The sequence below is a fragment of the Nocardia transvalensis NBRC 15921 genome (assembly GCF_000308875.1).
Lineage (GTDB): Bacteria > Actinomycetota > Actinomycetes > Mycobacteriales > Mycobacteriaceae > Nocardia > Nocardia transvalensis.
In genome coordinates, this window is the sequence record NZ_BAGL01000083.1 from 1 (window position 1) to 96,636 (window position 96,636).

Genomic DNA, 96,636 nt, shown 5'->3' on the forward strand with positions numbered 1-96,636 from the left:
TTCTTCACCCGGCAGGCGGTGCGGGCGTCGACGGTGCCGTTCGGGCTGGACGAGTTGCGCGACCGGTTCTCGGCGGTGGCCGCCGAGCTGGGCCCGGAGACCGAATGGCAGCTGCTGGATTCCGCAGCGCGGCGGCGCGCCGTGCTGCTGGTGAGCAAGGACGGCCACTGCCTGCACGATCTGCTGGGCCGCGCGGCCAGCGGCGAGTTGCCCGCGACGATCGAGGCGGTCATCGGCAACCACCCGGATCTGGCGGAGATCACGCGGGCGCACGGGGTGACGTTCCATCACGTGCCGTTCCCGAAGGATCCCGCCGCGCGTGGCCCCGCGTTCGAGCAGGTCCGCGAGCTGGTGGACGCGCACGATCCGGAGGCCGTGGTGCTGGCGCGGTTCATGCAGGTGCTGCCCGCCGAGCTGTGCGCGCACTGGACCGGGCGGGCGATCAACATCCACCACAGCTTCCTGCCGTCGTTCGTCGGCGCCCGCCCCTACCACCAGGCCTTCGCCCGCGGCGTGAAGCTGATCGGCGCAACCTGCCACTACGTGACCGCGGAGCTGGACGCCGGGCCGATCATCGAACAGGACGTCATCCGCGTCGACCACTCCGACACCGTGCGCGACATGGTCCGCCAGGGCCGCGACATCGAACGCGTCGTCCTCGCCCGCGGCCTGCGCTGGCACCTGGAAGGCCGCGTCCTCGTCCACGGCCGCCGCACGGTCGTCTTCAACTGACCCCTGCGACCTCAGCTGGCGACAGCGCGAATACCCCGGCCGACCTGGATCATGCGGAGCAACTCCGCGTCGAACTCCTCGGGCGCTTCGATATTCGGGAGATGGCCGGTCGGCAGGACGGTGTAGCGGTCCAGAACGCCGGTCTCGGCGAGGATGTCGGCGATCTCGCGCGAGTGCACCTCGGGCAGCAGCTTGTCGAACCGGCCGGCGATCACGCTGGTGGGGACGCTGATATCGGCGGCGGCAGCGCCCAGGTCGAGCGTGGCGAGGTCGCGGGCGACGGCGGCGCGCACCGCCGGGCGGCACGACCGCACGATGGCCAGGCCGAACGCGATCTGGTCGGCATCGGAGCTCCGGTTCATGATGCGCGACTTGAACACCGTGCGCGCCGCGGCCGAACCGGGCAGCGGCACCGGGGTCCCGAACAGCGCCTGTGCCGCCCAGACCGGTGTGCCCACGACATCGCTGACCAGCGGAATGAGCTTGGCGCGGGCCGGAATCCGGCGCGCCGCGGTAGTCGCCAGCACCACCGCCGAGGCCCGCTCGGCGACCTGCTCGCGATAGTGCCGCGCCCAGGCCTGGATGGTCATCCCGCCCATGCTGTGCCCGACCAGCACCGCGCGCTGCCCGGGCCGCAGCACCGCGTCCAGCACGTCGTTGAGGTCGTCGGCCAGTTGCTCCGAGCCGAAGGGCCGCGTACCGCTCGTGCTCTCACCGTGCCCGCGCTGGTCGAAGGCGACCACGCGGTACTCGCCGGAGAAGGCGTTGATCTGCGGATTCCAGTATTCGAGGCAGCACGACCAGCCGTGGATCAGCACGATCACCTCGCCCTCGGCGGGGCCGTAGGCATGCACCCGCAGCCGGGCGCCGTCGGCGGTGGTGACGGGGACGATCTCGGGCGAGGGGGCGGTATTGAACGACGCGGTGGCGTAGGTGCGGCCGCGCAGTCGCGCGCGATATCCGGCGGTCAGCGCGTCGGCGCCGCTTCGCAGGTCGGTCACCGTCCGGGGCAGCTTCACCAGCATGAGCACTCCTTTGTGTCCTCTCGCACACTACCGCGCTAGCAGCAGTGCTTGCTAGTGCAAGCAGAGGGTTTTCCCACTCGGTGACTCCCCCGCTGCCTGCATCCCGCCTTCATCGAATACCCATTCCCCGCAACCACATTCACAACCGAACGAGCCGATGAAACGCTGTTACCTACAACACATATCGGCCGGACAGGCTTCCGCGATAGCGCCCTGAGGAATAACGAATTGCGCACGATCCCCTCACAGCGGGACGCAGATACCTGTGCGGCGCTACGCGCTCGCCTCCCGCACCGTGTAGGTCTCGGTCAGCACCCGGCGCAACTCCTCGTTGAAGGCCTCGTAGGCCTCCACATTGCCCAGGTGGCCGGTGGGCAGGATCTCGAATCGCGCCAGGCTGCCCGCGGAGCGGAGCATGTCCGCGATCCGCTCGGCGTGGACGACGGGGGTCATATCGTCGAATTCGCCCGCGAGGATCGTGGTGGGGACGGTGAGATTCGCCGCGGAGCGGCCGAGGGCGAGGTCGGCCAGGAGCAGGCCGAAGCGCGCGCGGACCCGCGCCGGGCACGACCGCAGGATCGCCTGCGAGAACGCGGCGATCTCGCCGGTGCACGTCAGGCTCATCACCTGCCGGCGGATGATCCACTTCATGGGCTCGATCGGCGGCAGCAGCAGCGGGGTGCCGAGCAGGCGGCGGCCCACCGCGAACGGCAGCGACACCGACCCGCGATTGCAGAACGGCAGGACGGTGGTCGCGGCGATCAGGTCGCCGGGCGCGGTATTGGTCAGCAGCACCGCGGACGCGCGCTGCTCGACCCGCTCCGGATACCGGCCCGCCCAGGCCTGAATGGTCATCCCGCCCATGCTGTGCCCGACCAGCACCGCCCGCTGTCCGGGCCGCAACGTCGCGGACAGCACGGATTCCAGGTCGTCGGCCAGCGTGTCGGGCGTGAGCGGGGCGGTGCCGGGCTCGCTCCCGCCGTGCGCGCGCTGGTCGTAGGCGATCACGCGATATTCGCCGGCGAAGGCGTTGATCTGCGGATTCCAGTACTCGATGCAGCAGGACCAGCCGTGCACCAGCACGATCACGTCACCGTCGGCCGGACCGTAGGCGTGGACCCGGAGGCGGGCGCCGTCGGCGGTGGTCACCGGCAGGACCTCACACGGACCGGCCGGGGCGTTCAGCGCCGGGGTGTCGTAGACCCGGGCGCGGAGGGCGGCGCGGTGGTCGCGCAGCAGAGCCCGGACCCGGTCCGCGATCTGCGTCAGAGGCAACGTTGCCCGCATCGGACACTCCTTTGTGTGTTACTCCTAGCTACAGTAACCCGAAGGAGTGGGCGCTTGCCAGTGCAAGCGGTCGGTGCGGCGGCCTACCAGCGCGGACCGCGCTGCACCTCGTCCACCTTGGGACGCACATCGGCCAGATAGACGCCGGTGGCGACGACCGCGATGATGCCGAGCAGGCCGACCGGCGTCCTGGCCAGGAGCAGGAAGGCCAGCGCGGCCACCAGGATCCCCACCCAGATCGGCTTGGTCAGCTTGTCGACGGCGGTGAACGCGTCCGGCCGCTGCCGCACGGCGTGAACCAGCGCAAAGATGGTCGCGCCCAGTGCGGCGAGCCACAGCACCAGCAGGATTGCACTAGTCACGGAATACACACCCCCCATGATAAAGGGAACGTCCCCGCACACCAGGGTGTGCGGGGACGCATCGAGCAGGGGTAACGCCTACTTCTTGGCGGTGGTGGCCTTCTTCGCCGGGGCGGCCTTCTTGGCGGCCGGCGCCTTCTTCGCGGGAGCCTTCTTGACCGGAGCCGGCGTGGGCTCGGAGGTCACGTCGACGACCTCGGCGTCGACGACCGGCTCGCCCGCCTCGGACTCCTCGGTCACCTTCTGGCCCAGCAGACCGCGGGCCTGCCCGCTCACCTTGCCCAGCACATCCTCGGCGCGGGTGACGACATCGTTGTAGAGGCCCTCGACCTTGCCGAACTGCTCGTCGAAACCGGTGTTCTCCGAACGCAGCCGGTCGACGGCCTCCTCGCCGCGCACCGCGAGATCGGAGTACAGATCCAGCAGCTGGTGGTAGTACTGGTCGACCACCTTGCGCAGTTCCTCGGGGGTGAACCGCTCGCGCAGCTCGGCGATGTCGTCCGGCAGCTCCGAGGGCAGGCCGGTCAGCCGCTGGCGCAGCGTCTCGAACTGCTCCTGGGCGTCGGCCGGCAGGTTGGAGATGCGCTCGCGCGCCTCCTCCACCCGGCCGGTGACGTCGGCGGTAGCGGCACGCTCGCGCACCTTGCCGACGAGGTCGTTGACGGCGGCGTAGAGCGCGTCACCGGCGCCGACGGTGGCGTAGAGGGGCTTCACTGTGGCTGTGGGAGCATGAGTTTCGGTCATGGTGTTTCGTTCTCCTGGCGTGGCGGAACTTCGGTAGTACTGCCATCGGTGGCGTGATGCGGAACCTCGTTGTCCCAGTTCCCCCCGGGAACGCCCCCCTGGGTTTCCCCGGCGTCCCCTCCGATGTCGTTCCCCGCGTTCTCCCGGCGGAACGATTCGTAGATGTCCAGCAGCACCTGCTTCTGCCGCTCGGTGATCTCCGTATCGGCCAGCAGTGCATCCCGGACGGGGCTCGGCGGCCTCTGTTCGAGGAAGCCGGCCCGCATGTACAAGACCTCCGAGGAGACCCGCAGACCCTTCGCGATCTGCGCGAGCACCTCGGCGGACGGGTTACGCAATCCGCGCTCGATCTGGCTGAGATACGGATTGCTCACCCCCGCCAGCTGGGCGAGCTGACGCAGCGAGACCTGCGCGGCCTCTCGCTGCGCCCGGATGAAGCTTCCGATGTCGTGCGCCGCGTTGGCTACGCGGCCCACCTTCTCTCCGGCCGCAGTTGTCTCTGCGGATTCCCCGGTGTTCTGGTCGGAAACCTCGGGCTCCTGTGCCATCACTCACCTTCCGGCGGTTGTACGGTCGATTCTAAAACAGGGTGCTAACTCTTGCAAGCACCCTTGCTAGCACTGGTCGGGCAAACACTGAGCGGCTACGCCGACCACCCCGGGAACAGCGCGTGTGAAATGGCGTAGATCGCCAGCCCTGCCAGCGATCCCACCACCGTTCCGTTGATGCGGATGAATTGCAGATCGCGACCGGCCTGCAATTCGATCTTGCGACTTGCCTCGTCGGCATCCCACCGGGCAACGGTATCGCTGATCAGGGTGGCGATCTCGGCCCCGTAGTTGATCACCAGATAGCGCACGCCGCGCTCGACCCAGGAATCCACCTTCTCGCGCAGCTCCGGTTCGTCGACGAGCCGCTGACCCAATTGCTGGACGTTCTCGGTGATCTTGCGGCGCAGCGTGCTGTTCGGGTCGTCCGCCGATTCCAAGATCATCCGTTTGGCGGCGCGCCACGTCGCCCGCGCCATTCCGGTGATCTCCTCGCGGCCCATGATCTCCGCCTTCACCCGCTCGGCCTTGGCGATCATGGCATCGTCGTACTGCAGGTCGTGCGCGAAATCCTCGAGGAAGCGATTGACCGCCAGCCGCACGTCGTGGTCCGGCTGCGAACGAATTTTCCAGGTGAATTCCACCAATTCCCGGTAAATACGCTCGGACAACAGGACGTTGACGAATTTCGGCGCCCACGACGGCGCGTCGCGCATGACGATCCGGTCCAGGGTCTCCTGACTGCCCAGCGCCCACTGGTGCGCCCGCTCGGCGAGCATGTCCAGCAGCGGCGCCTGCCGGTTCTCGGCCAGCAGCTCCGAGAGCACCCGCCCGATCGGCGGGCCCCACTGCGGTTCGGCGATGCGTTTGACGATGGTGTTATCGATCACCTGCTCGACGTCCTCGTCGCGCAGCGCGCCGATCACCGCCCGCAGGATCGTCGACGACTCCTCCGAGACCCGCGCCGCGTGCTGCGAATCGGCCATCCAGCGCCCCAGCCGCAGCGAGAACTGCGCCGAATTCACCTTGGTCGCCACGGTTTCCGGCGACAGGAAATTCGCCCGCACGAAATCGCCGAGACTCTCGCCGAGCTGGTCCTTCTTCTTGCGGATGATCGCGGTGTGCGGGATCGGCAGGCCGAGCGGATGCCGGAACAGCGCCGTCACCGCGAACCAGTCCGCCAGCGCGCCGACCATGCCGGCCTCGGACGCCGCCCGCACATAGCCGACCCAGTCACCGCCCGCGCCGCGCGAACCCAGCCAGACGCAGAACACGTAGACCACCGTGGCCGCGGCCAGGAATCCGGTCGCGACGAACTTCATCTTGCGCAGGTCGCGCCGCTTACCGGACTCGTCCATCAGATCGGCGAACGACGAGGGCCCGGGCGACGGCGACGGCGCGCGCCGAACCGGTGGCCCGCCTGTGTTGTTTCCCACTCCGGCAGCGGATTCGGCGGCGGTCTCCGAATCCGTGCCGGCGATGGATGCACTGCTGGCAGATCGCTCCATATTTCCCATTCTGGTCGTAGTGATCGACCCGCCCGGTAGGACCCGCCCACCCCCTACTACTCCGCAGCCCGACACCGCGTCGTAACCGAAGACGGAACACGGTCGTTCGCGAGGACTTAAGCTGGAGTCGCCCCGCCCCTCCCAGCAAGGAGTGCATCCTGTCCACCGAAGAACTCGTCGAGGTAGGCAAGCGAGCCACCAAAGCGGCTCCGGCACGCCCGGGGCGGGTGGACGGCCGCAAGAAGCGCTGGCACCAGCACAAGATCGACCGCCGCGAGGAACTGGTCGACGGCACCCTCGCCGCGATCCGCAACCGCGGCGGCGATGTCGGCATGGACGAGATCGCGGCCGAGATCGGCGTCTCCAAAACCGTTCTCTACCGCTACTTCTCGGATAAGAGCGACCTCACCCGCGCCACCATGGAGCGCTTCGTCGAGACCACGCTCATGCCGCGCATCTACGAGGCCATCAGCGACGACCTCGACGAGTACGAGCTGGTGCGCAACACCCTCGCCGCCTACGTGCACACCGTCGACGCCGATACCGACGTGTACCGCTTCATCATGGGCAACGGCTCCACCACCGACAAGTCCACGCTCGCCGACTTCGAGAAGCTGTTCGCCGACGTGGTGACCGCGGTGCTGCGGGACAAGGCGTTCGACCGCCAGGTCGAGACCGAGGGCATCGAACTCTACGCATACGTGCTGGTCGGCGGCGTCCAGCTGGCCACCGACTGGTGGATCACCAACCGCACCATGTCCGCCGACAAGATGCTCGACCACATGACGATGATGGCGTGGAGCGCCATCGAGGGCATGGTCCGCGCCGGCGGCTCCCCGGAGAAGTTCAACTCCAGCCCCCACCAGCTCCCCCAGTAGTAGCCACCAGCCGCTACCCTCCGCACTGTCCCGGACAGTGAGGCCGAACCGCGATCCACCCCTGGGCCGGAGGCCCGTGCGTTGGCTAGTCTGATGATCGGCAGGGAGCGGGTGTTCACTCCGCCGTCGTCGGCACCAACGGAGGTTCAATGGCGAAAGAGCTGCCGACGTCCCGGTTCGCCCGGGGAACGAAGCTGGGCGTGGCCGTCGCCGGCAACGTCATTCGCGCGCAGCGCACCCGTCGGTCCATGCGCGGGCGCTCGGAGGCCGTCCGGGCGCGGATGGCCGAGGAGTCGATGCTCCGCGCGACCGAGCAGATGGTCATGGTGCTGGGCACCATGAAGGGCGTCGCGATGAAGCTCGGCCAGATGCTGTCGGTCCTGGATCTGGATCTGGTGCCGCCCGAACATCGCGAACGGTTCCAGCGCAGGCTGGCGGTGCTGCGCGACAGCGCGCCCAACGTCTCGTTCGACACCATGCGCGCGGTGATCGAGGAGGACTTCGGCCGTCCCCTGCACGAGGTCTTCGCCGAATTCGAACCGGAACCGATCGCCGCGGCGTCCATCGGCCAGGTGTATCGCGCGCTGCTGCACGACGGCCGCCAGGTCGCGGTGAAGGTCCAGTACCCGGGCATCGACGTGGCCGTGCGCGCGGATCTGAAGAACCTGGCCATGTTCCGCCGCGTCCTGCAGACGGCCATGCCGTGGGTGACGCCGGCGGTCCTCGACGAGCTGCGCCTGAACCTCGAGAGCGAACTCGACTACGTCGCCGAGGCGAATACCCAGCGTCAGATCGCCGACCTGTACGCCGACCACCCGTTCATCTTCGTGCCGCCGACCATGCCGGAGCTGTCGAGCACCCGCGTGCTGGTCAGCGAGTACTTCCCGGGCCGCGGCTTCGAGGAGATCCGCGCGCTGCCCGCCGCGGAACGCAATCGGGTCGGCGAGATCATCTACCGCTTCTACGTCGGATCGCTGTTCACCTTCAACGAGTTCTGCGGCGACCCGCATCCGGGCAATCTGCTGCTCGGCGAGGACGGCCGGGTGGCGTTCCTGGACTTCGGGCTGTTCAACCGGATGGACCCCAAGCACGTCCAGGCCGAGATCGCCGGCATCCGGGCCGCGGCCGAGGACCGCGCGGAGGACCTCTGGCACATCATGATCGACCGCGGCGTGATCGACGCGCCCGACGAGGTCACGCCCGAGGAATGCCTGGAGTACGTGCTCGCCGCCTGCGAGTGGGCGGTGCTGGACGAGGAGCTGACCATCACCCCCGAACTGGCCAGCGGCGCGTTCATCCTGGCCGTCGACCCGCGGGCCGGCGAGTACGCGGGGATGAAGCAGCAGAATCTGCCGCCCGAGCACCTGTTCTCCCGGCGCGCGGACTTCCTCACCTTCGGTGTCCTCGGCCAGCTGGAGGCCACCGCGAACTGGCATCGCATCGCCCGCGAATGGCTCTACGGAGATCCCCCGGTCACCGAACTCGGCAAGGCGCACCACGCCTGGCTGGGACAGCGCCCGGACCTCACGGCGAAGATCTCCTCCGGGAGCAAGAAGGCGGGCACGGCCAAACGCCGCCGCAAAGCGTAGTTGGAACAGCAGATGATGGGACATTCATGGCAGACAGGGAATTCGACCTCGTGCTGTTCGGCGCGACCGGCTTCGTCGGCAAGCTGACCGCGCAGTATCTGGCGGACCACGCGCCCGCCGGGGCGCGCATCGCGCTGGCGGGCCGCTCACCGGAGAAGCTCACGAAGGTCCGGGACGGGCTCGGCGCGGCCGCGGCGGAATGGCCGCTGCTGGTGGCGGATTCGCTGGATCAGTGCGCACTGGACGGGCTCGCCGCGCGGACCGAGGTCGTCGTCACCACCGTCGGCCCGTACCTGCGCTACGGCCTGCCGCTCGCCCAGGCGTGCGCGCAGGCCGGCACCCACTACGCCGACCTCACCGGCGAGCCGCTGTTCATCCGCGAATGCATGGACCGCTTCCACGACCAGGCGGTGGCCAGCGGCGCGAAGATCGTGAATTCCTGTGGCTACGACTCGATTCCGTCCGATCTGAGCGTGTACCGGCTGTACCGGCGCTCGGTCGAGGACAACACCGGCGAACTCACCGACACCACGCTGGTCGCCTGGCTCAAGGGCGGCGCCAGCGGCGGCACCATCGACTCGGGCCGCGCGATGATGGAGGCGATCGCCGCCGACCGGACCAAGGGTTCGGTTCTCGCGCATCCCTATTCGCTGAGCCCCGACAAGGCCATGGACCCGGATGTCGGGCGGCAGTCCGACCAGGCCCTGGCCCGCGCGTCCAGCATCGACCCGAGCCTCGACGGCTGGGTCGCCACCTTCGTCATGGCCGCGCACAACACCAAGATCGTGCGGCGCAGCAACGGCCTGCTGGGCTGGGTCTACGGCAAGAACTTCCGCTACCGCGAGGTGATGAGCGCCGGAAAGTCGCCAGCCGCACCGCTGGTCGCCGCGGGTATCGCCGGTGGCATCGTGGCGGGTCTGGCCACCGGGGCGGTGCTGTCGCGGGTGACCGCGGGCCGCAAGCTGCTCGACCGCGTGCTGCCGAAGCCGGGCACCGGCCCCAGCGAGGAGGCCCGGCGCAACGGCTGGTTCACAATGAAGACCTTCGCGCACACCACCTCCGGCGCGAAGTACGTGTGCACCTTCGCCGGGGAGGGCGATCCCGGATACCAGGCCACCGCGGTCCTGCTGGGCGAGTCCGGCCTGTGCCTGGCCTTCGACGACCTGCCCGAAGCCGCGGGCATCCTCACCCCGGCCGCGGCCATGGCCGACCCGCTCACCGACCGGCTGCGCGCGGCCGGTATGACGATCGAGGTGGACCGGGCCTGACGCCCTGGCGGGCCGGAAGTCCGCATCCCGCAACGATTTTCACAAAGATGCCCGGGGTTTCGTGTGCCGCGTCACAACGTCGTTCGGCGTCGGCGCGGCGCACCCTCCGGTAGTGTCCCGAACGGGACAGGTGGGTGCGGCGAGTGGAAGGGGGAGCGCCGGGTGGGCACACCGGACACCGGGCAGCAGACCGCCCGCGAACTCTATGCCGCGGCAACGGGTTCCGGCGGCGCGGTCTTCGAGATCGCCGAGGATGTGGCGCGCAATCTCGCCGCCGCCTGCGACCGCCTCGTCGAGGATCTGCAACGCGTCCGCCGCGCCGACCATCTGCTGACCGCAGTCACCGGCTTCCCCGAGCTGCCCTCCGGCTGCGGGCTCGCTCGCGGCTTCGGTGACAAGGGCCGCGAATTCGTCGACACCGTGCTCTCCTTCCAGGAGACGGCCCTGCTGTTCAAGGCCGCCTATCTGGCCGCGGGCAAACACTTCGCCGAAGCGGAGGCGGCCAACCGCGCCGCGCTGGAACTGGCCGCGGCCCGGTTGGAGGCTCGGTGACATCCGACGACCCCGACCTAACCCCCACCCCGCCACACCCGCCGACCGACGGCGAGACCGACCCGCCCTACGTCCCGGACCGGGAGGTGTTCGGCGCGCACACCCACCAGGAACTCTGGGATCTGGTGCACGAGGCGCTCGATCCCGGCGCGCTCGGGCAATCGGCCGACGCCTGGCGCCGCGGCGCCGATCTGGTCGGCGAGGCCTTCCGCACCTTCGCCGACAGCACGAACGCCGAATTCGGCCGCTGGGGCGGGCAGGCGCGGGACGCGGCGCTCGAGGCCACCCGCGAATTCGCCGCGCGCGGCAGCGCGGTCTCGGAGGTCTGCGCCGCGCTGCACCGGCTGCTGGAGGCCGATGCCGAAGCGGCCCAGGTGATCCGGGACGCCATCCCGCCGCCGCCACCGCCCTACCAGCCACTCGAGGACCCCGCCTCCGAGGCGGTGCACGGCGGCCGCCGCCGCATGGAGTACGAGGTGGCCGCCGCCGCGGCCCTGGCCGACGCCCGCGACGTCATGACCTACGTCTACAACCCGACCCTGCCCGCATCCGGGGACCGGGTTCCCCGATTCACACCGGCGCCACGGGGACCCGGCTCGGGCGGGGGGCGTCGGTAGTGAAGTGGGTGCTGACCCCTGACGAGTTCACGCACGTCTGGGCTACCGAGACAGGTTTGGATCGCCGCCCTTACCCCGTAAACATGATGCCCGCGGCCACCGCGCGCACCGAATCCGAGTACGCCGCACTGGGTTTGCGGCATCGGTACGCCCGCAACACCGACCCGGACCTGACCGCCGCGCTCATGCTGTGCGCGCGGACCGACGCCACCACCATCACCGTGACCGGCGAGCGAGCGCCCGACGAGCGAATCCTCGCCTTCGCCGCGGTCGTGCACCACCACGCCGGCATCCTCGTCGCCCGCTCCGACACCGTCACCGTGACGGTCTGCCACACCCGCGCCGTGGGCGGCAAACTGGTCGAGGTGATCGGCTCGGCCCCGCCGGGCAAACAGTCGGTCATGCGCGAACCGCAGGACGCGGTCCTCGCCCCGGACGATCCGCCGCCGTTCCCGGACAACGGCCGCCCCGGCCCCACCCGCTTCCGGCACAAGCTGCGCGAACCCGTCGACGCGCGCGGCTTCATCACCGTCACCGTCGCCCCCGAGAACCCGATGTCGCCGCCCACGCGCCACCGCACCTGGCTCGATTTCAGCGGCGACGGCCGCTATCTGCTGACGACCGCGGCCGATCTGGTGCTGACGCCCGTCTCCGACAACGACTTCGCCGCCCAGCTGATGAAGTTGGCGGGTTTGCGCTAGAGCGGGTGGCACACTGCACTGTTATGGCTAAGTCTCCCTGGTCCAAGCAGGTCACCAAGGCCCTGCGCGCCGACGGGGTCGATCTCTCCGCGATCGACACCTCCGCGACACCGGGCTTCAAGGGCAACAAGAAGTCCGGCGAGCAGTTGCTGGCCGAGCGGGGCCAGGTGCTGTCGGATCTCCAGGAGAAGCTGTTCGCCAACGGCCGCTCCGGCGATCCGCGCAACGTGCTGCTGGTCCTGCAGGGCATGGATACCGCGGGCAAGGGTGGCATCGTCCGGCACGTCATCGGTTCGGTGGATCCGCAGGGCGTCGACCACGCCGCCTTCGGCGTGCCCACCGCCGAGGAGAAGCGCCACCACTATCTGTGGCGGATCCGCCGCAGGCTGCCCACCGGCGGGCAGCTCGGGGTGTTCGACCGCTCGCACTACGAGGACGTGCTGGTGGTCCGCGTGCACGACATGGTCCCGCCGGAGGTCTGGGAAAAGCGCTACGACGAGATCAACAAATTCGAGCGCAAGATCGTCGACTCCGGCACCACGCTGATCAAGGTCGCCATGTTCGTCTCGCTGGACGAGCAGAAGAAGCGGCTGGCCGAGCGGCTCGACCGCCCCGACAAATACTGGAAGTTCAACCCCGGCGATATCGACGAACGCGCCTACTGGCCCGCCTACCAGGCGGCATACCAGGCCGTCCTGGACCGCACCTCGACCGACTACGCCCCCTGGTACGTCCTGCCCGCCGACCGCAAGTGGTACGCCCGCCTCGCGGTCACCGAACTGCTCATCGACGCCCTGGACAAGCTGAAGCTGGACTGGCCGGGGCCGCTGTTCGACATCGAGGAGCAGAAGAAGAGGCTCGCCGCCTCCTAACGGATTCCGGCACGCCGCGCCGTCTCCCTTTTCCGGCACGCTTTTGGCCGGAATCTCGAGGGTTTCTCAGGTCCACCCGCAATCATGTGATCCGGAGCGGGCAGCGGCACCGCGCCCGCCCCGCGGCGGACCCGTACCATCGCAGACGGCACCGGACGGCTGTCCGCACGAATTCACAGGAAGGCGACTCGAAGGTGAGCAAGAATCAGCGAGGTAAGAACCCCCTGGCCTCGGTGCAGGGCGGCGATCGCACCCGCACCATCATGATTCAGGTGGGTGTCGGGGCCGTGCTGGTCGCGCTCATCGCCGCCATCGGCATCAGCGTCGCGGTGAAGAACAACAAAAAGAACGACCCGGGCCCCACGCCGTCGGTGGCCGCCAATTCGGCGGACCCGGCCGCGACCCCCGGCTCGCTCACCGACAAGGGCGCCATCCGCATCGGCAAGCCGGACGCCAAGGTCACCGTCCGCGTGGTCGCCGACCTCCAGTGCCCGGCCTGCCAGATGTTCGAGCAGTCCAACGGCAAGGTCCTCGAGGACGAGGTCAAGTCCGGCAAGGCCGCGGTCGAGTACAACATCATCGCCTTCCTGGACAAGATGTCGTCCGGCACCCGCTACTCCTCGCGCGGCGCCAACGCGGCCTACTGCGTGGCCGAGGCCGACCCGTCGAAGTTCCTGCCGTGGCTGACCACCATGTACCAGCAGCAGCCCCCGGAGAACGGCACCGGCCTCACCGACGACCAGATCGTGCAGATCGCCCAGGCCGCCGGCTACACCGATCCCAAGACCGCGGAGTGCATCACCAGCGACAAGTACGACAAGTTCGTCCAGAAGACGACCAAGGACGTGCTGGGCGAGGGCATTCAGTCCACCCCGTCGGTCTTCGTGAACGGCACCCAGATCAAGACCCAGCAGGAACTCATGCAGCCCGACGGCCTGCGGCAGACCATCGAGGCGGCGGCCGCGAAGTGACCACACGTTCCGCGTGGATCCTGCTGATCGGCGGGCTCGCGGGCTGGATCGCCGCGGTCACGCTGACCGTCGAGCGGTTCAAGCTGTTCATGGATCCCAGCTACCGGCCCTCGTGCAGCATCAATCCGATCCTGTCGTGCGGTTCGGTGATGGCGACCGACCAGGCTTCGGTATTCGGATTCCCCAACCCGCTGATCGGCGTGGTCGGGTTCTCGGTGCTGGTCACGCTGGCCGTCCTCGCCGTGGCGAATGTGACCATGCCGCGCTGGATCTGGGGCGGCCTGTGGCTGGGCCTGGCGCTCGGCATGGTCTTCATCGGCTGGCTGATCTTCCAGAGCCTGTACCGGATCAACGCGCTGTGCCCGTACTGCATGGTGGTGTGGGCGATCACCCCGATCCTGCTGGCCGTGGTCACCGAACAACTCTGGGGCGGCGCGCGCGGCCCGCTGCGCATCGTCGCGGAGTGGCGCTGGACGGTCGTGGTCGTCTACTACGCCGTCGTCCTGGTGCTGGTGTTCCTGAAGTTCCAGGACTACTGGATGTCGCTGGTCTGAGCCGGTCGCTCAGTTCGGCGGCCCCGGCGCCAGCACCACGACGACCGAGCGCTGGGACCCGTCCGCGTCGAGTACGTCCAGGTGGACGGAGTCGTTGGGTTTGCGCAGGTTGAGCGCGGCCTTCAGCGCACGCACGGAACCGATCTCGCGCCCGTCGATCCCGGTGATCACCTCGCCCTCGGACAACCCCGCCGCGTAGGCCGGCGTGCCGTAGAGCGCGGATTCGATGCGCGCGCCGGAGGGTTTGGCGTCCTGCGTGATCACGCCCAGCGTCGCGGTGGGCCCGACGTGCACGGTCTCGGTCGCGGTCCCCGAGCGGATCTGGCGCACGACACCCATCGCCCGATCGATCGGCACGGCGTACCCGCTGGCCCGCCCCGCCGCCTTGGACACATCCCCGGTCGCGGCGGTGATCACGCCGACCACCGCGCCGTAGCGGTCGGCCAGCGCGCCGCCGGACTGCCCGGAGGTCACGGGCGCCGCGATCTCCACCATCCCGGTCAGCTCCTTACGCGAATAGTCCGCGGAATTGCGGGCCACGATCGAGGAGTCCAGCCCGGTCACGGTCCCCGGCGTCGCGGTCGGCGAACCGGTGCCCCCGGCATTGCCGACGGCCAGCACCTCGTCACCGATCCGCAGCGCACCCGAACTGCCGATGCGGGCCACCGGCAACCCACCGGCCCGCGACAGCGCCAGCAGCGCGATATCGGCGTCGGAGTCGTAGCCGAGCACGGTCGCGGAGTACTGTCCGCCGGTCCCGATATCGCCCACCGTGATGGAATCCGCGCCCTTGACCACGTGATGGCTGGTCAGCACCTCACCGTCGGCGGTGAGCACGATGCCCGAACCCGCCGCGCTCGTCCCCGCCGGCCGCAGCGCCACATTGACATTCGCCAGATGCGGCTCGATCGTGCTCGCGACCGCGGCCGGATCCATCGGCGGCAGCGGCGGGCCGAGCAGCGTCGCGGTGGGTTCCCCGACGGCCCAGTGCGGCAGCCCGCCACGGAAGCCGAACAGGGCGACCACGGCCACCACGACGGACACCAGCACCACCAGCGTCCGCCCGCCCCGTCCGGGCCGGTCGCCCGCCCGGGTGTCGTCGTACCGCCGATCCTCGTACATGGCCACTCCCGCCTCGTACACGCCTCGCAGGCTCCGGCGATTGTGTTTCTATATGTAGCAGCACGGCGCGCCGAGCGCGCCAGTTCCTGTAACACCTGTGTACCGGCCATACATCCCGCCTGGTCGCGGCCACAACGGGATCAATGATTCAGGGCCGCCACCACGAACATGAACGCGGTACCCGCGACCGTGCACAGCAGGACCAGCCGCGACGGCCGTCCGGCGTGTGCCTCCGGCAGGATGTCCCCGGTCGCCAGATACAGCAGGAACCCCGCGAAATACCCCAGGTACAGCCCGGCCAGATTCGACGGCACGTGGATCAGGGTGCCGATCACCGCGCCGACCACCGGGGCCAGCGCGTCGAGCCACAGCAACACCAGCGCCCGCCGGTGTGCGTTGCCGTACAGGGTCGGGATGGTGAAGGCGTTGAACCCGTCGGCGAAGTCGTGGGAGATCACCGCGATCGCCACCGAGATGCCCAGTGCCGTCCCCGCCTGGAAGCCCACGCCGATACTCAGCCCGTCGAGCATGCTGTGGAAGATCAGCCCGCACGCGGCGATGATCCCGACCGACTGGAAATCGTGGGTGTGACTGCCGAATTCGCTCTCGTGACCGACGTGGATGGCGGTCGCCTGCTCCATGATGTGGACGGTGAAGAATCCCACAACGGCCGCGACCAGCGCCCCCGGCACCCCGGCCACCGTGGAGTGCGACTCCTCGAGGGCGTCCGGTATCAGGTCGAATGCCACGACGCCGAGCATCACGCCCGCGGCCAGGCCGAGCACGATGCGCTTGCGCTCGCCGATGCGGGCCGCGACGAGTCCGCCGACCAGAGTCGAGCACAGCGAGATCAGCGAAATCAGAATCGCCACGTCGATCAGCATGTGCCATCCGCTGGCGCATCTCGGGCAAATCAGACCGGCGAGTTCGGGCCCCGCGGCCGGGCCGTTTGCGATGCGAACTATGCGGGAGTAGGCATGAACGCATGACGACCGCTGCCGCTTACTCCGTCTCGGCCCCCGAGGGCCCCTTCACCAAGACCACGATCGAGCGCCGCGACCTCGGCCCCCACGACGTCCTCATCGACGTCAAGTACGCCGGTATCTGTCATTCCGATATCCACACCGCCCGCGACGAATGGCACGGCACCACCTACCCGTGCGTGCCCGGACACGAGATCGCGGGCCTCGTCGCCGCGGTCGGCTCCGCGGTGACCAAGCACCAGGTCGGCGACCGCGTCGGCGTCGGCTGCATGGTCGACTCGTGCGGCGAGTGCGAGCCCTGCCTCGCGGGCGAGCAGCAGTACTGCACCCGCGGCGCCACCATGACCTACAACACGCGCGTGCCCGAGGAGTTCCAGCCCGGTGGCCACACCTTCGGTGGCTATTCGACGCAGGTGGTGGTGACCGAGAACTTCGTCCTGTCGATCCCGGAGGGCATCGGCCTCGACGTGGCCGCGCCGCTGCTGTGCGCGGGCGTCACCCTGTTCTCGCCCCTGCGGCACTGGAACGCCGGCCCGGGCAAGAAGGTCGCGATCATCGGCATGGGCGGCCTCGGCCACATCGGCGTCAAGATCGCCGCGGCGATGGGCGCCGAGGTGACCGTGCTCAGCCAGTCGCTGAGCAAACAGGACGACGGCCGCCGCTTCGGCGCCCACCACTACTACGCCACGGCCGACAAGCAGACCTTCCGCGACCTGCGCGGCACGTTCGACCTGATCGTGAACACCGTCTCCGCCGACCTGCCGATGGACAGCTACATGAAGCTGCTGAACCTGGACGGCACCCTGGTGATCCTGGGCCTTCCCGACAATCCCCTCCAGGTGAAACCGTTCACCCTGGCCGGATTCCGCCGCTCGCTCGCCGGATCGATGATCGGCGGCATCCCGCAGACCCAGGAGATGCTGAACTTCTGCGCCGAGCACGGCATCGGCGCCGAGATCGAGGTCATCTCCGCCGACCGCATCGACGAGGCATACGACCGGGTCGTCGCGAGCGACGTGCGCTACCGGTTCGTCATCGACGCGGCCACCATGTGAGTCACGGTGCGGCGCAACAGTTCCGACAGCGCGCGCCGCACCTCACCCATCTGTTCGCGGCTGTGCTCGGCGGTGTCGTATTCGACCTGCATCGTCAGCCGGCCGTCGAGCGTCCACACGGTCGCCTTCGGCGGCATGCCCGGGCCCATCGCGAAGATGTTGTCGCGCAGGACCCGTACTCCCGCGGGCACGGGATGCGACGGCAGGCGGCCCACATTCGACAGGGCGATACTCGGCTGCGCGGCGAACATCGCCGCGGTCTCCGCATCGCGAATGTGGCGGCCCGCCAGGATCAATCGCGCCGGATCGCGACGAGCCTGAGCGTCGCGCACATCGGTGTCGATGATCCGGCCGAGGGCGATCGGATCCGCCGATTCGGCGACCGGCAGCGCGGTCCCCCACCCGGACGCGCAGTTCAGCACCGTACTATCGGGCAGCGGCGGATCGAACGCAGAGCGCAGGTCCGCAGCGTAACCACAGACCATCGGCAGCGGCCCGGTCGCGTCGAGCCGGTCCCGCACGGCGGCCACGGCACAACCGCTCAGCAGGCTGTTCACCGTAATTCCGGCCGCCTTCGCGACCGCGACGAGGGCCGCCGTCTCCTCCTCGTCGAATTCGATCCGCTCGGCGACGAAGAAGCCTCGCGCGCCTCCGGATCCGGTGTGCGGCAACGTGACCGGAGGTTCCGTCATCAGACCGCGCATGCGCACGAGAAGATCCTCGATCTCGGCGGGCGAGGTCCGCGCTGCCATGTAGTCATCCACGGCCTCGGGTATTTCCGAGTCCGCGTCGACCGGCAGGGGCGCGCCGGAGACGTGCGCGGTGTAGCGCCGCCACATCTCGTCCAGGATCGCGAAAGCCGAACGGCCGTCGGCGATTCCGTGATGGATCACCAGCACGAGCCGGCTCTGCTCATCGTCGCACAGCAGCAGGCCGCGGAACAGACCCTCGCTCCAGTCCTGCGGCTCGTTGATCAGGCGGACGTATTCGATCTCGCCGCCCTCGACGATCTCCAACGGCGGCTGCGGATCGGCCGACCGCCGCAGGACGGGCACACCGCCGTCGTCGACCTGCACGCTGCCGAGCAGCGGATGACGAACGGCCAACTCGCGCAACACCGTACGCAGCACGTCGGCGTCGAGGTCGCCCTCGACGGTCGACCCGATGAACAGCGGCATACCGCCGACCGGCACCGAGCCGAAGTGGGCGTCGGCACGGAAGTAGCTCGATTCGAAGGGGGACAGGGGGCGCTGGGTGGTCATCGGACACCTCTCGGATCGGTTGGGAGCACCACCCGAACCATACAAGCGTTTCAAACATTTGTCACAAACATTTGTATGAAACATCCGTATGCGGGACTGCTACCCTGGCCGACGTGGGAACACGCGACGATCTCCTGTCCGCGGCCAAGCAGTGCCTGGCCGAGCGCGGATATGCCCGGACCACGGTGCGCGATATCGTCGCCACCTCCGGCAGCAATCTCGCCGCGATCAACTACCACTTCGGCAGCCGGGACGCCCTGCTGAGCCAGGCCATGGTCGAGTCCACGACCGAGGCGGTGCAGCAGATCATCGACACCCTCGCCGACAGCGACGCCCCGCACCCGCGCGACCGGCTCGAGTCGTTCCTGCACCGGCTGACCGTGACCTTCACCGAGGACCGCGCCCTCTGGGCCGCCAACGTCGAAAGCCTCGCGCAGGCACTGCATTCCGGCGACCTCCGCGACGGCGTCTCCGCCAAACAGCAGGACGCCCGCCGCTCCCTCGCGGGCATGCTCCTCCCCGACGACGCGGACCCCGACGACAACGTAGGCGCCGTCCTCCTCACCCTCCTAGACGGCCTCCTCATCCAATGGCTACTGAACCCCTCCGTAGCCCCCACCGCCAACCACATCACCACCGGCCTACGCACCATCTCCCGAGCGATCAAGTGACAACTCAGGTATCGAGCCACCCCTCGATCTCTTCCAACCGCGCCGCCGAATAGACGACTTCCCCGTCCCCGGCATCCAGCAGTGCCCATTCGCGCCCACCGGGCCGCCCGCGCACCAGGAGATATCCCGCCCGTGCGGCCCTGGTCGCGATCCGGCTGATCCGCGCGGACGCGGATTCGATATGCGCCTGCCGCAGATACTTGTCGATCGAGTTCTTCACAACTCCTCCCAAAGCCGGTGCCGCCGAAAGGAATCGGGCACGATCCGACCGGCGTTCACCAGCGCCTCGAACGCGGCACGCTTACGCGCACAGTCGTGTTCACGATGTACCCGCATCCATGAATGCGCTTCGGCGAGCGTGAACGGCTCCGTGGGTGTCCCGCACGTCCACGCCGTCGGCCATGTCGCCCGGTCCTGCCCACCGGCCGACTTGCGGGTGGACACCGAGCGTCGCGGCCGATCGACCGGCCAAAGGCACCCGACAACCAGCACCACGACACCGCATCCGGCGACAACGGTCACGATGCTCGACAACACATTCCATGCCCCCACGCGTGATCACTCCCGGCCACCGGGTGTGCAAGTACGGCAGCGCATCCGGACAGACTCGCGCCTCGCATCCAACTGGTAGGGCTCGATAGCCCGCGAACGTGTCATGAGTTCTCCGAAGTTGTCAGGAAAGTGGATGCCGAGCGCCCTGCGCCTGGCCTGGTGGCTGGTCCAGCTCTCCAGCTACTCGCGGGCGCACGATCCAGCTCACACCTCGACGCCAGGTTCCACAATCTCTATCCGGAAAAAGACTGCTTCGAAAAAACAAAACGAAGTACTCTTGAGACCTCGTTTCCCCTGTTAGAGAGACGGAGCCCGCCATGCCACCCCAACCGAATGCCCCATCGGTACCTCGCCGCCAGGTCGCACGCATCCTGTCCAAGTTGCACGAGCAGTCGGGCCTCTACATCAAGGACGTGGCCGAACAGGTCGATCTGCACCACACAACCGTGACGAAGATGCTCAAAGGGCAACCGTGCAAGCTCAAACAGATCTATATCGACAAGCTGTGCGAGATCTACGACGCATCAGCAGAGACCAGGGAGAACCTGAAAACACTTGCCGCAGAGGCGGAATCGACCCGTGGCTGGTGGCACGCCCTCGGTCATACCCAGTCGGGGGTTCCGCTCAGCACCTACGTAGCCCTCGAAAAGGAGACCACTACACTCTCTATTTTCCAGAGCGCTCGCATACCTGGCCTGCTGCAAACCGAGGACTATGCCCGAGCCCTGCTTCGCACCAGCCCCGACCTCACCGCCGATGAGATCGAAAGCCACGTCGAACTCAGGATGAGCCGCCAAGCGGTACTCACCGACTCTCGGCCCAAGCTCGACGTGATACTCGACGAGTGCGTACTCCACCGCGCGCTGAGTGACTCCCAACTTGCTCCCGGCCTGGTGCGACACATCACCCAGGTGTCCAAACTCCCGAACGTCAGCATCCGACTCGTCCCGTTCGACGTCGGTATCTATCGCGGAACGGAGGTCAACTCGTTCATCATCCTGGAATTCGACAATAAGGCGGACCTCGACCCCGGACCACCGGTCGTCTATGTCGAAGTCGGAGTCGGCAGCGCCCTCTACTTCGAGGAGGAGCAGCAGGTAACGCGTTACCGTCAAACATGGGACGCGATCGAACAGTCCGCGTTGAGCGCGGCAAAGACTCGCGCCTACCTGTCGGCGGCCTTGAAGGAGCTACCTCGGAAAAGTGGCCGGTCCGGACAACCCTGATCCAGGGTTCCTTACACGCGCGAAGAACGCTGAAACACACCGCGACGCGCCGTTTCGGGACACTATTTTTCCCAACGATCAAGTCACACAGCAACGTTGAAGTGGGCAAGGCATTCCCGCACATCGCACGCGATCGACAGCACGATATCCACCCGCCCGTGACAACAGCAGATAACATCTGGCAATCAATTCCTCGTCACTGTCCGCGGACCCCCTGCGCGACAACGCAATCCATCTGCCCTAGGGTCTTACCCGGTCGCCCCGTCCGGGGCAGACAAGTGGAGGGAATTCAACAGAATGAAGTTCGGAAAGATCACTGCTACCGTTTTCATGGCCATCGCCGCTACGGGGATCACAGCGGCCACGGCACACGGGGAGCCCGCGGCAGTCGCGGAACAGCCGGCGGCAGTGACGGCGGGGAACGCAACTTCCGGGGTGGATCACGGAATCAATTACCACACAACGGTTTCTCCGGTGGACAAGGTCATCACCACCGCAGTCGACAACGGCCGTTTCGAGACCGCCGGCAACGGCGCTGCCGTACTCCGGTCCGAAGACGGTGCTGCGGTGACCGAGGTTCCGCAGAGTTACGAGATCGCCGGTCGCTCGATCGCGATCGCGCAGCGGATCTCCGTGGACGGCCGCAGTCTGACGCTGACGCCGCAGCCCACCGCTGACGACATCAGCGAATTGAAGAACATCACCGCGATGGACAACCTCATCGCACAGGCCAGTAAGAATATCCTCGGGGTCGTCGCCGGTGCCATGGTCGGCGGTTTCCTCGGCGGCCTGGTGGGCTTCGGAATTTTCAGCCTGATCACCGGGCCCATCGGCGCGGTCGCGGGCGCGATCGCCGGCGGATACGCCTTGGGTGGCCAGGAATTCCTGGATGCGGTGCAGGCCGTGGCCACCGGCCAGCCGTGACGAACCAGTAACTGAAATACGCACGTGTACAGGCGCTTTTCCCGCGCCTGTACACGCCTGCGCCCATTCTTCGCCACGTCGCGATCGGCCTCCCCCTAATGGGAACCTTTGCGCGACAGAGCCATCCATTTGCTCTACGGTCGTAATCGGTCGCCCATTCGGGGCAGACAACGGGAGGAATTCAAGTAATGAAGTTCGGAAAGATCACTGCTACCGTTTTCATGGCCATCGCCGCCACGGGGATCACCGCGGCAACCGCGCACGGCGAGTCGGCCACGGTCAATGAGCAGCCGGCGGCAGTGACGGCGGGGGATGCGACTTCAGGCGTCGATCACGGAGTCAACTACCGCACAACCGTTTCCACGATCGACCGCGCGATCACCACCACCGTCGAGAACGGCCGGTTCGAGGTCGCCCAGAACGGCACCGTGGCACTGCGGGCCGAGGACGGCTCGACGCTGATGGAGGTCCCGCAGACCTACGAACTCGGTGGCCGTTCGATCGCCATTGCCCAGCAGATCGCCGCCGACGGTCACGCGCTCACGATGACGCCGCAGCCGACCGCCGAGGACATCAGCGAGCTGAAGAACGTCAGCGCCATCGATAACCTCCGGGACCAGGTCGTCAAGAATGGCGTCGGCGTTGTCCTCGGCGTCATTGTGGGCGGCTTCGTCGGCGCCCTGCTCGGCTTCGGAATCCTGTCCCTGATCACCGCGCCCATCGGCTGGGTAGTCGGCGGCATCGCGGGCGGTTACATCCAGGGCGGCCAGGAATTCCTCGACGCCGTCCAGGCCGTCGCCACCGGCCAGCCGTGACCTACCATCTCTGAAATTCGAGTGTGCGCAGGCGCTTTCAGCGCCTGCGCACACTCTTTTGTGACCCCGCCCGGAAGACTGGACCAGCGTTCCCGTATCGGTTAGTGTGCCAACGTCATTCGACGCACGCGTCGAGACACGGGGATGATGAGGGGGCCGATCTTCCATGGCGAAACATCGCAGACAAACGGGCACGCAGCGAATCATGTTGCGCGCGGCGGTGAGTGTGGTTCCCGTTACCACCATTGTCACCGGCAGCGCGATCGCACACGCTTCGCCCATCCAGGTGATCGCCCCGCAGCCTGGCGTGACCACACCCAATCAGCCCTCTCCCGAGGCATCACCGGCTCCGAGTCAAGTACAACCGGGGGTTACCACGCCGCCCCCGAAATCGCCTCCGCCGACGGCTTATGTCTCCCCGGAGGACGATCGGCGAGGAGTCGCACCGGAAACCGATTACGCGCCGTATCGCTCCGTGCCGCAACGCGATTATGTCGCGCCGCTGCAACCGGAGGCGCTGCATGCCCCGGAACCCGAACCGCCCGTGGCGCCCATCGTGCCGCCGCCGGAGACGCTGCGCTTCGGCGACAATGTCATGCCCGCTCCGGATTTCCTCAGCCCGGAGCAGGTGGACCAGGTCAATATGGCCGGAGCACAGCCCGAGGCGCAGATATCGCAATACTTCCGCTCGGTCGGAATCGCGCCGAGCCGGGCGGATCGAATGGCGTCCGCCGCCCTCGCGAGTGCGGCACAGGGTGCGGCGATCGGATGCGGTCTCGGCGCTTTCACCAGCGCCGCATTCATATTCACACTGCCGCTCCTGCCGGTGGCGTGTGTCGGGTGGGGAGCGCTCGGTGCCGTCGTCGGAGGCGTCATCGGCGCGGAGAACGGCACCCGGCAGTGAGCAGAGGGACAGGAATGCGGTTCGGACACATTGCCACCACCGTCTTGGCGGCAACCGCGGCCATGAGCATCACCACCGCGACGGCCCACGGCCGACCGGTGGACACCGACCGGCAACCGGCCGTGACAACGTTCGGTAACGCGACATCCGGCGTTGATCACGGCGTCGAGTACCACCTCACGGTCAACCCGGCCGACCGGACGATTACAGCCGAACTCCGCAACGGCCGTTTTGAATTCACCTCGAACGGTGCCGCGGTCGCCGTCGAGCACGCGGACGGAACACCGGCCACCGAGGTACCACTGCGATACGAAACGACGCAGGGCGCCATTCCTGTATCGGGCAGAATAGGTGGGGGCGGCCGTACCCTCACCCTCATTCCGACAGCGGGAGAGCCCCACCAGGTCGGCTCCTACGACCGGCTCATGGAGCAGATCTACAAGAACCAGACCGGCGTCGCGACTGGCGCCGTCATCGGCGGAATCATCGGAGTCCTCCTCATTCCCCTATGGCTGGTGAGCATCCCCGCGGGCATCGTGCTCGGCGGAATCGCCGGCGGGTACGCCATGGGTGGCCAGGAATTCATCGACGCCGTACAGGCATTCGCCGCCGGGCAGTAGCTTGCGACCGACCGGTCAGGTGCGGTCGTGGAGGGTGATTCGGTAGCCGTCGGGGTCGGCGAAGGTGAAGGTGCGGCCGAAGGGGCCGTCGATCGGGGCGGAGACGATGGGGTGGCCGTCGGCGACGAGTGCGTCGTGGATGGCCTGGACGTCGGTGGCGTGGAGCCAGATCGCGGCGCCGATGCCGGGCTGGGCGACGGAGGCGAGATCGGTGCCGGGGACGATGTCGCGGAGTGCGAACGCGATCGGCTTCGTCTCGAAGACCACGGCGTGCGGAGGTCCGGCCGGCGAGCGGACGAGGCCGAGGTACTTCTCGTAGAACGCCTGCGAAGCGGCGAGGTCGCGCGCTTGGAGTGAGATGAAGTCGGGGCCGGTGGCGGGCATGTGAAGCTCCTTCCTTACGTGTCAGTCTTCTGACATAGGTCAATGTATGTCAGAATACTGACATGAGTCAAGACGGGGTCGACCTGGAGACGTCACTGGGCTACCTGCTGAAGGAGGCGTCGAGCGCCCTGCGCGCGGCCATGGAGGAGGTCCTGCGGCCGCTCGGGATGAGCGTGACGCACTACTCCTGCCTCGAGCTGCTGGCTCAGCGACCGGGCTTGTCGAACTCCGAGTTGGCGCGGGGCGCGTTCGTGACCCGGCAGACGATGAACGTGCTGCTCCAGACCCTGGAACGAGAGGGCGAGGTGACCAGGCCCGAGGCGGCGCCCGTCGGGAAGGCGCTCCCCACACGGCTCACGCCTCGCGGCCGGCGGAGGCTGGAGAAGGCGACCGCGGCGGTCCGGTCCGTCGAGATCGGAATGCTGGCCGGCATGACCGAGACCGAGCAGGCAGACGCGCGCCGGATCCTGCGGAGCATGATCCGTTCCCTGCGCGACGGCGCCTAGTCACCCCGTACAGAGGACCTCGGGAGAGCCCGGATCCAGCGCCTGCTGCACTATCTGGATCACGGCGGGCGATCGCAGCATCTTGCCGTGGTCGAAAGTGTCACTGGCACAGATGTTCTGGACCCAGACGTTGTTCACCAGCGCGCCGGGTCCGGCGTTCAGGAATGTCGCCTCGGGCGGCGTGGACATCTCGTCGAAGTGGCTGGCTACCACCGTGTACCGCACGCCGGGTTCGGTATCGCCGCCGGCGTTGAGGGTGCGCAGGAATTCACTGCCGACGACCTGCTGGGCCGCGGCCGGTCCGAGCACGCGGGCCACGGCCGCTTCCCCCGGGCCGGAGGCGCTGCCGCTGGGCAGCAGATAGCCGAGGTTGCTGGCGGTGGTGCCGTGATTGGTGGCGCCGACGGTGATCAGCTGGCGCACCACATTGTGTTGCGGATCAACAGGATTCGCCCCGCCGCCGAATCGCATGAACTGGCGCGCGACGAGCCCGCCCTGCGAATGCGCGACGATATCCACCTGCGCCGCCCCGGTCGCCTCGCGGACCCGGCCGACGAATTCGGCGAGCTGCCCGGCCGACGTCCGGATATCCCCGGTGCCGTAGACCCCCGGCTGCGATCCGTACAGGCTCGACGTGTCGCGCCCGTAGTTCAGCGCGAAGACGCAGTGCCCCTCGTCTTTCAGCTTCGGCGACAGGACATCCCAGTTGTTCTGATTCCCCCACGTCCCGTGGACGAGCACGACGGGCTCGTCCGATTTGCATTGCCAGTCATTCGCTCCAGGCGGAGACGAACTGCCGTCCCGGACTTGGGAGATATCCGGATCCGGATCCGCGGAGGCCGCACTCACCCCCAGCACCGTGCACAAACCTATAACGGGAAGCAGCACGGCCAGCGAACGCATCACTCATCCCTTCGACGCGAAGAGCAGTAACGGATCGATTGCCGATACTATGTCCGCGAGCGGGGGAATCGGTGTATGCGCGCGGCGAAACGCCGGAGGGGTACCAAAACGCCACGGCGGCCCGGGTGCGAGGCACCCGGACCGCCGTGGCTTCGGTGACTACTTGTGGCCCTGCTCGCGCAGCGTCTTCTTGGCCGTCTCCTGCGCCTTGTCGACCTGCTTGGCGTACTTGCCGCCGGTCTGCTTGTCGACGGCGTCACCGACCTTGTCGATCACCGGCTCGAGTTTGTCGGCGTGCTTGCCGGCGAGGTCGGCCGCCTTCTTCAGCTGGTCGAACATTCCCATGACGCATCTCCTGTCGCGAAAACCTGGCCTCTCCAGGCTAACTGTCGGCACGCCGCCGCACCCGCCGCGCAGCCGCGACCAGATTGCGCAGCGACGGCTCCAGCTGCCAGAAGTGCCGGGTCTTCAACCCGCCGTCGGGATTGGCCCACAGCCGCTCCGGGGTAACCGCGTCGGCCGCCGCGGTGAGCAGTTCGTCCAGCTCGTCGATGTCCGGGATGCGCGCGGACCGGCTCTCGTAGACACCGGGACCGACGCCGTGCGAGAGCCCGTTGCCCTCCTCGGCGTCCTCCTGCAGCGCCTTGACCACCCATTCGATGGAGCGGGTGGCGACGATGGCGGTGACGTCGGCGTCCAGTTCCTCGATCGCCCGCACGATTTCCGCCCGCCCGGAATAGGCGATATGCGTGTGGATCTGTGTCTCGGGTTTGACGCCCGAGGTGGCCAACCGGAAGGCGTTGACCGCCCAGCGCAGGTACTCCGTGCGACCGTCGGGACGCAGCGGCAGCAGTTCGCGCACGGCCGGCTCGTCGACCTGGATGATCGACACCCCGGCCTTCTCCAGATCCGCCAGCTCGTCGCGGATGGCCAGCGCCACCTGGTCGGCTGTCTCGTACAGCGGCTGGTCCTGCCGCACGAACGAGCGCGCCACCATCGTGACCGGTCCGGTCACAATGCCTTTCACCGGTTTGTCGGTCAGCGACTGGGCGTAGGTGATCCACTCCACCGACATGGGCTTCGGCCGCGCCACGTCGCCGTAGAGGATCGGCGGCCGCACGTTGCGCGAGCCGTACACCTGCACCCAGCCGAAGCGGGTGGTGGCGAACCCGTCGAGCAGTTCGGCGAAGTACTGGATCATGTCGTTGCGCTCGTGCTCGCCGTGCACGAGCACGTCCAGGCCGATGTCCTCCTGCAACCGGATGGTCGACTCGATCTCGGCCTCGATCCGCTTGCGGTACTCGTCGTAGGACAGCCGGCCCTCGCCGAGTTCGTAGCGGGCCTGCCGGACGGCCGCGGTCTGCGGGAACGAGCCCAGCGTGGTGGCGGGCACGACGGGCAGATTCAGCTTGGCGCGCTGGGCTTCTCGGCGCACCTCGTAGGGTTCGCGCTCGCGCATCTGCGGCGTCAGCGCGTAAACCCGTTGCCGCACCGCGTGTTTCTGCTTGAAGTGCACCTCACCCGGCCGCTTGCGCCACTTCTCCGACGGGCCCTCGGTGAGGGCCTTCGCCAGCGAAACCACTTCCAGGACCTTCTGTTTCGCGAAGGCGAGGCGGTCGGCGACATTACCGTCGATGTCGTATTCGACGAGCACGTCGTAGGGCACGTGCAGCAGCGTGGTGCCCGTGGACACCACCAGATCGGGGCACACCTTGGCGAGTTCGTTGAGGTACTGCAACGTGACGTAGCGGTCGGCGCGCCACACGTTGGTCCCGCTGATCACGCCCGCGTACAGGCGCTTGCGGCGGATACCGGGGATCTGCGCCAGTTCCTCGGGCCGGATCCGGTGGCTGGCCAGATCGAGCCCGATCGCCTCCACGGGCGTGGCGGCCAGGATGCGCACGGCCTCGCCGAAGTCGCCGTACTGGCCGGTGACGAGGATGCGGGGCCGCAGTGGCGCGGTCGAAAGTCGTTGGTAGGCACGCTCGAACGCCGCCAGTTCCGCGGGGCTGCGATCGCTGGTGAAGCACGGTTCGTCCAGCTGCACACATGTCGAGCCGCGCTTGGCGAGGATCTCGAGCAGTTCCTCGTACACCGGCAGCAGCCGGTCCAGCAGAGCCAGCTGGTCGAATTCGGGCTCGCCCGGGACCTGGCCGGCCTTGGACAGCAGCAGCAGCGATATCGGCCCGAGCACGACCGGCCGCTGCTCGATCCCGGCCGCCTTGGCCCGATCCCACTCGTCGAGCAGGGCCTCGGGATGCAGCGAGAATTCGGTATCGGCGTCGAGTTCCGGCTGGCGGTAGTGGTAGTTGGTGCCGAAGAAACGCACCAGCTCCAGCGGCGGCAGATCGGGGCGGCCGCGGGCCATCAGGAAGTAGAAGTCCAACGGGTGCAGATCTTCCCGATACGGCTCGAACCGCTTCGGCACCGCGCCGAACAGCAGCGCGTTGTCGAGAATGTGATCGTAGAAGGAGAAGGTGTTACCCGGCACCTGGGTCAGGCCGGCCGCGTGCAACTCGGCGAACTGGGTGTCCTGAATCTCCCGCCCGACCGCGAGCAGTTCCTCCCGCTCCAGCGACCCGCGCCAGTACGCCTCCAGCGCACGCTTGAGTTCCCGGTGCGGTCCGATCCTCGGATAGCCGAGAATGCTCGATCCGAAGCCATCGGTGACGTTGACCATGAGCGGGACACTCCTTCCGAGCCGCAGGGTTCATCCCGACCCTCTGTGCAGCTTATGCCCGGTGCTGGTGAATACCGCCCCGATCGGTGGAGGCGGTGTAGTCGGCGGAAAACAATCGTTCGATGCCCCCGCAACCACCTCGGGAGCGAGTCTTACGAGCGACGTTCGCGGCCGGCTCGCGTCGGAGTGGCCGAAGCGCATGCGCCGAAGGCGCGAGTCTCGGCCGCTCCGACGCGAGCCTCAGAGGCCGCGAACACGCGACGCCGGAGGCGGCGCCATCAAGCACGGTTGTACTGGTAGAACCCCGCCCCGGCCTTCTTCCCCAACAACCCCGCCTCCACCATCCGCATCAGCAGTGGCGGCGCGGAGTACAAAGGCTCCTTGAACTCCGAGTACATCGAATCGGCGATGGACTTCACCGTGTCCAGCCCGACCAGATCGGTCAGCGCCAGCGGGCCCATCGGGTGCGCACACCCGAGCACCATGGCCTTGTCGACGTCCTCCTTGGTGGCGAACCCGGACTCGACCATGCGAATCGCCGAGAGCAGATACGGCACCAGCAGCGCGTTCACCACGAAGCCGGAGCGGTCGGCCGAGCGCACGACCTGCTTGCCCAGCACCTCGGCGGCGAAGTTCTCCGCGCGCTTGGACACCGCGTCGCTGGTCTTGAGCGTGGTCACCAGCTCCACCAGCGGCAGCACCGGAACCGGGTTGAAGAAGTGCATGCCCACCACCCGATCGGGGTTGTTGGTGGCCATGGCGATCTTCATGATCGGGATCGAGGAGGTGTTGGAGGCGAGCACCGCGTTCGGATCGGTGACGACCTTGTCCAGCTCGGCGAAGATCGAGGTCTTGACCTCCTCGTTCTCCACGACCGCCTCGACCACCAACTGGCGGTCGGCGAAGTCGCCGAGGTCGGAGGTGAACCGCAGGCGCCAGGCGGTCTGCTCGCGCTCCCGCTCGGTGATCTTGCCGCTGGACACGCCGCGATCGAGCGAGCGCAGAATCCGGGCGCGGCCGGCGGCGGCCAGTTCCCGCGTCTGTTCGAACACGAGCACGTCGACATGCGCCCGGGCGCACACCTCCGCGATTCCGGCGCCCATCTGTCCGGCGCCGATGATGCCGACGCGCTGAATCTTTTCGCTGCTCACGTCCCGCTCCTGCTGGTCGTCTTGGCTTGGGGCTGTGGGGCGAAGAAGAGGGCCGGTAAGCCCTTTCCTTCGACGGGAAACGTTATAAGGATGCCCTCCCCGCCGGGGCTGTTCGGCGGGAAGGGCGGTTCGGAAGCCGGGGCCCAGGTGATGCGGACTGGGCCCCGGCTTCCCGCCGCGCCCGGAGCGACGCCGGGCGGTGCGACGGAAGGGTGCAAGCACTGCGGTTCATATCGAATCACCCAGCCTGGCAACCACAACCGTTTGCGGCCGCCCCGGTGTTCGGTGCCCGGCGCGCATGCGACGAAGTCGCGAGCGCCGGGTGCCGAACGCCGGGGCCAAGAGGCCGCAAACCGCCGTGCCGGAGGCTCGGCAATTCAACACAGCCTCTCAGTGGAACTGGCCCTCTTCGGTCGAGCCCTTCAGCGCGGTGGTCGAGCTGTCGGGGTCGACGGTGGTGGCGATCGCGTCGAAGTAGCCGGCGCCGACCTCACGCTGGTGCTTCGTGGCGGTGTAGCCGCGCTCCTCGGCCGCGAACTCGCGCTCCTGCAGGTCGACGTAGGCGGTCATGCCCTCGCGGGCGTAGCCGTAGGCCAGGTCGAACATCGAGTAGTTCAGCGCGTGGAAGCCGGCCAGGGTGATGAACTGGAACTTGAAGCCCATCGCGCCCAGCTCCTTCTGGAACTTCGCGATGGTCGCGTCGTCCAGGTGCTTGCGCCAGTTGAAGGACGGCGAGCAGTTGTAGGCCAGCAGCTGGTCCGGGAACTCGCTCTTGACCGACTCGGCGAACTTGCGGGCCAGCTCCAGGTCCGGGGTGCCGGTCTCCATCCAGATCAGGTCGGAGAACGGGGCGTAGGCCTTGGCCCGCGCGATGCAGGGCTCGATGCCGTTCTTGACGTGGTAGAAGCCCTCGGCGGTGCGCTCACCGGTGATGAACGGCTGGTCGCGCTCGTCCACGTCGGAGGTGATCAGGGTGGCGGCCTCGGCGTCGGTGCGCGCGATGACCACGGTCGGGGTGCCGGCCACGTCGGCGGCCAGGCGGGCGGAGGTCAGGGTGCGGATGTGCTGCGAGGTGGGGATGAGCACCTTGCCGCCCAGGTGGCCACACTTCTTCTCCGACGCCAGCTGGTCCTCCCAGTGGGTGCCGGCGGCGCCCGCGGCGATCATGGCCTTCTGCAGCTCGTAGACGTTCAGCGCGCCACCGAAGCCGGCCTCGCCGTCGGCGACGATCGGCACGAGCCAGTTGTCGACCGAGGTGTCACCCTCGGCGCGGGAGATCTCGTCGGCGCGCAGCAGCGCGTTGTTGATGCGGCGCACCACCGACGGAACCGAGTTGGCCGGGTAGAGGCTCTGGTCCGGGTAGGTGTGGCCGGAGAGGTTCGCGTCACCGGCGACCTGCCAACCGGACAGGTAGATGGCCTTCAGGCCGGCGCGGACCTGCTGCACGGCCATGTTGCCGGTCAGGGCGCCCAGGGCGTTGATGTACTCACCGCTGTTGACCTGCTCCCACAGGATCTCGGCGCCGCGCCGGGCGAGCGTGTGCTCCTCCACGACGGTGCCCTGCAGCTTGGCCACCTGCTCGGCGGTGTAGTTACGGGTGATGCCCTTCCAGCGCGGATTGGTGTCCCAGTCCTGCTGGATTTCCGCAGCGGTCTTCGGGGTGCCGGCAGTCGACATCTCTGACTCCACTTCTTCGTTCGGTCGTGCCCCATGTTCGGAATCCGTCGCGATGTCCGAACTCTGCTGGAGCGGCAATTTGCAGGCTTGCTATGCCCATCGGGTGTACATCCACACGATGGCACAACAGAAAATTGCCGTCTACCTGTTGCTACTGTGAATCTCTGCTAGCTGGACCAGGCCTTTTGCTAATTTTGCAAAATTTGCCCAGTGATTGCATATCTCAACTCTACTCCCGAGTAGGGCTGACATGGGCTTTTGCGTAACGCCCGTACTGTTTCGGTGATCTCGGCCACCGACGGATTTCCCGGACCGCCATTCCCGGCTGTGAGGACCTTCACACGATGCGGCGGGCGCCCGCCGTGTGCGCCCGGCCACTTCCAGGGCCCCGGACGCGAAACCGGCGCGCCCGAGGCAGCTGGTCAATTGACCAGTGCAAGACTGTTCCTCGCACCGCCAGGGGAGGGACCGGTGCCCCCGATCCGGCGAAAGGAACACCATGCGAAAACTGTGCGTAGCGGCGGTCACGGCCCTGTTGTCCGCGGCCGGGATCTCGGGACTGCCGGCCGTCGCGGCCGCGGATCCGGCGGCCACCGGCGTCGTCGAATCCGTGCAGCCCCTGTCGGCGCAGGCGACGCTGCCCGGCTCGGTGAACTCCGAGCGCCTGCTCTATACGAGCACCACCGTCCGCGACGAGCCCACCGTCGCCAGCGCCGCCGTGTACTTCCCGCCGGGCGAGCCGCCCGCCGGTGGCTGGCCGGTCGTCGCGTGGGCGCACGGCACGGTCGGGCTCGGTGACGACTGCGCCTACAGCGTCGGCGGACCCGGCGACGTCGACCGGGACTGGGCCTACCTGGGAACGTGGCTGCGGCAGGGCTACGCGATCGTCGCCGCCGACTACGCCGGACTCGGCACCCCCGGCGAGCACCCGTACCTCAACGGCGTGGTCGAGGCGCACAACGTGGTGGACGCGGTGAAGGCCGCGACCGCGCACTATCCGTCGATGTCGAACAGGTGGGTGGTGGTCGGCCAGTCCCAGGGCGCGGGGGCCGCGGTCAACACCGCGCGCTACGCCACCGAATTCGGCGGGCCGGAGCTGGACTACCGCGGCGCGGTCGCCACCGGCATCCCCGCCTACATCGAGGATCTGGTGACGCCGGCCGGACCGGGCGTGCCGCCGGTGAAGCTGAGCCCGCACACCACCGGGTACGCGCTGTACATCCTCAACGGCCTGCGCACGACCTATCCCGAGCTGAACATCGAATCCTTCCTCACCGAATCCGGCCGGGACTGGCTGGAGCGGGCCCGCACCGAATGCCTGCTGCCCCTGGGCGACGGGCTGGCGGCGCGGAACGTGGTGATCGGCAACCTGTTCGCGCGGCCGCTGTCGGAGATCCCCGATGTGCACGGACTGCTCGCCCGCTACCTGGGCCTGCCGGAATCCGGCTACGACCGGCCGCTGTTCCTGGGCCAGGGCCTGCGCGACACCGACGTGATCACCCCGGAGACGCTACGGTTCGCCGCGGTCCTGCGAGCCAACCAGCAGCCGGTCACCCTGAAGACCTATCCGACCGATCACAGCGGAACGGTGAACGCGTCGCTGCCGGACTCGGTGCCGTTCGTGCGCGACCTGTTCGCCTGAGATCGCTTGCGTCCCATCCCCGTTCCGGTGTGCTCCCGGCCGGAATCCTCGGCGATCAGCGCCCAGATCCGGTCGGCCGTCAGGGGCAGCCGGTGCGGGCGCGCGCCCACGGCATCGCGAATGGCGTTCGCGAGGGCCGGGGCGACCGGGTTGTAGGGCGATTCGCTCATCGACTTGGCGCCCAGCGGACCGAATTCGTCGGCAGTCCTGGCGAAGTGCACCTCGGTGCGAGGCAGATCCGCGTACTGCGGAATGTGGTAGTGACGCAGGGTTTTCGTGGTCACGATGCCCTGCTCCACCCGCATATCCTCATACAGCGCACCGCCGATCGCCTGCGCCACACCCCCTTCCACCTGCCCCCGGCACTGCCGCTCGTGCAACACGGTCCCCGCATCCGCCCCGTGCACCGACCGCAGAATCCGAACCTCCCCGGTATCGACATTCACCGCAACCCGAAACGCCTGCACATTGAACGCCACCGACCGAGGCGTCCCGTCATGCGCAGCCACCGCACGTAACGGCCCCTCCCCCAGCAACTCCCGAGCGGTGAACAGACGACCACCCACCCGAACCCCACCGGCCTCGAGCACCGCGCCGGGCTCCTGGGCTATCTCCACGGCACGGGCCAGCAGCATGTCGCGGAGGCGGAGGCTGGCGGCGTGGACTGCCTTGCCCGCTACCACGATTCCGGTGGAGCCGAATGCGCCGGTGTCGTAGGCGGTGAGGTCGGTGTCGGCGTGGCGGACGCGGATGTGGGCGGGGTCGGTGTGCAGGGCGGAGGCAGCCAGCCGGGCGTGGACGGTGGTGGTGCCGTTGCCGAATTCGGCTGTGCCCACGCGGATTTCGTAGGTCCCGTCGGGGAGCAGTTCGGCCTCCGCCGTGGCGTGATGGCCGCGCGGCGGGATCGTGGCGATCATGGCGGCCGCCATACCTTCGCCGACGCGCCAGGCTCCGGAAGATACCGAGTTCATATCTCCGGTCGCGGCATGAAGCGCTTTCTCCGCCAGGTCGAGGCACTGGTCGAGGCCGTAGCTGCCGAAGGCCAGGTCGTCGTCCTCCGCACAGGTGCCGCCGACGAGCGCGTCGCCGGGCCGGACCACGTTGCGGCGGCGGAATTCGAAGGGGTCCAGGCCGATGCGACGAGCGAGTTCGTCCAGCGCGGATTCGATGCCGAAGCTCACCTGCCCGAGGCCGTAGCCGCGGAAGGCGCCGGACGGAACGGTATTGGTGTAGACGGCGCGGCCGTCGACGCGCTTGGCGGCACAGCGGTACAGGGCGACCGATTCGTTGACACCGTGGAAAAGCACCCCGCCACTGTGGTTTCCGTACGCTCCCGCATCGGCGAGGACGTCGACGGCCAGCGCGGTGAGCCTGCCCTCGGCGTCCGCGCCCGCCGTGACCTCGACCCGCATGGGATGGCGGCAGGTGGCGGACGTGAATTCGTCGGACCGGGTGAATTCGTAGGACACGGGACGCCCGGTGCGCAGGACCGCCAGCGCGACCAGGTCCTCCGACAGCATCTCCTGTTTGGCGCCGAAGCCGCCGCCCACCCGCGCCGCGAAGACCCGCACCCGCTCGCGCGGCAGTGCGAAGAGACGGCTCAGTTCGTCTCGCACCAGGAACGGCACCTGAGTGCTGGTCCGGATCACGAGACGGCCGCGCTCGTCGAGCCATCCGATACTACCGTGCGTCTCCAGGTGGACGTGCTGCACCCGATGGGTGTGCCACACGCCGTGCACGACCGCGGCCGCCGCGGCCAGCCCGGCCCCGACATCGCCTGCGCTCCCGTGCACCTCGGCGGCGATATTGCGCTCCCGGTCCGCGATGCGCGCGGAATCGTCCTTGTCCCCGTGCAGCGCGGGCGCGTCCGGCGACAGCGCCCGTTCCGGATCGAACACGGCGGGCAGCGGCTCGTACTCCACGCGCAGCGCGCGGCATCCGGCGCGGGCGGCGTCGAGGGTCTCGGCGACGACGGCGGCCACGCGCTGCCCGGCGAAGCGCACGATCCGATCGAGGACGACGGTGTCGTCCGGATCGTCCTCCCGGATCTCGTGCCGCGCCGTGGAGAACGGCACGGCCGGGCTGTCGGCATAGGTCAGCACCGCACGCACACCCGGAATCGCCTCGGCCTCCGTGGCGTCGATCGAGACGATCCGGGCGTGCGGGTGCGGACTCGTCAACACCGCCAGCTGCAGCGGCGAAGCCAGCGGGGCGTCCGTAGAGTCATTCGTCGCTGCCGCCGGGTCGGATGGCCCCGACATTCGATGACTCAGGCCCTCATCCGGACTCGTCCGGGGGACAACGGGACACGTATCCATGGTGAAGGGTTCGGTGCCGGTGACGATGCGCGCTGCGGCCGGTGGATCCAGGCCCGGATCGCGCCGGATCGCGCCCCCGAGAACAGCCTCACCGATGGCGCGGTATCCGGTGCAGCGGCAGAGGTTTCCCTTCAGCAGTTCCGGAAGATCCTCGGCGGCAATACCGCCGGGGTGACGCGCCTCCAGATCGCAGGCGGTGACCACCATTCCCGCGGTGCAGAACCCGCACTGGAACGCACCGGCCTCCACGAATCGCCGCTGCACCGGGTGGGGTTCGTCCGGCGCTCCGAGCCCGGCGGCCGTGGTGACGGTCCGGCCGTCGACGCGATGGGCCGGATACACGCAGGAGTGCACGGCCGTCCCGTCGACCAGCACCGAACACGCTCCGCAGTCCCCCGCATCGCACCCCTTCTTGACCGATATCCGCCCGGTCTCCCGCAGCACCGTGCGCAGGCACTGCCCCGGCCGGGGCGACATCTCGACGGCCACGCCGTCCACCTCGAACCTCACGACCTCACCCCGCCCAATTCGGCCACGACGTCCCGCGCCAACAGCGCGGACACGTGGCGACGCCACACGGGGGCACCGTGCGGATCGTCGTACCAGACAGCAGGATCCAGACCCATAACGGTTGCCGAAAGGTCGCTATGCGAAGGCAATGTGCCGAATCGCAGCACGATCGGCCGAACGGTCGCGGCGCTGAGAGTGACAGCGCAACCACCGTCGGCATCGGCCCGGCCGATCACCACCGCCCCCGACCGGCCCAGCGGCGTCAACGCGATCTTCCGAAACGCGGTGCGTGCGCGCAATGCCGCATCCGAGACGATTACCGAACGCAGCACCTCCCCCACACCCAGGACCGTCCGTCCCGGGCCGAGTACGAAGCGAGACAGTGGAATTCGCCGCTCACCACCCGCCGCCGTCCACACCACCGCCGTCCCGTCCAGCGCGGTCAAGGCGGCCAGCACCGCGCCCGCGGGCAGCGCCAGGCAGACATTCCCGCCCACCGTCGCCACCCGCCTGATCTTGTGCGAGGCCACCAGCGCCCGGCCCGCCTGCGCGAAGAGCGCGGCGGCCGGCCACTCCCCCGCGCCTACCTCCTCCAGCTCGGCAAGCGTGCAGGTAGCGGCGATCTCCAACCCCTCCGGCGTGACGCTCAGCGACGGCCAGCCCAGCGCCGTGATATCCACCAGCCGCTCGAGGTGCTCCTGCGGTTCGGAGTACAGCCAGGTGCCGCCCGCCAGCACGGCCGAATTACCGTGCAGCGCCCCGAGATCCGCGCGATCGCGGGCGATCACCAGCTCACGGATCGTGTCCACGTCCACGACATCCACCTACTCCCGGGCCCGGGTCGGGGCCGCTCGTGTCCAACTTAGAACCCGCTGGTTGCGGAAAGATTGCGTCACGGCGGCCCGCGGTTGCGTTCGCGTTACTCACCTCCATCGTCCGTGCGCCGGCGGCGCTCCCTCATCTGCCTGGCTCCCAGCAGTCCGGCGCTGGTCACGAAGACCGTGACGGCCGACGGCCAGTCCCCGGAGACGAATCCGACACCGGCGCCCAGCCCGGCGCTGACCGCCACCGCGAGGACCGGATGCAACGGCGAGCGAGGCGGCGGCAGGTTCTCCTCGAACGGAATCTTGGGTGCGCTCATTGTGAACTCCATTGGTCGACAATCGAAGGGGGGCAGTGCTTTCCACGGCGATGTCACGGTCTCGCCGCGCTCGTCGCGGTACCGGGCGCGGCGCCGCAGAACGGCTCGCACGTGCGGTATCCGGGTGTCGTGACGCCGGTGTACCGGCTCGGCGTCCCGGAATGCGCCCGGTCGGCGTCGGCGGTCGAGACGACGATCAGCACCCCGATCGCGAAGATCACCGCGCCGAGGAACAGGGCGATGGTCCAGACCAGCGTTCCCCTCGGCAGAACGATGATCAACGGACCGAGCAGGATCATCGGCGCCCTCCCGTCGTACAGGGCGGGACGGTTTCCGGCTCCGCGTCGTCACCGCCCTCGGTGAGCGGGAACCCGCGCAGCGCGAGCAGGCACAGCGCGTCGTTCAGGCTCAGGCCCAATTCGGCCGCGTACGCCGCGGCCATCTCGCCGTCCCAGTCGTCGTCGGAACCTTCCAGTTCGAGCACGACCATTTCGGCCAGTACCACGCCGACGAGCGCCTCGGCCCGCGTGAATCGGCATTCGGCCGGGAGGTACGACAGCACCCACCGGCCCCGGTCCGGTCCCGGGAGATCGATGCGAAATGCAACCTCCAGGGCCACATCGCTCGTGATCAACCAGTCCGTGGCGACAATTCCCATTTGTGCGTTCCTTTCTCCCGCCGACCGGTATGCCGGCCGATAACCCCATGCTGACGAGGCGGAACGGCACCGTCGATCACACGTTTCGGGTTAATTTCTTCACATCGCCACAACCTCTTGACCTGGGAGAACAGGTCCTGCTACGAAGGACGCATCACACACAGCACGTCCGGTCGGAATGCCGAATCCGCTTCCGCGACCGCGGATCCCGCCCCGGCGGCCCACCCGGACCTCGCGGGGGAGGCGCTCGGTGGCCCGAGACAGGTCCGATCATTCGCATAAACCGCGCCGCCCACGGGCGGTCGAGGCGGCGTACACCCGGTTCCGCGAACTCGGGCTGAGTGATCATGAAATGCGCGAGCCGTTCGTGGCCGAATTACGGCAACAGGGATATCGCGCGCGAGCGGCGTGGCGCTACGTCAACAACTTCACCCAGGAGAACGTCTGCGACCAATTCAACGACCTCTCCAACAGCGACACCATGAAGCCGAGCCGCATCTCCGAGTACGAGACCTGGCCGGGCGGCCCGCAGGGTGACGGCAACCGCCCGAAAGGGGTGCGGCCGACCGCCGAGGTGCTCAAGAAGCTGGCCACCATCTACGGCACGTCCTGGGATCAGCTGGTCGATCTCGCGGATCTCGCCCATATGACCGCCGGCGAGCACCGCGAGTATCGCGAGGCCGTCCTGCTGCGCAGCGCGGACCCGGGGGCCGTGCTGGTCGGCGACCTGCCGCCGGAGGTGCCCGCCTTCACCGGCCGCGACGACGCCAGATCCGAACTGCACAAACGGGTTTCGGCGCATATCGAGCGGGACGGCGTGGCGGTGCACGTGATCGACGGCCCGCCCGGTGTCGGGAAGACGGCGCTGGCCCGGTACGCGGTCAGCGCGTTCTACAAGCACTATCCGGACGGCACCATCTGGGCCGACCTGCTCGGCTACACCCCCGGCCGCGATCCCGCCGAACCCACCGATCTGCTGGAGTGGCTGCTGTTGCAGATCAAGGTCCCGCCCACGGCGATCGCGGCGGACGCCGGCCGCCGGGCCAGGCAGTGGCGGCAGGCGATGAGCGCGCGGCGGATGCTCCTGGTCTTCGACAACGCCGCCGACAGCGCCCAGGTCAAGGACCTGCTCCCGCAGGCGCGCGGCTGTTTCGTCCTGATCACCAGCCGCAAGCGGCTCACCGGACTGTCCGGCAGCGGTCCGGTCCACCCCTACCATCTGGACGGTATGCCCCTCGGCGAGGCCGAGCAGCTGCTGGTCAAATTGGCCAACCTGCGCGACGGGTACGATCGCGCCGCGGTGCGCCAGATCTCGGAGACCTCCGGCGGACTTCCCTTGGCGCTCAAGCTGATCGCCGGTCAGATCGCTCACCACGGCACCAATATGCTCGCCGACAGCGCCGCCGACTTCGCGAGCCTGGCGGCCGAGATCCGGCGCACCCCGGTGGGTTCCGAGGGCAACGAGTCGGCGGCCGAACACATCCTGGAGCGATTCTCCGCCGAGGACGAATCGGTCGGCGCCGCGTTCGAACTGTCGTATCAGCGCCTGCGCGAACCGGTTTTGCAGCACGCGGTCCGGCTGCTCGGCTGGTTTCCGGGCACCGAGGTCACCGCGCAGACCTTCGCCTGGCTGGCCGATGTGTCCGAGGCCTCGGCAAAGCTGTTGATACTCAAGCTCTGCGAGGCCGGTTTCCTGGATCCGCGGCCCGACGACATCCGGCCCGATCCCGGCGGCCCGCGCTACCGGATGCACGACATGCTGCGGCTCGGCGCGCAATTGCACGCCGAGCGTGACGGTTCGCCCGCCGAACGGGCCACGGTCATCGACCGTGTCATCCGGCACAGCCTCGCCATCGCGCGCAGTGTGAACGCCATCCGGCCGTTCCACACGGTCGGCGTGCAACCGACGCCGAACCCGCCCGAGGCGGCGGCGCAGGCCCGGACGTGGCTCACCAAGGAGCAGGAGCTGCTGCTGGGCAGCCTCGAAATCACCCGCCCCACTTCCGAAGCCGCCGAATTGGCCCGGCTGATGGCCGCCCATCTGTGCGGGCTGGGGTTCTGGGAGGGCGCCGAGCGGCTGTACGGGCGGGCGCTGGTGATGGCCCGCCTGATCGAGGACCGGCCGGGGCAGGCGTGGGCGCTGCTCGGGCAGGGGCGGATGTCGCGGATGCGAGGCGCCCACGTCCAGGCCGACCAGGCGTTCCTGGATGTCCGCGATATCGCCGACGAACTCGGCGATATGCGCTGCCTGGCCGAGGTGCAGTGCGAGCGCGGCCATTCGGCGTGGATCACCGGCGAGCACGCCGACGCCCGGCACCACTTCAACGAGGCGCTGCGCATCGCCTGCGAGATCGGCTACCGGCCGACCCAGTGCGACGCACTCGACGGCCTGAGCCGCACGGGACGCATGGCCTGCGACTACCGGGCCGCCGAACGCTGGTCGCAGGAGGCGCTGTCCATCGCCATCGAACTCGCCGATCCCGAGCGGGTGGGCACGGTGCAGTGGGGCTACGCCGAAGCGGTCCGGCTGCACGGCGACCACGACGCCGCCCGCCAGCACTACGTGTACGCGCTGCACATCGCCCGCAGCATCGATCACGTGAAGCTGGAGGGCGACGCCCTGCGCGGCCTGGGCCACCTCGAGCGGCTGGACGGCAATACCGATACCGCACAACAGCATCTGACCAGCGCCTTGGACAAGGCCCGCCGGATACAGGACCAGTACGGCGAGGGCTGGGCGCTGTGGGGCCTGGGCAATCTGGCCCGGCGCGCGGGCAATCTCCAATTGGCGCGCAACAACTTCGAATACGCCCTGCAACTGGCCCGCGAGATCAAGGACCCGCTCGGCAAGGTCGACGCCCTGCGCGGCCTCGGCCACATCGAACGCCAGCTGTCCGCCCGCGACCCGGCCCGCTTCGAACTCGCCGCCGGCTACTACCGCGACTCCCTGGAGGTAGCCCAGGAAATCGGCGACCGCCGCGGCCGAGCCGACGCCCTACGCGGCCTGGGCCGCCTGGCCACCGACCACGGCCGTATCGACGAGGCCCGCGGCTATTTGAAGACGGCCCAGGAACTGTACGAGCGCATCGGCATTCCCCTCGCTGAGGAGGTGCGTGGGCTTTTGTCCGAGTTGGACTGAGATCCCGGCCAAAAGCGTGCCGGGAACAAGAGAGAGGGCCTCGCCCACCTCTCACTCGAGACAGCACCTCGCCCACCTCTTGTTTCCGGCGTGCCCTCTCTTGTTTCCGGCGTGCCCTCCCTTGTTTCCGGCGGGCCCCCTTGTTTCCGGCGGGCCCCCTTGTTTCCGGCGGGCTCCTTGTTTCCGGCGTGCTTTTGGCCGGAAACTCGCTCAGCCGCAGCGCAAAACCGCCAACGCCGCCAACGTTCGCGCACAAGCCGACATCTCACTCACCAAGACATGGTGCTCGGTATCCGCCCCCGCACCCCGCGGACCGAACAGACAGCATTCGATTCCCGCGCGGGACAGGTGGGTGGTGTCGTTGCCGCAATAGGAGTACGGCAGCGCCAAACCTGTTTCCTCGACGGTGAATTCGGATACCTCGGTCAGCAGCTTCGATACGTCGGCGACGATCGCGGAGTCGCCGGGGACGTCCATCGGGGGCATATCCGTGCCGCCGACGCCGAAGACCGGATCGGGCGGATGGTCGAAGGCGATGTGCGCTCGCGGGTATCGGGCGGTGGCCTGGGACAGCACGTCGCGGAGGGCGTCGGCCACGTCCGCGGGTTCGAACGGCGGCGGGTAGCGCAGATCCACCAGGGCCGTGGCCTTGTCCGCGCAGTAGCTCACCCCGGACAGGTCGTGCGCCTCGCCCCGCCCGGCGACCATGCTGGCGATCTGGAGCCGCGGCAGCGTCGGGAAATCGTCGCTGTACAGCGCGGCCCCATCGGGAAGGCGAAGCCTGTTGTCCTCCAGCAGATCACATACGCCGCGCAGTACGGCCAGCGCGTCGACACCCTCGTGGCTGCGGCTGGTGTGCGCGCTCACACCGCGCACCACGACCGCGAATTTGTAGACGCCCGCGGTCCGGGTGATGACCCGGCGGACCGAATAGGGCTCGGGGACGACCGCGGCCTCGGCGGTCAATCCGCGGCGCAGCGCCTCCCGGGTCCCGAGACCACCCTGCAACTCTCCGACCACGAACTCCAGCAGCAGAGGCTTGTTCAGCTCGATCTCACTGCGGCGCACGGCCATTGCCGCGGCGAGGATTGCCGCCAGACCGCTCTTCATATTATGCAGCCCGGCGCCGTACAGCTTGTCACCCACACGCCGCGCCCTGTACGGGTCATCCGGGTGGCCCAGCACCAGCGGGTCGATATCCAGATGACCGTTGAGCAGCAGCCCGGGCTTACCCTCGGCCGGGCCGACCCAGCCGACGGTCTGCTGCCGCCCAGCCGAAACCTCATGTAGTTCGCTACGTATACCGTTCCGCTCCAACAGGTCCCGGATGTGCACGGCGAGTTCAGTCTCCCCGCCGGTCGGTGAGGGAATCGCCGCGAGCCCGGCCGCCAGCTCCACCAGCTCGGACTCGGGGAGCAGCGTGTCCAGCCGGGCGATGAATTCGGCTACCCGATCCGTCATATCGCCCGGAACCCGATCAGCAGGACATCACGGAAGGCCTGCGCCGCACCCGGGATCGCGGCGATGGGCGTCGTGTAGTGCATCACCTTCCGATCGTCGAATACGAAGGAGTCCAACGGTTCCGACAGCTCGAACCCCGCCAGGCAGTGGGTCGGGCTGTCGTACGCACCGGAGACGCCGCCCATGACGCCCACCCGCCGCACCAGATGCGCGGAACCGGCGAGCAGACCGTCGTGATGAACACCCTCGGGCGCCGGCTCACCGGGCGCATCGATGCGGATGTAGTGGGCGTCCACGACCATGCGCTCCGGGCCGTTCTCGTCCAGAACGCCTGCGGCGAGCAGGGATTCGGCGACCGTGCGGGCGACCTTCTCGGTCACCGCGGTCACCGGATGGTCGGAGGGCACGAGCCGGAACTCGCGCTCCAGCCCGCCCTGTAGCGGGTTGACCGACATCGACTGGACATAGGGCCGCGGATTGTCGTTCGGCGTGAACCGCAGCCCGGCGACCGTGAGGTCGAAGCACTGGTAGGCGCGGCTGCGGTGGCGCTTACCGTCCGGGAGGAAGCGATCCAGGTCGAGTTCGCGGTCGTAGACCCCGGTCAGCACGGCATAGTCGGCGGGCGTCACACCGAAGTCGGACTGCCGCAGCAGCAAGTACCCTGAATCGCGCAGGCCGGGCGCGGCGCCCGGATTCGTCGACGCACTCTGGGGACCCAGCGAAGGCTCCTTCCGCACAACACCGAGCGGTTTCCACGGCGATCGCCCGCGCTCGTTCCGACGGCGACGCGCGATTGTAATCACAGCCCCCAGCCGGGACAGCCCCGATACCCACGACACGCCACACCACTCTCGCCATATTCGTCTCACCCATCGCGGCAGCCGCCCGCCACGTTAACGCCCGAACGCCCCCGCCAGAGCCAGTCTTACCGGACGCCCCGCCCCCCGTCATCCCGGACCTTCGCGCCCCTACAGCACCCCCGCATTCCCCGGGACGCGCTCCCCCTCTTCGTGGCACGCACCCCCCACTTTCCCGCCGCGCGGCCGCCACACATTCCGGCACGCACCCCACACATCCCGGCGCGCACCCCACACTTTCCCGGCACGCTTTTGGCCGGGATCCCCGCTGGATTCCGGCCAAAAGCGCGCCGGAAACATGGTCAACTGCCTCGATAGGTGGAGTAGGAATACGGGGACAGCAACAGGGGCACGTGGTAGTGCGGCTCCTGGGAGACCGTGAAGGTGATGGTGACCTCGGGGTAGAAGGCCGGGGTGGCGTGGGCGGCGAAATACGCGCCGGTGTCGAAGCGCAGGCGGTAGGTGCCCGGGGAGAGGTCGCCGCCGAGGGCGGCGATCCGGCCGTCGGCGTCGGTGCGCGCGCTCGCCAGGTCGGTCCCGTCCGGGCCGGACAGAATCACCTCGACCGAGGTGGCCGGTGCGCCGCGGACGGCGTCCAGGATGTGGGTGCTGAGCGTACTCATCGACTCCAGCATCGACCATGATCACCGCCCGTGCCAGTCACCCGGCGAAGATCCCCGCGCGCGGTTACGCTCGGCGTCGGGTCCGTGCCCGCAAACCGGAACGAACGGCATGCCGGAAGGAGACCGCATGGACGACGCGCGCTGCGCCGGGATCGTGCTCGCGGCCGGCGCCGGTACCCGGTACGGCCGGCCGAAGGCGCTGGCCGAGGGCGGCGCCTGGCTGCGGGGCGCGGTGGCCGCGCTGCGCGACGGCGGCTGCGATCCGGTGTACGTCGTCCTGGGCGCGACCGGCCCGCCCAGCGTCGCCGCAGACGGCCGATGGCTCGTGTGCGAATCCCCGGCAATCGCGATACCCGAAGGGGCGCAACCGGTCTGGGCCGCCGACTGGGCCGTGGGACTGGCGGCCTCGCTGCGCACCGGACTGGCCGCGGCCGCGCGGACCCCGGCCGAATTCGCCGCGATCATGCCGGTCGACACCCCTGACGTGGGCGCCGACGTGGTCGCCCGCGTACTCGCCGCAGCCCGGACGGCGCCCAGCGGGCTGGCCCGCGCGGTATTCCGGGGCCGGCCCGGCCACCCGGTTGTGCTCGCTCACAACCACTGGACGGGGGTCGCCCACTCGGCGCAAGGAAATTTCGGAGCACGGGCATTTCTGGACGCTCGACCCGATATTGTGGCCGTCACGTGCGACGATCTGGCAACGGGGCGTGACCACGACTACCCGGCCACTCGCGCACCCTGATCGGGAGTTTGTGATGCGCGACATCGTCGATGACCTCATGCAGGTGTGGCACAGCGGCCGGACGGGTGGCCTCGCGACGTTGGTCCGGACATTCGGGAACTCCCCTCTGCCGGTGGGTTCGATGATGCTGCTGGACCCCGACGGCGGCGTGCACGGCTCGGTCTCGGACGGGTGCTACGAATCGGTGGTGTACGAGGCGGCGGCCCATGCCGCCCAGACCGGGCGCCGGGAGCTGCGCCGGTTCGACGGTGGCTCCGGACTGGATGTGAGCGCCGACTGCGGCACCATCGACGTGTTCCTGGAACCGTTCTCCCGCAACAGTTTTCCCGAATTCGCCGCGGTTGCCAAGGAGATCGCCGCCTACAACCCGGTCACCGTGTTCACGGTCGTCTGGCACGCGGACCCGAGCGTGATCGGACAGCATCTGGTGACCGATCGGCGGCACAACACCGAACTGGTGTCGCTGCCGGAGTCGGATGTGTTCGTCTCGTCGTACACCGCGCCGCCGCGGCTGATCGTGTTCGGCGCCAACCCTGTAGCGGCCGCACTGTCGGTGCAGGGCCGACTACTCGGCTACCGGGTGACAGTGTGTGACGCCCGCGAGACGTTCGCCTCCCCGAGTTCGTTCCCGGATGCGGAGGTGGTGGTCGACTGGCCGCACCGCTACCTCAACGCCCAGGCCGCGGCCGGTCGCATCGACTCCACGACGGCGCTCGTCGTGACCTCCCAGGACCCCAAATTCGAGATCCCGCTGCTGACGGTGGCCCTGCGCCTGCCCGTCTTCGGCTACCTCGGCGCCCTCGGCTCCCGCACCGTCCACGCCCGCCGGGTCGAGGCCCTGCAAGCCGGCGGCTTCGACGCCGAAACCCTCGCCCGCCTGCACGCCCCCGCCGGTTTCGACATCGGCGCCCGCACCCCGATGGAGAGCGCCGTAGCCGTAGCCGCCGAACTCCTCGCGGCCCGCTCGGGGACGTTGCACCACGCGGACAAGACGGCCGTTCCGGTCCCCTGATCTCTCCCGCTGGTTTCCGGCCAACAGCATGCCGGAAAATGAGGCAAACGTGCCGGGAAACGGGGGACGCTACTTCAGCTCGGGGTGCTCCGCATACACCTCGCGCAGGACGGACAGGTCGAAGAGCTGATCGGCCTTGATGTCGATCTTCGCCTTGGCCAGGGCCTCGATGTTCTGGGAGATGAGGCGGTCGGTCATGGTGAACAGGCCGTTCGCCGCGGTGTCGGCGGAGACGACCAGATCGTTCTGGGCCTGAGCCTCCTTGGTCTGCTCACCGAGATCGAGGCGCTGGTCCTTGCCGTAGACCTCGACGGCGAGCCGCGCACCCTCGGCGGGGTCGGCGACCGCGTCCTTCCAGCCCTTGATCTCGGCGGTCAGGAACGCCTTCAGCTTGTCGCGCTCGGTGTCGATGGTCTGCTGGCGCACCGTCATCGTCTCGGCGGTCAGGGGCAGGCCGAAGTCGGCGAACAGGAAATGTGCGGTCGGGAATCCCTTGGCGGCCAAGGTGATCGGCTCGTTGGTCACGTAGCTCACCCATCCGTCGACCTCGCCGTTGGCCAGCGGGGTCGGATCGAACTGCGCGGGCACGATCCGCACATCGCCGGGCGCCATACCGTTGGCGCTCAGCAGCGCGGAGAAGATCAGCTGATTGGTGTCCTGCACACCGATCTTGCGGCCCTTCATATCCGCCGGGGAGTTGATCGGTTTCGCCGCCGAGCTCACGATGCAGAACGGATTCTTCTGATACGTGGTCCCGACGATCTTGGCGGGCAGGCCCTCCAGAATCGCGGGCGCGGTCGTCTGCGGCGCCGACAGGCCCAGCCAGATCTTTCCGGTGTCGAGCCCGGCCTCGACCGAGGTGCTGGCGGCCCCGCCGGCGACCAGATCGACGCCGCCGAAACCCGCCTCGCGGAAGTAGCCCCGGCTGTCGGCGAAGTACTCGCCCGCGAATTCGATGTTCTTCAGCCACGACAGCTGGACGGCGACCTTGCCGAAGCGGGAACCGTCCTGGGTGCTGCCGTTGGCATTCTCCGATCCGGAGTCGTTACCGCAGGCCGCGAGGGCTGCGGCACCGCCGAGCGCAAGCCCGGCCAGCGCCGAGGTACGCAAAAAGGACCGACGGTCCAGAGCGGGGATCTTCCGGGCCGACGAGGGGCCTGTCACGCGAGTCATGACGGAAATCTAGGTCGTGTCGATTTCCGTTACTTTGCTTTCGGCGAATCACATGTGTGCTGCACGTAAACTTGCTCCTCAATTCTTCCCTGCTTCCGGTCCGAATCTGGCCAGCACCAGATTCTCGATCACCCCGACAATCGCGTAGAGCAGCACCGAAACCAGTGTCACCAGCGCGATCGATGCCCACAGCTTGCTGTACTGGAAGGTCGGAATCGCGCGGATCAGCGCGGCGCCCAGGCCGGTTCCACTGCCCAGCCATTCGCCCAGCAGCGCACCGATCAGCGCGCCCGGCACCGAGATCCGCGCGGCCGCGAAGACCGACGGCAGCGCGGCCGGAACCGCCACCAGCCGCAGCCTGGTCCAGCGCGAACCACCGTACGCGGCAACGAGTTCCATCGCCTGCCGGGAGGTCGAGCGCAGCCCGGTCATGACCATCACCAGGGCCGGGAAGAAGACGACGATCGCCGCCATCACCGTCACCCCGGTCGTGCCGCGCCCGAAGACCAGCACGATGATCGGCGTCAGCGCCACCAGCGGGACCGAGCGCAGCAGCATCGCCACCGGCAGAAACGACTGTTCCACGGCCGGCAGGGTGACGAACAGCGCCGCTACCACCAGCGCCGCGGCCATGCCCACCCCGAACCCGACGGCCGCGTCCCGCAGCGTGATCCCCAGGTCGGCGAGGATGGCCCGCCGGGCGGTCGCGGCGGAATCGCCGGTGACCAGATAGCTCCACACATCGCCGGGTGTCTTGCCGACCCGCGGACCGACCTGCGGGAACGCCTCCAGGAAGGCGTACCAGATGACCAGCATCAGGATCAGCGAGATGAGCAGGGGAAGAAGGAATCTCCCGATCCGCCGCAGTGCCGTCACGAGACCACCTCCGCGCCCCGCGCCCCGGTCCATGGCGCGAGCAGCCGGGCGGTCACCGCGACGATCGCGTACCCGAGCCCCGCGAGCGCGGCCGCGGCCAGCGCCATACCCCAGGTGCGCGGCACGTTGTACGAGGTCTGCGCCGCGGTCAGCGCCACGCCGATACCGCTGTCGACACCGCCCAGGTACTCGCCGATGATGGCGCCCAGCACGGCCGACGGCGCGGCGATCTTCAACGCGGCCAAGGTATTCGGGAGCGCGGCGACGAGCTGCACCCGGCGCAGCTGCTGCCACCGTCCGCCGCCGTAGGCACGGATCAGGTCGAGGCTGGTGCGGTCGGCCGAGCGCAGGCCCGCCACCGTGCCCACCATGGTGGTGAAGAAGCAGTACATGGCGGCCAGGAACACCGTCGGCGTCCGCCCGCCGAACACCACCAGGATGATCGGCCCCAGCGCCAGCAGCGGCGTGCAATAGCTCAGGATCGCCAGCTGGGTGACCAGGGCCTCGATCGGCGGCGCCAGCAGCACCAGCACCGCCAGCGCGATGGCCAGCGCATTGCCCCACAGGAAGCCTTGCAGCGCGCCGAGGGCGGTGACCCGGAAATTGGGACCGTACAGCGCCCAGCCGTCGGTGTACATGGTGTGCACCACCGTCCACGGGCTCGGAATCGTGCCGCCCGCGACTCCGGCGGCCGCCAGCGCCCACCACAGCGCGATCAGCGCCGCCACGCCGACCGCACCGCCCGCGCGCCTCATTCGCCACCCTCCGGAACCATCAGCGCCGCTTCGGCTTCCGCCTCGATGCCGCCGCGCCCGAACAGCAGTTCCGACAGCCGGTCGTGCAGCACGTGGAACTCCGGTGAGCGCATCATCTCCGGCGTGCGCGGGCGGGGCAGATCGATGGGCACCATCTCCACCACCCGGCCGGGGCGCGGGCTCATCACCGCCACCACGTCGGAGAGGAATACCGCCTCGCCGATGCCGTGCGTCACCATCAGCGTGGTGGCGGGTTTCTCGGTCCAGATGCGCAGCAACTCCAGATTCAGCCGCTGCCGGGTCATATCGTCGAGGGCGCCGAAGGGCTCGTCCAGCAGCAGTACCGACGGCTTCACCACCAGCGCCCGGGCGATCGACACCCGTTGCCGCATGCCGCCGGAGAGCTGCGCGGGTTTCGCCTTCTCGAACCCCTCCAGCCCGACCAGCGCGATCAGGTCGGCGATCAGCCCCGGATCGGCGGGCAGCCCCGCGACCTGCAACGGCAGCCGGATATTGGATTCCACGCTGCGCCACGGCAGCAGCGCCGAGTCCTGGAACGCGATGCCGAATCCGTGGCGGCGGCGCAGTTCCGCCGGTGTGGCCCCGTCGATGCGCGCGGTGCCGGCCGAGGGTTCCTCCAGTCCGGCCAGAATCCGCAGCACCGTGGATTTCCCGCATCCGGACGGGCCCAGCAGGGACAGGAACGCGCCCTGATCGGTGTGCAGATCCACCGAGTCCAGTGCCTGTATCGTGCGCCGACCGGCCCGAAACGTCTTCCCGAGACCGCTGACGTGAATCCCCGTGCCCGCGGCCGGCGTGCTGTTCATGTCGACACAGTAGAAGCAACCGGTTGCACGGATATTGCGAATCGGCCCGTCAGGTTAGCGCCGCGTAACGGACGTATTCCGGCGGATCACCAGCCGTCGGACTCGAACCAGTCGCGGGCCGCGCGGCGGAACAGCAGCACGATCACGATGACCGAACTCGCGGGCCCCAGCCAGCCTGGTGGATGGCCTGCGGCGATGGACGGGATGGTCCACAGCATGTTCAGACCGGCGAGCAGGATCGACCCGATCCGGATACCCGCGCCGACCGCGCCGAAGCCCAGGGCGGTCAGTCCCAGCAACCAGCTCGGCACGAACGACAGCGACGTGATCAGGGCCGATCGCCCGCCGAACAGCCACCCCGCCGCGCCCGTGCACACCAGGCCGACCAGGGCCATGCTCAGCGCGACCACCTGCGCCGCACGCACCGACGCGGGCATCTTGCACGCCGCACTCGCCGGATCGGGCCCGGCCTCGGACATCGGTCCTCCCATCTCGCATCCGGGCTGGTGGGGACGGAAAAACTGTACCGCGCGGTTCGTACGGATCCGGGGCAACGCGCGCGGGCCCCCTACACCCAGCGGGAGAGATTCCGGCCAAGAGCGTGCCGGAAAAAAGGATCTCTAGGGGGCCGCTATGCCAGAAGCCGCAGCAGCCGCCTCACCTCATCCCGCACGGCGGATCGTCCCCGGCCCAGATATTTCCGCGGGTCCGACAGCCCCGGGTCGGCGGCCAGTGCCTCCCGGACCGACTGTGCCATCAGGATATTCAGCCGGGTCGCGATATTGACCTTGGCCATGCCGTGGCGCACGGCGGACCGCAGGCCCTCGTCCGGGACGCCGGAGGAGCCGTGCAGGACCAGCGGGACCGGGACCTTGGCCGCGAGGCGGGCGATGAGGTCGTCGTCGAGGCGGGCGTCGCGGGTGTGCATGGCGTGCGAGGAGCCGACCGCGACGGCGAGGGCGTCCACGCCGGTGGCGGCGACGAAGGCGACGGCCTCGTCGGGGTCGGTGCGGACGCCGGGAGCGTGCGCGCCGTCCTTGCCGCCGACCTCACCCAGCTCGGCCTCGACGAACACCCCGCGCTCGTGACACCACCGCGCGATCGCGGCCGTACTGGCGACGTTCTCTTCGTAGGGCAGCGCGGAGCCGTCGTACATCACCGAGGAGATACCGAGACCCACTGCCTCCCTGATCAATTCGTGCGAGGTGGCGTGGTCGAGATGCACGGTGAGGGCGGCGGGAGCGGCGGCGGCGATCGCCGTACAGGCGCGGGCGAGGGGCGCCAGCGCGCCGTGGTAGCGCACCGTATTCTCCGAGATCTGCAGGACGGCCGGGCGTTTCGCGTCGTCGGCCGCCGCGGCGATCGCCTCCGCGTGCTCCAGAGCGATCACGTTGAACGCGGCCAGTGCGCCGGGCCGCGCGGCGGTGAAGAGGTCGAGCGGGGATGTCAGCGTCACGAAGTGGTCTCCTGGATGGTGCCGCGTAGCTCGGTGACGACGACATCCGGCGCCAGCCGATCCCGCAGCGCACGGTCGATCTCCCCCGCCACCGGAATGACCACGGCGGCCGCGGAGGTCGCCACGGTGTCGGCGAGCAGCGCCGGCCAGTCCGGCTCCGCACCGTTCGCGAGCCCGGAGATCACGGCGGCGGTCGCGGCATCGCCTGCGCCCGTGGGGTTTCCGGCCATCGGCTCGGGCAGCCGCGCGGACCAGGCGCCCGCACTCGTCACCGCGATGATGCCCTCCGGCCCGCGGGTCGCGACCACCGCGCGGACACCGCGCTCCAGCAGCGGGCGCACCGACCGCACCACCTCGTCGGGCGTACCGGCCGGGACGCCGGTGAGCCGCTCCAGCTCGTCGCGATTAGGCATCAGCACCACTCCCGGCACCTCGGAGGCCAGCCGCAGCGCCCGGCCGTCGACATCGCAGACGGTCGGGACGCCGACCGCCAGCGCGGTCCGGGCCAGCCGCGCCGGCACCGAGTCGCCGACGCCACCGGGCAGCGACCCCGCGACCACCATGCCGCCGGTATCGGGCAGCAGGCCGGTCACCCGCACCAGCAGCTGCTCCACGGCGTAGGGGTCGCCCACCCGCGCGCCCGGCTCCCACAGCGCGGTCGCGGTGCCGTCGCCGGATTCGCTGATCACCACCGTCCGGCGCACCCACGGCAGCGCGTGCACGAAGTCCACCGGCAGCTCCAGCTCGGCGGCCGCCGCGAAGACGTGGTCCGCGAACCCCGTTGCGCGAGAGTATTTCCCGAGCTGATTGAGCACCCGGGTCACATTGATGCCCTTGCCGCCGATGCGCTGCTCGACCGACAGCACCCGATGCTCCCGGCCACGCTCGAACTGCTCCACGCGGTAGGTCATGTCGTAGGCGGGATTCAGGGTCACGGTGAGGATCACGTCAACCACTGTCCATGCCGCAGCACACGGCGCAACCCCAGAGTCGCGTCGATCACTATCGCGTCGGCGATCAGGCCGGATCGCAGATCGCCGACATCGTCCAAGCCGAGCGCGGCGGCCGGGGTCGCGGTGGCCGCGCGGACCGCCTCCGCCAGCGGCACCCCGCACTCGCGCACCGCCCAGCGCAGGCAGTGCAGCAGGGTCGCGGTGCCGCCCGCGATCGATCCACTCGCCACGCGGGCCACCCCGCCCGTGACCCGCACCTCCTGCGGGCCCAGCCGGTAGTCGCCGTCCGGCAGCCCGGCGGCCTGCATGGCATCGGTGATCAACGCCACCTTGCCCGGCGCGGTGGCGAAGACGAGCGCGCCGAAGCCGGGATCCACATGCACCCCGTCACCGATCAACTCGACCGTCACCTGCCGTTCCGAGGCCGCGACCAGGCCGGCCGCGACGGGTCCCGGCGCCCGGTGATGCAGGGGCGGCATGCCGTTGGCCAGGTGCGTCACGATCGCACCGAACCCGTTGGGCCTCAGTGCGTTCCGGAAGTCCGCAAAACCGGTGTCGCTGTGTCCCAACGCCACCACGACACCGTGGTCGGCCAGCGTCCTCGCCGCGGCGTCGAATCCCGGGCGCTCGGGAGCCAGCGTCATCATCCGCATATACCCGCCACCCGCAGTCAGCAGCCGGTCGATCAACACGGGATCGGGATCGATCAGATATCTCGGATCCTGTGCGCCACATCGTGCTTCGGACAGGAACGGCCCCTCGATATGAATCCCCGCAATGGCCCCGTCCTCGGCCGACTCCCGTAGCGCGGCCGTCTGCGCGACCATGTCGTCGGGAGGCCCTGTCACGACACTCGCCACGACACTCGTAGACCCCTGACGCTGATGAAACTCCGCGGCCGCCCGAGCCTCTCCTACATCAGTGGTATCGAATCGATGCCCGAACCCGCCGTGATTGTGAATATCCACAAGGCCCGGCGCGATAGTGCCCAGAAACTCCGGAATCTCCGAATCAGGGTGCGCCGCAGTCCACTCCGCGAGCGAACGCACAGCATCGATCCGCTCCCCCACCACCGACACCACCCCGTCCTCGAGGTCCACCGATGCCGATACGATCCGACCCCGAAGCTCGATCGCCCGGAGCTGTGTCATGAGAGTTCCCCCGCGCGCGCGAACCTGGCGGCACCCACGAGCCCGGCGCGGGCACCGAATTCACCCAGGACCACCTGCGGAGCCGGGACCAGACGTAGCAGTTCGGTCAGCCGGTTCTGAAGGGCATCGGCGAGCCGTGCCCCCGCACCCGCGAGCCCGCCACCCAGGACGATCAACTCCGGGCAGGTGGCATGGAGAACGGCGATCAACCCCTCGGCGAGGGCATCCACGGCATCATCGACTACCGCCCGGGCATCCGGGTCGATGTCCAGAACCGCGAAAACCGCTTCCGCCCCGGCTATCTCGCGGCCGGTGCGTCGGCGGTAGGCGCGGGCGATGGCGGCGCCCGAGGCGACGGTTTCCACGCATCCGATATTGCCGCACGGACACGGCAGACCGTCGCGGTGACGCACCGGGATGTGGCCGTATTCACCGGCCTGCCCGGCCCCACCACGCACCAAGCGACCGCCCACCGACAGCGTTCCGCTGATACCGGTCCCCAGGATCAGCACGCAGACGTCATCGTGGCCGCGGCCCGCGCCGTACCGCCACTCGGCCCAGCCGGCCACCGCGACATCGTGCTCGATCAGCACCGGCATGGCCCACCGGTCGCGAAATCGGTTTCCCACCTTCACATCCCGCCAGCCCACGTTACTGCTGAACACGGCCAGCTCCCGGACGGGATCGACGATTCCGGGCAGTACCACCGCCGCCCTCGTCACCTCGGCCCGCCGCCGCGCGGGCAGATCGGCGAGCAGCCCGGCGCCCAGTTCGGCCATCGCGTCGAACGCGGCCTCCCCGTGCGGGGTCGCGACGCTGCCCGAGCACAGCGCGTCCCCGGCGGCATCGGTGATCTCGCCCTTGATCGTGGTCCCGCCGACATCGATGGCGAGCACCAGATCCGCGGGCCGGACGGCGGTCACGGCGTCACTCGAGGATCACCGAGCGATTCAGGCCGCGCGGGCGATCGGGATCCAGGCCCAGATCCGCCGCCCGCAGCGAGCACAGCCGATGCACCCGCACCAGGTCGGCCATCGGATCGATATCGCGATGCTCGAAATGCGCTCCGGTAGCGGCGATCTCGTCGGCGAAACCCGGCAGCAGCGGCCCGAACGCCCACACCGCACGCCCCGGCGCGGCAATGCTGATCGGCCCGTGCCGGTACTCGGTGGCCGGATAGCCCTCCGTCCACGCCTGGCAGGATTCGCGCAGCTTGAGCCCCGCCTCGTCGGCCAGGGCGGCGGCGAATCCCATACCCACGAAGCTGATCTGCTCCGCCCGCCGCACCGCCGCGAGCGATTCCTCGAGATCCTCGGCGAGCACCGCGCGCGCCTGCGCGATCACCGGGCTCAGATCCTCGCCGAGATGCGCGCGCAGGATCGCCAGGGACGTCGTCGCGAAACGGGTCTGCACCACCGATCGCTCGTCGACCTCCTCGATCAGGATCGCGTCCCCGAGATCGAGCACCGGGGTGCCCGGACTGGAACAGATCACCGTACGCGGCACGCCGTCCGGAATGGCGCGCATCGCGTCGACCACCTCGGTGGTGGTGCCCGAGCGGCAGATGACCAGATAGCGGTCGTAGTCGCGGGACGCGCGGACCTGGCTCGCTGGCCAGGCATCGGTCAGTCCCTGCCCGGCCGATTCGCGCAACCACGAGAACGCCCGGGACATGAAAAGCGAGGTGCCACAACCGATGACGGCCACCCGCTCGCCGGCCGCAGGCAGCAGCGCGGCATGGTCGGCGGCGATCGACGCGGCGCGCGTCCAGTCGTCGGGCTGCGTGGCCACCTCGGCGGCCAGATGGGTTTCGGAGATTCGATCGGCAGAGGTCGGCACTACACCAGAATCAACCCGGTGATCGTTCATGTCAACTTTACATTCAAAACGGTCACATTCGATCACTGTTAGCGCTAACCTCAGTCCAATCGAATCGTTCGCTCCATCATCCGCGGTTCGTATCGCCGGGTGTGCACATTGAAAGGTTCTACTCGTGAAACGTTCGCTCCGCGGCGCGTTCTCGTCGATAGCGCTGCTCACCGGCCTGACCCTGGCGGTCTCGTCCTGCGGGTTCGGTGGCAGCAATTCGGACGACTCGGACCCGAACACCCTGTCCTTCCTGGCCCCGAGCTACAGCGACGGCACCAAGTCGGAGTGGGATCAGATCGTCGCCGACTTCCAGAAGTCGAATCCGGATATCAAGGTCAACGTCCAGATCGAGTCGTGGGATTCGATCAACGACGTGGTCCGCACCAAGCTCCAGTCCAAGTCGACCACCCCCGACCTGCTCAATATCGACGCCTACTCCACCTTCGCCGCCGACGGCCAGCTCTACCCGGCCGCCGATGTCGTCTCCCCGGAGGTACTGAGCGATATCCAGCCCGGCTTCGCCAAGAACGCCTCGATGGACGGAACGCAGTGGGCGCTCCCGCTGTTCGCCTCCACCCGCACGCTGTTCTACAACAACGACCTGTTCGCCCAGGCCGGTATCGCCGCGCCGCCGAAGACCTGGTCCGAACTGACCGACGACGCCAAGAAGATTCAGGCGCTCGGCGGCGGAGTCTCCGGCTACGGCCTGCCGCTGGGCAGCGAGGAGGCCCAGGGCGAGACCTCGATCTGGACCTTCGGCGCGGGCGGTAACTGGTCCGAGGGCGACAAGGTCACCGTCGACACCCCGGCCAATGTCGAGGGCGTGCGCGCGATGAAGGCCCTCGCCGATTCCGGTGTCACACAGCCGAATCCGGGCGCGACCGACCGCAAGGACGTGATCAACGCGTTCATCCAGGGCAAGGTCGGCATGATCGAGGGCCTGCCGCCGGTGATCGGCATGATCGCGCAGAAGAACCCGAACCTGAAGTACACCACCGCGCCCTCGCCGACCAAGACCGGCGACGCGGTGACCCTCGGCGTCGCCGACCACCTGATGGCGTTCAAGAAGGACGGCAAGAAGACCGAGGCGATCAGGAAGTTCCTCGACTACTTCTACTCGGCCCCGGTCTACGCGAAGTTCGTGCAGGCCGAGCACTTCATCCCGATCACGGCGAGCGGCACCCAGGCCATGGCCGACGATCCGGTGGTCAAGGCCTTCTCCACCACGCTGCCCGTCGCGAAGTTCTACCCGAGCAACAACCCGAAGTGGGGCGCGGCGCAGGGCGCCATCCGGCAGCAGATGGGCACCGTCGCGCAGGGCGCGGACCCGGCCTCCGTGTTGCAGAAGATCCAGCAGGCGGCGAGTTGAAAGGCGTCGCCGCGACGCTCCGGGCGCTGCCGTGGATCGGCCCGGTGCTGGTCCTCATCGTCGGCGTGGTGGCCTTCCCGGCCGGATACATGCTGTGGACGTCGACCCGCGATCTGAGCGCCTACGGCCAGGATCGCGGGGCGGCGGGCCTGGACAACTTCCGCAAGCTGTTCGCCATCGACGAGCTGGGCAGCATCCTGCTGCACACGGTGGTCTGGGTGGTGGCGGTCGTGGTGATCACGCTGGTGCTGTCCGCGGGCCTGGCGCAGTTCCTGAACAAGGACTTCCCGGGCCGCACCCTGGTCCGGATGGCGATCCTGGTGCCGTGGGCGGCGTCGGTGGTGATGACCACGACGGTCTTCGCCTACATGCTCGATCCGGATGTGGGCATCGCCAACCGGTTCCTCGTCGATATCGGCGTCCTGGACCGGGGTTTCGGATTCACCAAGGAGGCGGGCCCGGCGTTCCTGGTGGCGATCGGGGTAGCGGTCTTCGTCTCGGTCCCGTTCACCACCTACACGATTCTCGCTGGGCTGCAAGCGATTCCGGCCGAACTCAACGAAGCGGGGCGGGTGGACGGCGCCGGCGCATGGCAACGATACCGCCACCTGACCCTGCCGCAGCTACGTCCGGCGATCGCCGTCGCCACGGTCATCAACATCATCAACGTGTTCAACTCGCTGCCGATCCTCCAGGTCCTCACCGGCAGCATCGCCGGCTTCTCCGCCGACACCACAACCACGTTGACCTTCAAGCTGATCCGGCAGAACCAGCAGGTCGCCACGGCAGCCGCCATGAGCGTCCTGAACTTCGCCCTGATCGTGGTCATCATCGCGATCTACGTGAAATTGATCCGTCCCGCCGGGGAGGAAGCGCGATGAGCAGCGAGGTAGCCCAAGCATCCGGCGGCACCCCCGAAACCTCCAACACCTCAACCCCGCACGCCTTCACCTCCGGCGCCTCCCCCAACTCCGTTTTCCCGGCACGCTTTTGGCCGGGAACCACCCCCGCCAAAAAACCCCGCCGCCGCTGGGACCTCACCCTCGTCGGCATCGTCATCGCCGCGATCTTCCTGATCCCCTACCTCGTGATGGTCCTCGGATCCCTGAAGCCGCGCTCGGAAATCCTCCGCATCCCCCCGACCTACCTCCCCCACGACTGGACCCCGGGCAACTACTCCACCATGTGGAACACCCCGGAGACGCCGCTGCCGTTCAACATGGTCAGCACGGTGGTGATCTCGGTATTCGCCACCGTCGTGGTGCTGCTGGTGGCGATCCCCGCCGCGTATTACACTGCGCGACGGCGCTTTCCGGGCAAGGTCGCGTTCCTCGGCCTGGTGCTGGTCACCCAGATGCTGCAACCGACGATACTGGTGACCGGCCTGATCCGGGAGTTCTTCACGCTCGGCATCAACGACACCTGGCTGGCGATGATCCTGGTGAACGCGGCGTTCAACCTGTCGTTCGCGGTGTGGATCCTGCACAGCTTCTTCGCCTCGGTCCCGGTGGAGATCGAGGAGGCCGCCCAGCTGGACGGCCTGAGCCGGTTGCAGACCCTCACCAGGGTGAGCCTGCCGCTGGTGTGGCCGGGCATCGTCACCGCGACGATCTTCGCGTTCGTCTCCTGCTGGAACGAGTTCGCCGCGAGCCTGGTGATCCTCACCACGCCGGAGAATCAGCCGCTCTCGGTGGCCTTGACGAAGTTCATCGGGCAATACGACACGGCTTGGCAATATGTCTTCGCTATCTCTACCGTCGGCATCGTGCCCGTTGTCATCCTGTTCGCGCTCATCGAGAAGCGCCTGGTCGCCGGCCTCACCGCCGGTAGCGTGAAATGACCGCTGCGACCGACCGGTCCCAGCGCTGGACCCGGCTGCTGGAGCTGCTGGCCGAGGCCGGGCGGCTGTCGGTGGAGGAGGCCGCCGAGCGCCTCGGCGTCTCCCCCGCCACCATCCGCCGCGACTTCACCGCGCTGGCAGATCAGCAACTGGCGACCCGCACCCACGGCGGCATCGTCGCCACCCAGGTCGCCTACGACCTGCCCGCCCGGTATCGCAGCGGCGACGCGGCCAAGCAGCGCGTCGCCGAATACACTGCGGGACTGGTGGATCCGGCCGAGGTGGTGGGCCTCAACGGCGGCACCACCACCACGGCCGTGGCCCGCGCCCTGGCCGGCCGCACCGACCTGCCGACGTCGGCCGACAACCAGATGACCATCGTCACCAACGCCCTCAACATCGCCGGCGAACTGGTCCTGCGCCCCCACCTCCGCACCATCTGCCTCGGCGGCATGGCCCGCCGCGAATCCTACGAACTCCACGGCCCCCTCGCCGAACTCACCCTCGCCGAATTGCGCTTGGACACAGTGATTCTCGGCGTCAACGCCATCTCCGCCGAGGGCGGCGCCCAATGCCGCCACCTCGACGAGGCGGGCATCAACGCCGAAATGGCCCGCCGCGCCCGCCGCATCATCGTCGTAGCCACAGCCGAAAAGCTGGAACGCACCGCGCTCGCCCGCATCTGCCCCATCGAGAACATAGACATCCTGGTCATCGATACCGCCGCGGATCCTGCGGAGATCGCGCTAATTCGTGCGGCCGGGGTGCGGGTGGAATTGGTTTAGGCGCAACGCTTTCCACTCCGATACGGCTGCCGACCTCCCAATTCCTGTGGTGAAAGCAAGTATTCGACGCTCGGGCGTCCTATAGGGTCCGTCCGTGACGAATATGCGAATCAATGGACCCGTACTCGCGGCCGTATCCGCCGCACTTCTGACGCTGGGGCCGACCACCGCACTGGCGAGCGCCCAAGCGCCGCTGCAAGCTCCCGAGGTCACCTTCACCGGCACCTCTCCAGGAACCGTGACCGCGACCGTGCACAACCCCAACGAAACCGGCAGGTGCTGGGCCGAAGCCGGCGTCGGACCGGAGAACGACCACCGCTTCTTCAGCAACGGCACCCCGGAATCGATGGCCAAAGCCGGCCAGACCGCGACCACAAAACTCGAGGGACTCGAACCGGGCACAGCCATCACCGCCCGAGGCGCCTGCTTCGACGACACCGCCACCGGCGGCATGCCCTTCACCGAACCGGAGACAGTCACCGTCCCCTGAGGTCACACCCGCCCGCAGGGGGCGGGCGTCGAACCTTCTTGAGCACAACCGATTTCAATTGAACACTTGCAGTCATCCAGTCCACCAGGACGACGAAGGCCCTGTCCGGCGATCCGCCCGGACAGGGCCTTGGACATTGAGGGCTACTTTCGGTCGAACTCGCCGTCCCTCACGCCAGCCACAAACGTGTCCCACTCGGAAGGACCGAACACGAGCGCGGGGCCGGTCGGGTTCTTGGAGTCACGTACTCCGACCATGCCCTCTTCGAGGTGTGCGGCTTCGACGCAATCGCGACTCGGTCCGCTACGAGTGCTCTTGAACCACTTCGGCCTGTCCAGATACGCCACTTCTACGCAATCCTTCTGGGAGCCACTGTGACTGGACTTGAACCACTTGGCTCCGGACAGGTCGATGCTCACGACGCGAACTCCTCAGTTACTCAAGCGCGATTGAACTCGCCGTCCCTCACACCAGCGGTGAAGGCGTCCCATTCGGCTGGGGTGAAGACGAGCGCAGACCCGTGCGGGTTCTTGGAATCACGCACCCCGACATGACCTTCGTCCAGATGGGCAACCTCTACACAGTCACGGGTCGAGCTGCTGCGACTCGACTTGAACCACTTCGCCCCGGACAGGTCAACGCTCACGCGGCATACTCCTTCGCTACATCCAGGATTAGTCGCCTGGTCTTGCTCTGATCCAACGCTACACGCGAAATGTCCTGTAGCGCGTTCCGATATCGCTGCACGTCGGCCTCGCGCTCCAGGAAGAGATCACCCGCGTACTCTTCCACGTACACCACAGGCGGCTCCATCATCTTGGACTGTGGTAGCGGCGGAAACTCCAGCAGGACGAAAGAACCCGACAGCAACCCGAGATGGCTCGGCTTATCGAACGTCACGACCCGTATCGAAACGTTGGGCAGGGCCATAACATTCACTAGATGCTGTAGCTGCTCGTGCATCACGGCCGCTCCACCGATCTGGTTTCGGATCACGGCCTCCGACAGGATGACGTCTATCTCGAGGCGCTTGTTCTCCAGGAGCGACTGCCGCCGAGTCGCCCATTCGATGCGCTTCTCGATCTGCTCCGGTGGGGCGGTCGGAGACTCAGCCCACGCCAGCGCGCGGCGATAGGAGGGGGTCTGAAGCAGCCCCTGCAAGGTGGTCACTTTCCACGTGATCAACCGTTTCGCAGCGTCTTCCAACGCCAAGTAATGATCGAAGTCGTAGTGGATCTCGTCGGCGTAGCCGCGCCACCAGCCACCTTGTTTGCTCTTGTGCGCCTTCCGAATCTCGTCCACGAGGCCGAGCATCATCCGCCGTTCGGCATCGGTAGCTCCGAAAAGATCGCACAATGCGTTCATCTGGAGACGTGTCACCCGGGTGGACAACCCATCTTCGGTACGGCTGATCGATTGCGGGGATGTCTCTGCCGCCCGGCCCACCTCGGCGAGGGTCAGCCCTTTTGCGGTACGCATTCGTCGAAGTTCACGGCCCAAAGCACGGCGCGCAAGGGTACTTCCGATCTCACTCACGTCGTTAGCCTCGCTATCCAATGATCCAGTAACTGAACGGGTTCAAGCGGCGGCGTCCGTGTGATGACATCCGTGCAGGAAGTATGGCAGAAGCCAGTCGAATCCATCCCTTTGGATATTTCCAGCCGCCCTCGCGAGCGGTACTACTGGATGCCACCCGTTAGCCGGGACCCCAAGCTGCACCGCTCCATCCCGTTCTCCGGCACCGGCTACCGGCACACCAAACACCCCCCGAAACCTGGAGCGCCCATGTACGGCCTTCCGATTACCGACCACAGCGAATTGCCCGTGATGACAACCGATTACGCCCACCTGATCATGCAGAACCACATCGACTGCCCGACCTTGGCCTGCCCGGTCAAACGCCAAGCCAAGCTGTGCCTCGTGGAGGCCGGACTACTCACCCCCGACTCCCACCGCACCCGCGAAATGGGCCACTGACATGCCGCCCCACCATGAACGCACGACCGTCCGAACCGGACGGCTGCAACTCCCCGGCAAGGACTTGCTCCTGGCCGCGATGCGAGACATGCCCCACCGCCCCCACCCAATGCTCGAAGCCGCAGCCGAACTCGCGACCCTCCACCACCAACTCCCCACCCTCCCCCAAGGCCCCGAAACCAGCGAAATCAACCGCCAGCGAGCCGATTTGATGCTCTCCATAGACAGATTCGTCCTGTTCGTCACCCCAATCCCCCAAGGCAGCACCCCCCTCCACACCGAAACAATCGGCACCATCATCGACAGACTCGCCTGGCACTGCACCGACGCCTACCTAACCCACGCCGAAGACGACCACGCCCACGGCATGGCAGTCCTCCTGCTCCACGCCCTCGCCGACTCCTACGAAGCACTCGCGGAGGAGGTGACCCGCGGAATCCGCCGCCTCCCGACCACCTTCCATCCCTGATTCGCGACGCATCCCGGTTGCGTTCCGGCAATATCGGAACCCAGCCGGCCGGCCCGGCTGGCGCACTACCGCCGTCGCGGCCCACCACAGGGTCTCGATCGTCGTGATCATCGGCTGTGCGACCCTCGTACAGAGCCACAGGAATTGGTTGTCGACGCAAGGCCGTAGCCGGAGCCCGCGGGTGCGCGGCACAGGCGCGGGGTGCGACGCTGTTGGCTGCACGTGCAGCCAGTGTCGCGGCATCACGAAACCGCCACTACAGCAATGATTCTCGCCCTCGATCGACAGGACGCTAGATGCCCCGGACCGCCACGGCGATCATTCCACCACCCGCCGCGAATCCCGATGACGAGGTGAACCGATACCTCCGGAGGTTCAAGGCGTCGCTGGTGAAGCGATGGTCGCACACGCGCATGACAGAGTTGTACGAGATCGTCGACCTGTCGGTCTATCTGTGGGCGCTGGACCGGACGGATGAGGCACTCGCCATCCTGCGCTCCGTGACAACGGTGATCACCGAGCCGCCGCGGTCGCGAGACGGCACGGTCGATTACAACATCTGGTGCCCGGTGTCAGCGGCCAACGCGCTCGAGGCCTGGCTGCTGCGCGGCCGCGGTGACGCCGCGGTTCAGGTCCCGGCCGCCCGGGTTGTCAGCGATCCCGGGCCCGGCCGACAACCCGGACTTCATCGGAGGAACGGTGACCGCCGCGCCGGAGAAGTTGGCTGCCGCCGCCGGAGCTTCGGTGAAGCGAGCCTGCCACTCGATATCCAGAACCCTGATGAGCCTGCTGTTGTTGGCCGAGCTTGCGGCCGCCGGTCACCCCTACGCCGACTACTACGACGCTGCCGACGTAGCACGGCTGATCGAAACCGGCCGCGATCTGCTCCACGCACGCCTCACCGCAGCCGCCTGACCCCAGCTTCCCCAGGCCCCGCAACAAGCGAATCGCCCTCAGCGCCGGTGAATCGATTGCGCCGCCTCGCAACGGTGTCGGCCACTGAAACCTTCAGGTCAGCTACCGTCGGACCGATGAAGCGTGTGCTGATCACCGGCATGTCGGGGACGGGTAAGTCGTCGTTGCTGTCCGAGCTGTCGGCGCGCGGGTACGACACGGTGGACACCGACTACGGCGACTACTTCGAGACGGTCGACGGCGAACGGTTGTGGCGAACGGACCGCATCGACGCTCTGCTGGCGGCCGATCCGCGCGACGACGCCGAGCCGCTGTTCGTACAGGGCACAACGCGCAACCAGACCATGTTCTATCCCCGTTTCGACCACATCGTGCTGCTCAGCGCCCCGGCCGAGGTTCTTGTCGAGCGCCTGGCCGACCGCGCCACCAATTCCTACGGCAAATCTCCGGACGAACTCGCCGAGGTCCTGGAGAACCTGGCTACGGTAGAGCCGTTGCTGCGCGCGTCGGCCACCCTCGAGGTCGTGACCACGGTCCCGGTCGCCGAAGTCGCGGATATCGTTGTCGCACACGTGGTCCAGGTTTCGGGTGACACGTTGGACGGCGAGCCTCGGTGATCGGAGCGGTCGCAAGTGCCCAGCCGTCGCTGATTCAGCGCGGGCGGCGGAACCAATCGCCGGATACCCGCATCGACAGCAGCACCACGATCGCGATGGCGGCGGGGATCTCGAGCCACCCTCCGACGAAGGGGCCCTTGGGATTCGACGCTTCCAGCAGGCCGAGCAGGATCATCCATCCGCCGAACACGATGACGGTCACCCGCGCGCCCTTACCGGCTCGACCGAAGAACAGGGACCCGATGGCCGCGCCGAAGATCGGGAGGGACATACCCATATACGTACCGGCGACGTACGACTCACCGATCGCGATATTCACGACGATGACGACGAGCGCCAGCGCACCCAACACCAAGGCCAACACCTGGGCTACCCGCACCTGAGTCGGCATAACCGTCGGCGGGCCTGGAATCTGAGCAGGATGCGTTGAGCCATAAGGGTTTTGGTACTGCATGTTCGTCATACCCCCGAGAGTAGGTGGCGTCACACCACAACTTCTTGCGGTTTCCTTAACGGGATTCGCCTCGAAAAGCCCCAACCGCACCGGTTGTTCCGGTGCTTTCGCTGTCTCCGGATCGCTCGTAGGGAATCTGGTCCGGAAACCCCCGCAGAGCGATGGTTCCGTTCGAACCTGCTCCGCACATCGGTAGTACGTAGGTATGCCGGGGCGGGTCGGCCATCGCGCTCGATCCACCGAATTCATCTCCCGATCCTCGGCAGAGGGTGGAAGACGAATTCAGAAAAGGTGCGATCTTCGCCACCCCCCGAGCGAAAGATGTAGGGGGCGACAAGATTTCGCGCGGTGATGTCAAGGGCTCTGACGTGGGATTCCCCCGGACGGGAGGCGCGGCGGGACCGACGGCCCCGGACGGACAATGAATCTCGTTGCCGATCGGAAACATTCGGCGTGCAACATTGCGACCGTGGAATCGCTCCCACCCGAACACAGCCTCCTCGAGGCATGCCGCGGGACAGTGCTCGATGATCATGTCGTGCTGCGTTGTGCCCGTCGGCTGGCCGAACTGCACGAGCAGCGGCTCGCCGCGGCGGCGAGTGCCGCGGCCGATATCGATCGTGATCGTGCCCGGCTCGTGCACGAGATAGATCATTGGGTCGCGTGGAAGTTACCGCGTGCGCGCGGGGGGTCGCGGTTACATACGGAGACGGTGGGGACCGTGATCGATCGGCTGGCGCAGTTCTCGGCGCTGGCCTATCTGACGCTGGCCGATTCTCCCGAGTGGGTGGTTCGCGACGCCTGGCGGCGGCTGTCGGAGCTGGCGACCGCCTATCAGGACCTCGCCACCGAGATCGAGGCGGGGAAATGCCGCCTGCCCGACCTCAGCGGTACCCATTCCTACGAACACTGACAGAGGAGAGCCACACGGCGGCGCCGGACGAGGGAACGGGGCGCCGCCGCAGGCAGGGATGGCCGGATCTGGGCAGTTGATCCGCACCGGTCGGACCGGCTCACCGATCGTGACCCCGTACCCTCGAGGCGACCCGCGATTCGCCTGTGAATCTCCTGTCAGCGACCGGCTTCGGAGCAGCCCGGCGGCACCAGGCGCCCGGCCAGCATGTCCTCCACCCAGACCCCGGTAGCCGGGACGGCGAGCGCGCCGACGGTGAAATGCTCGCCCGGCAAAGGATCCAGCCGGACCCGCGCACCGCGACCACACCAGTCGTCGTACAGATTGCGCGCCTGCTCGAACGGTATCCAGAATTCGTTGACGCCGTGATAGACCATGACCGGCGTCTTCGGCGCGATCGCGCCCAGCCTGTTGTCCGCCAGGATCTTTCGCACCATCGGCAAAGCCATCGGATCGGGCGCGTCGGTGAGCCGCTCGACCTTCAGCGAGGCCAGCAGGCCCAGCACGGCCTCGCCACCGACGCAGATGTCCTTGAACGCGTGCGCCAGCCGCCAGCCGTCGTCGTTGAGCAGCGTCAGCAACTCCGGATACTCGCGCGCCAGCCCGAGCGCCGCGGCCAGGAAGATTCCCGACGCGCCGTTGACCCCGTCCATGGTCCGCGGCAGCAGCGCGTAATCCGCGGGGATACCGCCGATGAGAACGCCGGCGATGCGTAGTTCCGGGGCGTACTCGCCGGCCAGCTGTGCCGCCCACCCCGTGGCCCCGGCCCCGCCGGAGTAACCGCTGATCACGATCGGCGCGTCCGGCCGCAGCGTGGCGAGGCCGAGATGCGCGGCGGCCCGCAGCGAGTCCAGCACGGCGTGGCCGCCCATCCGGCCCGCCCCGTACGCCTGCCGCGGTCCCTGGTGATCGGGCACGACCACGGCGTAGTCGCGCGCGAGAAGCAGCCCGATGGACAGCTGATCGGCCTGAATACCCTCCCGCAACTGCCGAGACGGCGTGCAGCTGTTTCCGAGCGAGGAGATCGGGATGTCGTAGGACACCAGCGGCCGCGGCCCGGTCCCCCGCCACTCCGACCTGGGCATCAGCACCGTGGCGACCACCGGCGCCGGGCGGCCCTTGGCATCGGTGGACCGGATCAGCAGTTCGATGGACCGCACCGGCACGGGGAACCAGTTGTTCACCGCCCGCGACGCGAGAACCGTTCCCGGCGAGCGCTTTTCGAATCCGGTTGGCGGTGCGTAGAACTTGTCGTCCGGCGGCGTCGGCAGGATCGACTCGAGTTCGTGCGGCGGATCGACGAGAGTGTCGAGCAGATCCGCACGCGCCACCGTCCGATCCGCGTCGACCACAGCCGGCGCCATCACCATCAGTACCGCCACGGCCGCCACCCGCATCCCGGCGACCACCCACTGCCGATTCGCCACTCCGCTCACTCCCCGATGTGCTCGTCCGCCCACAGGACAACGCCGCCGATTCCGTGCACTGCCCGCCCAGCTGAAGAACACCCGAATACAACGGGCCTCCCCAGCTTTACATGCCTACTGGTTGGTTTCTGTTCATCCCGACCGGCGCGCCGCGAAGCAGCTGTCAGCTGGATGTATCTGCCGGCCTAGCGCCCGGCAGCAGGGCGCGGACGGCCTCGATGGTGTCGGCGTCGGCGGGTTCCTTGTCGGGGCGGTAGCGGACCACCCGGGCGAACCGCAACGCCACCTTGCCCGGATAGCGGGGGCTGACCTGGACGCCGTCGAGGGCGATCTCGACCACCAGGTCGGGGTGCAGGTACACGGTGTGGTCGTCGCGGCCGCGCTCGTGTTGCGGGAATTCGGCGGTCTGCCAGCGTAGGAGGTCGTCGGTCAGGCCCTTGAAGGTCTTGCCGACCATGATCGGGTCGCCGCCGTCGGGGTCGCGCGCGCCCAGGTGCAGATTCGACAGGTAGCCCGTGCGGCGGCCGTATCCCCATTCGGCCCCGAGCACGATCAGGTCGAGGGTGTGCGAGGGCTTGATCTTCTGCCAGGCCCGGCCGCGGCGACCGGCGGCGTAGGGCGACGACAGCGATTTGAGCACCACGCCCTCGTGCCCGGCCGCCAGGGCACCGTCGAAGAACTCCGCCGCGGCGGCGGCATCGGGACGGATGAGCGCCGGAATGGCGTGCGCGCCCGCGACCGACAGGAGGGCCGCGCGCCGCTCGGACAGCGGGGCGTCGAGCAGATCCGTGCCGTCGAGGTGCAGACAGTCGAAGAAGTAGGGATGCAGCAGCAGGTCGCGGGTCGTGGTCGCCGCGGGTACCGCCTGGCCGAGTGCGGCGGCCGAACTCACCGCAGGGTCCTCCGCGGCCGCGGGCGTGAGGGCGAAGCGGCTCATCGTCTCCTGGAACGGCCGGGGGCGCCCGGCGTCCGTGAGCGCCAGCGTCTCGCCGTCGAGGACCACGCTCTCGCAGTCCAGCGACAGGACCAGACCCACCAGTTCGGGGACGTTCGCGGTGATGTCACGCAGTGTCCGGGTGAATACCGTGACCTGAGAACCCTTGCGGTGCACCTGAATTCGCGCCCCGTCGAGCTTGTGCTCCACGCTCACCTCGCCGCCGAACTCGGCGAAGGTCTCGTCGAGAGTGCCGCCGGGCGAGGCGAGCATGGGCTGTACGGGCCGGCCGACCTCGAGCCGGAACGCCGCCAGCGCCTCCGCGCCGCCGGTCAGCGCCGCCGCCGCGGTCACCGGCAGCTGCCCCGACAGCATGTGAGCCCGGCGGACCAGGTCGACGGGTACCTCGGCGGCGACCGCCACCGCCTCCGCCACGATCGCGCTCAAGGCGCCCTGGCGCAGCTCGCCGGTCAGCAATCGCACCAGGAACTCCCGCTCCGGCGCGGTGGCCGCGGACAGCAGGTCGGTCAGCAACTCCTTCCGGCGCGCCGCCGAGCCCGCGCCGGACGTCCCGGCCAACTCGTCGAACAGGGCATCCACCGCCGGGACCGTGAGGCTCGGTTCGGTGGCCGGGGCGACGTCGAGACCGGTCAGCGTACGCCAGCCGGTACCGATCCGGCCCTGCACCAACTCGCCCGACACCCACGCCACGATCTGGGCGAGCTCGTCCGGACCGGCCTGCCCCAGCAGACCGGCCAGTGTGGCAATCTTGCTCTTGCGGGACGTGGTCGCCCGCACGGCGTCCGACGCCTCGACCACTCGCGACAGCAGCACAAACCAGACGGTAGCTCGGGGGTGTGACATATCGCTGGCAAGCTCTGTTAAAGAATCGTTTGCAGACGTGCGAAACCACCCATAAACTGGACATATGGCCAAGACTTACGTCGGGGCGCGGCTTCGCCAGCTGCGCACCGAACGGGGGCTGAGCCAGGTCTCGCTCGCCAAGAAGCTGGAGATCTCGGCGAGCTACCTCAACCAGATCGAACACGATGTGCGCCCGCTCACCGTGCCGGTGCTCCTGCGCATCAGCGAGGTGTTCGGCGTCGACGCGAGCTTCTTCTCCTCCCAGGACGACACCCGGCTCATCGCCGAGCTCCAGGAAGTCGTGATGGACCAGGAACTGAGCATCGAGGCCGATGCCCAGGAGATCGCCGATATGGTCTCCGCCCATCCGAGCCTGGCACGCGCGATGGTGAACATGCACCGCCGCTACCGCAACACCACCGCCCAGCTGGCCGCCGCCACCGAGGACCGGTTCGCCGACGGCAGCGGCTCCGGCGCCATCTCCCGCCCGCACGAGGAGGTGCGCGACTTCTTCTACCAGCGGCAGAACTACATCCACGAGGTGGATACCGCCGCCGAGGAACTCGCCACCCGCATGCGCTTCCACGGCGGCGACCTGAAACGCGAGATCGCCCGCCGGCTGACCACCGCGCACGGGGTGCAGATCGTCGAGCGCATCGATCTCGGCGAGGGCGTGCTGCACCGCTTCGATCCGGAGACCCGGCGTCTCGAGATCGCGCCCCATCTGTCCGGCGGGCAGCGCGTCTTCAAGCTCGCCGCCGAACTGGCCTATCTCGAATGCGGCGAGCTGATCGAAAAGCTGGTCGAGGAGGGCAATTTCGCCTCCGAGGACTCCCGCACGCTCGCGCAGCTGGGCCTGGCCAACTACTTCGCCGCCGCGCTGGTGCTGCCCTATTCGTATTTCCACGAGGTCGCGGAGGATTTCCGCTACGACATCGAGCGGCTGTCGGCGTTCTTCACCCAGAGTTACGAGACCGTCTGCCACCGGCTCTCGACGCTGCAGCGGCCGAAACTGCGCGGGGTGCCGTTCTCGTTCGTGCGCGTCGATCGCGCCGGGAACATGTCGAAACGGCAGTCCGCCACCGGTTTCCACTTCTCCTCCTCGGGCGGCACGTGCCCGCTGTGGAACGTCTACGAGACCTTCGCCTATCCGGGGCGGATCCTGACCCAGATCGCCCAGATGCCCGACGGCCGCAAATACCTGTGGATCGCCCGCACCGTGGAGCGCCGCGCCACCCGATACGGCGAGCCCAGTAAAACCTTCGCCATCGGGCTCGGCTGCGAACTGCGGCACGCGGGCCGGGTGGTGTACGCCGACGGCCTGGATCTGAACGACCCGCAGGCCACCCCGATCGGCGCGGGCTGCCGCGTCTGCGAGCGCCTCAACTGCCCCCAGCGCGCCTTCCCGCCCCTGGGCAAATCGCTCGACATCAGCGAGCACCGCAGTTCGATTTCCCCGTACGTCCTGCGGTAGCGCCCGAGCAAGATCACAAAACGGACAAAGTTCACCTCGGCGAAACATTCGCAATACGGGCGTCACCGAGAAATATTCGGGCGCAACACTTCAGCTTTAGTCTTCGGCGCACGGATACAACGGCTGTATACAACGCCGGTATCCGCACCTGATGGAGTGAGAAGGGTTCCGCCCATGTCAGATTCTCGTGACGCTCGTCGCGACCACCCCCGCCGCTTGTTGAAAGTGGTTGCCGCACCGACCGCTATCGCACTGTCGGCACTACTCCTGGCGGCCTGCGGCTCCCGGGACGACGCCGACACCGGTTCGGCCGCAACGTCCTGTGTGGACACCTCGAAGGACACGATCAAGATCGGGTCGCTGCACTCGCTGACCGGCACCATGGCCATCAGCGAGGTCACCGTCGCCAATTCCACGAAGCTGGCGGTCGACCAGATCAATGCCGCGGGTGGCGTCATGGGTAAACAGATCCAGATCGTTCCCGAGGACGGGGCGTCGGATCCGAAGACCTTCGCGGAGAAGGCCGAGAAACTCATCAGCTCCGACTGTGTCGCGGCGGTATTCGGCGGCTGGACCTCGGCCAGCCGCAAGGCCATGAAACCCAAGTTCGAGGCGCTGAATTCGCTGCTGTTCTATCCCGTGCAGTACGAGGGCCTGGAGGACAGCAAGAACATCTTCTACACCGGCGCCACCACCAATCAGCAGATCCTGCCCGCCCTGGACTATCTGAAGCAGAAGGGCGTCAAGTCGCTGTATCTCGTCGGCAGCGACTACGTCTTCCCGCAGACCGCCAATCGCGAGATCAAGGCGTACGCCGCGGCCAACGGCATCGAGATCAAGGGTGAGGACTACGCGCCGCTGGGCTCCACCGATTTCTCCACAATCGTCAACAAGGTGCGAAACGCCAAGGCGGGCGCGGTCTTCAACACGCTCAACGGCGATTCCAACGTCGCCTTCTTCCGCGAATACGCCAATGCCGGGCTGAAACCCGCCGATATGCCGGTGGTCTCGGTGTCGATCGCCGAGGAGGAGGTCACCGGCATCGGCCCGCAGAACATCGCCGGGCAGCTGACCGCCTGGAACTACTACCAGACCGTCGACAGCCCGCAGAACAAAGCCTTCGTCGCCGCCTACAAATCCGTCTTCGGCGCCGATAAGCCCACCTCCGATCCGATGGAGGCCGCCTACACCTCGGTCTTCCTGTGGAAGAACATGGTGGAGAAGGCGAAATCGTTCGGTGTGGGCGACGTTCAGAACGCCGCCGACGGCGTCACCTTCGACGCGCCCGAGGGCACGGTGACCGTCGACGGATCGAACCATCACATCACCAAGACCGCGCGGATCGGTGAGATCCACGCGGACGGCCTGATCTACACGGTATGGGATTCCGGAAAGCCGGTAATCCCGGACCCGTACCTGAAGTCCTACGAGTGGGCCAAGGGCCTGAAGTAGCCGACGGCCGTCGATGAGGGGCGGTGCGGTCCCGCCGGCGTATCGGGCCGGCGGGACCGTACCGATCGGCAGAGCGAAATCGAGGTAGTCGCAATGGAAGTGGCGATCGGGCAGCTGTTCACCGGGCTCAGCCTGGGGTCCATCCTGCTGCTGGCCGCGCTGGGCCTGTCGCTGACCTTCGGTCAGATGGGCGTGATCAATATGGCGCACGGCGAATTCATCATGGCCGGCTGCTATACGACCTTCGTGGTGCAGCAGGTCGTGCACGCGACCGGAGTGGCGCTGGTCGTCTCGCTGTTCGCGGGGTTCCTGGTCGGCGGATTGCTGGGCGCCGCACTGGAACTGGGCCTCATCCGCTGGATGTACGACCGGCCGCTGGACACCCTGCTGGTGACCTTCGGCGTCGGGCTGATCCTGCAACAGCTGGCGCGCACCATCTTCGGCGCGCCGGCCAAGAACGTGGTCGCGCCGGACTGGCTGACCGGCGGCCTCACCATAGCCGGGGCCGTGGTGCCCAAGACCCGCATCTTCATCCTGGTACTCGCGGTCGTGGCGGTGTGCGCCCTGGCCGTCGCGCTGCGGGCGACACCGCTCGGACGCCGGATCCGGGCCGTGGTGCAGAACCGCGATCTCGCCGAGACCAGCGGAATATCCAGTCGCACAACGGATATCAGCACATTCTTTATCGGGTCCGGGCTGGCGGCGGTGGCGGGCGTCGCCCTGACGCTGATCGGATCCACCAGCCCCACCATCGGGCAGAGCTATCTGGTCGACGCGTTCCTGGTCGTGGTCATCGGCGGGCTCGGCCAGATCAAGGGCACGGTGCTCGCCGCTTTCGCACTGGGACTCCTGAATTCGTTCATCGAGTACTCCACGACCGCCTCGGTCGCGAAGGTGATCGTCTTCGTACTCATCGTGGTGTTCCTGCAAGTGCGGCCGCAGGGGCTGTTCACCGTGCGGACGAGGAGTCTGGCATGAGTTCCCCGGTTCGCACGCTCATCGGCTTCGCGACGGCCGCGGTGGTCCTGTTCGCCGTCGCACCGGCGGTACTCAGCGATTTCCGGCTCGGGCTGCTCGCCAAGTTCCTGTGCTTCGCCATCGTGGCGGTCGGCATCGGATTGGCTTGGGGCCGTGGCGGAATGCTCACGCTCGGACAGGGCGTGTTCTTCGGTCTCGGCGCGTACATCATGGCGATGCATCTGCAGCTCGCCGACGCGGCCCGGCTGAAACAGGACGTCCCGGAGTTCATGCAGATCGCCGGAATCAGCGAATTACCTTCGTACTGGCAGCCTTTCGCCTCGGGCCCGGTGACAATCCTCGCCATCGCCGTGCTGCCCGCGCTGATCGCCGCGCTGCTGGGATTCGGGGTGTTCAAGCGGCGGGTCAAGGGCGCGTACTTCGCGATCCTGTCCCAGGCGCTGACGGCGGCGCTGGCCGTGCTGCTCACCGGGCAGCAGACCATCGGCGGCTTCACCGGGCTCAGCGATTTCCGCGCGTTCTTCGGGTTCCGCCTCGACGATCCGGTGAACCGGCGGATGCTGTTCTTCATCGCCGCGGCGGCGCTGCTGCTGGTGGTCGCGATCGCGCGGCAGCTGATGCGCAGCCGGTACGGGGAACTGCTGGTGGCGGTGCGCGATCAGGAGGAACGCGTGCGGTTCCTCGGATACGACCCGGCCAATATCAAGATCGTCGCGTATGTGGTGGCGGCGTTCTTCGCCGGGATCGCCGGCGCGCTGTTCACGCCGATCGTCGGCATCATCTCGCCGGCCGATATCGGGGTCGTGCCCTCGATCGTCTTCCTCATCGGCGTGGCGATCGGCGGGCGGACCACACTGCTCGGGCCGGTGCTCGGCGCGATCGGGGTGGCGTGGGCGCAGACGACGCTCTCCGAGCACTTCCCGTCCGGGTGGACCTACCTGCAGGGGTTGCTGTTCATCGTGGTGGTCGGATTCGTTCCGGCGGGGCTGGCCGGGCTGGGACCGCTCGCACGGGGTGCGGTGGGCCGAATCCGGAGACCGGCCGGAACCGATGCGGCGGCGACGGACTCGCCCGCCCCGGCCGAAGCGGAAGACCTACCAGCGGAGACGGCGGTGGAGGCGCGATGACCGGCGACAACGACGCGGCGACAACCAGTGCCCTTGCGGCACAGGACGACTCGGGCGAGCCCAAGTTCGGCGGCACCGCGGGCATGAACAGCGAATACCTCGAGGTGCGCGGCCTGTCCGTCGAATTCGACGGTTTCAAGGCGGTGTCGGAGGTCGACCTGACCGTGCTCCAGGGCGATCTGCGCTTCCTCATCGGACCCAACGGGGCGGGCAAGACCACCGTGATCGACGCGATCACCGGCCTCGTCCCCGCCACCGGCTCGGCCCGGAAATCCGGCGTGGAACTGCTGGGCCGCAAGGTACACCGGATCGCGCGACTGGGCGTCGGGCGCACCTTCCAGACGGCCAGCGTCTTCGAACAGCTCACCGTCTTGCAGAATCTCGATATTGCCGCAGGGGCGGGCCGGTCCGCGCTCACCCTGCTGCGGCGGCGGAAGTCGGTGCTGCCATCGATCGAATCGGCCTTGGAGACAACGGGTCTGACGGCCCTGCGGGACAAGCCCGCCGGTGTCCTGGCACACGGCCAGAAGCAATGGCTGGAGATCGGCATGCTGCTGGTGCAGAATGCCGCGGTGCTGCTGCTGGACGAGCCGGTCGCGGGTATGAGCGCCGAGGAGCGCGAGGAGACGGGAAACCTGCTGCGCCGCATAGGTTCTGAACGCGTCGTCATCGTCGTCGAGCACGATATGGACTTCATGCGCGCCTACGCGACCTCGGTCACCGTGCTGGCGGGCGGCCGGGTGCTGAGCGAGGGCACGGTCGAGCAGGTGCAGGCCGATCCGAAGGTGCAGGAGGTCTACCTCGGCACCGCCGCGGCCGTCGAGACCTATGCCGAGGAGGCAGCCGATGCTGGAACTCGTTGACGTCGATACCGGTTACGGCCGTACGGAGGTGATCCACGGTGCGTCGCTGACCGTCCCGGACGACGGCGTCGCGGCGCTCATGGGCCACAACGGCGCCGGGAAAACCACCCTCCTGCGCGCGGCCGTCGGGCTGCTGCCGGTGCGGTCTGGACGGATCCTCTACAACGGCGAGCCGATCACGAAACTGTCGCCGTCGCGGCGGGTCCGGCGCGGCCTCGCCTATGTTCCGCAGGGCCAGCAGAGTTTTCCGCAGCTGACGACCGCCGAGAACCTGCAAGTGGTCGCGGACGGCCGCAAGCGCGGCAAAGCCCTGATCGACGAAGCGCTGGAACTGTTCCCGGCGCTGCGCGGGCTGCTCGACCGCAAGGCCGGGCTGCTGTCGGGCGGGCAGCGCCAGCAGCTGGCGATCGCGCGGGCGCTCGTCACCGAACCGTCGCTGCTGATCCTGGACGAACCCACCGAGGGCATCCAGCCGTCGGTGGTCGCCGAGATCGAGCGCACCATCCTGGAACTCACGCGGCGCGGCGGATTGAGCGTGCTGCTGGTGGAGCAGCACATCGGCTTCGCGCTCCAGGCGGCCGAGCGCTACTACGTGCTGCGATCCGGCCGCGTCTCCTCGTCGGGCGCGGGCGGTGCGGACGCGGCGACCTCGGTCCGCACGGCGATGGCGATCTGACCGGGACGTTCGAGATGGCGCGCAGGGGGCGTATCTCGTTGGGAGAGCGGGTGTATCGCTCGCTCCGCCGGGACCTGGCCGCGGGGGTGCTGGATCCGACCGTGCGCCTCGGCGAGGAACGCCTCGCCGAGACCTACGGCGTCTCCCGCACGCCGGTGCGGGAGGCGCTGGCCCGACTGCTGGCCGACGGGCTGGTACAGCGCCACGACGAGGGCCTCTACCCCTACCGTCCGCGCCTGGAGGAACTCGGCGATCTCTACGAATTGCGAATCGTGCTGGAGGCGAGGGGACTTCGCCGGATCCGATTCGCCGCACAGGACGGCGTTCCGTCCGATATTCCGGTCTACGGCGAGGTCGGCGACCTGAAAAGGTCTGTCGGCCCGAGTATTTCGCTCACCGGTGTGGCCCACGACCAGCTGGCCGTGCGGCGGGAACTCGGCGTCTGGCGGCGGCTGCGCGACGAACCGCCCGAACCCGGCGCGGACCTGATCGCCGCGGATGAGCGCTTCCATACCGGATTGCTGCTGGCGGCGGGCAATTCGTCGCTGGCCGAGGCCCTGAACGCCGTGCACGCCAAGGTCAGGCCGATCCGCTCGCTGGACATCCCGACCCCCGAGCGGATCGCGACCATGGCCGCCGAGCACATCGCCATCGCCGAACACGTGCTCGCGGGCGATCTGGACGCGGCGCTGAGCGCGCTGCTCGCGCACATCATCGGCTCGCGCGCCCACGTGCTCGCGCGGGCGCGGCAGGCGCTCGCGCTCACCCGGCTCGGCCAGGCGCTGCGGGAATGACCACCCCGATTGTTGCGAACATAGCCGTACACAATTAGTGGCACCCGACCGGACCAGGCTGTTAGCGTGAGGCATGGTGTCGACGAAGCCACGCATCGAGCCGGGCCGCCTGCGCGAACTCGGACCCGTCAACTGGGTGGTCTGGCAGGTACTTTCGCGAGCGGCGGGCACGCCCGATGCGCATCTGTTCAGCACCCTCGGCCGCACCGGCGGGTTGTTCCGGGGCTGGCTGCACTACTCCGGACGGCTGATGCCCGGCGGCAGGCTGTCCCGCTACGAGACCGAACTGGCGATCCTGCGCGTCGCGCACCTGCGCCGGTGCGACTACGAGACCGACCACCACATCCGGCTGGGCAAACGCGCCGGCATCGACCGCGAGGTCCTGGACCGCCTGCGCCTCGGCCCCGAAGCCCCCGGCTGGTCCGACCGCGAGCGCGCCCTGCTCGCCGCCGTCGACCAGCTCGTCCACAGCCGCGACGTCGACGACACCACCTGGTCCACCCTCGCCGCCCACTACGACGAGCGCCACCTCATCGAAATAGTCCTCCTGGTCAACCAGTACGAGGGCCTGGCCAGCACCATCACCACCCTCCGCATCGAAACCGACCACTAGCGCCGACCCGGAATTCGATCGAGGTTGTCGGTGGGGTCTGTCACCATCGGTGCATGACGACCCTGGGTTCGGTGTTCCTTCCGCAGCATCCGCCGGAGCGGGTGGTCGAGGTGGCTCGGGCGGCCGAGGAGGCCGGGCTCGAGGAGTTGTGGTTCTGGGAGGACTGCTTCTTCGAGGGCGCCGTGTCCGCGACGGCCGCGGCGCTGGCCCGGACCGAGCGGCTGCGCATCGGGGTCGGGGTGCTGCCGGTGCCGCTGCGCAACGTGGCCCTGACGGCGATGGAGATCGCCACCGTGGAGCGCATGTTCCCGGGGCGCACGGTGTGGGGTGTGGGGCACGGTGTCCAGGAGTGGATGGGGCAGATCGGCGCTCGCGTCGAGTCACCGGTGACCCTGCTGCGCGAGTACGTCGATGCCCTGCGCGCCCTGTTGCGTGGTGAGCGGCTGACCGTGCAGGGCCGCTACGTCCGGCTCGAGGACGTCGCGCTCGATTGGCCACCGGCCGCCGCACCGGCGATCATCTCGGCGGCGACCGGACCGCGCACCCTGCGGCTCGTCGGCGAGATCGCCGACGGCGCGGTCCTCACCTCGGGCGCCACACCCAACGACCTGCGCCGGGCGGTGGGCCTCCTCGGCGAGGGCAAGGCCACCGCGGGCCGCACCGACCCACCCGCGGTGATCGCCCACCTGATGGTCACCACGGGCCCCGACGCCGAACAAAGGCTCATCGCAGGTATGCGGCGAATGGGCCGCACCGCACTGGCGGGCGTCGGCGCTCCGGGCGACGACGGCCTCGGCGTGGCAGGCGACGAACACGCCGTAGCCGACGCGGTGGCACTACTCGTGGACGCGGGCGCCGACACGGTGATCCTCGAACCGACCGACGACGCCGACCCGGTGGAATTCCTCCGCTTCGTCACCGACAAGGTCCGCCCACTAGTCCCCTGAGCGCTGCGCGCCAGGGAACGTGGAGATTGTCCGCGCCAGAGAACGTAGAGGTTTCCGCGCCAGGAAGCCTGAAGATATCCCAGAGGACCTGGGGTGGGGAACTCGTTCAGGTGCTTGGCTTTTCGATGAGGTCGGCGAGGCCGGCGAGTAGGCGGGGTAGGCCGAAATGCCAGGCGTGGTCGGCGGAGTAGGCGCTGTCGTGGGCTTGGCCGGCGGAGGCGCCGATGCGGGCGGCGAGGGGGTAGTGCTCGGGGTCGAAGACTCGCTCGAGGACCGGGGCCGCGCGTTCCCACCACTCGCGGTCGGAGAGGCCGCTGTCGGCGGCGGCGCGCTCGGTATCGATGGCGATGCGGGCCACGGAGGTCACGAAGCCGAGCAGGTGGGTGAGGGCCGCGTCCATCTCGACGTCGTCCAGGCCGAGCCCGTCGAAGGCGCGCAGTTCGTGGTCGTACTTGGCGGCCACGCCCGGTCCCAGCGGCGGCCGCGTGGTCGGCACGTAGGCGACCCAGGGATGGCGAGTCAGCATCTCCCGGTTCTCGGTCGCGATCACGGAAACCCTTTCCCGCCAAGGTAATCCGCCGATATCGGCGCGAGGCATTCCCTGGTAGACCGAATCCAGCATCAGATCGAGCAGTTCGGCCTTGCCCGGCACGTAGGTGTAGGTGGCCATCGGCGTGAGGCCCAGCCGCGCGGCCACCGCGCGCATCGTGAGCGCCTCCAGCCCTTCCGAATCGGCGATCTCGACCGCCGCCGCGACCACCTCGTCGACGCTGCTGCGCTGCTTCGGACCGCGCCCGGGGGTGCGCGTCGGCGCGCGCCACAGCAACTCCAGCGTGCGCGCGGGGTCGCCCGCACCACTGCGCTCCCCGCCAGCGCGCCGCTCTCGCCGTTGCCTCGGCGTGCCGTTCGCGGACGACACGGCCTCGTCGCTCATCGCCACCTCACCTCCGCGCCGATCGTATCGGCGTGACAACGCTCACAGTGCACTGCGGCGGGAATTTCTCTACAAAGTACAGCGTACTTAGTACAGAGTTGTTCGACGCCAGGAGACACCATGAAGATCACCGCATCCGCCCTCTCCCTGAACGTGCCCGATCCGGAGGCGTCGGCGGCCTTCCTCGTCGAGCACTTCGGCTTCGCGGTCGAGATGTCCGCCGACGGTTTCGTCTCGCTGGGCCGCCCCGACGCCGGCTTCGGCATCGTCTACCTGCGCACGGGTCTGTCGACATTCAAACCGGAGCGCATCGCGGGCTCCGCGGGCGAGGGCCTGCTGGTGGTTTTCGTCGTCGACGACATCGACGCCGAATACGAGCGGGTGCGCGCGGAGGGGGTTCCGATCGTGACGCCGATCGAGACCGAGCCGTGGGGCGAGCGCTATTTCCAGACGCTCGACCCGAACGGCATCGTCATCCAGCTCGTCCAGTGGGTTGAGGCGCCCCCGGGCAGCGAATCCTGATGTGCGACAGGCGTTCCCGGCGGGCCTCTGCCCGCCGGGAACCGCCGGTCATTTGCCGAGCGCGGCCGAGAACACCTCGGTGACTGGCGTCGATGCCCGGCCGATCAACTTCTGTAGATCACCGCTGGTCACATCCAGCAGCCCGCCCCGTACACCGGTGTCCGCATCGGCCAGCACCTGCGCGTAGTCCGCGGGCAGACCGGCCTTCTCCAGCGCGGAGGCGTACTCCGCTTGCGGGAGATCCTGGTAGCGCACCGGTTTCCCGGATACCTCCGAAAGAACCTGCGCCAGATCCGCATACGTGAGACGCTGGTCGCCGCCCAGTTCGTAGACCTGCCCGGCGTGCCCGTCGGTGGTGAGAACGGCCGCGGCGGCCTCGGCATAGTCGGCCCGGGCCGCACCGGCCACCCGGCCCTCGCCCGCCGCACCCGACAGCACACCGCTGTCGACCGCCGGCGCCAGCGCGCTCGCGTAGTTCTCCCAGTACCACCCGTTGCGCAGAATCGCGTGCGGCACAGCGGATTCGGCGAGTACGGCCTCGGTGCCGCGATGCTCCTGCGCGAGAATCATCGAGTTCTCGGTGGCCCGCGGAATGCTGGTGTAGGCGAGCAGTTCCACCCCGGCCCGCTCGGCGGCGCGAATCACGGTGGCGTGCTGGTCCACTCGCGCGCCGAACTCGTTGCCGGAGACCAGCAGCACCCGATCGACACCCGTCAGGGCGCGATCCAGCGCCTCGGCGTCGTCGTAGGACGCCTGGCGCACGTCGACCCCGCGCTCGGCGAGATCGGCCACTTTCGACGGATCCCGGACGATCGCGACGACCGGCCCCGCCTCCCGGCGCAGCAGCGCCTCCACGACGAGACGGCCGAGCTGCCCACTGGCTCCGGTGACTGCGACGGTCATGACTACCTCCTGGTCGGCATACGGAATATCTAGCACTAACTAATAGTTAGTACATGATATTCCAGTACTACCAGACGAATGAGTAGCATCGATCACATGAGTACCCGGCAGACCACCGCGGCGGACGCGTCCGACCCGACGCTGGAGGCCGATGTCTTCGCTCGCAACTGCGACTCGCGCCCGGTGTTGCAGAACGTCGCGAGCCGCTGGGGCGTCCTGGCTCTGGTCGCCCTGCGCGAGGGGCCGTACCGCTTCAGCGCCCTGCGCCGCCGCGTCGAGGGCGTGAGCGAACGCATGCTGTCGCAGACCCTGCAGGCGCTCGAACGCGACGGCCTGATCCACCGCGAGGTGCAGCAGTCCATCCCGCCGCGCGTCGAGTACACCCTCACCGACCTGGGCTCCCAGGTCGCCGAACACCTCGAGGCCCTGATCGTGACGCTCGAGACCAATATCGATGCGATCCGGCGGGCCCAGGAGTCTTACCACCGCGAATAGTTACCCGCGGTGCAGCGATCCGTTGCTGAGGTAGAACGGCGAGCCGCCGGCATCGATCCCCGCCATCGCCGTCGTCTGCTGCGTGCCGTCGCTCGCCACGGCCCAGAGGTTACGTCGCATTCCGTGGCAGGTCTGGGTCTCCGGTGACAGTTCGGCGGTGTTCCCGTGGGCCTCGAGCGTCCACTCGCAGCCGTCGTCGGTGCGGGCGATGATCGTGTCGCCCGTGGCCGCGCGATACTCGACGCCGCCGGACACCGGTACCGGCAGCGCGAGACCGAGCGCGTTGTTCACATTCGCGATGCCGACCATGTGCGTGGGATCCGGGGGATCCAGCCGCCAGGAGCCGGCGAACCGCCGCAGCGTCTCGTCGCGGTCGGCCGCCGAGGCACGGGTGCGGCGGCCGTCCACGAGGTCGAAGGAGAACGACGCGCCGACCAGATAGCTGTTGGCGTGCAGGGATTCCCATTCGTGGTCACCGTCGATCCGGATGCGCCAGCGGTCGACGTTGTAGCCCGCGCCGATGTTCCGGTTGAAGCAGTACTGGTCGGTCGAGGTCATTTCCAGGGCATCGGCCTCGACGCGGAAGCGCCAGGTGCAGCCCTGATCGGTGTAGCCGATGACCTCGCCGTTCTCGCCCCTGCGGAAATCGACGGTCCCGATCTGAGGGAAGGTCGCGGTGTAGCCCGGCAGGTCCAGGGTGGCCATATCGGTCATGGTCGCGGGGTCCGGCCGGTCGTAGTTCCAGGTGCCCAGATAGGGCGCGACCGGATCGTCCGGGGCCGCGACGGCCGAGGGGGCGGACAGGCCGATCAGGCCCAGTGCGGTGACGGCGGCCAGCACGGCGCGCTGTCGGAAGGTCGGATATGTCATGACTGTCGGACGAGGCGGCGGCCGCGAAAGTTACCGGCCGCGGCGGCGGTAACTTTTCGCGGGCCCGTCCCGTCCTGGACTATATGGAGATGTCGAAGGAACTCGCCGACTCGTGGCGAGCGCATCGCATGCATCTGGTCGGGCTGGCATTCCGCATGCTCGGCGATATCGGCGAGGCCGAGGACGTCGTGCAGGAGGCATTCACCCGCCTGAGCCGCGCCGACGGGATCGATGACGAGCGCGCCTGGTTGACCGTGGTCACCGGCCGTCTGTGCCTGGACCAGCTCCGCAGTGCCCGGGCCCGGCACGAAAGCCCTTGGGACCTGGACGATTTCCCGTCCGCCGCACCCGTTTCCCGGGATCCGGAACCCGACCCGGCCGACCGGGTCACCCTCGACCAGGAGGTGCAGTTCGCCCTGCTGGTGGTGCTGCAACGCCTCGACCCCGCCGAACGAGTGGCCTTCGTCCTGCACGACGTCTTCGCCCTGCCCTTCGAGACGATCGCAGGCACCCTCGGCCGTCCCGCCGGCACCTGCCGGCAGCTGGCGCGCCGGGCCCGCCACAAGATCGCCGACGCCGGACGGGAACCGAAACTCGTTGCCGCGCCGCAGCATCGAGCGGTTACCGAACGCTTCATCGCCGCCTGCGCGGGCGGCGATGTCGAGGCCCTGGTCGCGGTGCTGCATCCGGAAGCCTGGGGCAGGGTCGAATTCGCCGCCCCCGCGGGCATGGACCCGATCGTCACCCGCGGCCCGAGCGCCATGATCGACAACCTGCTCCGCTACTACGGTCCCGCCGTCACCCTGATCCCGCACCCGGCGAGCGACGCCCCCGCCGTCCTCGCCTTCGTCGACCGCCGCCTGTTCGCGGAGCTGACCCTTACCCTGGCCGACGACCGGATCATCCGCATCGACTCCACCGTCACCCTGTGAGCAGGCGTTCCGCCCATTCCAGGTGGGAATCCAGGTCGGACACCGCGAACATCAGGTCGACGAATATGTCGCCATAGCCGTCGTCGTTCAGGGTCCGGACGGTCTCCGCGACCTGCTCGACGGTGGAGCCTGCCGCGACATTGACGCGGAGGAAGGTGTGGATCGCGGCCGGGTCCCGCCCTACGGCGCGAGCCGCCTCGTCGATGATCGCGCGCTGCCGCGGGAGTGCCGCCATGCCGTGGGTGCGCGCGGGCACCTGCACCACCGCCAGCCAGCCGTCGGCGCGCTCGCCGACCCGCTTCAGTCCCGGCGTCGTGAAACCCCCCAGATAGATGGGCGGCCGCGGGCGCTGCACCGGTTGAAGATCGACCCACGACGGCGGGATCGACACGCGTTCTCCCTCGTACTCGACCGGATTCGTCGTCCACCACGCGTCCAGGACCTCGAGCAGTTCGTCGAGGTGGGCGCCACGGCGGCGGAACGGCGCCCCGGCCGCCCGGAACTCGTCCGGCGACCAGCCGATGCCGAACCCCGGCAGCAGCCGTCCGCCGCTGATCACATCGATACTGGTCAGCTGCCGGGCCAGCGGGACGGGCGAATACCACGGGGCGACAAGCACATTGCTCCCGAGCCGGGCGGTCCGCGTCGCCGTCGCGGCAACCGTCAAGGCCACCAATGGGTCCAGGCTGGTGCGGAACTCCGGCGGAATGGTGTCGGACCCGGCGTAGCCGACCGTCGGCCGCACCGGCGCGAGCAATCGGTCGCCTACCCACAGGCTGCCCGCACCCATCCCCTCGACAGTCGCCGCGAAGCGCGCCACATCCTCGTACGCCGACTTACCGAACTGCGGTAACGCGAATCCAAGCATGTCGGCCAGGCTAGCTATGAAAACCAGTCAGTTCAATAGTTAGAACCATTCAGTTCAGAGCAAACCTCATACAAGACAATCGGTCTCAGCACATCCGGCCGGTAGCGCACGACCCGCGCTATGCCCAGGGCTCCCACTCGTCGGTAGGGAGGGAGACACCGAACGGTTCCGGCAGCGTGATGGTCTCCCCGAACTTCCAGGACACCGACTGCCGATAGCTGCCGGACTCACGGTCCGGCCCGGTGAACAGGGTTGTCGCGGCGGCCTTCGGATCTCGGTCGACGAGCAGGTAATAGCCGATGCCCACGCGCGCATAGCCGTTCCACTTGCTCGGGCGAACTCGGCGGGGTCCGGGTTGCCTGTCCTCGGCGGCATTCGACGGCGAGGTGACCTCCACCGTCAGCGCCAACTGTCTGGGTACGACCTTGGTCAGCGCTGCCGTGCGTGCCTGCCGCGCGACATCCTTGTCCACCACACACAGATCCGGGATGTAGCCGTCGTGGATCTCGCTCAGAGCGAGATCTTGGGTCTGCACACACCGCCAGCGAAACGCCGAATCGTCCGCCTGCGCCACGGCGAATGGAGCTTGTATCTCGCTCACGATCATGTTGTGAGCGAAGTCCGGTCCCGGTGCCACAACTATCTCCCCCCCGATGATCTCGACCCGAGTCCCGTCGTGCGGCAGGTCGAGAATGTCCGCCAGCTCGTCCCGCATCCACAGCTCGTACGGATCCGCGGGCAACTCGCGATGACGATGAACAACAGCCATGACACTCATGTGGTGTCCCTCCCTTGTGCTGATACCGCCATCGTATTCGGGGCGCACCGATAATCCCAGCTAGAGGCGGTTCCCGCACCCCTTTCGGCAACACGCACCCCCTGCGTATTCCCGCACACAGCAAAGGTGCCCTCCGGTTCGAAAACCGAAGGACACCTTGGCCGGGATCAGAAATTGATCATGTGCCCCGCGAGACCGTGGATCGCCTCCTGCAGCGCCTCGCTCAGCGTCGGGTGCGTGTGCACGTTCCGGGCGAGTTCGTTGACGGTGAGGTCCCACTTCTGGGCCAGGGTCAGCTCGGGCAGCAGCTCGGAGACGTCGGGGCCGATCAGGTGGCCGCCGATCAGCTCGCCGTACTTGTTGTCGGCGATCAGCTTCACGAAACCGGTCGCGTCGCCCAGGCCGTGCGCCTTGCCGTTGGCGGTGAACGGGAAGGTCGCGACCTTCACGTCGTAGCCCTCGGCCCGCGCCTGCTCCTCGGTGAGGCCGAAGCTGGCGACCTGCGGCTGGCAGAAGGTGGCGCGCGGCATCATCCGGTAGTCGCCCAGCGCCATGGTCTCGGCGCCGCCGATGGTCTCGGCCGCGACCACGCCCTGCGCCTCCGCGACGTGCGCGAGCTGCAGTTTGGCGGTGACGTCACCGATGGCGTAGATGTGCGGCACGTTGGTGCGCATGTAGTCGTCGATGGCGATGGCGCCGCGCTCGGTCAGCCGCACGCCGGTGTTCTCCAGGCCGTAGCCCTCCACCCGCGGCGCGAAGCCGACGGCCTGCAGCACCTTGTCGACGGTGACGGTCTCGACCGAACCGGACTTGTTGTCCTTGATCGCGACGGTCACCTTGGAGCCGTTGTCCTCGATGGACTGCACGGCCGCGCCGGTGGTGATGGTGATGCCGAGCTTCTTGTACGCCTTGGTGATCTCCTTGGAGACGTCGGCGTCCTCGTTCGGCAGCGCGCGGTCGAGGAATTCGACGATGCGCACGTCCACGCCGTAGTTCTTCAGGACGTAGGCGAACTCCATGCCGATCGCGCCGGCGCCCACGACCAGGATCGAACCCGGCAGGTCGCGGGTCAGGATCTGCTCTTCGTAGGTGACGACATTCTGCGACAGCGAGGTGCCGGGCAGCAGTTTCGTGACGGTTCCGGTGGCGATGATGACGTTGTCGAAGGTGATCGACTCGTTGCCGCCCTTGGTGAGGGCGACCGACAGCGAGTTCGGGCCGGTGAAAGACCCCTTGCCGTCGAATTCGTCGATCTTGTTCTTCTTCATCAGGAAGTGGACGCCCTTGACGCGGCCGTCGGCGACCTTGCGGCTGCGGTCGAACGCCGCGCCGAAGTCGAAGCTCGCCTCGCCACTGATGCCGAAGGTCTTCGCTTCCTTGGTGAAGAGGTGGGCGAGCTCCGCGTTGCGCAGCAGCGCCTTGGACGGGATACAGCCCACGTTCAGGCACACACCGCCCCAGTATTTCTGCTCGACGATCGCTGTTCGCAGGCCGAGTTGAGCGGCGCGGATCGCGGCGACGTAACCGCCGGGACCAGCACCGAGAACGACGACATCGTAGTGGGAAGTCACGGCTTCGAGCCTAACGCAGCGTGGTATGGCGCCGCCTCCGGCGTCGCGGGTTCGCGGCCCCTCGAGGCTCGTTGTTCAGCGGTCGAGACTCGCTCCGTGTGGGGTGCTCTGGTGCGGACCTCACGAGCGGACAGGATGTGATGCTCATCCTATTCCCACACCTGGCGGGCGACGCGCAGGAAGTTGCCGCCGAAGATCGCGGCGCGGTCCGGCTCGGCGAATCCGCGGCGGGCCAGGACCTCGTCCAGTCCGGGAACGCCGGCGGTGCCCAGCAAGTCCTCCGGTGGCGTCCATTGGAGCGGACCCCAGCGCGTGTAGTCCTCGGAGAAGCTCTCGGGTGCGGCCGCGATCTCGGCATTGAACTGATCGCCGTCGAAGGAGAAGTCCGATCCGACCCCGATGTGATCGATGCCGACCAGATCCGCACCGTAGGCGATGTGGTCGGCCATCGCCTCGATCCGGGCGGCGCGTTCGTCGGAACCGTTGTGGCCCAGGAAGATTCCGACGCCGTTGATGCCGATCACGCCGCCGGTCGCGGCGCAGGCGCGGGCCTGGTCGTCGGTGATATTGCGCGGATGGGCCCACAGGGCGGCGAAATTGGAGTGGCTGTAGATCATCGGCACGGCGGTGACGTCGGCGATATCGAGGCCGGTCCGGGCCGAGCAGTGCGAGCCGTCGGCGAACACCCCGACCTCGTTGAGGGTGCGGATCAGGTCGCGGCCGTAGGCGGTCAGCCCGGTGTCCTCGGTGTCCAGGCAGCCGCAGCCCGCGGCGTTCGCGTAGTTGTAGCTCGGCAGCAGCGAGCGCACCCCCAGATCGTGGAAGACCCGCACCGCGTCGAGATCGCCCTCCAGCGGCCCCGAGTCCTCGAGATCGAAGGCCAGTGCGATCGTCCGATCGTCGCCCACGGTGTCCTCGACGGAGGACACCAGCCGAAACCGGCCGTCCGCCAGCGCATCCCGGCGGAACTGCCGGACCAACCGCAGCGCGTCCGCCATGGATTGCGGGGCGTAGCCGACATTCACCGACAGGTACGAGCCGCGCGGGTAGCGAGCCAGCTCGGCGATCTCGGCCGTCGGCAGCAGCGGCAGGCAGCAGTGCTGTTCCCACAGGAAGTGCGGCAACCGGATCCTCCTCCACGCGGCGGCAACGATTCCGCAATCGTAAGTGACCCGCACCCCGGTACGCGTACGGCGGAATCGGCGGGATTCCGGCCGTGGACACGCCCGTAGGCGTTCGCCATATCCGCGCGTCGGCCACAATGACTGACATGAACGGCGACGAGGAGCAGCAGTCCGATCCCTACCTGTGGCTGGAGGAGGTGACCTCCGACCGCGCGCTGGATTGGGCGCGGGCCCGCAACGAGGTGGTCGTCGAACGCTTCGCGACATCGGACCGGTTCTCCGAACTCGAGCATCGCATCCTCGACATGCTCGACACCGACACCCGCATCCCGTACCCCTCGCGCCGTGGGAAGTGGCTCTACAACTTCTGGCGCGACGCCGAGCACCCCAAGGGACTGTGGCGGCGCACCACCTTCGCCGAATACCGCACCGACAGCCCGGACTGGGAGGTGCTCATCGATCTCGACGCGCTGGCCTCCGCCGAGGAGGAGAACTGGGTGTGGGGCGGCGCGGCGGTGCTGCGACCGGAGCAGTCGCTGGCGCTGATCAGCCTGTCGCGCGGCGGGGCCGACGCCAAGGTGATGCGCGAATTCGACATGGCGACAAAGCAATTCCGCGAGCCGGCCGACGGCGGCTTCTACCTTACCGAGGCCAAGTCGCAGGCGCGCTGGATCGACGCCGACACCCTCTATATCGGAACGGATTTCGGCCCGGGATCGCTCACCGAGTCCGGCTATCCGCGCCTGGCCAAGCGCTGGCGGCGCGGCACGCCGCTGGAGCAGGCCGAGACCGTCTTCGAGGGCGAGGCGGCCGATGTCATGGTCTCGGCCGGATACGACCGCACACCCGGCTACGAACGGCACTACGTCGCCCGGGCCACCGACTTCTTCAACGAATCGGTGTACCTGCTGGAGGACGACGGCAGCCTGCGCCACCTCGATGTGCCGACCGACGCCTCGGAATCCTGGTACAAGGACTGGCTGCTGGTACGGCTGAAGAAGGACTGGGAGGTTGGCGGGAAGACCTACCCGGCGGGCGCCCTGCTCGCCATGAACCTGAACGAATTCCTCTACGGCGCACGGAATTTCGAGACGGTGTTCACCCCCGACGCGCACACCTCGCTGCACGGCTACGGCTGGACCGAGAACCATCTGCTGCTGATCACCCTCGAGGACGTGCAGACCAAGCTGTACGTGGTCACCCCCGGCAGCTGGACCCGCGAACCGCTCGCCGACACCCCGCCGATGGCGACGACCAATGTCATGAACCTCGATCCGCTCGAGGGCGGCGACGACTTCATGCTCACCACAAGCGGTTTCACCACGCCCGCGACCCTGTTGTCCGCCGCGGTCGGCCGATCGCCCGAACCGCTGAAGCAGGAACCGGCGTTCTTCGACGCCGCCGGTATCGAGACCGAGCAGTTCTTCGCCCGCTCCGACGACGGAACGATGGTGCCGTACTTCGTGATTCGCCACGGCGACCGCAAGGGCACACCCGGCCCGACGGTCATGTCCGGCTACGGCGGCTTCGAGGTCTCCCGCACCCCCGCCTACAGTGGCGCCTCCGGCATGGGCTGGCTGGAACGCGGCGGCACCTGGGTGATGACGAACATCCGCGGCGGCGGCGAATACGGCCCCGAATGGCATACGCAGGGGCTCAAGGAGAATCGGCACCGCGTCTACGAGGATTTCTCCTCGATCGCCCGGGACCTGGTGACCCGCGGCATCACCACCCCGCAGCAGCTGGGCGCGGTCGGCGGCAGCAACGGCGGGCTGCTGATGGGCGTGATGCTCACCCGCTACCCGGAGTTGTTCGGCGCCATCGTGTGTCAGGTTCCGCTGCTGGATATGAAGCGCTATCACCTGCTGCTCGCGGGCGCCTCCTGGATGGCCGAGTACGGCGATCCGGACAAGCCGGAGGAGTGGGAGTACCTCGCGAAATACTCTCCGTACCAGAACGCGCGCGCAGATCGAACCTATCCGCCGATCCTGCTGACCACCTCGACCCGCGACGACCGCGTGCATCCCGGGCACGCCCGCAAGATGGCCGCTCGCCTGGAGGAACAGGGCCACACGATCTGGTACCACGAGAACATCGAGGGCGGCCACGGCGGCGCGGCCGACAACAAGCAGATGGCGTTCCAGGCATCGCTGATCTACGAGTTCTTTACGCAGATGCTGGTAGAGGACCGGAAAGACTAACTCCCGGAAGGCATTCCGGATCGGTAGCGGTCGAACCCGTCGAGCATGGCGGTGAGGCCGAGATCGAAATGGTCGGTCCCGGCCGCGCCGTCGGCCGCGGCGGCGAGCAGGTCGTAGCCGGGTGCGTCCGGCTCCGGCTTGCGGCTGCGCGTCGCGGCGACCGCCGCCGAGGTCCAGCTCAGCATGTGCCCGGAGACGTATTCGCCGAGGCAGCGCGATACCTGCAGGGCGACCGGCGGCGGGAATCCCGCGTCCCGCAGCCGGGCGATCATCCGGTTACCGGTCGCGATCGCCTGCGGGCTGCGGATCGGACGGGTGGCGAAGATCGGCACCGCATTCGGATGCCGCCGCAGCGCCGAGCGCAGCCGATGCCCGTAGGCGCGCATGAGTTCGTGCCAATCCCCGTGCCACGGCAGCTCATCCATGGCCAGTTCGGCGAAGATCGAGGCGGCGACCTCGTCGAACAGGTCCTGCTGATCGGTGAAGTGCCGATAGGCGGCCATCGGATCCGCCCCCAGCGCCCGCCCCAGCCGCCGCATCGAGAACCCCTCGAGCCCCTCCGCATCGATCAGCGACAGTGCCACGGCGGCAATACGATCCCGGCGCAACGTAGGCCGCTCGACCGCCCTCTTCCCGCGCGCGCTCACCTCCGCGCCCTATCCACAACCGTGCACAGCCGCTCGGCGAACGCCTCCGGTTCCAGCTGGTAGGCGGTGTGGCCACCCGGGAATTCCACGTAGGCCGTGTTCAACCGCCCGGCCAGCGCCTGAGCCGCGACCGCGTACGGGCGGCCCGCGCTGTCCGCGCCGACGCCGATCCACCACGGCACCACGACCGCGCGCAACGCCTCGAGATCCGGCCGGTAGTCGGCACAGAACGCCGGAAGTTCCCGTCGCAGCAGCAGTTCTGCGTTGCCGAGCATGCGGGTCATCGTCGACGGAGGTCGTCGCGTGAGCGCGCGGACGGCCGCTCCCACCGCGAGGCCGACGCGGGTCGCGCCCGCCATGACCGACTGCCCGGCGGCGGATCGGAAGACGGCCGGCAGGTGAGGCGCCGTGATCACGCCGAAGGCGGCGAAGGCGCGCAGCGGGCTCTTCTCCACCGCTAGGCGCCCGATGGCCGTGATCTCGCGGCGCGCGGGATCCTCTTCGGGCAGCAACTGCACTACCGGAGGTTCGTGCACGACGGCGCTCGTCACCCGAGCACCTTGCCGCACAAGAACTTCCAGCGCGATGACCGCGCCGCCGCTGGTGCCGAACAGATGTGCCCGCTCGATCCCGTGCGCATCCAGGACCGCCACTACATCACTCGCCTGGACACCGACATCGACGGCTGCGTCCGGAGTGGTGAACGCACTGCGGGAATTGCCGCGCCGGTCGAAGGTGATCACCGTGAAGCGCTCGGCGAGCAGTGCCGCGATCTCCTCGTACACCCCGGCGTCGCCGCCACCACCCGCGATCAGTATCAGCGCGGGACCGGATCCGACCGACTCCGAATACAACCGCGCCCCGGGGACGTCGACCATCCGCGCGGTTCTCTCGGTCCCGGCCATTCCAGCCTCCGTATCTACAGCGTAGACATGGAAGTCTACACTGTAGATCTCGGTCGAATCGGTTCAGAGGTCCCGGACCCATTTCTCGATTCGATCGACCGTGGGGCGCGGGGCGGTGATCCAGCCGTTGTGTCCCACGGCTTCCGGCTGGTGCCAGGTCGTGATGCGGGCGTTGGGGAGTTTGTCGAGCAGATGCGCGGCGGACGTGGGCGGGGACAGGTCGTCGCCTTGCAGGGTGATCGACAGGACCGGGAGTTTGAGGCGGGAGATGCGTTCCTCGTAGTCGATATCGGCGTCGACGGGGACGAAACGACCCGTGCGCGCCAGCCGGGCCCAGTCCGAGATCAGGACCTTGGATTGCCGACCGAATCCGCCCGCGGTGATCCGGTCGCCGGGCCAGAAACCGGCCACATTGGCGGTGAGCGAGATGGCGGTCGGGCCCAGCAGCATCGCCGAACGGGCGATACCGCCGTACCCCCGGTAGTAGGGCGTTCCCGAGGCGACCAGGATCAGCCCACCCAGCCGCCCCCGGATGCGGGCCGCGTACATCGTGCCCAGCTGCCCACCCATGCTGTGCCCCAGCAGGATCGGCGTGCTGTCGGGGAATCGCTCGCGCACCACCTCGAAGATCGCCGGGAAATCGACCGAGACCAATTCCTGATAGCCGTAGGCGCTGTCCGCGCTCGGCTTCGGGTGACTGTCCCCGTTGCCGCGCAGCTCCCCGATCGCCACATCGAATCCGCGCCCGGCCAGCTCCGACGCGACGTCTCCGTAATAGACGCCGGGCACCCCGAGCCCGGGAATGATCACGACCACCGCCCGCGGCGCATCCGCCGTGATCGTCCGCCGATGCTCCCCCCGCGCCGGCACCAACCGCACCGGAACGACACTGCCGTCCGCCACCTGGATCGGAATCGTCTCCATGCGCGCACGCTACCCCGGCCCCGCTCAGATGGCGTCTTCGCTGGTACACGTCCCAACGCCACAGCAGGCACTCCCCGGCCCCGCTCAGGTCGGGCGCACTCCCGGACCCCGCTCAGGCCAGGCGCACTCCCAGGCCCCGCTCGGGTCAGGCGATGGCGGGGTCCGCTTCGGCCGGGTCGTCGTCGCCCGGTTCGGGTGTGGCGCCGACTGTGCTGTGGGCCAGGAGGTCGTCGAGGCCGTAGCGGTTCGACACCACGACCAATTGGTTGCCCGCGGCCAGCAGGGTTTCGGGGTCCGGCTGCCACTGGAGTTCGGCGCCGACCTCGGGCTGTACCGCCAGGACCCGAGTGTGCACCGGCAGTCCCACGGTCCGGATCGGCTTGCCGACCAGCGCCGAGCCCTCCTCCACCGGCACCTCGGCGACCATCAGCCGGGCACTGTTGATCGACAATGTCGCGATCACCCGGCGCTCGGCCATCGCCGCCGCGAAACCCTCGGCGGCGAGCTGGAATACGCTGCGCACCACCACCGAATTCTCGAGTTTGCGCTGCACCCGCTCGGCGAGATCGTCGTCGGACAGTCGCACGACCACGTTCAGCCCGTCGTGCTGGGAGCGGTCGTGATAGGACTGGCCGAGCAGGGCGGCCTCCAGATTCACCGCGTCGCTGCTGGTGAGCAACACCAACGCCCGGGCCCGCGACACTCCGGCCGCCGCCAGCGTGTCCTCCCAGGTGGCCTGGCCGATCACGACCGGCACCCCCAGCGTGCGCGCCAGCGCGATACCGCGCGCGTTCTCGTCGTAATCGAGCCCGACCACGGGTACGCCGAGGTCCGACAGCTGCTCCATCACGCGCATACCGACATTGCCGAGCCCGGCCACCACCACGTGGTCGCTGAAATCCTTAGGGTCCGGCCCGATCTGCTCCGACAACTGGGCGCGCAGCACCCCGCCCACCACCATCGCGGTGACGACGGGCGTCAGGGCGAGACCGATGAACACGACCACGACCTGCAACACCTTGAAGATCGGTTCCCGCTGATGTTCCGGCTGCGCGGCCCCCGCGGCATCCAGCAGGGTCTCGTATACCGCGTCACCCCAAGCGTTTCCGATCAGGATCATCAGCGCGCAGCCGAGCACGATCAGCGTCAGCAACGACAGCATGAGCCGGACCAGGTTGTGGCGGGCCAGATATCGCAGCTTCAGCAGGAAGCGCCCGCGACTGTTCCATGTGTGCGGCGCGCGGCCCGCCAGCGCCAGCGCCCGCGCATCGCTGCGGGTCGACGCCAGCAGGCGGATCTCACCCGGCGGCGACTCCACGAGCCCGCACACCATCGTCCCGTTCGGAATGCCGTTGGGGCCGGTGACGTACAGGGTCCGCTCACCCAGGCGCAGGTAGTCCAGGGCCTTCACGCCCAGCGCCTCCGCGATGAACGACGGCGCGGCCATCTCGGAGATCGAGAGGACCACACAGTCGGCGAACAGCGTCCGGATGCGAAACCCGAGGCCGGTGTTGAACATCCGGATCACCAGCCGGATGTCCGGATTCATCTCGTGCGCCCGCAGCGCGGCGTGGAAGTTCTCGACATCCGCCTGGTCGACCAGCGCTAAGGCTCGCGCCTCGGCGACCCCGGCGATGCGCAGCGTCTCCTCGTCCAGCCGCTCGGCGCACAGGATGCGCACCCGGTCCAGCCGCTCCAGCAGCGAGACGAACCCGCCCCGGCGATTCGGGAGGATGACGGTCACGACGCCGTCGGCGAATTGCTCCACCAGCTGCGCCGCAAGTTGATAGACGAGCGGATTATCCCCGCAGACAACGAAACTCGGGGTGCGTTCCCCCACCGGCTCGACACTCACACTGCGATGCTAGAGCGAATCACCAGCACACGACCAGTTTTCGCGCCCGACGAACATGCCCGCGCGGGGTGGCGACGCGTCAGGCGCTCACCGCGCCGATGATCACCCGGCGCAGCACCCGGATGACATCGTCCAGCGGCGCGCGGGGAGCGGAGCCGCTCCACGCGTCGACCACGTAGTTGACCGCGCCGATGATCGCCAGCACGCGCATCTCGTAATCACCCGGCGGGATTTCCCCGTGCAGTGCGGCGTCCTCCGCCGCGCCGGCCAATAGCGAACCCCAGGCGCGCCGTAATTCCAATCGGAATTTCTCGACGTTGGGTCCGGCGCCGACTACTTCCACCAAAGCGACCCGCGCCTTGCGCGGATCCCTTCCGATCGATTCGACGTAGGCCCGCACCGCCGCATCGATGGTCTCGACCGCGGCGCGATCGGTTTGTTCGGCCAGGGCCGCGGCGACCGCTTCGCGGGATTGCCGGTCGATCTGTTCGTAGAGCTCCAGGAGGAGGGATTCGCGCCCGGTGAACTCCTCGTAGAACTGCCGCGAGGAGAGGCCGGCATCTTTACAGATGGCGCCGACCGAACTATTCGCATAACCGTCGCGCGCGAACACGGTCAGCCCGGACTCCAGAAAACGCGCACGTCGCTGCCGCTGCCGGTCTTCTACGGGCTGCCCGGCGTACATCCTGCCCGCGTTCGTTTCCTGTGACATCGCGCCAGACAATACCCAAACGCCCGAGCTAAACGGCATGGATCTGGCCGTTCATTTTCCGTGCGAATTCCCCGGGCGATAGCTGAAAGTTGTCTACTCGCGAGGAAAGAATCCTCGGCGCGCCCGAGTGCGGATATCCAATTTTTCGCGGGTCCGGAAAATGGACCGACGAGGGCCCGACCCCCTCATCCGGATCAGGCCCTCGCCGGCACCACCGGCGCGTCGCGCTTTCCAGCGAGAGTTACCAGCGGTTTGCCTGCCCACTCGCGACCATACTCAGCGGCCAGCGATTTCGCGACATTTTGCAGGAAGTTTCTAGAAGTATTTACCTGATGGAAGGCGGATGGTTCATTGTGGACGAAGTCGTCACACAGTCGCCCCGCGAGGGATATCGGTATCGGGCGCGGGATGTTTCACGCAGTCGACCCGGACGTCAGGATCCGGGCAGATGGTTAAGTAACCACTTGACTTTCGGTCATCGCCTCATACACTTAAGGACGTGCTTAACCAATCGGATCGGCTGGACCAGATCTTCCGCGCCCTGGCCGACCCCACGCGCCGCGGGCTGCTCGAACGGCTGTCCGGCGGCCCGGCGGCGGTCAGCGCGCTGGCGCGGCCGTTGGACATGTCCTTGGCGGCGGTCGTGCAGCACCTGCAGGTGTTGCAGGACGCGGATCTGGTCCGATCCGAGAAGTCCGGCAGGGTTCGCACCTGTCGGCTGGCACCCGATGCGCTGCGCGCGGCCGAACAATGGCTGCACGACCGCCGCACGCCCTGGGAGCAGCGTTTGGACGCCCTCGGGGACGTACTCACCGATACCACCGATAACGAGGACTAGATCATGACAGAGCATTCCGCCGCACACGCCACCTTCACCATCGAGCGCGACTATCCCGTGCCGCCGGCCGAGGTCTTCGCCGCCTGGTCGGATCCGGCGATGAAGGGCCGCTGGTTCGCCGGCGCCGAGTCGAAGCACGAACTGGATTTCCGCGTGGGCGGCCGCGAGATCGCCTCGGGCTCCCACGACGGCGACACTCTGACCTTCGAGACCACGTATCACGAGATCGTCCCCGGCGAGCGGATCGTCTACACCTCGGCGCTGCGCACCGGCGAGACCGTCGCGACGGTCTCGCTCACGACGGTGGAATTCGCTGCGGCACAGGACGGTACGCGTCTCACCCTCACCGAACAGGGCACCTACCTCGACGAGCACGAGCAGTCCGCCTGGCGCGAACAGGGCACGAACGACCAACTCGACGCCCTCGGCAAGGAACTGGCCGCCCGCTGACATGCCTCCGATACAGGTCGCGGTCTGCGGCCCCCGGGAATGCACGGCCGCCGCGGCCGCTCACGCCACAGAGGTCGGCCGGCTCCTGGCCGAGGCCGGTGCGACCGTCCTCTGCGGCGGCGGCGCCGGGGTCATGGCCGCGGTAGCCGAAGGAGCCTCGCGCGCAGGCGGTCTCGTGATCGGCGTCCGCCCCGACACCGACCGCTCCACGGCCTGCGCGGGACTCTCCGCGGTCCTGTACACGGGAATGGGCGAGGCCCGCAACGCGATCCTGGTGTCCTCCGCCGACGCCGTCATCGTGGTCGGCGGCTCCTGGGGAACCCTGTCGGAACTGGCCCTCGCTCACCGCCGCGGCGGCATTCCCGTTGTCTCACTGCATGGTTGGCGAATTCTCGACACCGATGGCTCCTCGATCGAGCTGACGACGGCTGCCGATCCCGCCGAGGCCGTCGCTCTCGCGCTGGACTCGGCCGAGCGGGCGTGAGCCGCCCGCGTCGAGATCCGTTACCGCACAGGGGGTATCGGGAAGGTCAGCGGTGACCGGTCAGGCGGGCCAGGATACGTTCCGCGGCGGCGGCGAGCATCGGAACGAGGTCGGCGGCGGGTTCGACGGCCGTCACGAGGCCTACGCCCTGGCCCGCCCAGACGGGGGCCGCGGTGAGGTCGTCGCGGGCGGCCAGTTCGCGGTATTCGGCGTGGGCACGTGCGTCGGTGCGGAGTTCCTCGTCGCGGCCGCGCCACTTGTCGAGGAAGTCGTTGCGGAGGGTGCGGGCCGGATATTCGTGCGGCCACGGGGCGCCGCGGGCGATGTCGAGGGTGCGGTTACTTTCGGTGTCCTCGCCTGTGGCGTCGAGTATGGCCTTGCTTTCCTGTGCCGACACCAGCGCCTCGGGGGTCGCCTCGAATCTGGTTCCGATCAGGGCGCCCGATGCTCCGAGGGCCAGCGCGGCGGCCAGGCCGCGCCCGTCCGAGATGCCGCCGGCCGCGAGAACCGGTGTGGGACCGGCGAGGTCGACCACCACCGGCACGAACGACATCGTGCCGAGGGGTTCGGCGCCGCTGTGGCCGCCGGCGTCGCCGCCCTGGGCGACGATGATGTCGGCGCCCAGATCCACGGCCCGCCGGGCCTCGTCCAGGTTGGTGACCTGAAGAATCAGCGTCGCGTTCGAGGTCCGGACGCGATCCACCAGCGGTGTCGGATCGCCGAACGACAGCATGACCGCCGCGGGTTCGTACTCCACGGCCCACGCGATCGTCTCGGCGTCGATCGCCCACGTCAGAAAGCCGACGCCCCAGGGCTTTCCGGTCGATTGCCGCGCCAGCGACAGCTCCGGCCCGATCGTGTCCCGATCACCGCGGCCGCCACCGACCAGCCCGAGCCCGCCGCCCTCGGAGACCGCCGCCGCCAGCGCACCACCGGCCACGCCGCCCATGGGCGCCAGGGCAATCGGGTGATGAACGGACAGGTGCTCGGTGAATGCGGTCTGCAGCGCCATGCCCCGAGCCTGACAGGTCGCCTGCACCACGGCAAACGCCGCGAGGTGCGGCCTCAGCCCACCGGGACGAAGCAGTAGGTGGCGCCTTCCTTCTGGTCGACGTAGTGGAAATGCTGGACCGTAGTGAAAGCGATCTTGCCGACGTAGTCGCCTTCCGCGGATGTATCGCACACCTTCGTATCCGTCACGCCGGGCAGCTTGCGGTCGAGGCGGCCGGATGAACTCGCGCAGGTGGCGTCGTAGTTGTAACTGCTGCCGATCTTCTCGTAGCAGTTGCCGATCGTCAGATTGGGCGCGGCGCAGGAATGCGCCACGGTGTACTGACCGTCGCGATATCCGTCGGTGATGACGAGGATCTGCGGATCGGGGCACTCGACCGGCTTGCCGCCGCCCGACACGATCTCGGAGGTGACAATCTTCTTCGTCGCGGTCGGCAGTGCGCAGTCGACGACCTTGATGGGACCGTGGATGACTATCTCCGACGCATCGGTGCACTGACCGACGAGCGGCATCACGAGCTGCTCGGGATCGGTCTTGGGCGACAACAGACCGGTGTTGTATACGACGACCAGCGCGAAGCCGATCAGAGTTATCGCGACGAAGACGCACACGATGATCAGGCCGGCCCGAGAATCGCGCTGTGGGGGACGTGGCGGCGGCGGATATCCCTGGTAGCCCATCGGGGGCGGAGGATAGTAACCCTGCGGTGGCGGCTGGTTCTGTTGTGGATAGCCGCCGTAATAACCGTTCATCGTCATCCCCCCTACGGGATAAGTTCCTCGGAAATGGCGAAGGCCCCCAGCCGATGGCTGGGGGCCTTCTAACAA

General features: G+C 68.1%; 102 protein-coding genes. 48 read left to right on the forward strand and 54 right to left on the reverse strand.

Going from position 1 to position 96,636, the window contains the following annotated elements; genetic code table 11:
- The coding region (locus ON41_RS28855; protein ID WP_040751168.1) for a formyltetrahydrofolate deformylase at positions 1-732 on the forward strand (732 nt) is incomplete at its 5' end.
- An 11-nt stretch (positions 733-743) separates the two neighbouring features.
- On the opposite strand, the gene ON41_RS28860 is transcribed toward ON41_RS28855, so the two are convergent.
- From ON41_RS28860 to ON41_RS28885, 6 genes are all read right to left on the reverse strand, one after another.
- Positions 744-1,757, reverse strand: a complete 1,014-nt coding sequence (locus ON41_RS28860; protein WP_040751169.1) for an alpha/beta fold hydrolase — start codon at positions 1,755-1,757, stop codon at positions 744-746.
- Positions 1,758-2,030: 273 nt separating this feature from the next.
- Positions 2,031-3,044, reverse strand: a complete 1,014-nt coding sequence (locus ON41_RS28865; RefSeq protein ID WP_040751170.1) for an alpha/beta fold hydrolase — start codon at positions 3,042-3,044, stop codon at positions 2,031-2,033.
- Between the two features lie 83 nt (positions 3,045-3,127).
- Positions 3,128-3,424, reverse strand: coding sequence for a DUF2516 family protein (locus tag ON41_RS28870; RefSeq protein WP_040751171.1), 297 nt, complete (start codon positions 3,422-3,424; stop codon positions 3,128-3,130).
- 60 nt (positions 3,425-3,484) lie between these two features.
- Positions 3,485-4,150 (reverse strand): hypothetical protein, encoded by a 666-nt coding sequence (locus tag ON41_RS28875; protein ID WP_051162714.1) that lies wholly within the window; start codon positions 4,148-4,150, stop codon positions 3,485-3,487.
- The gene (locus ON41_RS28880) at positions 4,147-4,698 is read right to left on the reverse strand and encodes a helix-turn-helix domain-containing protein (RefSeq protein WP_040751174.1); all 552 of its coding nucleotides are present in this window, start codon (positions 4,696-4,698) and stop codon (positions 4,147-4,149) included. The genes ON41_RS28875 and ON41_RS28880 overlap by 4 nt, the downstream gene beginning before the upstream one ends.
- Positions 4,699-4,793: 95 nt before the next feature.
- Positions 4,794-6,056, reverse strand: coding sequence for a DUF445 domain-containing protein (locus tag ON41_RS28885; protein ID WP_040751253.1), 1,263 nt, complete (start codon positions 6,054-6,056; stop codon positions 4,794-4,796).
- A 377-nt stretch (positions 6,057-6,433) separates the two neighbouring features.
- On the opposite strand from ON41_RS28885, the gene ON41_RS28890 reads away from it, so the two are divergent.
- The 9 genes from ON41_RS28890 to ON41_RS28930 all read left to right on the forward strand — a co-directional run bounded on the left by ON41_RS28890 (position 6,434) and on the right by ON41_RS28930 (position 14,208).
- On the forward strand, positions 6,434-7,084 hold the full coding sequence (locus ON41_RS28890; protein WP_246829622.1) for a TetR/AcrR family transcriptional regulator: 651 nt from the start codon (positions 6,434-6,436) through the stop codon (positions 7,082-7,084).
- Between the two features lie 149 nt (positions 7,085-7,233).
- Positions 7,234-8,673, forward strand: a complete 1,440-nt coding sequence (locus ON41_RS28895; protein ID WP_040751176.1) for an ABC1 kinase family protein — start codon at positions 7,234-7,236, stop codon at positions 8,671-8,673.
- Between the two features lie 26 nt (positions 8,674-8,699).
- On the forward strand, positions 8,700-9,941 hold the full coding sequence (locus ON41_RS28900) for a saccharopine dehydrogenase family protein (protein WP_040751177.1): 1,242 nt from the start codon (positions 8,700-8,702) through the stop codon (positions 9,939-9,941).
- Between the two features lie 162 nt (positions 9,942-10,103).
- Positions 10,104-10,493: a hypothetical protein gene (locus tag ON41_RS28905; RefSeq protein ID WP_040751178.1), complete on the forward strand. Its 390-nt coding sequence runs from the start codon at positions 10,104-10,106 to the stop codon at positions 10,491-10,493.
- The gene (locus ON41_RS28910; RefSeq protein ID WP_051162717.1) at positions 10,490-11,110 is read left to right on the forward strand and encodes a hypothetical protein; all 621 of its coding nucleotides are present in this window, start codon (positions 10,490-10,492) and stop codon (positions 11,108-11,110) included. Before ON41_RS28905 ends, ON41_RS28910 begins: the two co-directional genes overlap by 4 nt.
- Positions 11,111-11,118: 8 nt before the next feature.
- Positions 11,119-11,811, forward strand: a complete 693-nt coding sequence (locus ON41_RS28915; RefSeq protein ID WP_246829625.1) for an ESX secretion-associated protein EspG — start codon at positions 11,119-11,121, stop codon at positions 11,809-11,811.
- Between the two features lie 23 nt (positions 11,812-11,834).
- Positions 11,835-12,683: a polyphosphate kinase 2 family protein gene (locus ON41_RS28920; RefSeq protein ID WP_040751180.1), complete on the forward strand. Its 849-nt coding sequence runs from the start codon at positions 11,835-11,837 to the stop codon at positions 12,681-12,683.
- A gap of 194 nt (positions 12,684-12,877) precedes the next feature.
- The gene (locus ON41_RS28925) at positions 12,878-13,654 is read left to right on the forward strand and encodes a DsbA family protein (protein ID WP_040751181.1); all 777 of its coding nucleotides are present in this window, start codon (positions 12,878-12,880) and stop codon (positions 13,652-13,654) included.
- Entirely contained in the window at positions 13,651-14,208 is a 558-nt protein-coding gene (locus ON41_RS28930; RefSeq protein ID WP_040751182.1) for a vitamin K epoxide reductase family protein, read from the forward strand. Before ON41_RS28925 ends, ON41_RS28930 begins: the two co-directional genes overlap by 4 nt.
- A gap of 9 nt (positions 14,209-14,217) precedes the next feature.
- Here the strand turns inward: ON41_RS28930 and ON41_RS28935 are convergent, their stop codons facing one another.
- Together ON41_RS28935 and ON41_RS28940 are read right to left on the reverse strand one after the other, a co-directional pair.
- Positions 14,218-15,351, reverse strand: coding sequence for a S1C family serine protease (locus tag ON41_RS28935; RefSeq protein WP_246829623.1), 1,134 nt, complete (start codon positions 15,349-15,351; stop codon positions 14,218-14,220).
- Between the two features lie 119 nt (positions 15,352-15,470).
- Positions 15,471-16,214, reverse strand: coding sequence for a ZIP family metal transporter (locus ON41_RS28940; protein ID WP_218003572.1), 744 nt, complete (start codon positions 16,212-16,214; stop codon positions 15,471-15,473).
- A gap of 101 nt (positions 16,215-16,315) precedes the next feature.
- Here ON41_RS28940 and ON41_RS28945 point away from each other — a divergent pair, with 101 nt between their 5' ends.
- Positions 16,316-17,368 carry an NAD(P)-dependent alcohol dehydrogenase gene (locus ON41_RS28945; RefSeq protein WP_040751183.1) on the forward strand — a complete coding sequence of 351 codons (1,053 nt, stop codon included), beginning with the start codon at positions 16,316-16,318 and terminating at the stop codon, positions 17,366-17,368.
- Here the strand turns inward: ON41_RS28945 and ON41_RS28950 are convergent.
- Entirely contained in the window at positions 17,335-18,630 is a 1,296-nt protein-coding gene (locus ON41_RS28950; protein WP_040751184.1) for a phthiocerol/phthiodiolone dimycocerosyl transferase family protein, read from the reverse strand. The two genes, ON41_RS28945 and ON41_RS28950, sit on opposite strands and share 34 nt — an antisense overlap.
- Before the next feature lie 113 nt (positions 18,631-18,743).
- On the opposite strand from ON41_RS28950, the gene ON41_RS28955 reads away from it, so the two are divergent.
- Positions 18,744-19,301 (forward strand): TetR/AcrR family transcriptional regulator, encoded by a 558-nt coding sequence (locus ON41_RS28955; protein WP_040751185.1) that lies wholly within the window; start codon positions 18,744-18,746, stop codon positions 19,299-19,301.
- A gap of 4 nt (positions 19,302-19,305) precedes the next feature.
- Here the strand turns inward: ON41_RS28955 and ON41_RS28960 are convergent, their stop codons facing one another.
- Complete coding sequence (locus ON41_RS28960) at positions 19,306-19,521, reverse strand: hypothetical protein (protein ID WP_040751187.1); 216 nt, start codon at positions 19,519-19,521, stop codon at positions 19,306-19,308.
- 712 nt (positions 19,522-20,233) lie between these two features.
- Between ON41_RS28960 and ON41_RS28965 the strand changes: the two genes are divergently transcribed.
- From ON41_RS28965 to ON41_RS28985, 5 genes are all read left to right on the forward strand, one after another.
- Positions 20,234-21,079, forward strand: coding sequence for a DUF5753 domain-containing protein (locus ON41_RS28965; protein WP_040751188.1), 846 nt, complete (start codon positions 20,234-20,236; stop codon positions 21,077-21,079).
- Between the two features lie 297 nt (positions 21,080-21,376).
- Positions 21,377-22,003, forward strand: coding sequence for a DUF8020 domain-containing protein (locus tag ON41_RS28970; RefSeq protein ID WP_040751189.1), 627 nt, complete (start codon positions 21,377-21,379; stop codon positions 22,001-22,003).
- A gap of 188 nt (positions 22,004-22,191) precedes the next feature.
- Entirely contained in the window at positions 22,192-22,818 is a 627-nt protein-coding gene (locus ON41_RS28975; RefSeq protein ID WP_040751190.1) for a DUF8020 domain-containing protein, read from the forward strand.
- Between the two features lie 475 nt (positions 22,819-23,293).
- Positions 23,294-23,722: a hypothetical protein gene (locus ON41_RS28980; RefSeq protein ID WP_051162719.1), complete on the forward strand. Its 429-nt coding sequence runs from the start codon at positions 23,294-23,296 to the stop codon at positions 23,720-23,722.
- Positions 23,723-23,736: 14 nt separating this feature from the next.
- Complete coding sequence (locus ON41_RS28985; RefSeq protein WP_040751191.1) at positions 23,737-24,342, forward strand: DUF8020 domain-containing protein; 606 nt, start codon at positions 23,737-23,739, stop codon at positions 24,340-24,342.
- A gap of 15 nt (positions 24,343-24,357) precedes the next feature.
- Here the strand turns inward: ON41_RS28985 and ON41_RS28990 are convergent, their stop codons facing one another.
- On the reverse strand, positions 24,358-24,726 hold the full coding sequence (locus ON41_RS28990; protein WP_040751192.1) for a VOC family protein: 369 nt from the start codon (positions 24,724-24,726) through the stop codon (positions 24,358-24,360).
- Between the two features lie 62 nt (positions 24,727-24,788).
- Here ON41_RS28990 and ON41_RS28995 point away from each other — a divergent pair, with 62 nt between their 5' ends.
- Entirely contained in the window at positions 24,789-25,232 is a 444-nt protein-coding gene (locus ON41_RS28995) for a MarR family winged helix-turn-helix transcriptional regulator (RefSeq protein WP_040751193.1), read from the forward strand.
- Here the strand turns inward: ON41_RS28995 and ON41_RS29000 are convergent, their stop codons facing one another.
- From ON41_RS29000 to aceA, 5 genes are all read right to left on the reverse strand, one after another.
- Complete coding sequence (locus ON41_RS29000) at positions 25,233-25,973, reverse strand: esterase/lipase family protein (RefSeq protein ID WP_373281370.1); 741 nt, start codon at positions 25,971-25,973, stop codon at positions 25,233-25,235. It abuts the gene before it with no gap.
- 321 nt (positions 25,974-26,294) lie between these two features.
- On the reverse strand, positions 26,295-26,480 hold the full coding sequence (locus ON41_RS29005) for an antitoxin (protein WP_040751195.1): 186 nt from the start codon (positions 26,478-26,480) through the stop codon (positions 26,295-26,297).
- Positions 26,481-26,517: 37 nt separating this feature from the next.
- Positions 26,518-28,815 carry a 5-methyltetrahydropteroyltriglutamate--homocysteine S-methyltransferase gene (metE, locus tag ON41_RS29010; protein ID WP_040751197.1) on the reverse strand — a complete coding sequence of 766 codons (2,298 nt, stop codon included), beginning with the start codon at positions 28,813-28,815 and terminating at the stop codon, positions 26,518-26,520.
- 278 nt (positions 28,816-29,093) lie between these two features.
- Positions 29,094-29,966, reverse strand: a complete 873-nt coding sequence (locus ON41_RS29015) for a 3-hydroxybutyryl-CoA dehydrogenase (RefSeq protein ID WP_040751198.1) — start codon at positions 29,964-29,966, stop codon at positions 29,094-29,096.
- Between the two features lie 390 nt (positions 29,967-30,356).
- Positions 30,357-31,643 (reverse strand): isocitrate lyase, encoded by a 1,287-nt coding sequence (gene aceA, locus ON41_RS29020; protein WP_040751199.1) that lies wholly within the window; start codon positions 31,641-31,643, stop codon positions 30,357-30,359.
- A 499-nt stretch (positions 31,644-32,142) separates the two neighbouring features.
- Here aceA and ON41_RS29025 point away from each other — a divergent pair, with 499 nt between their 5' ends.
- On the forward strand, positions 32,143-33,285 hold the full coding sequence (locus tag ON41_RS29025) for an alpha/beta hydrolase family protein (protein ID WP_040751200.1): 1,143 nt from the start codon (positions 32,143-32,145) through the stop codon (positions 33,283-33,285).
- On the opposite strand, the gene ON41_RS29030 is transcribed toward ON41_RS29025, so the two are convergent.
- The 5 genes from ON41_RS29030 to ON41_RS29050 all read right to left on the reverse strand — a co-directional run bounded on the left by ON41_RS29030 (position 33,219) and on the right by ON41_RS29050 (position 37,912).
- On the reverse strand, positions 33,219-36,113 hold the full coding sequence (locus ON41_RS29030) for a molybdopterin-dependent oxidoreductase (RefSeq protein ID WP_083905712.1): 2,895 nt from the start codon (positions 36,111-36,113) through the stop codon (positions 33,219-33,221). The two genes, ON41_RS29025 and ON41_RS29030, sit on opposite strands and share 67 nt — an antisense overlap.
- Positions 36,110-36,928 carry an FAD binding domain-containing protein gene (locus tag ON41_RS29035; protein WP_040751261.1) on the reverse strand — a complete coding sequence of 273 codons (819 nt, stop codon included), beginning with the start codon at positions 36,926-36,928 and terminating at the stop codon, positions 36,110-36,112. The genes ON41_RS29030 and ON41_RS29035 overlap by 4 nt, the downstream gene beginning before the upstream one ends.
- Before the next feature lie 104 nt (positions 36,929-37,032).
- A complete protein-coding gene (locus tag ON41_RS29040) occupies positions 37,033-37,254 on the reverse strand; it encodes a hypothetical protein (protein ID WP_157185654.1) in 222 nt (73 codons plus the stop codon).
- A gap of 53 nt (positions 37,255-37,307) precedes the next feature.
- On the reverse strand, positions 37,308-37,553 hold the full coding sequence (locus tag ON41_RS29045; protein ID WP_040751202.1) for a hypothetical protein: 246 nt from the start codon (positions 37,551-37,553) through the stop codon (positions 37,308-37,310).
- On the reverse strand, positions 37,550-37,912 hold the full coding sequence (locus ON41_RS29050) for a hypothetical protein (RefSeq protein ID WP_040751203.1): 363 nt from the start codon (positions 37,910-37,912) through the stop codon (positions 37,550-37,552). Before ON41_RS29050 ends, ON41_RS29045 begins: the two co-directional genes overlap by 4 nt.
- A 352-nt stretch (positions 37,913-38,264) precedes the next feature.
- On the opposite strand from ON41_RS29050, the gene ON41_RS29055 reads away from it, so the two are divergent.
- Positions 38,265-41,051 (forward strand): tetratricopeptide repeat protein, encoded by a 2,787-nt coding sequence (locus ON41_RS29055; protein WP_040751204.1) that lies wholly within the window; start codon positions 38,265-38,267, stop codon positions 41,049-41,051.
- 210 nt (positions 41,052-41,261) lie between these two features.
- Here the strand turns inward: ON41_RS29055 and ON41_RS39370 are convergent, their stop codons facing one another.
- The 3 genes from ON41_RS39370 to uraH all read right to left on the reverse strand — a co-directional run bounded on the left by ON41_RS39370 (position 41,262) and on the right by uraH (position 43,992).
- Positions 41,262-42,512, reverse strand: a complete 1,251-nt coding sequence (locus ON41_RS39370; RefSeq protein WP_051162721.1) for a M20 family metallopeptidase — start codon at positions 42,510-42,512, stop codon at positions 41,262-41,264.
- Positions 42,509-43,249: a 2OG-Fe dioxygenase family protein gene (locus tag ON41_RS29065; protein ID WP_040751205.1), complete on the reverse strand. Its 741-nt coding sequence runs from the start codon at positions 43,247-43,249 to the stop codon at positions 42,509-42,511. Before ON41_RS29065 ends, ON41_RS39370 begins: the two co-directional genes overlap by 4 nt.
- 422 nt (positions 43,250-43,671) lie before the next feature.
- A complete protein-coding gene (uraH, locus tag ON41_RS29070) occupies positions 43,672-43,992 on the reverse strand; it encodes a hydroxyisourate hydrolase (RefSeq protein WP_040751263.1) in 321 nt (106 codons plus the stop codon).
- Positions 43,993-44,119: 127 nt separating this feature from the next.
- Between uraH and ON41_RS29075 the strand changes: the two genes are divergently transcribed.
- Both ON41_RS29075 and ON41_RS29080 read left to right on the forward strand, forming a co-directional pair.
- On the forward strand, positions 44,120-44,734 hold the full coding sequence (locus ON41_RS29075; RefSeq protein ID WP_040751206.1) for a nucleotidyltransferase family protein: 615 nt from the start codon (positions 44,120-44,122) through the stop codon (positions 44,732-44,734).
- Between the two features lie 13 nt (positions 44,735-44,747).
- Complete coding sequence (locus ON41_RS29080; protein ID WP_040751207.1) at positions 44,748-45,746, forward strand: XdhC family protein; 999 nt, start codon at positions 44,748-44,750, stop codon at positions 45,744-45,746.
- A 69-nt stretch (positions 45,747-45,815) separates the two neighbouring features.
- Here the strand turns inward: ON41_RS29080 and ON41_RS29085 are convergent, their stop codons facing one another.
- The 10 genes from ON41_RS29085 to ON41_RS29130 all read right to left on the reverse strand — a co-directional run bounded on the left by ON41_RS29085 (position 45,816) and on the right by ON41_RS29130 (position 54,776).
- Positions 45,816-46,919 (reverse strand): ABC transporter substrate-binding protein, encoded by a 1,104-nt coding sequence (locus ON41_RS29085; protein ID WP_040751208.1) that lies wholly within the window; start codon positions 46,917-46,919, stop codon positions 45,816-45,818.
- Between the two features lie 78 nt (positions 46,920-46,997).
- Complete coding sequence (locus ON41_RS29090) at positions 46,998-47,795, reverse strand: ABC transporter permease (protein ID WP_085995848.1); 798 nt, start codon at positions 47,793-47,795, stop codon at positions 46,998-47,000.
- Positions 47,792-48,550, reverse strand: coding sequence for an ABC transporter permease (locus ON41_RS29095; protein ID WP_040751210.1), 759 nt, complete (start codon positions 48,548-48,550; stop codon positions 47,792-47,794). Before ON41_RS29095 ends, ON41_RS29090 begins: the two co-directional genes overlap by 4 nt.
- On the reverse strand, positions 48,547-49,377 hold the full coding sequence (locus ON41_RS29100; RefSeq protein WP_040751211.1) for an ABC transporter ATP-binding protein: 831 nt from the start codon (positions 49,375-49,377) through the stop codon (positions 48,547-48,549). The genes ON41_RS29095 and ON41_RS29100 overlap by 4 nt, the downstream gene beginning before the upstream one ends.
- Positions 49,378-49,463: 86 nt before the next feature.
- Positions 49,464-49,856 (reverse strand): hypothetical protein, encoded by a 393-nt coding sequence (locus ON41_RS29105; RefSeq protein WP_040751212.1) that lies wholly within the window; start codon positions 49,854-49,856, stop codon positions 49,464-49,466.
- A gap of 152 nt (positions 49,857-50,008) precedes the next feature.
- Positions 50,009-50,833 carry a class II fructose-bisphosphate aldolase gene (locus ON41_RS29110; protein WP_040751213.1) on the reverse strand — a complete coding sequence of 275 codons (825 nt, stop codon included), beginning with the start codon at positions 50,831-50,833 and terminating at the stop codon, positions 50,009-50,011.
- Positions 50,830-51,780 (reverse strand): hexose kinase, encoded by a 951-nt coding sequence (locus tag ON41_RS29115; RefSeq protein ID WP_040751214.1) that lies wholly within the window; start codon positions 51,778-51,780, stop codon positions 50,830-50,832. Before ON41_RS29115 ends, ON41_RS29110 begins: the two co-directional genes overlap by 4 nt.
- Positions 51,777-52,634 carry an N-acetylglucosamine-6-phosphate deacetylase gene (locus ON41_RS29120; protein WP_338088162.1) on the reverse strand — a complete coding sequence of 286 codons (858 nt, stop codon included), beginning with the start codon at positions 52,632-52,634 and terminating at the stop codon, positions 51,777-51,779. Before ON41_RS29120 ends, ON41_RS29115 begins: the two co-directional genes overlap by 4 nt.
- Before the next feature lie 299 nt (positions 52,635-52,933).
- Positions 52,934-53,860 carry an ROK family protein gene (locus tag ON41_RS29125; protein WP_051162723.1) on the reverse strand — a complete coding sequence of 309 codons (927 nt, stop codon included), beginning with the start codon at positions 53,858-53,860 and terminating at the stop codon, positions 52,934-52,936.
- Between the two features lie 4 nt (positions 53,861-53,864).
- Positions 53,865-54,776, reverse strand: a complete 912-nt coding sequence (locus ON41_RS29130; protein WP_040751216.1) for an SIS domain-containing protein — start codon at positions 54,774-54,776, stop codon at positions 53,865-53,867.
- A gap of 154 nt (positions 54,777-54,930) precedes the next feature.
- On the opposite strand from ON41_RS29130, the gene ON41_RS29135 reads away from it, so the two are divergent.
- The 5 genes from ON41_RS29135 (at position 54,931) to ON41_RS29155 (ending at position 59,290) form a co-directional block, all read left to right on the forward strand.
- Entirely contained in the window at positions 54,931-56,175 is a 1,245-nt protein-coding gene (locus ON41_RS29135; RefSeq protein WP_040751217.1) for an extracellular solute-binding protein, read from the forward strand.
- Positions 56,172-57,056 carry a carbohydrate ABC transporter permease gene (locus ON41_RS29140; RefSeq protein WP_040751218.1) on the forward strand — a complete coding sequence of 295 codons (885 nt, stop codon included), beginning with the start codon at positions 56,172-56,174 and terminating at the stop codon, positions 57,054-57,056. Before ON41_RS29135 ends, ON41_RS29140 begins: the two co-directional genes overlap by 4 nt.
- Positions 57,053-58,015 (forward strand): carbohydrate ABC transporter permease, encoded by a 963-nt coding sequence (locus ON41_RS29145; RefSeq protein WP_083905715.1) that lies wholly within the window; start codon positions 57,053-57,055, stop codon positions 58,013-58,015. Before ON41_RS29140 ends, ON41_RS29145 begins: the two co-directional genes overlap by 4 nt.
- Positions 58,012-58,800, forward strand: coding sequence for a DeoR/GlpR family DNA-binding transcription regulator (locus ON41_RS29150; protein WP_040751219.1), 789 nt, complete (start codon positions 58,012-58,014; stop codon positions 58,798-58,800). Before ON41_RS29145 ends, ON41_RS29150 begins: the two co-directional genes overlap by 4 nt.
- A gap of 94 nt (positions 58,801-58,894) precedes the next feature.
- Positions 58,895-59,290, forward strand: coding sequence for a hypothetical protein (locus tag ON41_RS29155; protein WP_040751220.1), 396 nt, complete (start codon positions 58,895-58,897; stop codon positions 59,288-59,290).
- A 143-nt stretch (positions 59,291-59,433) separates the two neighbouring features.
- On the opposite strand, the gene ON41_RS40675 is transcribed toward ON41_RS29155, so the two are convergent.
- From ON41_RS40675 to ON41_RS29160, 3 genes are read right to left on the reverse strand one after another with little or no spacing between them, the layout of a single operon-like run.
- Complete coding sequence (locus ON41_RS40675) at positions 59,434-59,709, reverse strand: DUF397 domain-containing protein (RefSeq protein WP_218003573.1); 276 nt, start codon at positions 59,707-59,709, stop codon at positions 59,434-59,436.
- A 20-nt stretch (positions 59,710-59,729) separates the two neighbouring features.
- Positions 59,730-59,936 (reverse strand): DUF397 domain-containing protein, encoded by a 207-nt coding sequence (locus ON41_RS40680; RefSeq protein WP_083905716.1) that lies wholly within the window; start codon positions 59,934-59,936, stop codon positions 59,730-59,732.
- Positions 59,933-60,826: a helix-turn-helix domain-containing protein gene (locus ON41_RS29160; protein ID WP_040751221.1), complete on the reverse strand. Its 894-nt coding sequence runs from the start codon at positions 60,824-60,826 to the stop codon at positions 59,933-59,935. The genes ON41_RS40680 and ON41_RS29160 overlap by 4 nt, the downstream gene beginning before the upstream one ends.
- Positions 60,827-61,117: 291 nt before the next feature.
- On the opposite strand from ON41_RS29160, the gene ON41_RS29165 reads away from it, so the two are divergent.
- The 4 genes from ON41_RS29165 to ON41_RS29175 all read left to right on the forward strand — a co-directional run bounded on the left by ON41_RS29165 (position 61,118) and on the right by ON41_RS29175 (position 63,268).
- On the forward strand, positions 61,118-61,267 hold the full coding sequence (locus tag ON41_RS29165; protein ID WP_246460972.1) for a hypothetical protein: 150 nt from the start codon (positions 61,118-61,120) through the stop codon (positions 61,265-61,267).
- Between the two features lie 109 nt (positions 61,268-61,376).
- Positions 61,377-61,736, forward strand: a complete 360-nt coding sequence (locus ON41_RS29170; RefSeq protein WP_157185655.1) for a DUF4254 domain-containing protein — start codon at positions 61,377-61,379, stop codon at positions 61,734-61,736.
- A 699-nt stretch (positions 61,737-62,435) separates the two neighbouring features.
- Positions 62,436-62,651 (forward strand): hypothetical protein, encoded by a 216-nt coding sequence (locus tag ON41_RS41880; RefSeq protein WP_157185656.1) that lies wholly within the window; start codon positions 62,436-62,438, stop codon positions 62,649-62,651.
- A 116-nt stretch (positions 62,652-62,767) separates the two neighbouring features.
- Entirely contained in the window at positions 62,768-63,268 is a 501-nt protein-coding gene (locus ON41_RS29175; protein ID WP_040751224.1) for an ATP-binding protein, read from the forward strand.
- 34 nt (positions 63,269-63,302) lie between these two features.
- Here the strand turns inward: ON41_RS29175 and ON41_RS29180 are convergent, their stop codons facing one another.
- Positions 63,303-63,731: a hypothetical protein gene (locus ON41_RS29180; protein ID WP_157185657.1), complete on the reverse strand. Its 429-nt coding sequence runs from the start codon at positions 63,729-63,731 to the stop codon at positions 63,303-63,305.
- Between the two features lie 460 nt (positions 63,732-64,191).
- Between ON41_RS29180 and ON41_RS29185 the strand changes: the two genes are divergently transcribed.
- Positions 64,192-64,635, forward strand: coding sequence for a DUF4254 domain-containing protein (locus ON41_RS29185; RefSeq protein WP_040751266.1), 444 nt, complete (start codon positions 64,192-64,194; stop codon positions 64,633-64,635).
- A gap of 158 nt (positions 64,636-64,793) precedes the next feature.
- Here the strand turns inward: ON41_RS29185 and ON41_RS29190 are convergent, their stop codons facing one another.
- Both ON41_RS29190 and ON41_RS29195 read right to left on the reverse strand, forming a co-directional pair.
- Positions 64,794-66,062, reverse strand: a complete 1,269-nt coding sequence (locus ON41_RS29190) for a lipase family protein (RefSeq protein WP_246829624.1) — start codon at positions 66,060-66,062, stop codon at positions 64,794-64,796.
- Positions 66,063-66,225: 163 nt separating this feature from the next.
- The gene (locus ON41_RS29195) at positions 66,226-67,830 is read right to left on the reverse strand and encodes an ATP-dependent DNA ligase (protein WP_040751226.1); all 1,605 of its coding nucleotides are present in this window, start codon (positions 67,828-67,830) and stop codon (positions 66,226-66,228) included.
- Positions 67,831-67,924: 94 nt separating this feature from the next.
- On the opposite strand from ON41_RS29195, the gene ramB reads away from it, so the two are divergent.
- From ramB to ON41_RS29240, 9 genes are all read left to right on the forward strand, one after another.
- A complete protein-coding gene (ramB, locus tag ON41_RS29200; RefSeq protein WP_040751227.1) occupies positions 67,925-69,334 on the forward strand; it encodes an acetate metabolism transcriptional regulator RamB in 1,410 nt (469 codons plus the stop codon).
- A gap of 174 nt (positions 69,335-69,508) precedes the next feature.
- Positions 69,509-70,786 (forward strand): urea ABC transporter substrate-binding protein, encoded by a 1,278-nt coding sequence (urtA, locus tag ON41_RS29205; RefSeq protein WP_051162730.1) that lies wholly within the window; start codon positions 69,509-69,511, stop codon positions 70,784-70,786.
- 93 nt (positions 70,787-70,879) lie between these two features.
- A complete protein-coding gene (urtB, locus tag ON41_RS29210; protein WP_040751229.1) occupies positions 70,880-71,764 on the forward strand; it encodes an urea ABC transporter permease subunit UrtB in 885 nt (294 codons plus the stop codon).
- Entirely contained in the window at positions 71,761-72,891 is a 1,131-nt protein-coding gene (gene urtC / locus ON41_RS29215) for an urea ABC transporter permease subunit UrtC (protein ID WP_040751231.1), read from the forward strand. The genes urtB and urtC overlap by 4 nt, the downstream gene beginning before the upstream one ends.
- Positions 72,888-73,754: an urea ABC transporter ATP-binding protein UrtD gene (gene urtD / locus ON41_RS29220; RefSeq protein WP_051162732.1), complete on the forward strand. Its 867-nt coding sequence runs from the start codon at positions 72,888-72,890 to the stop codon at positions 73,752-73,754. Before urtC ends, urtD begins: the two co-directional genes overlap by 4 nt.
- Complete coding sequence (gene urtE, locus ON41_RS29225; protein ID WP_040751232.1) at positions 73,738-74,430, forward strand: urea ABC transporter ATP-binding subunit UrtE; 693 nt, start codon at positions 73,738-73,740, stop codon at positions 74,428-74,430. Before urtD ends, urtE begins: the two co-directional genes overlap by 17 nt.
- A gap of 14 nt (positions 74,431-74,444) precedes the next feature.
- Positions 74,445-75,224, forward strand: a complete 780-nt coding sequence (locus tag ON41_RS29230) for a GntR family transcriptional regulator (RefSeq protein WP_040751233.1) — start codon at positions 74,445-74,447, stop codon at positions 75,222-75,224.
- Between the two features lie 73 nt (positions 75,225-75,297).
- Positions 75,298-75,837: a carboxymuconolactone decarboxylase family protein gene (locus ON41_RS29235; protein WP_040751234.1), complete on the forward strand. Its 540-nt coding sequence runs from the start codon at positions 75,298-75,300 to the stop codon at positions 75,835-75,837.
- Between the two features lie 53 nt (positions 75,838-75,890).
- Positions 75,891-76,784 carry an LLM class flavin-dependent oxidoreductase gene (locus ON41_RS29240; RefSeq protein ID WP_040751235.1) on the forward strand — a complete coding sequence of 298 codons (894 nt, stop codon included), beginning with the start codon at positions 75,891-75,893 and terminating at the stop codon, positions 76,782-76,784.
- Positions 76,785-76,890: 106 nt separating this feature from the next.
- Here ON41_RS29240 and ON41_RS29245 read toward each other — a convergent pair whose 3' ends face one another.
- Complete coding sequence (locus tag ON41_RS29245) at positions 76,891-77,718, reverse strand: TetR/AcrR family transcriptional regulator (protein ID WP_051162734.1); 828 nt, start codon at positions 77,716-77,718, stop codon at positions 76,891-76,893.
- Positions 77,719-77,838: 120 nt separating this feature from the next.
- Between ON41_RS29245 and ON41_RS29250 the strand changes: the two genes are divergently transcribed.
- On the forward strand, positions 77,839-78,240 hold the full coding sequence (locus tag ON41_RS29250) for a VOC family protein (RefSeq protein ID WP_040751236.1): 402 nt from the start codon (positions 77,839-77,841) through the stop codon (positions 78,238-78,240).
- Between the two features lie 48 nt (positions 78,241-78,288).
- Here the strand turns inward: ON41_RS29250 and ON41_RS29255 are convergent, their stop codons facing one another.
- Positions 78,289-79,143: an SDR family oxidoreductase gene (locus tag ON41_RS29255; RefSeq protein ID WP_040751237.1), complete on the reverse strand. Its 855-nt coding sequence runs from the start codon at positions 79,141-79,143 to the stop codon at positions 78,289-78,291.
- A gap of 96 nt (positions 79,144-79,239) precedes the next feature.
- Between ON41_RS29255 and ON41_RS29260 the strand changes: the two genes are divergently transcribed.
- The gene (locus ON41_RS29260; protein WP_040751238.1) at positions 79,240-79,638 is read left to right on the forward strand and encodes a winged helix-turn-helix transcriptional regulator; all 399 of its coding nucleotides are present in this window, start codon (positions 79,240-79,242) and stop codon (positions 79,636-79,638) included.
- Here ON41_RS29260 and ON41_RS29265 read toward each other — a convergent pair whose 3' ends face one another.
- Complete coding sequence (locus ON41_RS29265; protein ID WP_040751239.1) at positions 79,639-80,508, reverse strand: hypothetical protein; 870 nt, start codon at positions 80,506-80,508, stop codon at positions 79,639-79,641. It lies immediately after the preceding gene.
- 83 nt (positions 80,509-80,591) lie between these two features.
- On the opposite strand from ON41_RS29265, the gene sigI reads away from it, so the two are divergent.
- Entirely contained in the window at positions 80,592-81,440 is an 849-nt protein-coding gene (sigI, locus tag ON41_RS29270) for an RNA polymerase sigma factor SigI (protein WP_040751240.1), read from the forward strand.
- Here sigI and ON41_RS29275 read toward each other — a convergent pair.
- From ON41_RS29275 to ON41_RS29290, 4 genes are all read right to left on the reverse strand, one after another.
- Positions 81,430-82,308 (reverse strand): TIGR03619 family F420-dependent LLM class oxidoreductase, encoded by an 879-nt coding sequence (locus ON41_RS29275; protein WP_040751241.1) that lies wholly within the window; start codon positions 82,306-82,308, stop codon positions 81,430-81,432. The two genes, sigI and ON41_RS29275, sit on opposite strands and share 11 nt — an antisense overlap.
- Positions 82,309-82,426: 118 nt before the next feature.
- Complete coding sequence (locus ON41_RS29280; protein ID WP_083905718.1) at positions 82,427-83,086, reverse strand: Uma2 family endonuclease; 660 nt, start codon at positions 83,084-83,086, stop codon at positions 82,427-82,429.
- Positions 83,087-83,253: 167 nt separating this feature from the next.
- Positions 83,254-84,657, reverse strand: a complete 1,404-nt coding sequence (gene lpdA / locus ON41_RS29285; protein WP_040751242.1) for a dihydrolipoyl dehydrogenase — start codon at positions 84,655-84,657, stop codon at positions 83,254-83,256.
- Positions 84,658-84,806: 149 nt separating this feature from the next.
- The gene (locus tag ON41_RS29290) at positions 84,807-85,781 is read right to left on the reverse strand and encodes a dipeptidase (RefSeq protein WP_040751243.1); all 975 of its coding nucleotides are present in this window, start codon (positions 85,779-85,781) and stop codon (positions 84,807-84,809) included.
- A 146-nt stretch (positions 85,782-85,927) separates the two neighbouring features.
- Here ON41_RS29290 and ON41_RS29295 point away from each other — a divergent pair, with 146 nt between their 5' ends.
- Positions 85,928-87,982: a prolyl oligopeptidase family serine peptidase gene (locus ON41_RS29295; RefSeq protein WP_040751244.1), complete on the forward strand. Its 2,055-nt coding sequence runs from the start codon at positions 85,928-85,930 to the stop codon at positions 87,980-87,982.
- Here ON41_RS29295 and ON41_RS29300 read toward each other — a convergent pair.
- The 5 genes from ON41_RS29300 to ON41_RS29320 all read right to left on the reverse strand — a co-directional run bounded on the left by ON41_RS29300 (position 87,979) and on the right by ON41_RS29320 (position 93,025).
- Positions 87,979-88,566 carry a TetR/AcrR family transcriptional regulator gene (locus ON41_RS29300; RefSeq protein ID WP_051162738.1) on the reverse strand — a complete coding sequence of 196 codons (588 nt, stop codon included), beginning with the start codon at positions 88,564-88,566 and terminating at the stop codon, positions 87,979-87,981. The two genes, ON41_RS29295 and ON41_RS29300, sit on opposite strands and share 4 nt — an antisense overlap.
- 59 nt (positions 88,567-88,625) lie before the next feature.
- On the reverse strand, positions 88,626-89,534 hold the full coding sequence (locus ON41_RS29305) for an alpha/beta fold hydrolase (protein ID WP_040751245.1): 909 nt from the start codon (positions 89,532-89,534) through the stop codon (positions 88,626-88,628).
- Between the two features lie 63 nt (positions 89,535-89,597).
- The gene (locus ON41_RS29310; protein WP_040751246.1) at positions 89,598-90,458 is read right to left on the reverse strand and encodes an alpha/beta hydrolase family protein; all 861 of its coding nucleotides are present in this window, start codon (positions 90,456-90,458) and stop codon (positions 89,598-89,600) included.
- Between the two features lie 145 nt (positions 90,459-90,603).
- Positions 90,604-92,313 carry an NAD-binding protein gene (locus ON41_RS29315; RefSeq protein WP_051162740.1) on the reverse strand — a complete coding sequence of 570 codons (1,710 nt, stop codon included), beginning with the start codon at positions 92,311-92,313 and terminating at the stop codon, positions 90,604-90,606.
- 79 nt (positions 92,314-92,392) lie between these two features.
- Positions 92,393-93,025 (reverse strand): TetR/AcrR family transcriptional regulator, encoded by a 633-nt coding sequence (locus tag ON41_RS29320; RefSeq protein ID WP_246460970.1) that lies wholly within the window; start codon positions 93,023-93,025, stop codon positions 92,393-92,395.
- Between the two features lie 499 nt (positions 93,026-93,524).
- Here ON41_RS29320 and ON41_RS29325 point away from each other — a divergent pair, with 499 nt between their 5' ends.
- Genes ON41_RS29325 through ON41_RS29335 form a run of 3 tightly spaced genes read left to right on the forward strand, consistent with a single transcriptional unit; the run spans position 93,525 to position 94,797 of the window.
- Positions 93,525-93,863 carry an ArsR/SmtB family transcription factor gene (locus ON41_RS29325; RefSeq protein ID WP_040751248.1) on the forward strand — a complete coding sequence of 113 codons (339 nt, stop codon included), beginning with the start codon at positions 93,525-93,527 and terminating at the stop codon, positions 93,861-93,863.
- A 3-nt stretch (positions 93,864-93,866) separates the two neighbouring features.
- Entirely contained in the window at positions 93,867-94,313 is a 447-nt protein-coding gene (locus ON41_RS29330; RefSeq protein WP_040751249.1) for an SRPBCC family protein, read from the forward strand.
- 1 nt (position 94,314) lies between these two features.
- A complete protein-coding gene (locus ON41_RS29335; protein WP_040751250.1) occupies positions 94,315-94,797 on the forward strand; it encodes an SLOG cluster 4 domain-containing protein in 483 nt (160 codons plus the stop codon).
- 46 nt (positions 94,798-94,843) lie between these two features.
- On the opposite strand, the gene ON41_RS29340 is transcribed toward ON41_RS29335, so the two are convergent.
- A complete protein-coding gene (locus ON41_RS29340; RefSeq protein WP_040751251.1) occupies positions 94,844-95,809 on the reverse strand; it encodes an NAD(P)H-dependent flavin oxidoreductase in 966 nt (321 codons plus the stop codon).
- 53 nt (positions 95,810-95,862) lie between these two features.
- A partial coding sequence (locus ON41_RS29345; RefSeq protein ID WP_218003574.1) for a hypothetical protein occupies positions 95,863-96,636 on the reverse strand: 774 nt, incomplete at its 5' end.

What these genes read in the sequence shown, in the direction of transcription:
- ON41_RS28865 (WP_040751170.1), bottom strand. Translation starts at nt 3,044, where the DNA reads ATGCGGGCAACGTTGCCTCTGACGCAGATCGCGGACCGGGTCCGGGCT.
- ON41_RS29180 (WP_157185657.1), bottom strand. Translation starts at nt 63,731, where the DNA reads ATGACGAACATGCAGTACCAAAACCCTTATGGCTCAACGCATCCTGCT.
- ON41_RS29165 (WP_246460972.1), top strand. Translation starts at nt 61,118, where the DNA reads ATGACAACCGATTACGCCCACCTGATCATGCAGAACCACATCGACTGC.
- ON41_RS28920 (WP_040751180.1), top strand. Translation starts at nt 11,835, where the DNA reads ATGGCTAAGTCTCCCTGGTCCAAGCAGGTCACCAAGGCCCTGCGCGCC.
- ON41_RS28990 (WP_040751192.1), bottom strand. Translation starts at nt 24,726, where the DNA reads ATGCCCGCCACCGGCCCCGACTTCATCTCACTCCAAGCGCGCGACCTC.
- ON41_RS28870 (WP_040751171.1), bottom strand. Translation starts at nt 3,424, where the DNA reads ATGGGGGGTGTGTATTCCGTGACTAGTGCAATCCTGCTGGTGCTGTGG.
- ON41_RS29340 (WP_040751251.1), bottom strand. Translation starts at nt 95,809, where the DNA reads ATGGCGCTGCAGACCGCATTCACCGAGCACCTGTCCGTTCATCACCCG.
- sigI (WP_040751240.1), top strand. Translation starts at nt 80,592, where the DNA reads ATGGAGATGTCGAAGGAACTCGCCGACTCGTGGCGAGCGCATCGCATG.
- urtE (WP_040751232.1), top strand. Translation starts at nt 73,738, where the DNA reads ATGCTGGAACTCGTTGACGTCGATACCGGTTACGGCCGTACGGAGGTG.
- ON41_RS28895 (WP_040751176.1), top strand. Translation starts at nt 7,234, where the DNA reads ATGGCGAAAGAGCTGCCGACGTCCCGGTTCGCCCGGGGAACGAAGCTG.
- uraH (WP_040751263.1), bottom strand. Translation starts at nt 43,992, where the DNA reads ATGAGTACGCTCAGCACCCACATCCTGGACGCCGTCCGCGGCGCACCG.
- ON41_RS29250 (WP_040751236.1), top strand. Translation starts at nt 77,839, where the DNA reads ATGAAGATCACCGCATCCGCCCTCTCCCTGAACGTGCCCGATCCGGAG.
- urtD (WP_051162732.1), top strand. Translation starts at nt 72,888, where the DNA reads ATGACCGGCGACAACGACGCGGCGACAACCAGTGCCCTTGCGGCACAG.
- ON41_RS29320 (WP_246460970.1), bottom strand. Translation starts at nt 93,025, where the DNA reads ATGTCACAGGAAACGAACGCGGGCAGGATGTACGCCGGGCAGCCCGTA.
- urtA (WP_051162730.1), top strand. Translation starts at nt 69,509, where the DNA reads ATGTCAGATTCTCGTGACGCTCGTCGCGACCACCCCCGCCGCTTGTTG.
- ON41_RS29240 (WP_040751235.1), top strand. Translation starts at nt 75,891, where the DNA reads ATGACGACCCTGGGTTCGGTGTTCCTTCCGCAGCATCCGCCGGAGCGG.
- urtB (WP_040751229.1), top strand. Translation starts at nt 70,880, where the DNA reads ATGGAAGTGGCGATCGGGCAGCTGTTCACCGGGCTCAGCCTGGGGTCC.
- ON41_RS29295 (WP_040751244.1), top strand. Translation starts at nt 85,928, where the DNA reads ATGAACGGCGACGAGGAGCAGCAGTCCGATCCCTACCTGTGGCTGGAG.
- ON41_RS29055 (WP_040751204.1), top strand. Translation starts at nt 38,265, where the DNA reads ATGCGCGAGCCGTTCGTGGCCGAATTACGGCAACAGGGATATCGCGCG.
- ON41_RS28975 (WP_040751190.1), top strand. Translation starts at nt 22,192, where the DNA reads ATGAAGTTCGGAAAGATCACTGCTACCGTTTTCATGGCCATCGCCGCC.
- metE (WP_040751197.1), bottom strand. Translation starts at nt 28,815, where the DNA reads ATGGTCAACGTCACCGATGGCTTCGGATCGAGCATTCTCGGCTATCCG.
- ON41_RS28885 (WP_040751253.1), bottom strand. Translation starts at nt 6,056, where the DNA reads ATGGACGAGTCCGGTAAGCGGCGCGACCTGCGCAAGATGAAGTTCGTC.
- ON41_RS29310 (WP_040751246.1), bottom strand. Translation starts at nt 90,458, where the DNA reads ATGGAGACGATTCCGATCCAGGTGGCGGACGGCAGTGTCGTTCCGGTG.
- ON41_RS29150 (WP_040751219.1), top strand. Translation starts at nt 58,012, where the DNA reads ATGACCGCTGCGACCGACCGGTCCCAGCGCTGGACCCGGCTGCTGGAG.
- ON41_RS29255 (WP_040751237.1), bottom strand. Translation starts at nt 79,143, where the DNA reads ATGACCGTCGCAGTCACCGGAGCCAGTGGGCAGCTCGGCCGTCTCGTC.
- ON41_RS29230 (WP_040751233.1), top strand. Translation starts at nt 74,445, where the DNA reads ATGGCGCGCAGGGGGCGTATCTCGTTGGGAGAGCGGGTGTATCGCTCG.
- ON41_RS28985 (WP_040751191.1), top strand. Translation starts at nt 23,737, where the DNA reads ATGCGGTTCGGACACATTGCCACCACCGTCTTGGCGGCAACCGCGGCC.
- ON41_RS39370 (WP_051162721.1), bottom strand. Translation starts at nt 42,512, where the DNA reads ATGACGGATCGGGTAGCCGAATTCATCGCCCGGCTGGACACGCTGCTC.
- ON41_RS29265 (WP_040751239.1), bottom strand. Translation starts at nt 80,508, where the DNA reads ATGACATATCCGACCTTCCGACAGCGCGCCGTGCTGGCCGCCGTCACC.
- ON41_RS29045 (WP_040751202.1), bottom strand. Translation starts at nt 37,553, where the DNA reads ATGATCCTGCTCGGTCCGTTGATCATCGTTCTGCCGAGGGGAACGCTG.
- ON41_RS29040 (WP_157185654.1), bottom strand. Translation starts at nt 37,254, where the DNA reads ATGAGCGCACCCAAGATTCCGTTCGAGGAGAACCTGCCGCCGCCTCGC.
- ON41_RS28995 (WP_040751193.1), top strand. Translation starts at nt 24,789, where the DNA reads ATGAGTCAAGACGGGGTCGACCTGGAGACGTCACTGGGCTACCTGCTG.
- ON41_RS28875 (WP_051162714.1), bottom strand. Translation starts at nt 4,150, where the DNA reads ATGACCGAAACTCATGCTCCCACAGCCACAGTGAAGCCCCTCTACGCC.
- ON41_RS29330 (WP_040751249.1), top strand. Translation starts at nt 93,867, where the DNA reads ATGACAGAGCATTCCGCCGCACACGCCACCTTCACCATCGAGCGCGAC.
- ON41_RS29080 (WP_040751207.1), top strand. Translation starts at nt 44,748, where the DNA reads ATGCGCGACATCGTCGATGACCTCATGCAGGTGTGGCACAGCGGCCGG.
- ON41_RS29280 (WP_083905718.1), bottom strand. Translation starts at nt 83,086, where the DNA reads ATGAGTGTCATGGCTGTTGTTCATCGTCATCGCGAGTTGCCCGCGGAT.
- ON41_RS29075 (WP_040751206.1), top strand. Translation starts at nt 44,120, where the DNA reads ATGGACGACGCGCGCTGCGCCGGGATCGTGCTCGCGGCCGGCGCCGGT.
- ON41_RS29260 (WP_040751238.1), top strand. Translation starts at nt 79,240, where the DNA reads ATGAGTACCCGGCAGACCACCGCGGCGGACGCGTCCGACCCGACGCTG.
- ON41_RS28880 (WP_040751174.1), bottom strand. Translation starts at nt 4,698, where the DNA reads ATGGCACAGGAGCCCGAGGTTTCCGACCAGAACACCGGGGAATCCGCA.
- ON41_RS29175 (WP_040751224.1), top strand. Translation starts at nt 62,768, where the DNA reads ATGAAGCGTGTGCTGATCACCGGCATGTCGGGGACGGGTAAGTCGTCG.
- ON41_RS28945 (WP_040751183.1), top strand. Translation starts at nt 16,316, where the DNA reads ATGACGACCGCTGCCGCTTACTCCGTCTCGGCCCCCGAGGGCCCCTTC.
- ON41_RS29335 (WP_040751250.1), top strand. Translation starts at nt 94,315, where the DNA reads ATGCCTCCGATACAGGTCGCGGTCTGCGGCCCCCGGGAATGCACGGCC.
- ON41_RS28940 (WP_218003572.1), bottom strand. Translation starts at nt 16,214, where the DNA reads ATGCTGATCGACGTGGCGATTCTGATTTCGCTGATCTCGCTGTGCTCG.
- ON41_RS29005 (WP_040751195.1), bottom strand. Translation starts at nt 26,480, where the DNA reads ATGGGAATGTTCGACCAGCTGAAGAAGGCGGCCGACCTCGCCGGCAAG.
- ON41_RS28970 (WP_040751189.1), top strand. Translation starts at nt 21,377, where the DNA reads ATGAAGTTCGGAAAGATCACTGCTACCGTTTTCATGGCCATCGCCGCT.
- ON41_RS29275 (WP_040751241.1), bottom strand. Translation starts at nt 82,308, where the DNA reads ATGCTTGGATTCGCGTTACCGCAGTTCGGTAAGTCGGCGTACGAGGAT.
- ON41_RS29305 (WP_040751245.1), bottom strand. Translation starts at nt 89,534, where the DNA reads ATGGCCGGGACCGAGAGAACCGCGCGGATGGTCGACGTCCCCGGGGCG.
- ON41_RS28950 (WP_040751184.1), bottom strand. Translation starts at nt 18,630, where the DNA reads ATGACCACCCAGCGCCCCCTGTCCCCCTTCGAATCGAGCTACTTCCGT.
- ON41_RS29050 (WP_040751203.1), bottom strand. Translation starts at nt 37,912, where the DNA reads ATGGGAATTGTCGCCACGGACTGGTTGATCACGAGCGATGTGGCCCTG.
- urtC (WP_040751231.1), top strand. Translation starts at nt 71,761, where the DNA reads ATGAGTTCCCCGGTTCGCACGCTCATCGGCTTCGCGACGGCCGCGGTG.
- ON41_RS29145 (WP_083905715.1), top strand. Translation starts at nt 57,053, where the DNA reads ATGAGCAGCGAGGTAGCCCAAGCATCCGGCGGCACCCCCGAAACCTCC.
- ON41_RS29095 (WP_040751210.1), bottom strand. Translation starts at nt 48,550, where the DNA reads ATGAGGCGCGCGGGCGGTGCGGTCGGCGTGGCGGCGCTGATCGCGCTG.
- ON41_RS29245 (WP_051162734.1), bottom strand. Translation starts at nt 77,718, where the DNA reads ATGAGCGACGAGGCCGTGTCGTCCGCGAACGGCACGCCGAGGCAACGG.
- ON41_RS29235 (WP_040751234.1), top strand. Translation starts at nt 75,298, where the DNA reads ATGGTGTCGACGAAGCCACGCATCGAGCCGGGCCGCCTGCGCGAACTC.
- ON41_RS28860 (WP_040751169.1), bottom strand. Translation starts at nt 1,757, where the DNA reads ATGCTGGTGAAGCTGCCCCGGACGGTGACCGACCTGCGAAGCGGCGCC.
- ON41_RS29170 (WP_157185655.1), top strand. Translation starts at nt 61,377, where the DNA reads ATGCTCGAAGCCGCAGCCGAACTCGCGACCCTCCACCACCAACTCCCC.
- ON41_RS29100 (WP_040751211.1), bottom strand. Translation starts at nt 49,377, where the DNA reads ATGAACAGCACGCCGGCCGCGGGCACGGGGATTCACGTCAGCGGTCTC.
- aceA (WP_040751199.1), bottom strand. Translation starts at nt 31,643, where the DNA reads ATGTCGACTGCCGGCACCCCGAAGACCGCTGCGGAAATCCAGCAGGAC.
- ON41_RS29105 (WP_040751212.1), bottom strand. Translation starts at nt 49,856, where the DNA reads ATGTCCGAGGCCGGGCCCGATCCGGCGAGTGCGGCGTGCAAGATGCCC.
- ON41_RS29025 (WP_040751200.1), top strand. Translation starts at nt 32,143, where the DNA reads ATGCGAAAACTGTGCGTAGCGGCGGTCACGGCCCTGTTGTCCGCGGCC.
- ramB (WP_040751227.1), top strand. Translation starts at nt 67,925, where the DNA reads ATGGCCAAGACTTACGTCGGGGCGCGGCTTCGCCAGCTGCGCACCGAA.
- ON41_RS28900 (WP_040751177.1), top strand. Translation starts at nt 8,700, where the DNA reads ATGGCAGACAGGGAATTCGACCTCGTGCTGTTCGGCGCGACCGGCTTC.
- ON41_RS29085 (WP_040751208.1), bottom strand. Translation starts at nt 46,919, where the DNA reads ATGACTCGCGTGACAGGCCCCTCGTCGGCCCGGAAGATCCCCGCTCTG.